Source organism: Micromonospora sp. LOL_023 (genome assembly GCF_048060115.1).
Classification (GTDB): domain Bacteria; phylum Actinomycetota; class Actinomycetes; order Mycobacteriales; family Micromonosporaceae; genus Micromonospora_E.
Genome location: NZ_JBHMIM010000026.1, coordinates 1 through 89959, shown reverse-complemented (window position 1 = coordinate 89959; position 89959 = coordinate 1). Strand labels below are relative to the sequence as shown.

General features: G+C 70.0%; 73 protein-coding genes, 1 tRNA gene and 3 pseudogenes. 40 read left to right on the top strand and 37 right to left on the bottom strand.

Translation table 11 applies throughout. The features are described 5' to 3' along the window. From ACFHVL_RS16120 to ACFHVL_RS16110, 3 genes are all read right to left on the bottom strand, one after another. The coding region (locus ACFHVL_RS16120) for a helix-turn-helix domain-containing protein (protein ID WP_416628716.1) at window positions 1-1755 on the bottom strand (1755 nt) is incomplete at its 3' end. A gap of 48 nt (window positions 1756-1803) precedes the next feature. Further along, a complete protein-coding gene (locus ACFHVL_RS16115; RefSeq protein WP_416628715.1) occupies window positions 1804-3315 on the bottom strand; it encodes a carbamoyltransferase C-terminal domain-containing protein in 1512 nt (503 codons plus the stop codon). Between the two features lie 210 nt (window positions 3316-3525). After that, window positions 3526-5496, bottom strand: a complete 1971-nt coding sequence (locus ACFHVL_RS16110) for a penicillin-binding transpeptidase domain-containing protein (RefSeq protein WP_416628713.1) — start codon at window positions 5494-5496, stop codon at window positions 3526-3528. A gap of 309 nt (window positions 5497-5805) precedes the next feature. Here ACFHVL_RS16110 and ACFHVL_RS16105 point away from each other — a divergent pair, with 309 nt between their 5' ends. From ACFHVL_RS16105 to ACFHVL_RS16085, 5 genes are all read left to right on the top strand, one after another. Beyond that, complete coding sequence (locus ACFHVL_RS16105; protein ID WP_416628711.1) at window positions 5806-10887, top strand: NAD-glutamate dehydrogenase; 5082 nt, start codon at window positions 5806-5808, stop codon at window positions 10885-10887. Between the two features lie 124 nt (window positions 10888-11011). Continuing rightward, window positions 11012-11674, top strand: coding sequence for a GNAT family N-acetyltransferase (locus ACFHVL_RS16100; protein WP_416628709.1), 663 nt, complete (start codon window positions 11012-11014; stop codon window positions 11672-11674). 101 nt (window positions 11675-11775) lie between these two features. Beyond that, window positions 11776-12207: an SCP2 sterol-binding domain-containing protein gene (locus ACFHVL_RS16095; RefSeq protein ID WP_416628708.1), complete on the top strand. Its 432-nt coding sequence runs from the start codon at window positions 11776-11778 to the stop codon at window positions 12205-12207. Continuing rightward, complete coding sequence (locus tag ACFHVL_RS16090; protein ID WP_416628706.1) at window positions 12204-14273, top strand: glycogen debranching N-terminal domain-containing protein; 2070 nt, start codon at window positions 12204-12206, stop codon at window positions 14271-14273. Before ACFHVL_RS16095 ends, ACFHVL_RS16090 begins: the two co-directional genes overlap by 4 nt. Before the next feature lie 39 nt (window positions 14274-14312). Then, window positions 14313-15194 carry an LLM class flavin-dependent oxidoreductase gene (locus ACFHVL_RS16085; RefSeq protein WP_416628705.1) on the top strand — a complete coding sequence of 294 codons (882 nt, stop codon included), beginning with the start codon at window positions 14313-14315 and terminating at the stop codon, window positions 15192-15194. Between the two features lie 77 nt (window positions 15195-15271). On the opposite strand, the gene ACFHVL_RS16080 is transcribed toward ACFHVL_RS16085, so the two are convergent. Further along, window positions 15272-16120 (bottom strand): potassium channel family protein, encoded by an 849-nt coding sequence (locus ACFHVL_RS16080; protein ID WP_416628704.1) that lies wholly within the window; start codon window positions 16118-16120, stop codon window positions 15272-15274. Window positions 16121-16190: 70 nt separating this feature from the next. Here ACFHVL_RS16080 and ACFHVL_RS16075 point away from each other — a divergent pair, with 70 nt between their 5' ends. Both ACFHVL_RS16075 and ACFHVL_RS16070 read left to right on the top strand, forming a co-directional pair. Further along, entirely contained in the window at window positions 16191-17534 is a 1344-nt protein-coding gene (locus ACFHVL_RS16075) for a TrkH family potassium uptake protein (RefSeq protein WP_416628702.1), read from the top strand. After that, on the top strand, window positions 17527-18201 hold the full coding sequence (locus tag ACFHVL_RS16070) for a potassium channel family protein (RefSeq protein ID WP_416628700.1): 675 nt from the start codon (window positions 17527-17529) through the stop codon (window positions 18199-18201). The genes ACFHVL_RS16075 and ACFHVL_RS16070 overlap by 8 nt, the downstream gene beginning before the upstream one ends. 70 nt (window positions 18202-18271) lie before the next feature. Here ACFHVL_RS16070 and ACFHVL_RS16065 read toward each other — a convergent pair whose 3' ends face one another. The 3 genes from ACFHVL_RS16065 to ACFHVL_RS16055 all read right to left on the bottom strand — a co-directional run bounded on the left by ACFHVL_RS16065 (window position 18272) and on the right by ACFHVL_RS16055 (window position 20477). Next, on the bottom strand, window positions 18272-18925 hold the full coding sequence (locus ACFHVL_RS16065; protein ID WP_416628699.1) for a class I SAM-dependent methyltransferase: 654 nt from the start codon (window positions 18923-18925) through the stop codon (window positions 18272-18274). Between the two features lie 146 nt (window positions 18926-19071). After that, on the bottom strand, window positions 19072-19584 hold the full coding sequence (locus ACFHVL_RS16060) for a mycothiol transferase (protein WP_416628698.1): 513 nt from the start codon (window positions 19582-19584) through the stop codon (window positions 19072-19074). Window positions 19585-19922: 338 nt separating this feature from the next. Next, a complete protein-coding gene (locus ACFHVL_RS16055) occupies window positions 19923-20477 on the bottom strand; it encodes a GNAT family N-acetyltransferase (RefSeq protein WP_416628697.1) in 555 nt (184 codons plus the stop codon). Window positions 20478-20546: 69 nt separating this feature from the next. Between ACFHVL_RS16055 and bluB the strand changes: the two genes are divergently transcribed. Together bluB and ACFHVL_RS16045 are read left to right on the top strand one after the other, a co-directional pair. Continuing rightward, entirely contained in the window at window positions 20547-21161 is a 615-nt protein-coding gene (gene bluB / locus ACFHVL_RS16050; RefSeq protein ID WP_416628724.1) for a 5,6-dimethylbenzimidazole synthase, read from the top strand. A gap of 107 nt (window positions 21162-21268) precedes the next feature. Then, window positions 21269-22939: an FAD-dependent oxidoreductase gene (locus ACFHVL_RS16045; RefSeq protein WP_416628696.1), complete on the top strand. Its 1671-nt coding sequence runs from the start codon at window positions 21269-21271 to the stop codon at window positions 22937-22939. 62 nt (window positions 22940-23001) lie between these two features. Here ACFHVL_RS16045 and ACFHVL_RS16040 read toward each other — a convergent pair whose 3' ends face one another. Continuing rightward, window positions 23002-26442 carry a M12 family metallo-peptidase gene (locus ACFHVL_RS16040; protein ID WP_416628695.1) on the bottom strand — a complete coding sequence of 1147 codons (3441 nt, stop codon included), beginning with the start codon at window positions 26440-26442 and terminating at the stop codon, window positions 23002-23004. A 268-nt stretch (window positions 26443-26710) separates the two neighbouring features. Beyond that, window positions 26711-28558: a sulfatase-like hydrolase/transferase gene (locus ACFHVL_RS16035; protein ID WP_416628693.1), complete on the bottom strand. Its 1848-nt coding sequence runs from the start codon at window positions 28556-28558 to the stop codon at window positions 26711-26713. A gap of 192 nt (window positions 28559-28750) precedes the next feature. Between ACFHVL_RS16035 and ACFHVL_RS16030 the strand changes: the two genes are divergently transcribed. Together ACFHVL_RS16030 and ACFHVL_RS16025 are read left to right on the top strand one after the other, a co-directional pair. Further along, a complete protein-coding gene (locus tag ACFHVL_RS16030) occupies window positions 28751-29389 on the top strand; it encodes a permease-like cell division protein FtsX (RefSeq protein WP_416628691.1) in 639 nt (212 codons plus the stop codon). Next, window positions 29386-30000 carry a SigE family RNA polymerase sigma factor gene (locus tag ACFHVL_RS16025; RefSeq protein WP_416628690.1) on the top strand — a complete coding sequence of 205 codons (615 nt, stop codon included), beginning with the start codon at window positions 29386-29388 and terminating at the stop codon, window positions 29998-30000. The genes ACFHVL_RS16030 and ACFHVL_RS16025 overlap by 4 nt, the downstream gene beginning before the upstream one ends. A 474-nt stretch (window positions 30001-30474) precedes the next feature. Here the strand turns inward: ACFHVL_RS16025 and ACFHVL_RS16020 are convergent. Further along, a tRNA-Arg gene (locus ACFHVL_RS16020) sits at window positions 30475-30550 on the bottom strand. 104 nt (window positions 30551-30654) lie between these two features. Beyond that, entirely contained in the window at window positions 30655-31680 is a 1026-nt protein-coding gene (locus tag ACFHVL_RS16015) for an alpha/beta hydrolase (protein WP_416628689.1), read from the bottom strand. Window positions 31681-31792: 112 nt separating this feature from the next. Between ACFHVL_RS16015 and ACFHVL_RS16010 the strand changes: the two genes are divergently transcribed. From ACFHVL_RS16010 to ACFHVL_RS15975, 8 genes and pseudogenes are all read left to right on the top strand, one after another. Continuing rightward, window positions 31793-32203 carry a PPOX class F420-dependent oxidoreductase gene (locus tag ACFHVL_RS16010; RefSeq protein ID WP_416628688.1) on the top strand — a complete coding sequence of 137 codons (411 nt, stop codon included), beginning with the start codon at window positions 31793-31795 and terminating at the stop codon, window positions 32201-32203. 185 nt (window positions 32204-32388) lie between these two features. Then, entirely contained in the window at window positions 32389-33303 is a 915-nt protein-coding gene (locus ACFHVL_RS16005) for a single-stranded DNA-binding protein (protein WP_416628687.1), read from the top strand. A gap of 155 nt (window positions 33304-33458) precedes the next feature. Next, window positions 33459-34424: a cobalamin biosynthesis protein gene (locus ACFHVL_RS16000; protein ID WP_416628722.1), complete on the top strand. Its 966-nt coding sequence runs from the start codon at window positions 33459-33461 to the stop codon at window positions 34422-34424. Window positions 34425-34445: 21 nt separating this feature from the next. Next, complete coding sequence (locus ACFHVL_RS15995) at window positions 34446-36014, top strand: cobyric acid synthase (protein ID WP_416628686.1); 1569 nt, start codon at window positions 34446-34448, stop codon at window positions 36012-36014. Window positions 36015-36160: 146 nt separating this feature from the next. Next, window positions 36161-36406 (top strand): annotated as a pseudogene (locus tag ACFHVL_RS15990) (Scr1 family TA system antitoxin-like transcriptional regulator); the annotation flags it as partial. Beyond that, window positions 36403-36612, top strand: coding sequence for a DUF397 domain-containing protein (locus ACFHVL_RS15985; protein ID WP_416628685.1), 210 nt, complete (start codon window positions 36403-36405; stop codon window positions 36610-36612). The pseudogene ACFHVL_RS15990 and the gene ACFHVL_RS15985, both read left to right, overlap by 4 nt. Window positions 36613-36655: 43 nt before the next feature. After that, on the top strand, window positions 36656-37357 hold the full coding sequence (locus ACFHVL_RS15980) for a uridine kinase family protein (RefSeq protein ID WP_416628683.1): 702 nt from the start codon (window positions 36656-36658) through the stop codon (window positions 37355-37357). Between the two features lie 67 nt (window positions 37358-37424). Then, on the top strand, window positions 37425-38567 hold the full coding sequence (locus ACFHVL_RS15975; protein ID WP_416628682.1) for a M48 family metallopeptidase: 1143 nt from the start codon (window positions 37425-37427) through the stop codon (window positions 38565-38567). An 86-nt stretch (window positions 38568-38653) separates the two neighbouring features. Here ACFHVL_RS15975 and ACFHVL_RS15970 read toward each other — a convergent pair whose 3' ends face one another. Continuing rightward, a complete protein-coding gene (locus ACFHVL_RS15970; protein WP_416628681.1) occupies window positions 38654-40204 on the bottom strand; it encodes a plasmid pRiA4b ORF-3 family protein in 1551 nt (516 codons plus the stop codon). A 65-nt stretch (window positions 40205-40269) separates the two neighbouring features. Here ACFHVL_RS15970 and ACFHVL_RS15965 point away from each other — a divergent pair, with 65 nt between their 5' ends. Together ACFHVL_RS15965 and ACFHVL_RS15960 are read left to right on the top strand one after the other, a co-directional pair. Next, window positions 40270-41655, top strand: a complete 1386-nt coding sequence (locus ACFHVL_RS15965) for a dipeptidase (protein WP_416628680.1) — start codon at window positions 40270-40272, stop codon at window positions 41653-41655. Between the two features lie 10 nt (window positions 41656-41665). Continuing rightward, a pseudogene (locus tag ACFHVL_RS15960) lies at window positions 41666-41860 on the top strand (hypothetical protein); the annotation flags it as partial. Between the two features lie 205 nt (window positions 41861-42065). Here ACFHVL_RS15960 and ACFHVL_RS15955 read toward each other — a convergent pair. After that, complete coding sequence (locus tag ACFHVL_RS15955; protein ID WP_416628679.1) at window positions 42066-42368, bottom strand: putative quinol monooxygenase; 303 nt, start codon at window positions 42366-42368, stop codon at window positions 42066-42068. Window positions 42369-42383: 15 nt separating this feature from the next. Next, entirely contained in the window at window positions 42384-43421 is a 1038-nt protein-coding gene (locus ACFHVL_RS15950) for a glutathione S-transferase family protein (protein ID WP_416628678.1), read from the bottom strand. A gap of 250 nt (window positions 43422-43671) precedes the next feature. Between ACFHVL_RS15950 and ACFHVL_RS15945 the strand changes: the two genes are divergently transcribed. After that, the gene (locus ACFHVL_RS15945) at window positions 43672-44421 is read left to right on the top strand and encodes a Clp protease N-terminal domain-containing protein (protein WP_416628677.1); all 750 of its coding nucleotides are present in this window, start codon (window positions 43672-43674) and stop codon (window positions 44419-44421) included. A 68-nt stretch (window positions 44422-44489) separates the two neighbouring features. Here the strand turns inward: ACFHVL_RS15945 and ACFHVL_RS15940 are convergent, their stop codons facing one another. Both ACFHVL_RS15940 and ACFHVL_RS15935 read right to left on the bottom strand, forming a co-directional pair. After that, the gene (locus tag ACFHVL_RS15940) at window positions 44490-45374 is read right to left on the bottom strand and encodes a YihY/virulence factor BrkB family protein (RefSeq protein WP_416628676.1); all 885 of its coding nucleotides are present in this window, start codon (window positions 45372-45374) and stop codon (window positions 44490-44492) included. Between the two features lie 229 nt (window positions 45375-45603). Next, a pseudogene (locus ACFHVL_RS15935) lies at window positions 45604-46125 on the bottom strand (TerC family protein); the annotation flags it as partial. 242 nt (window positions 46126-46367) lie between these two features. Here ACFHVL_RS15935 and ACFHVL_RS15930 point away from each other — a divergent pair. Then, window positions 46368-46703, top strand: a complete 336-nt coding sequence (locus tag ACFHVL_RS15930) for a helix-turn-helix transcriptional regulator (RefSeq protein ID WP_416628674.1) — start codon at window positions 46368-46370, stop codon at window positions 46701-46703. A gap of 65 nt (window positions 46704-46768) precedes the next feature. Here the strand turns inward: ACFHVL_RS15930 and metK are convergent, their stop codons facing one another. From metK to ACFHVL_RS15910, 4 genes are all read right to left on the bottom strand, one after another. Beyond that, the gene (metK, locus tag ACFHVL_RS15925) at window positions 46769-47968 is read right to left on the bottom strand and encodes a methionine adenosyltransferase (protein WP_416628673.1); all 1200 of its coding nucleotides are present in this window, start codon (window positions 47966-47968) and stop codon (window positions 46769-46771) included. A gap of 81 nt (window positions 47969-48049) precedes the next feature. Continuing rightward, window positions 48050-49150, bottom strand: coding sequence for a methyltransferase (locus tag ACFHVL_RS15920; protein WP_416628671.1), 1101 nt, complete (start codon window positions 49148-49150; stop codon window positions 48050-48052). Between the two features lie 72 nt (window positions 49151-49222). Next, complete coding sequence (locus ACFHVL_RS15915; RefSeq protein WP_416628670.1) at window positions 49223-50917, bottom strand: class I adenylate-forming enzyme family protein; 1695 nt, start codon at window positions 50915-50917, stop codon at window positions 49223-49225. Window positions 50918-50947: 30 nt separating this feature from the next. Beyond that, complete coding sequence (locus ACFHVL_RS15910; RefSeq protein ID WP_416628669.1) at window positions 50948-51310, bottom strand: VOC family protein; 363 nt, start codon at window positions 51308-51310, stop codon at window positions 50948-50950. A gap of 131 nt (window positions 51311-51441) precedes the next feature. Here ACFHVL_RS15910 and ACFHVL_RS15905 point away from each other — a divergent pair, with 131 nt between their 5' ends. The 6 genes from ACFHVL_RS15905 to ACFHVL_RS15880 all read left to right on the top strand — a co-directional run bounded on the left by ACFHVL_RS15905 (window position 51442) and on the right by ACFHVL_RS15880 (window position 57794). Beyond that, window positions 51442-52791 (top strand): aspartate kinase, encoded by a 1350-nt coding sequence (locus ACFHVL_RS15905; RefSeq protein WP_416628668.1) that lies wholly within the window; start codon window positions 51442-51444, stop codon window positions 52789-52791. A 40-nt stretch (window positions 52792-52831) separates the two neighbouring features. After that, complete coding sequence (locus ACFHVL_RS15900) at window positions 52832-53641, top strand: 2-amino-3,7-dideoxy-D-threo-hept-6-ulosonate synthase (RefSeq protein ID WP_416628667.1); 810 nt, start codon at window positions 52832-52834, stop codon at window positions 53639-53641. Window positions 53642-53778: 137 nt separating this feature from the next. Continuing rightward, window positions 53779-54882 (top strand): 3-dehydroquinate synthase II family protein, encoded by a 1104-nt coding sequence (locus tag ACFHVL_RS15895; protein ID WP_416628666.1) that lies wholly within the window; start codon window positions 53779-53781, stop codon window positions 54880-54882. Between the two features lie 31 nt (window positions 54883-54913). Continuing rightward, complete coding sequence (locus ACFHVL_RS15890; RefSeq protein WP_416628665.1) at window positions 54914-56044, top strand: NAD(P)/FAD-dependent oxidoreductase; 1131 nt, start codon at window positions 54914-54916, stop codon at window positions 56042-56044. Further along, window positions 56044-56925, top strand: a complete 882-nt coding sequence (locus ACFHVL_RS15885; protein ID WP_416628664.1) for an NAD(P)H-binding protein — start codon at window positions 56044-56046, stop codon at window positions 56923-56925. The genes ACFHVL_RS15890 and ACFHVL_RS15885 overlap by 1 nt, the downstream gene beginning before the upstream one ends. Next, a complete protein-coding gene (locus tag ACFHVL_RS15880) occupies window positions 56922-57794 on the top strand; it encodes an NAD-dependent epimerase/dehydratase family protein (protein WP_416628663.1) in 873 nt (290 codons plus the stop codon). Before ACFHVL_RS15885 ends, ACFHVL_RS15880 begins: the two co-directional genes overlap by 4 nt. Before the next feature lie 17 nt (window positions 57795-57811). Here ACFHVL_RS15880 and ACFHVL_RS15875 read toward each other — a convergent pair whose 3' ends face one another. Continuing rightward, a complete protein-coding gene (locus tag ACFHVL_RS15875) occupies window positions 57812-60724 on the bottom strand; it encodes a helix-turn-helix transcriptional regulator (RefSeq protein WP_416628661.1) in 2913 nt (970 codons plus the stop codon). Between the two features lie 365 nt (window positions 60725-61089). On the opposite strand from ACFHVL_RS15875, the gene ACFHVL_RS15870 reads away from it, so the two are divergent. Beyond that, a complete protein-coding gene (locus ACFHVL_RS15870) occupies window positions 61090-63144 on the top strand; it encodes an FAD/NAD(P)-binding protein (RefSeq protein ID WP_416628660.1) in 2055 nt (684 codons plus the stop codon). After that, window positions 63141-64640: a class-II fumarase/aspartase family protein gene (locus ACFHVL_RS15865; RefSeq protein WP_416628659.1), complete on the top strand. Its 1500-nt coding sequence runs from the start codon at window positions 63141-63143 to the stop codon at window positions 64638-64640. Before ACFHVL_RS15870 ends, ACFHVL_RS15865 begins: the two co-directional genes overlap by 4 nt. Here ACFHVL_RS15865 and ACFHVL_RS15860 read toward each other — a convergent pair. Next, window positions 64621-66243 carry an FAD-binding oxidoreductase gene (locus ACFHVL_RS15860; RefSeq protein ID WP_416628657.1) on the bottom strand — a complete coding sequence of 541 codons (1623 nt, stop codon included), beginning with the start codon at window positions 66241-66243 and terminating at the stop codon, window positions 64621-64623. The two genes, ACFHVL_RS15865 and ACFHVL_RS15860, sit on opposite strands and share 20 nt — an antisense overlap. A 288-nt stretch (window positions 66244-66531) precedes the next feature. On the opposite strand from ACFHVL_RS15860, the gene ACFHVL_RS15855 reads away from it, so the two are divergent. From ACFHVL_RS15855 to sugE, 3 genes are all read left to right on the top strand, one after another. Continuing rightward, window positions 66532-67026 carry a cupin domain-containing protein gene (locus ACFHVL_RS15855; RefSeq protein ID WP_416628720.1) on the top strand — a complete coding sequence of 165 codons (495 nt, stop codon included), beginning with the start codon at window positions 66532-66534 and terminating at the stop codon, window positions 67024-67026. Window positions 67027-67096: 70 nt separating this feature from the next. After that, a complete protein-coding gene (locus ACFHVL_RS15850) occupies window positions 67097-67837 on the top strand; it encodes an SDR family NAD(P)-dependent oxidoreductase (RefSeq protein WP_416628656.1) in 741 nt (246 codons plus the stop codon). 108 nt (window positions 67838-67945) lie between these two features. After that, the gene (gene sugE / locus ACFHVL_RS15845; protein WP_416628655.1) at window positions 67946-68263 is read left to right on the top strand and encodes a quaternary ammonium compound efflux SMR transporter SugE; all 318 of its coding nucleotides are present in this window, start codon (window positions 67946-67948) and stop codon (window positions 68261-68263) included. A gap of 147 nt (window positions 68264-68410) precedes the next feature. On the opposite strand, the gene ACFHVL_RS15840 is transcribed toward sugE, so the two are convergent. Then, the gene (locus ACFHVL_RS15840; protein ID WP_416628654.1) at window positions 68411-69469 is read right to left on the bottom strand and encodes an NAD(P)H-dependent flavin oxidoreductase; all 1059 of its coding nucleotides are present in this window, start codon (window positions 69467-69469) and stop codon (window positions 68411-68413) included. 120 nt (window positions 69470-69589) lie between these two features. On the opposite strand from ACFHVL_RS15840, the gene ACFHVL_RS15835 reads away from it, so the two are divergent. After that, window positions 69590-70213 (top strand): TetR/AcrR family transcriptional regulator, encoded by a 624-nt coding sequence (locus ACFHVL_RS15835; RefSeq protein ID WP_416628652.1) that lies wholly within the window; start codon window positions 69590-69592, stop codon window positions 70211-70213. A 54-nt stretch (window positions 70214-70267) separates the two neighbouring features. Beyond that, a complete protein-coding gene (locus ACFHVL_RS15830) occupies window positions 70268-70990 on the top strand; it encodes a hypothetical protein (protein WP_416628650.1) in 723 nt (240 codons plus the stop codon). A gap of 15 nt (window positions 70991-71005) precedes the next feature. Here ACFHVL_RS15830 and ACFHVL_RS15825 read toward each other — a convergent pair whose 3' ends face one another. The 14 genes from ACFHVL_RS15825 to ACFHVL_RS15760 form a co-directional block, all read right to left on the bottom strand. Beyond that, window positions 71006-71479, bottom strand: coding sequence for a YybH family protein (locus ACFHVL_RS15825; RefSeq protein WP_416628649.1), 474 nt, complete (start codon window positions 71477-71479; stop codon window positions 71006-71008). Between the two features lie 11 nt (window positions 71480-71490). Then, window positions 71491-71943 carry a hypothetical protein gene (locus tag ACFHVL_RS15820; RefSeq protein ID WP_416628647.1) on the bottom strand — a complete coding sequence of 151 codons (453 nt, stop codon included), beginning with the start codon at window positions 71941-71943 and terminating at the stop codon, window positions 71491-71493. Continuing rightward, window positions 71940-72971, bottom strand: coding sequence for an oligopeptide/dipeptide ABC transporter ATP-binding protein (locus ACFHVL_RS15815; protein ID WP_416628645.1), 1032 nt, complete (start codon window positions 72969-72971; stop codon window positions 71940-71942). The genes ACFHVL_RS15820 and ACFHVL_RS15815 overlap by 4 nt, the downstream gene beginning before the upstream one ends. Then, on the bottom strand, window positions 72968-73783 hold the full coding sequence (locus ACFHVL_RS15810) for an ABC transporter ATP-binding protein (protein ID WP_416628644.1): 816 nt from the start codon (window positions 73781-73783) through the stop codon (window positions 72968-72970). Before ACFHVL_RS15810 ends, ACFHVL_RS15815 begins: the two co-directional genes overlap by 4 nt. After that, window positions 73761-75287 carry an MFS transporter gene (locus tag ACFHVL_RS15805; protein WP_416628643.1) on the bottom strand — a complete coding sequence of 509 codons (1527 nt, stop codon included), beginning with the start codon at window positions 75285-75287 and terminating at the stop codon, window positions 73761-73763. Before ACFHVL_RS15805 ends, ACFHVL_RS15810 begins: the two co-directional genes overlap by 23 nt. A 3-nt stretch (window positions 75288-75290) precedes the next feature. Then, window positions 75291-76226: a VOC family protein gene (locus tag ACFHVL_RS15800; RefSeq protein ID WP_416628718.1), complete on the bottom strand. Its 936-nt coding sequence runs from the start codon at window positions 76224-76226 to the stop codon at window positions 75291-75293. 11 nt (window positions 76227-76237) lie between these two features. Then, window positions 76238-77299, bottom strand: coding sequence for a quinone oxidoreductase family protein (locus ACFHVL_RS15795; protein ID WP_416628642.1), 1062 nt, complete (start codon window positions 77297-77299; stop codon window positions 76238-76240). Window positions 77300-77321: 22 nt separating this feature from the next. After that, entirely contained in the window at window positions 77322-78284 is a 963-nt protein-coding gene (locus ACFHVL_RS15790) for an ABC transporter permease (protein WP_416628641.1), read from the bottom strand. After that, the gene (locus ACFHVL_RS15785) at window positions 78281-79246 is read right to left on the bottom strand and encodes an ABC transporter permease (RefSeq protein ID WP_416628640.1); all 966 of its coding nucleotides are present in this window, start codon (window positions 79244-79246) and stop codon (window positions 78281-78283) included. Before ACFHVL_RS15785 ends, ACFHVL_RS15790 begins: the two co-directional genes overlap by 4 nt. Before the next feature lie 30 nt (window positions 79247-79276). Then, window positions 79277-80245, bottom strand: a complete 969-nt coding sequence (locus ACFHVL_RS15780) for an LLM class flavin-dependent oxidoreductase (RefSeq protein ID WP_416628639.1) — start codon at window positions 80243-80245, stop codon at window positions 79277-79279. A gap of 124 nt (window positions 80246-80369) precedes the next feature. After that, a complete protein-coding gene (locus ACFHVL_RS15775; protein WP_416628638.1) occupies window positions 80370-81968 on the bottom strand; it encodes an ABC transporter substrate-binding protein in 1599 nt (532 codons plus the stop codon). A 60-nt stretch (window positions 81969-82028) separates the two neighbouring features. Continuing rightward, window positions 82029-82355 carry a hypothetical protein gene (locus ACFHVL_RS15770; RefSeq protein WP_416628637.1) on the bottom strand — a complete coding sequence of 109 codons (327 nt, stop codon included), beginning with the start codon at window positions 82353-82355 and terminating at the stop codon, window positions 82029-82031. A gap of 25 nt (window positions 82356-82380) precedes the next feature. Further along, on the bottom strand, window positions 82381-83646 hold the full coding sequence (locus ACFHVL_RS15765) for a DUF4437 domain-containing protein (protein ID WP_416628636.1): 1266 nt from the start codon (window positions 83644-83646) through the stop codon (window positions 82381-82383). Window positions 83647-83705: 59 nt separating this feature from the next. Continuing rightward, window positions 83706-84566, bottom strand: coding sequence for an HpcH/HpaI aldolase/citrate lyase family protein (locus ACFHVL_RS15760; RefSeq protein WP_416628634.1), 861 nt, complete (start codon window positions 84564-84566; stop codon window positions 83706-83708). A gap of 158 nt (window positions 84567-84724) precedes the next feature. On the opposite strand from ACFHVL_RS15760, the gene ACFHVL_RS15755 reads away from it, so the two are divergent. From ACFHVL_RS15755 to ACFHVL_RS15740, 4 genes are read left to right on the top strand one after another with little or no spacing between them, the layout of a single operon-like run. Beyond that, entirely contained in the window at window positions 84725-85924 is a 1200-nt protein-coding gene (locus ACFHVL_RS15755; protein ID WP_416628632.1) for a CaiB/BaiF CoA transferase family protein, read from the top strand. 53 nt (window positions 85925-85977) lie between these two features. Beyond that, the gene (locus ACFHVL_RS15750) at window positions 85978-86862 is read left to right on the top strand and encodes a cyclase family protein (protein WP_416628630.1); all 885 of its coding nucleotides are present in this window, start codon (window positions 85978-85980) and stop codon (window positions 86860-86862) included. Next, window positions 86855-88342: an MmgE/PrpD family protein gene (locus tag ACFHVL_RS15745; RefSeq protein WP_416628628.1), complete on the top strand. Its 1488-nt coding sequence runs from the start codon at window positions 86855-86857 to the stop codon at window positions 88340-88342. Before ACFHVL_RS15750 ends, ACFHVL_RS15745 begins: the two co-directional genes overlap by 8 nt. A 10-nt stretch (window positions 88343-88352) precedes the next feature. Further along, window positions 88353-89834 carry a dihydroorotase gene (locus tag ACFHVL_RS15740; protein WP_416628627.1) on the top strand — a complete coding sequence of 494 codons (1482 nt, stop codon included), beginning with the start codon at window positions 88353-88355 and terminating at the stop codon, window positions 89832-89834. Window positions 89835-89959: the final 125 nt, after the last annotated feature.

Below are 89959 nucleotides of genomic sequence, written 5' to 3'. Positions count from 1 at the left end.
ATGATGAACATCCTCCCGAGGAGCACACAGCCCCTCTGAGCTGGGATGTCCGTCAAACCGGGTCAGGCCCACCTCAGCGAATGTCTCGGCTACCTCGGGTACCTCGCGCGCCACCACGTTGAGGAGCTGCTCGATGCGGTTGAGGGCTTGGCGGCGGGTCTCGTCCTCGTGCTCGCGGATGCTCGCCTCGACGTAGTCGAGCAGGTCTGCCGCGACAGCATCGCGTCCTTTGACCGCCAACCAGCGTTGCGCCTCGTCCAGGAGGCTGCCGCGTAGCAGGGCATCCTGGTGTCCTGCGGCATGTCGCCATTCGGCAAGCCATTGACGTGCCCGCTGCTGCCACAGCAGGAACTGCCGGTCCTCCACCAGCCACACCCGAAGTCGCTCCCAGGATCGGATGATCGCCTCGTGGGACAGCTCGACGGTAGGGCCGAGGGTGTGGTCGGCATCGGTGACGACCAGGCGGGCGTTGGCCAAGGCCCCGATCACCACGTCCACGCGCGGCAGCGCGACCAACTCTACGCTTGGCGTGCGGCGGCGGGCGTCGTTGCCGTCCTCCTCCGGACGCGCGACCAGGACCAGCCGTACCAGCAACTGCCGCGCGGCGTACTGCTGCTCGGGCGACAGACCGACGTAGACCTCCTCGGCGCGGGCGGTGATCGCACCGGCAAGGTGTCCGATCTGCCGATATGCCTTGTGCGTCAACGACGTGCCTCGCCGCATGTCCCACAGCCGGGTCAGCGCGAACTCCAGCAGCGGCAGGTTGCCCGGCTCGGTACCCGCGTCATCGAGGATCCGATCGGCCAAGCCGCTATCCAACGCCAGACCCGCAAGGCGAGCCGGCTCGACGATCGCCTGACGGAGCTCAGCACGGCTCATCGGCGGCAGGTGAACCACGTTGTCCTGCAACAGGTCCGAGAAGTCGCGGCGGGCGATCACCTGGCCGTAGAAGTCACCCCGGAAAGTCAGCACCACCTTCACCGGCACCCGACGACGTGTCGCGGCCATTCGCACCAGCATGGCAAAGAAGCCGTCAACCACGCCCGGCGCGGCACCGTGGGTGAACAGCTCCTCAAATTGGTCGATTACCACAAGCACTGCCGCGCCCGACACACGCGTACGAGCATCCAGGGCCGCCGTGATCGACGCATCGGTCGTTGCCGGCAGCTCGGCCGACGCGCCGTGGGCGAGCTGACCCGTAGCCCGCAGTTCCAGTGCGTTGGCGAACGCGGCGAACGGGTCCGGGCCGGGCCGCAAGGACACCACGTCCCACTCCGCTGACCGGCGCAGCCGAGGAACGACCCCAGCGAACACCACCGAAGACTTGCCGCTACCGGACGCGCCCACGACCGCGATCAGCGGGCTGCCGTCGAGCTTTCCGATGATCTGCGTGATGGCGGCGTCACGTCCGTGAAAGAACCGGGCGTCGGCCTGCCGAAACGCGGACAAACCACGGTAAGGGCAGAGTGGCTCCTCACCCCCGTCGAGAGGAGAGTGCACCCCTGTTGTCGGTGGTTCCCGGCGATACAGCCGCCAAATTTCGTCGGCGGCGGCCTCCGACAGGCGCAGCACGTGGATGAACCCGGTCAGGTACTGGGCGCTGGGCGCGCGATCCCCACGCTCGAAACTGGACACCGCGTTCTCATGGAATCCCACACGCAGCGCGAGGTCCCGCTGCGACATGCGGATCTCCAGGCGCAACAGCCGCAGCACCTCACCCAACTGCCGTTCGGGCTGGTCGACCTGGTCGGCCACTGCGTCTGCCTCCAATGTCGCGACGACCCATCCCACCGATCAGCTCCATCACGTCGGTCCCGAGCCGGGGCGTACGTACAGGTGGTCGCCGATCACAAACCCGTCGATGCCGCGCTCACTCACGTACTCGACCACGTCGCTCGTGCGGTTGATTGAGCCGCGACCTGGGAAGTTGAGCGAGGTGTTGCACAGCACTCCCACGCCTGTCCGCGAGGCGAACGCGCCGAGCAGATCATGCAGAACTGGGTTCTCGTACGCCGCCACCGTCTGTACCCGAGCCGTACCGTCGACATGGGTGACCGCGCCCAGCCGGCCATCACGCACCCGCTGAAAGAACAACATGTGCGGGCTCGGCCCGGTCCACTCGAAGTACGTAGCTACCTCCTCTTCCCGGCATACCGGCGCGATCGGACGGTACGGCTCGCGCCGTTTGATCACGTTGAGCCGATCCCGGGCGCTGGGGTCGAACGGCGCCGCCAACAGGGATCGATTGCCCAACGCCCGGGGGCCGATCTCCGCTCGCCCCCGAGCCCACGCGATCACCATCCGCTGGGCCAGCAACTCGGCCACCAGCGTCAGGTCCAACGGATGTCGAGTGAACACATCCGGCACGGGCACGTCCTCGACGAAGTCCGCCCCGCTGTAGACGCTCCAGGACACCTTCGCGTTGCCCTCGAAGTACCACTGGGCGTCGATGGCGGTACCGATTGCTGATCCAGTGTCGTTGGGGCACGGCGGCACGAACACGTCGGCAAACAGTCCACAGTCGCGCCAGCGGCTGTTCCAGCCGCAGTTCAGCCCGCAGCCACCGGCGATCAGCAGCGGATAGCCCTTGGTCAACCTCGCGTGGGCCACTTTGTAGAAGAAGTCGAAGATCCTCGCGGAGTGGTGCGCGGCCAGGTTGGCGAACGCCTGCGACGTGACGCCCGCGTTGTGGAATGGGGATGCGGCCAGCTCGCTTTTCGGACTGGTCAGCAGGATCGAGCGACGAGACAGCACCCAGTCGATGACGTTTCGTCCGGCCGTGGTCACCGGCGAGCCGTCCGCGTATCCCGCCAATGCCATCAGCTTGCCGGCGTTGGAGAACCGGAACCCACCATGCGCCGCCTCGGCCGTGGGATCGGCCAGCGCGAAGATGTACTGGTACTTGTTGCCTGGGTCCTCCATCACCTCTGCTACCCGTATCACCGTGACGTCCGGCGTGATCTCGTAGAACGAGCCGATGTTGCCCTCCCACACCAGCGCGTAGCACGGCTCACCCTGCGGAAACGGCGACATCCCGTACGCGGACATCAAGTGCGAGCGCTCATGCGTCGATGAGAACGTCCGCACCTGTCTGCCGAACACCCGGCGCTCACCCACCTGCGTGCGTTGACCGTCCCAACCGAAGTAGCCAGCACCGAGCGGCCTCTCCATCGAATGGAACCCCTTGACCCACCCACTCAGGCAGACCACGTCCGGCACGTCGTCGACCAGGTCCAGCGCGTCCAACACCGTGCTGGGTGTCAGCTCCGCGTACCGGGGGAACGAGTCCTTCTCCGCCTCGATCGAGAGCTCCAACGCACCGTCCCGGACAAGGGCGACGGTACCGTCATGACCTGGTTTCAAGGACAAGATCCGCAACGCCTGCCCCCAGACCCAGGCTGCCACCGTATATATCGACCAAGCTACTCATCGATATCGAGTTGGGCAAAGAGATTCACGAGAGCAGCGATGAGCGGCAGCCCGGCCGCCGCCTGACCGCCCTTCCGTAGCAGCGACAGTTGGCGGTCAGTTGGTGGCGAGGGCGCGGAGGAAGGTCTCCGCGATCGGCACTGCGTCGCTGGATCCGGAGCCGCCCTGTTCGACGAAGACCGCGAACGCGACGTCGCCCTGCCAGCCGACGAACCAGGCGTGCGTGTTGGCCGGGTCGTTGTCGTACTCGGCGGTGCCGGTCTTGCCGTACACCGGCTCACCCGGCACGTCCCGCAGCGCCTCGGCGGTGCCGTCGGTTACCACCGCCCGCATCATCGCGCGTAGCGCGTCGACGGCGGCGGCGTCCAGCTGCGGACCGTCCGGTACGGGGGACTGCGGTGCCGGCTCCGAGATCAGCGTCGGCTGCCGCCACTGGCCGCGGGCGACCGCTGCCGTCGCCCCGGCCATCGCCAGCGGGCTGACCAACGTGGTGCCCTGGCCGAACGCGGCAGCGGCCCGCTCGGCCGGCGGACCACCGGTGGAGACCTTGCCGGTGAACGCGGAAACTCCCAGCCGCCACTCGCCCTCCAGCCCGAGCAGCCGGCCCGCCTCGGCCAGCCCGTCGGCGCCCAGCTCGGGCGCGAGGTTGGCGAACGTGGTGTTGCAGGATTTCGCGAAGACGCTCCGGAACGGCACCCGGCCCAGATCGAAGCCGTTGGCGTTGGTGAAGGTCCGGCCGTCGACGGTGGCGGTCTTCGGGCAGTCGACGGCGACGTCCGGGCCGACCGCGCCGGATTCGAGCAACCCGAGCGTGCTGACCATCTTGAAGGTGGATCCGGGCGGGACCTGCGCGGTGAACGCGAGGTTCTCCGTACCGCCGTCGGGGCCGTTCGCGACGGCGACCAGCGCGCCGTCGCTGATCCGCACCGCGACCAGCGCGCTGCGGCGCGGCTGCCCGGCGAGGGCCGCGTCGGCGGCGGTCTGCGTCGCGACGTCCAGCGTGGTCCGCAGCGGATCACCGGGTCGGGCGTCGGAGCTGAACAGCACCTCGTCGGCGGAGACCGTGCCGTCCGGGGCGGTCCCGGCGATCTGCACCGAATACCCCGGTACGCCGCGTAGCCGCTCCTCGTAGCCGCCCTGCAGTCCGCCGTGGCCGACCATGTCGCCGATCTCGTACCGGCCGGGGTGGGTCTCCATGTCCTGGCGCTGCACCGGGTCGACGGTGCCAAGCAGCGCGCGGGCGAACTCGCGGGTGGGGGCCAGGTCGCGCTGCTCGCTGCGGAACCGGGTGCCCGGCAGGTCGAAGATCCGGTCGGCGATCTGGTCGTACGCCTCCTTGCGCAGGGTGACCACGTCGACGAAGGCGTCCGGCTTGGCGGCGTCGAGCCGGTCCGGCAGGTCGGTCAGGTCGATCGGCGGGCTGATCGTCGGGCGGATCGCCCGGAACGCGGCGTCGAGGTCGTCGACCAGGGCATCCGGCGAAACGACCTCGCTGGGCTGTACGCCGATCACGACGACGTCGCGTGGCGCGACGACCGGCTCCCCGGCGCCGTCGAGGACCGGCCCGCGTCGCGGAGCGAGGCGGTTGAGCTGGAACCGGTCGCCGGTGGCGAGCTGTTCGTGGACGATGGCCGGATCCCAGATGATCTGCCAGCCGTCGTCGGCGGCCTGCCGCAGCCGGATCGAGGTGGTGTAGCTCCAGCGTACGTCGCCGGGCAGCGTCCATTCGACGGCGAGGGAGCTGGTCGCGATGTCCGCGGTGACGTCGGCTTCGCCGTCGCGGCGCAGCTGCGGCGGCGTGTCCGACAGGTCCCCGACCAGCGCGGCCAGCTCTTCGCCCACGTCGGTGGCGGGCAGTCGCTGCCCGGCCGGGGTGATGAAGCCGATCGTGGACACGTCGCCGGCCAGCCAGCCGTCGACGAAGGCGTCGACGGTGCGTTCCGGCCCGTCGTCGGACGAACAGCCGGTCAGGGCGGTGCCGGTGAGTACCAGGGCCGCGGTGAGCGCGGCTGACCAGCGGAGCCGACGGATCGGCTGGCGGTGCGGGCGCGCTGCCTCGATACGCATGCGGGCGGTCCCCTTCCGGACGCATGGCGGACAGCCGAACGGTAGTACGTCGGCGCACCGGCTGCTGCCCCTCGGCACCGGCCAGGACAGGCCCGGCACCGGCCGAGACAGGTGATGAATCGAGGGTCCCGGGGTAACCAGGAGACGCAGGTCCGCGGTCCGGCCCTGGCCTTATCACGTGTGGTGGCCACTTGGTGTCACCAAGCCGACTGCCAAGGGCCGGAGCGCCGTCAGATCGATGATCGAGAAGGCTTAGGCTTGGCCGTAGTTGACCCCACAGAGTCGTGGGGCCGAGGGGAGTCCGCACCAATGAACCGGCGTCCGGGGACGAAGTCGAAACGCAAAACTTCGGGCGGTGACGAGCGACGCCGCCCCACCACCGGGCCGCAACCGCAGGCCGATCCGGGCCTCGGCGAGCCATTCGCCGTACGGGTGCTCCCGCCACCGGAGACGACCCTCGCCGCGGTCGTCGACGACGGCGACGACACCGGGCTCGACGAGCCGATGCCCAGCGCGGAGCGGCTGATCGCGCAGGCCGTGTCGCTCGCCGACACCGATCACGACACCGCCTCCCTGGTGGACCGATTTTGGCGGTTCGCGGCCGACGAGGAACTGGTCGGCCGCACCCCGCAGGAGATGCTCGCCGCCGCCCGGGCACACCGGGAGCTGGCTGGGCACCGGCTGCCCGGCGAGCTGAAGCTGCGGTTGAACGCCCCCGCCGCGCGCCAGCCGTGCACCGTCATCGAGATCGTCGCCGACGACATGCCGTTCCTGGTGGACTCGGTGACCGCGCTGCTCAACGAGCGGCACTTCGACGTCCAGCTGCTGGTCCACCCCCTGGTCGTGGTTCGGCGTGAGCCGCTCGGCCAGTTGACCGAGGTGGCCGCCGACGTCGAGCCGGACGACGCCATCGACGGCGACCTGGTGGAAAGCTGGATCCGGATCGAGATCGATCCGGTCCGGGACGCCGGCGACCGGGACCGGCTGGTCCGGGATCTGCAGCGGGTGCTCACCGACGTCCGTGAGGCGGTCGAGGACTGGCCGAAGATGCGCCGTCGGGCACTGACCCTCGCCGACGAGCTGGGCAAGGCCGACGACCGGCCGGCCGACGAACTGGGCAGTGCCGGTGTGCTGCCGGTGCCGGAGAAGGACGTCAACGACTCGGTCGAGCTGCTGCGGTGGCTGGCCGACGACCATTTCACCTTCCTCGGCTACCGCGAGTACCGGCTGGTCGACAGCGGCGACGGGGACAAGGCGCTGGTCGCGGTGTTCGGCACCGGGCTCGGCATCCTGCGCCAGGACCAGACCCGGCCCCGCCCGCTCACCTCGATGACCCCGCAGGCGGCGGAGAAGGCGCTGGAGAAGCGGCTGCTGATCATCACCAAGGCCAACTCGCGGGCCACGGTGCACCGGGCCGCCTACCTCGACTACATCGGTTTCAAGATCTTCGACGAGGCCGGGGAGGTGGTCGGCGAGCGGCGTTTCCTCGGCCTGTTCTCCACCGCCGCGTACCGCACCAGCGTCCAGGAGCTGCCGGTGGTCCGGCGCAAGGTCGCCGAGGTGCTGGAACGCTCCGGTCTCAGCCCGCGCAGCCACTCCGGCAAGGACATGCTCCAGATCCTGGAGACCTACCCCCGCGACGAGCTGTTCCAGATCCGTACCGACGATCTCTATCAGGCTGTGCTCGGCGTGCTGCGGATGGCCGGGCGCCGCCAGTTGCGGCTGTTCCTGCGCTCCGACGGGTACGGGCGGTTCCTGTCCTGCCTGATCTACCTGCCCCGGGACCGGTTCACCACCCACAACCGGCTCCGCATGCAGCAGATCCTGCTGCGCGAACTCAACGGCGTCGGCGTGGACTACACCACCCGGGTCACCGAGTCGATGCTCGCCCGGGTGCACTTCATCGTGCGTACCGACCCGGCTGCCCCGCCGGTCGAGCTCGACCCGGACCGGCTCGCCGAACTGCTCGCCGACGCCACCCGGCTGTGGGAGGACGACTTCCGGCTGGTGCTGGAGCGCAAACTCGGCGACGAGTCGGCCAAGTCGCTGCACCGGCGGTACGCCAGCGCCTACCCGGAGGGCTACAAGGAGGAACACACCGCGTACGAGGCGGTGCAGGACCTGGCCAAGCTGGAGCTGCTGGAGGAGCCCGGCCAGCTGGAGATGCACCTGTTCCGGCCCGCCAGCGGCACCGGGTCCGACGAGCGCGACGTCCGGTTCAAGGTCTACCGGTACGGCGAACCGATGGTGCTCTCCGACGTGCTGCCGGTGCTGCACTCCCTCGGCGTCAAGGTGGTCGACGAGCGGCCCTACGAGATAGCCCGCATCGACCAGCTGATCTACCTGTACGACTTCGGGCTGCGGCTGCCGGTCGGCGCACGGGCGATGAGCGAGGTCCGCCCGCACGTGGAGAACGCGTTCTCGGCGGCCTGGCGCGGCGAGGCCGAGATCGACGGCCTCAACGAACTGGTGCTGCGTGCCGGGCTCACTTGGCGGCAGGTGGTGGTGCTGCGCACGTACGCGAAGTACCTGCGCCAGGCCGGCACCGTGTTCTCCCAGGAGTACATGGAGTCGACCTTCATCGCGTACCCGGCGATCGCGGCGGCGCTGGTGCGGCTGTTCGAGACCCGCTTCTCGCCGGCGCTCGACCTCGACGACGACCGTCGCCGGGCGCTCGGACAGGAGCAGGTCGCCGCGATCGGCCGGCAGTTCGACGAGGTGGACAGCCTCGACCAGGACCGGATCCTGCGCAGCTATCTGACGTTGATCCTGGCCACCCTGCGGACCAACTTCTACCAGCGTGGCGTCGAGGGCCGACCGACGCCGTACGTGGCGGTGAAGCTCGATCCGCAGACGATCCCGGAGCTGCCGGCACCCCGCCCGGCGTACGAGATCTTCGTCTACTCGCCCCGCTTCGAGGGCGTGCACCTGCGCTTCGGCGAGGTGGCCCGGGGCGGGCTGCGCTGGTCTGACCGGCGGGAGGACTTCCGTACCGAGGTGCTCGGCCTGGTCAAGGCACAGATGGTGAAGAACGCGGTGATCGTGCCGGTGGGTGCCAAAGGCGGCTTCGTGGTGAAGCAGTCGGGCGGTCCGGCCCGGGGGCGCGGCGCGGCGGGGCCACCGGACCGGGAAGCGGCGCAGGCCGAAGGGGTGGCCTGCTATCAGCAGTTCATCTCCGGCCTGCTGGACGTCACCGACAACATCGTCGGCGGGCAGATCGTGCCGCCGCCCGGGGTGGTCCGCCACGACGGCGACGACCCGTACCTGGTGGTCGCCGCGGACAAGGGCACCGCGACCTTCTCCGACGTGGCCAACGCGATCTCGCTGGCCCGGGGTTTCTGGATGGGTGACGCGTTCGCCTCCGGCGGGTCCGCCGGCTACGACCACAAGAAGATGGGCATCACCGCCCGGGGCGCCTGGGAGTCGGTCAAGCGGCATTTCCGGGAACTCGGCGTGGACATCCAGCGGCAGGACTTCACCGTCGTCGGCGTCGGCGACATGTCCGGCGACGTGTTCGGCAACGGGATGCTGCTGTCCGAACACACCCGGCTGGTCGCCGCCTTCGACCATCGGCACGTCTTTCTCGACCCGGACCCGGACGCCGCCACCTCGTACGCCGAGCGTCGCCGGCTGTTCGACCTGCCGCGCTCGTCCTGGGCCGACTACGACCCGCAGCTGATCTCGGCCGGCGGCGGGGTGTACCCGCGTACCGCCAAATCGGTGCCGGTCAGCCGGCAGGTCCGGGCGGTGCTCGGCCTCGACGCCGCCGCCGAGGTTCTCTCCCCGCCGGAGCTGATCCGGGCGATCCTGCGCGCCCCGGTCGATCTGCTGTTCAACGGCGGCATCGGCACCTACGTGAAGGCGTCGACCGAGTCGCACACCGACGCCGGTGACAAGGCCAACGACGCGATCCGGGTCGACGGCCGGTCGGTGCGGGCCAAGGTGGTTGGGGAGGGTGGCAACCTCGGGCTCACCCAGCGGGGCCGCATCGAGTACGCCAACTTGGGTGGTCGGATCTACACCGACTTCATCGACAACTCGGCCGGGGTCGACTGCTCCGACCACGAGGTCAACATCAAGATCCTGCTCGGTGGCGCGGTCGCCGACGGCGAGTTGACCGTGCCACGGCGCGACGCCCTGCTTGCCGAGATGACCGACGAGGTCGCCGCCCTGGTGCTGCGGGACAACTACGACCAGGCCCGGGCGCTGGCCAACGCCTGCGCCCAGGCTCGGCCGCTGCTGCCGGTGCACCGGCGGATGATCAGCGACCTGGAGCAGGCCGGCCGTCTCGACCGTGAGTTGGAGGCGTTGCCGACCGACGAGGACCTGGCCGAGCGGATGCGGGCCGGGGCGCAGGGACTGACCCTGCCCGAGTTCGCGGTGCTCCTCGCGCACACCAAGATCTCGATCGAGAGTCAGGTGCTCGCCGACGGGCTGCCGGACGAGCCGTGGACCGATCAGGTCCTGGTCGACTACTTCCCGACCCCGCTGCACCAGCGCTACGCCGACCGGATGGCCGACCACCGGCTGCGCCGGGAGATCGTCGTCACCAGCCTGGTCAACGAGGCCGTCAACCGGGGCGGCATGTCGTTCGTCTACCGGACGATGGAGGAGACCGGGGCGTCGGCGGCCGACGTGCTCCGGGCCTACGTGGTGATCCGTGACGTGTTCGCCCTCGATGAACTCTGGGCTGGCATCGACGGGCTGGACAACGTGGTCACCACCGACGCCCAGGTGGCGGTTTACCTGGAGAGTCGCCGGCTGTTGGACCGGGCGGTCCGTTGGCTGGTCACCAACCGCCGGTCCCCGCTGGACGTGCCGGAGGAGACCGCTCGGCTGCGCGACGGGGTGTCCCGCCTCCTGCCTGACCTGGGGGAATTCTTCCGTGGCGATGAGCGGGAGTCGCTGCGGGCGCACGTCGACACGATGATCGGGCGCGGTCTGCCGCCGGACCTGGCGGACCGGGCCACCCGGATCATGTACAGCTTCGGGCTGCTCGACGTGGTGGAGACCAGCGCCGACACCGGTCGCGATGTCACCGAGGTCGCCACGGTGTACTACCTGCTGTCCGAGCGGTTCCGGGTGGACTGGCTGCTGAGCAAGATATCGTTGCTGCCCCGGGAGGACCGCTGGCAGACGCTGGCCCGCACCGCGCTGCGGTACGACCTGTACGCGGCGTTGGCCGCGCTCACCGTCGAAGTGCTCACCTGCACCCCGGCTGACCTGCCGGTGGCTGAGCGCGCCGAACAGTGGGAACAGGACAACGCCAGCGCCGTCGCGCGGGTGCGTCGGGCGATGGAGGACTTCGCACACTCCCCGGCGGACCTGGCGGCCTTGTCGGTTCTGCTGCGCCAGATCCGTACCTTGGTCAGGACATCTTCGGCGAGCTGACCGTACTGTCGTAAAGGTTGCATACTCTCGGCAGGGCAAGGAGAAGCCTTCTTGGCGGGCCGGGTTTCTCCGTACGACGGGACGGCCGGCGGTGCGCGGGCCGGCGGCGTGGTCAGGAGGCACGATGCTGGACAAACGCCTCTATCACCACCTGGTCAGCTGGCTGGGGCAGTGGCCGGCGGGGCGGGCGTTGCAGGTGGTCGGCTCGGAGCGGCGGGTACGCCCCGGCTGGGACGGTCGGCCGTGTCCGGTGGTCGGCGTCGGCGCGCCGGGTGGCGCGGTGCTGTCCGTACCGCCGGACAAGGTCGGGGCGGTCCGGTCGTTGACCGACCTGCCGGTCAACGACCTGCTGGCCAAACTGCCCGCGGCGGTCGGCCACGCCGGCTGGCGGGCGCACCGGGCGGTGTTCCGCTACTGCCTGGCGCCGACTCCGTTGCCGGACGTCGGTGACTGGATCGACCCCACCGACGACGTGGTGCCGCCGTGGCTGCAGCGGTTCACCAGCCCGGTGCTGGTCGCCCGGGACACCGACGGGGCGTTCCTGGCCGGTGTCGGGCTCAAACGCCACGACGCCCACGGCCAGGAGATCTCGGTCGGCACCGTTCCCGCGGCCCGTGGCCGTGGCCTGGCCAGCCGGCTGGTGGCCCAGGCCGCGCGGCAGGTGCTGGACGCCGGGGCCGTCCCCACCTATCTGCACGAGCCGACCAACACCGCGTCGGCGAAGGTGGCCGCTGCGGCCGGCTTCCGCGACCGTGGTTGGACCGCGTACGGCATCTTCGACGCCTGAGGCCCGAGACGGTGGGCGGCCGGTTCATCCGGTACGGGCGATGCCCGACCACCCGATCGACCGCGACTCTGCCGGTGGGTGATGGGTGGAGGGAGCGGAGCATGCCGCAGACGACGCGGACAGCCGAGGCCAGACGTACAGCGCAGGCGGGCGAGCCGATGCCGGCGACCCGGGAGTTCTTCGACCGGTTCGGCCATCGGGAGACCGCGCCGTTGCTGCGCCAGATCTCCGGCACGGTGCGGTTCGACCTGGCCGACGACGAGCGGGTGGACTACTGGTTCGTGACCTTGGACAACGGAAAGGCGGAGCTGACCCGGGAGAACCGCGAGGCCGACTGTGTGCTGCGTACCGATGGGGTGATCTTCGAGGCGATGGCCCGGGGCGAGGTCAACCCGATGGCGGCGATGCTGCGGTCCCAGATCATGGTCCTCGGCGACCTGCGGCTGTTGATCCTGATCGAACGGATGATGCCCGGCCCGCCCGGTTCCCACGATCCGCGCGTGTTCGCCAAACGGGAGAGGACGGAGAAATGACCGAGGGAATGGTCAGCATCCTGGACGGCAACACCTTCGTGGTCAGCGACAGCCAGGGCGACATCGACGCCTCGCCGGCCGCGCCGACCGGGCTGTTCTCCTTCGACACCCGGTTCCTGTCGAAGTGGCAGCTGACCATCAACGGGGAACGGCTGAGCTCGTTGTCGGTCGACGACCTGCAGTACTTCGAGGCGCGGTTCTTCCTGGTGCCCGGCGAGCCGACACACTACGTCGACGCCGAGATGTCGGTGATCCGCCAGCGTTGGGTGGGCGGCAGTTTCGACGAGGAACTCACCATCCTCAACCACGCCCAGGAGCCGATGGAGCTCACCGTACGGCTGGAGGCGGGCAGCGACTTCGCCGACCTGTTCGAGATCAAGGACGTCCGCAACAAGGTCGGTAAGCACTACGCCCACGTCGACCAGGACTGCCTGCGGCTGGGCTACCAGCGGGAGACCTTCCACCGGGAGACGATCATCTCCAGCAGCGAGTCGGCGATCTTCGACGAGCACGGGTTGAGCTTCCAGATCACCATCGAACCGCACGGCCAGTGGGTCACCCACCTCAAGGTGAAGACCACCGCGATCGGTCCCGACGGCCGCGACGTGCGGGAGAGCCTGCTCGGCCAGCACTTCGACCGGCCGAAGCCGGAGATGCGCCGGGACCTGGAGGAGTGGGTCGCCCGGGCGCCCCGGCTGGCCTGCGACTGCGAGCCGCTGGCGTCGACGTACAAGCGGAGCCTGGTCGACCTGGCCGCGCTGCGCTACACGCCGTTGTCGTTGGGCGGCCAGTCGGTGCCGGCGGCCGGTGTGCCGTGGTTCGCCACCATGTTCGGCCGGGACAGCATCTTCACCAGCCTGCAGGCGTTGCCGTTCGCCCCCGAGCTGGCCTCGGCGACGCTGCAGCTGCTCGGTGGGCTGCAGGGCAGCAAACTCGACGACTTCCGGGACGAGGAGCCGGGCAAGATCCTGCACGAGATCCGGTACGGCGAGTCGTCGGCGTTCGAGGAACAGCCGCACACCCCGTACTTCGGTGCCGCCGACTCGACGCCGTTGTTCGTGGTCCTGCTCGACGAGTACGAGCGGTGGACCGGGGACGCGAAGCTGGTCCGGGGGCTGGAGCAGGAGGCCCGGCGGGCGTTGGACTGGATCGACACCTACGCGGACCTGCTCGGCAACGGCTACGTCTGGTATGAGCGGCGCAACAAGGATACCGGTCTGGAGAACCAGTGCTGGAAGGACTCCTGGGACTCGATCTGCTATCGCGACGGCCGGCTGCCCGGCTTCCCCCGGGCCACCTGTGAGCTGCAGGGGTACGCCTACGACGCGAAGATGCGCGGTGCCCGGCTCGCCCGCGAGATCTGGAAGGACCCGGAGTTCGCCGACCAACTGGAACGTCAGGCGGCCGACCTGAAGCACCGGTTCAACCGGGATTTCTGGGTCGCCGACGGCGAGTACTACGCGATCGCCCTCGACCCGGAGGGCGGCCAGGTCGACGCGTTGTCGTCCAACATCGGCCATCTGCTGTGGAGCGGCATCGTCGACGCCAGCAAGGCGAAGAAGGTGGCCAAGCACCTGCTCAGCCCACGGATGTTCTCCGGCTGGGGGGTCCGGACCCTGGCGGAGGGGGAGGGGCGGTTCAACCCGATCGGCTACCACGTCGGCACGGTCTGGCCGTTCGACAACTCGTTCATCGCCTGGGGTCTGCGCCGGTACGGGTTCGTCGAGGAGGCGTCGCGGATCGCCGATGGGATCATCAACGCCGCGCAGTACTTCAACGGCCGGCTACCGGAGGCGTTCGGCGGCTACGACCGCGCGTTGACCAAGTATCCGGTGGAGTATCCGACCTCCTGTAGCCCGCAGGCCTGGTCGACCGGGGCGACGCTGCTGTTGCTGCGGACCCTGCTCGGGATGGAACCGCAGGGCGAGCATCTGGTGGTCGACCCGGCGCTGCCGATCAGCATGGGTCGGATCGAGTTGCTGGACATTCCGGGACGCTGGGGGCACATCGACGCCTTCGGCCGGGGCCGGATGGACATCCACCGCAAGCAACGCCAACCCGCCTGATCCGTTCGCTCCCGGACGCAGGCGAGTAGGGTGGGTGGCGTGCGGGTCGGGATAGTGGTGCTGCCGGACGAGTCCTGGTCGGTGCTGTCGGACCGGTGGCGTCAGGTCGAGGAATGGGGTTTCGACCACGCCTGGACGTACGACCATCTCGGCTGGCGCGACCTGGTCGACGGACCGTGGTTCGATGCGGTGCCGACGCTGACCGCCGCCGCCACCGTCACCTCGCGGATCCCGCTGGGCACGCTGGTCGCCTCGCCGAACTTCCGGCACCCGGTGCACTTCGCCCGGGAGATCACCGCGCTGGACGACATCTCCGCCGGCCGGGTCCTGCTCGGCGTCGGTGCCGGCGGGCTCGGTTTCGACGCCACGGTCCTCGGTGCCGACCCGCTGCCACCACGGGCGCGCGCCGACCGTTACGCGGAGTTCGTCGAGCTGCTCGACCTGTTGCTGCGTCAGGATCAGGTCACCTGGCAGGGCCGCTACTACCAGGCGGTCGACGCCCGGAGCACCCCCGGCTGTCGGCAGCAGCCACGCGTGCCGTTCGTGCTGGCGGCCAACGGGCCGCGCTCGCTGGCGCTGGTCGCCCGCTTCGGTGCCGGCTGGGTCACCACCGGCACCGCCTTCGACGACCTGGAGTCCTGGTGGGCGTCGGTGGCCGGGCTGGCCGAGGGGTGCACGGCGGCGATGGAGAAGGCCGGCCGGGATCCGGCCAGCCTACGCCGGTACCTGTCGTTGGACTCCGCGCCGGTCTTCTCGCTGTCCAGCGCCAGCTTCTTCGTCGACGCGGTCGAGCGGGCCGCTGGCCTCGGCTTCACCGACGTGATCACCCACTGGCCGCGCCGGAGCAGTTGGTACGCCGGTGACGAGCGGGTGCTGGTCGAGGTCGCCACCGAGGTCCTGCCGACCCTGCGGGGGTCGTGACCAGAGTGGAGTCTCTCGTGCGCTCGGATGTTCACTGCGGTTGTCTGGTCGGGCGAGTTCGGTAGACATCGCGGCACTCAATCGCCAGCGGTTCGTGGCACAGGGGTGGGCGGGCCTGCGGTGTGGTCGGCGTCGTCAGCTGGCTGTACGGCGGCATCGAGATTGCCGCGCAGCGCGGTGACCTCGGCCCGCAGCGCGGCCAGTTCGGCGGTGAGAGCGGCGACATCGCGCCGGGTGGCGGGCGCCGCGTCGGTGTCCGACTTCCCCGCCGTGTTGGAGATCCGTTCCACGATCCAGCTCGCCAGCGAGCCGGTGACGAAACCGATCAGGCCGATCCCGCCGATCATGAGCGCGAGGGCGACGAACCGGCCGGTCGTCGTGACCGGGTAGTAGTCACCGTAGCCGACGGTGGTGATGGTGACCACTGACCACCACAGTGCGTCCGGGTAGGTGTTGATCGCCCCGTCCGGATGACGCCGTTCAGCGTCCAGCACCGCCAGCGCCGAGACGATCACCAGCAGCAATGTGGTGGATCCGACGTACAGCGCGAGCCGGCCGCGGGCCCAGACCTCGGTCCGCCGGGTCAACGTGAGCACCGCGGTGACCAGCCGCAGCATCTGCAACGGCCGCAGCACCGGCAACAGCAGCACCACCAGGTCGAACAGGTGACCGCGGACGAAGCCGCGCCGGTCGGCCGCCAGCCACAGTCGTACGGCGTAGTCGACCCAGAAGATCAGCCAGATCGCGATGTTGGCAGCGACACACACAGCGCGCCATCGTGGCGGCAGCTGCGGGTACAGAATGGGCGCGGCGTAGACGACGAGGAACGCCACCGCGAGTACGGTCAGCCCGGCAGCCGTCCGGCGCTCCCACCGGCGGAGCTGTTCCTCGTTGCGAAGGGCTGGACCCGGATCCTGGAGAGACATGCCAGACAGGTTGCCTGATGCCCGCAACAGGCCGGCAACGGGCCAGCGGCGGCACCGGTGGCGGCGGCCGATGTGGCGCCGTGGCGCCGACCGGTTCCAACACCCGGCGCAGGTCATCGCCGGTGGGTTCGCCGCCACCGTACTGATCGGGACGGCCCTGCTGATGCTGCCGGTGGCGACCCGGGCCGGGGACCCGCCGCCGTTGATCGACGCCCTGTTCACCGCGACCTCGGCGGTCTGCGTGACCGGACTGGTGGTGGTCGACACCGCCGGCTACTGGTCGCCGTTCGGCCAGCTGGTGATCCTGACCCTGATCCAGATCGGTGGTCTGGGGATCATGACGCTGGCCACCCTGCTGACCGTGCTGTTGTCCCGCCGGCTCGGCCTGCGGGCCCGGTTCCTCGCTCAGGCGGAGACGAAGACGCTCAGCCTGCGCGACGTCCGCCGGGTGGTGCGCAACATCGTGCTGTTCAGCCTGGCGGTCGAATCGGTGGTGGCGGTGGTGCTGACGGTCCGGTTCGCGCTCGGCTACGACTATCCGTGGGGCCGGGCCGCCTACCACGGGGTGTTCCACGCGGTGTCGGCGTTCAACAACGCCGGCTTCGCCCTGTACGCGGACAGTCTGATGGGGTTCGTTGCCGATCCGTGGGTCATGGTCACCATCGCGGTCGCGGTGATCGTCGGTGGGCTCGGATTCCCGGTGGTGTTCGAGTTGCTGCGCTCCTGGCGTCGGCCCCGGTCCTGGTCGGTGCTGACCCGGATCACCATGGTGTTGACGGTGAGCCTGCTGGTGCTCGGCACGATCGTGTTCACCCTGGTGGAGCTCCGTAATCCGGCGACCCTCGGGCCGCTCGACGCCCCGCAGAAGCTGCTCGCCGGCTTCTTCGCCTCGGTGATGACCCGCACCGCCGGCTTCAACAGCATCGACATCGCCGGGTTGCGGCCGGAGAGCCTGCTGCTCAGCGACGTCCTGATGTTCATCGGCGGTGGCAGCGCGGGCACCGCCGGCGGGGTGAAGGTGACCACGGTCGGTCTGCTGGCGTTCGTGCTGTGGGCCGAGATGCGCGGCGAAACCAAGGTCAACGTAGGGTCGCGGCGGGTGCCGGAAACCAACCAGCGACAGGCGCTCGCGTTGCTGCTGTTGGCGTTGGGCGCGGTGGCGGTGGCGACGTTCGCCCTGCTGGCGATGACCCGCTACACCCTCGACCAGGTGCTGTTCGAGGTGATTTCCGCGTTCGCCACGGTGGGTCTGTCGACTGGCATCACCGCCGGGCTGCCGCCTGCGGCGGACGTACTGCTGATCGTGTTGATGTTCATGGGGCGGATCGGGCCGTTGACGGTCGCGTCGGCGCTGGCGTTGCGCGAGCGGAGCCGGCGCTACGAGCTCCCGGAGGAAAGGATCATCGTTGGCTGAGTCACGCAACGAGCCGGTCGTGGTGATCGGGCTGGGTAGGTTCGGCGGGGCGCTGGCCGTCGAGCTGGCCAGCCGGGGCACCGAGGTGCTCGGCATCGACGGCGACGCCCGGACCACGCAGAGCCTCAGCGGCCAACTGCCGCACCTGGCCACCGCCGACGCCACCGACCTGGAGGCGCTGCGCCAGCTCGGAGTGGGCGACTTCCACCGAGCGGTGGTCGGCATCGGCACCGACATCCAGGCGAGCATCCTGGCCACGTCGCTGCTGTCCGAGCTGGGGGTGGCCGACATCTGGGCCAAGGCGATCAGCCGCCAGCATGGCCGGATCCTGGAACGGATCGGTGCCCACCACGTGATCCTGCCCGAGCACGACATGGGGGAGCGGGTCGCCCATCTGCTCAGCGGGCGGCTGCTCGACTACGTCGAGGTGGACCGGGACTTCGCGATGGTCAAGACGACCCCGCCGCAGGACGCGGTGAGCGTGCCGTTGCGCGAGTCGCGGGTGCGGTCCCGGTACGGGGTGACCGTGGTGGCGGTGAAGAGCGAGGCGCACGGAGCGAAGGCCCGGTTCACCTACGCGACACCGGACACGGTGCTGATGTACGGCGACCTCGTTCTGGTGATCGGCCGGATCAACGACGTGGAGCGGTTCGCCGAGGCCGGCTGATCCCGCCAGCGGCCACCGGGCCGGGCACGGCGGGGTCAGGCGCACAGCGGGGTCAGGGGTGCGTTGGGGGTCAGGTGCGCGGCCGGCGGGCGTAGTAGACGAACGCGGGTGGCAGGTTGGCCAGCACCGTACGCCCCATCACCACCTCTTCGAACCGTTCCCGCAGCAACTGCCGGAACCGGCGGGCCGGCGGGGTCTGCGCGGCGAACACGTACGCGAACGTGGTGAACGCGCCGCCCGGTGCCAGCACCTCGCAGACCGCGTCGAGCGCGGACAGCTGCAGGTCGCGGGGGAACGACGCCCAGGGCAGGCCACTGACCACGACGTCCGCGGCGGTCACTCCGCGCTCTGCGATCAACGACTGGCACTCGGTGGCGTTGCCGGTGATCACCTCGACCTTCGGGTGCCGAGCGGTGAGCAGGTCGGCGAGGGTCGGGCTCAGCTCGACCGCCAGGTGCCGGCCCCGACCGGCGAGCCGGTTCTGGATCATTCCGGTGCAGGACCCGGTGCCCGGTCCGAGCTCGACGACCACCGGCTCACCGCGCTCCGGTAGCGGTGCGGTGAGCGCCTCGGCGAGCCGCCGGGAACTCGGGGCGACCGCCCCGATGCGGGCGGGCGAGCGGAGGAACTCGCGGGCGAAGGTGCCGAGGTCGCCGCGTAGCCGGCCCGCATCCACCGGACCGGGCTGCGGCGTGGTGGCGGTCTCGGACGCGGGTACGGACATGAGGGGGGCTCCTCTGCGCGGGGGGTGGCCGGACAGGCCGGCTGGCACAGAATGCCGGGATTGGCACATCGTGTCAACGGCGCCAGCGGCGGCCGTCGCACAGCCCAGCCGGCGGCCAGTAGCGGCCCAGCCGGGACCAGTAGCGGTCAGCCCTGGGCGGTGAGCAGCCCGCGCAGGTAGGCAGCCTGGCCGACGTGTTGCAGGTCGTCGTTGGCCACGCTGACCAACCGTACGCCGAGAGTCACCGGCGGATCCCACCGCTCGTCGACGATCCGGTCCAGGTCCGCGTCGGTCAGCCTGCTGAGGAATCCACGGGTACGCTCGGCGACCGCGACGTGGTAGTCGACCAGCACCGCCGCGTCCTGCGGCGCGACCGCCGCCACCTGCTCGGCGGTGTGCCCGTAGCCGGTGTCGGCCGGGTCCGCCGCCAGGCCGAACCGCTGCGCCCAGTCGCCACCGGCCCAGATCTGCGGCTCGCCGAGCACCTCAGCCAGGTGATCGTCCTGTACCCGGGTGAGATGCCAGACCAACCAGGCGATCGGGTTCGTGCCGGGCGCCGGTGACCAGCACAGCTGCTGCGGGCTCAGCCCGTCCACCGCCTCGCGTACCAGGTCCGGTAGTCGGTCGAAGGTCTCCACCAGCAGTGCGCTCGCATCCACCGTTCGTCCCCTCCTGCGTCCGGGTCGGCTGCGCGACCCTCCTGCTGGGCCGGCCGCGGCGGCCGTGGGCTGTCAACCTCACCTGGCCCGCCATCTGTTCTTCCCCGGTCGCCGCCACCATTCTTACCCGGTTTCAGGGCGAGTATCTGAGCCGGCTGGCCGCAGCCGAGGGCGACGCGGACGGACCCCGCGACAGCGGTGCGAGCGGTCACCTCGGCCAACCACGGCCACACCGGCGCAATCCGATGCCGTACCACTGGTGGCTGGCGGCGATCGAGCGGTTCGGCGTGCTGACCGGGTTGGCCCGCGCCGGGTACCGCAGCCGGCCGGGCGGGGGGTCAGAGCCGGTCGAACGGCTCGGCGTAGCGGAACCTGCCGGGTACCGGCGGCAGCGGATTCAGGGCCCGGGCCTGGAAATACTCTCCCCACCGCGGATCGGGTGCGGCGATGCCGAGTGCGGCGGCCGGTCGCAGCCCGAACCGGCGGTAGTACGCCGGGTCGCCGAGCAGCGCGACGAGCGGCTCGTCCAGGGCTTCGGCGGCGGCGAGAACGGCGTGCGTGAGCGCCGTACCGACGCCGGCGCGTTGCCGGTCCGGGCGGACCGCCAGCGGACCGAGGCCCAGCACCGGCCGGTCGTCGAGGTACGCCCGGGTGCAGACCACGTGTCCGACGATGTCGCCGCCGGTCGCCGGGTCGCCGGCCTGATCATGGGTATCCATCGCGACCAGCGACAGGGCAGGGATCCATCCGGCGTCGGCGCGCAACTCGTCCAGCAGGCCGACCTCGATCGGTGGCTGCCCCGGCGCGTCCGCCGGGCTGAACGCCGCTGCCACGACCGCCCGGACCGCCGCGACGTCATCGGCGCGTTCCCGTCTCACCAGCATGCCCGTCATCGGACCACCACCGGTCTGGCCCCGGCAACCGATATCGCGCCCCGGCGGGGGACAATCGACGCGATGCCCATCGATCTGTACGACGTCATCCACCGCCGCCGCGACGTCCGGGCCGAGTTCACCGGGGCGCCGCTGCCGGACGAGGTGCTGCACCGGGTTCTCGCGGCCGCGCACGCCGCGCCGAGCGTCGGGCTGACCCAGCCGTGGGACTTCGTGCTGGTGCGCGATCGGGCCCGCCGGGACGCGTTCCACGCGCACGTGCGGCAGGAACGGGAGACGTTCGCGGCGACTCTCGATCCGTCGGCGGCGGCCCGGTTCGCCCACATCAAGATCGACGGGGTACGGGAGGCCACGCTGTCGATCGTGGTGACCTACGACCCGCAACGGGGCAGCCCGGCGGTGCTCGGCCGGCACGCCATCGCCGACGCTGGCCTCTACTCGGTCTGCCTGGCCATCCAGAACCTCTGGCTGGCGGCAACCGCCGAAGGTCTCGGAGTCGGCTGGGTCTCCTTCTACCGGGAGCCGTTCGTGCGGGACCTGCTCGGTATCCCGGTCGGCATCCGGCCAGTGGCCTGGCTCTGCGTCGGTCCGGTCAGCGGGCTGGCGGCGGAGCCGGATCTGGAGCGGCATGGCTGGCGGCGGCGCCGGCCGTTGACCGACGCCGTGCATCACGACCACTGGTGACTTTCGCGCCGGCCTCAGCCCGCCCGCCCTGCCCCGTTTGCCGGAACGGCAAGGAAGTTTGCCGGTACGCTGGCGGCGGCGGATCGTAGGTGCCGGAGGTGGTCAGGATGACTGACAACAAGACGGGGCAACCCGCGTACCGCACCGCCGTCGCGGTGATCGGCGGCGGCGCCGCCGGACTGAGCGCGGGGCTGACCCTGGCCCGTGCCCGGCGGGGCGTGATCGTGATCGACGCGGGCGAGCCGCGCAACGCGCCCTCGGCCGGCGTGCACGGGTTCCTCACCCGCGACGGAATGAGCCCGGCCGACCTGGTCGTCGCCGGCCGGCGTGAAGTCGAACGGTACGGCGGCATCGTGCTGCCCGGCCGGGCGGAGGCGGTCGAGCGCACCGGCGACGGCTTCGAGGTCCGGCTGGCCGACGGCCGGGCGGTGGCCGCCCGGCGGCTGCTGTTCGCCACCGGCGTGGTCGACGAACTGCCGGACATCCCGGGACTGCGCGAACGCTGGGGCCACGACGTGCTGCACTGCCCGTACTGCCACGGGTGGGAGGTCCGCGACCAGCCGATCGGGGTGATCGCCACCAGCGAGATGGCGATGCACCAGGTGCAGCTGTTCCGGCAGTGGAGCTCCGATCTGGTGCTGTTCACCCACACCGGGGTCGAGCTCACCGCCGAACAGGCCGAGCAGTTGGCGGCGCGTGGCGTCCGGGTGGTTTCCGGCGAAGTCGCCGGGCTGGAGGTCACCGACGACCGGCTCACCGGGGTGCGGCTCGCCGATGGCACCGTGGTGGCGCGTACGGCGTTGGTCGTCGCGTCCCGGCCCCTGATCGCCGCCGGGCAGGGCGGCGCCGCCGGGCTGCTGGCGCAGCTCGGGGTGCCGGTGACCGCACATCCGACCGGGATGGGCGAGCAGATCGAGGCGGATCCGACCGGGCGTACCCCGGTGCCGGGGGTCTGGGCGGCCGGCAACCTGACCAACCCGTTCGCCCAGGTGATGGCGTCGGCGGCGGCCGGCTCGATGGCGGCGGCGGCGCTCAACGCCGACCTGGCCGTGGCGGACACCGAAGCGGCGGTACGCCGGCACCGGGCCGAGCTCGCCGGAGTGGACGCGCCGGACGAGCCGGTGCACCACGGCCCAGCGGACGTCGCCGCCATGATCAGCCCACAGTTCTGGGACGAGCGGTACAGCTCCGTGGAGCGGGTGTGGAGCGGCAACCCGAATCCGCGACTGGTCGCCGTCGTCGACGGGCTGCCGGCCGGCACCGCCTGCGACGTCGGTGCCGGTGAGGGCGCCGACGCGATCTGGCTGGCCGACCGGGGCTGGGAGGTGACCGCGGTCGACGTCTCCGCGGTGGCGTTGCGCCGGGGCGCCGACCAGGCCACGGCGGCCGGTGACGACGTGGCGAAGCGGCTCACCTGGCAGCAAACCGACCTGCGGACCTGGGAGCCGGGGCTGGCACGGTTCGACCTGGTCACCGCCCAGTTCATGCACCTGCCGGACCCGGACCGGGCGATGCTGCACCGCCGGCTGGCGGCGGCGGTCCGCCCCGGCGGCACCCTGCTGATCGTCGGCCACGACCCGTCCGACCTGGACGTTCCCGGGGTACGCCGGCCCAGGATGCCGGACCTGATGTTCACCGCCGAGCAGATCGCGGCGGTACTGGACCCGCAGGAGTGGGTCAGCGTCCGGGCCGAGACGGTGCCCCGGTCGGCGACCGACCCGGACGGCAACCCGATCACGATCCACGACGCGGTGCTGCACGCCGTCCGCCGACGCTGAACAGACGCCCACCCGGCCCGCCGGGTGGGCGTCTGTCAGCAACGATCGGCAGTTCGTAGCCCCTAGTACAGGACGAGGTCACCACCGGACGCGGTCAGGTTGATCTCCTCGGTGGTGGTGCCGGTCCAGCTCGACGAGAAGATCAGCGTGTCACCGTCCCAGACGGTGATCCCGATCTTGTCCAGCTGGCCCGGCCCGCTCACCAGGGTCGCGCTCACCCGCATGGTCAGTCCGGTCGCCACCGGCACCGGCTGCTGCGGGGTGGAAAGGTCGAACAGCGTCACCTGGTAGCGCAGCTGCGCCGTGTCGGGGCCGCCGCCGAGAGCGTTCGAGCCGTACGACTCCAGGACGTTGCCCTGGAACTTGTACCGCTGGTCGCCGGAGCGGTAGCCGACCAGCACCTTGCCGACCAGCGCGTTGCCGTAGGTGATCCGGCCATCGAGGTCGAACTCGATCCGGTGATCCGGGTCCAGCGGGTAGGCGCCAGCGGTCGACTCGCTGCGCAGATAGCCGTCGCCGAGGAACCGCAGCCTGGTTGGCGGGGCGACGGTCACCGTCGTCGCGGTGGCGGACCCGGTGTAGCGGCCGGTCGCAGTGGCCGTCACCGGGTGGTTGCCGACCGGCAGGGTCGCCGTGCAGCTGGCCATGCCGCCAGTGAGGTCGGCGCCCCAGAGCTTCACCTCAGTGGCGCACAGCGTGGTGTCACCGCTGGTGAAGGCGAGCTGGGCGCCGCGGACGTCGCCGGCTTCGGCGCTCACCGCCGCCCGCAGCAGCACCTGTGCCTGGTCGGCGCCGGCCACCGGGTGCACCAGCGTGTCCCCGGTGTAGGCCAGCTCGGCCGGGCGGACCTGGTCGATGCGGATGTCGGCGTCGTTGAGGTCGAAGAAGACGTTGCCGACCGCTTCGATTCTGATCCGACCGGTGGTGGTGTCGATGTTCGGCAGGGTCACCGTGGCGCTGCCGTTGTTCGGCACCGTCTCGGCCAGCACGTACGGGAACGTCTTCGCCCCGTCGGTCGACAGCGAGATCCGCACCTGCGCCGCGTCGACCGGTGCCGCGTCGGTGCCGGCCACGTCCCAGGTGATCTCCTGTGTGGATCCGCCCAGGTAGAACGAGGGCACCTGCTGCGAGGTGACCAGGAACGGGCCCGCCTGCGGGGCCAGCACGACCTCGGTCTCGGCGTTGCCGACCCCACCGCCGCCGACCCGCCCGTCGCGGGCGGTCAGCTTGAAGTGCATGGTGCGGTCGTTGTCGTAGCCCACCCAGTCGGCGGTCGGCAGGAACTCCGAGTAGCAGTCCACCAGGGCCTGGGTCAGGTTGGAGGCACTGCCGCTGGCCGGTGGTTCCGGGGCGGCCGGGCAGGCACCGGTCCTGGCGTTGGTGTTGCCCGCCAGGATCTGCGCCATGTCCGGGAAGACCCGGGTCGGGTCGTCGTCGACCGCGTTCAGCCCGGGGGAGTAGTACTGCTGGGTGTCCTGCGGGCTGACCAGCGCCGACGTGCCGAAGACCCGGAACAGCGGGCCGTTGGTCTTGACGTTGCTGGTCAGTGCGGTGCCGGCGGTGCTGCCGCCGAGGATGCCGCCGCGGTCGTTCTGCTCCCACATGTACGTCAGCGGGTCGCCGTCGGCGTCGCTGGCGGTGCCGGTCAGCGCGAACGGGGTCCGTACCGGGATGGTCAACTGGTCCGGCACGGTGACCACCGGGGCATGGTTGGTGGTCGGGGTGACCTGCCAGCCGCCGTTGTCGACCGGGCCGCCCTTGGCGGTCTCACCGACGAAGCCGTCCGCGCCGTCAAAGGAGGTCAACCCCAGCGGCGACACGTTGGTCCGCGCCACGGCTCCGCCGTTGAACGTCACCTGGAAACCAGTGTTGTCGAGCGGGCCGACACCGCCGAACGCCGCGACGGTCACCGTCGCACCGGCCGGCCAGCCGGTGATCGACTCGATCGTCTCCTTGATGTAGGCGGCGGTGAAGCCCGGGCCGAATCCGATCTGCCGGGAGTTCCGGCCGTTGAAGGTGAACTGGAACGAGTCGCCGACGGTGTCGAAGTCGCGCAGCGACACCGTCTGCACCTCGTTGATTGCCGGCCGGGCCGAGTTCACGAACGTGGTGATCTCGTGGTAGCTGCGCTGCGACCAGTACGGGTCGGAATGCGGCTGCAGGTTGTCCTGCTGGCAGATGCCCGCGTACGCCATGATCGACGATCCGCTGCCCGGCTCGTACGAGTTGGCGGCGCTGCGGTTGCCGCCGGAGCAGTTCCACTGGGTGCCGTTGAAGGTGTGGTTGCCGGCGAACTGATGGCCGATCTCGTGCGCCACGTAGTCGACGGCGTAGAAGTCACCGATCGGGTTCGGCAGCCCGGTGCAGCCCCGGGCCTTGCCGTCGCCGCCGACCACGCCGAGTCCGGCGACGCCGCCGCCGGGCAGGCCGAAGCCGATGTGCCCGACGTCGAAGTTGCTGGCCCCGACGAGCTGGCCGAGGACGATCCGGTTGCGGTTCAGCGTCGCGCCGGAACAGCCGGTCAGGTTGGCCTCGGTGAAGCACGGCGCGGCACCGCACGGCCCGTTCGGGCCGGTGGCCAGCTCGGCGGTGTTCAGGTTGGTCTTGTCGGTGTCGTTGACCAGCACGAGCCGGATCGCGGTCTCGTCCTCGTAGATCTGGGTCACCCGGTTGATCAGCGTCACCTTGGCGGCGGTGACGTTCTGCGCGCCGAAGTAGTTGGCGTACGACGGATCGGTCAGGAACGCCAGCCGGTAGGTGCGCAGCTGGACCAGTGGCCCGGCAGGCTCATCGGCCTGGGCCTGGTCGATCTCCGCGCCGATCTCCTCGGCGGCGCCGCCGACGTCCGCGCGCTCGATCAGGTCACCGTGCCGGTTGACCAGGTCGTGGGCGTAGTAGCTGGCGTAGACGCTCTGGTCCCGGTGGTAGGGGTCGACGTACCAGGAGCCGCTCGACGAGCGAACCGAGGCGTGGAAGCCGAGCGGGGTCAGGTCGGCCCGGATCGTCGCGTTCGGGTCGTCGACGCCGGTACCGGCGTACGTCTGGATCTCCGGGTGGGCGGCGGCGAGACCGTCCTCCATCACCGGCGAGTTGGCGACCTTGAATCGGGCCAGCGTGCCGTCGGGGGTGGGCACGGTCAGCACCAGCGGCGCGGCCTGCGCGGCGCGGGCCGACTCGGCCGGCGCCCGGTCCAGCTGGGCCGCGATCGCGTCACGGTCCAACGTGTACGCGGCGAGCCGGTGCGCCTCGATGTCGGGGGTACGCCCGGAGCGGCTCGCCGCCGGCGCACCGTCGAGCGTGGCCCACGGGGTGCCGGCGATCGGTGTGCCGCCGTCCGGGGCGGCGCTGGCGGCGCCGGTCGGGCCGATCGCGGGCAGCAGCGCCGCCGCCATCACGGCGACGAGCAGGGCGATCAGCCGTCGGTTGCGGGACCGGCCGGTCCCGGACGGGGGTGGTGACTGGCCGCTCGGTGTCGAGGGGATCCTCAGCGAGGGGGTCCTCAAGATGTCTCCTTGGGAGTCCGTCACGAACCACGACCAGGCAGGCCAGGGGTGCCCGCGGCCGACGAGCCGTGGATCTTGGGGGGTTCGAGAACCGACGCTAGGCCCGCTGCGCGCCCGGGGACATCGTCCGTAGGGATGAGACAGTGTCGTTCACCGATTGATGTGGCCGTTGGCCGGCAATTTTGCCGGGCCGCTGTGTCGGAAATCGCCGGGTAACAATGGACAGCTAATGGCCCGGTCGCGACACGGTCGGCCTACTCGAAGCGGCCTACTCGAAAGCGGCCAGGAACCGGTCCCGGAACGAATCCATCGGCCACACCGGCGCCTGCGCGTCCGGCCGCAGCCCCTCCTGCCAGTCCCACCCGGCGATCCGGTCCAGCACTGCCTGGTCGCGGGTCACCACGGTGATCGGGACATCCCGGCTGGCACCCGGGCCGGTCACCACCGGCGCCGGCTGGTGGTCGCCGAGGAAGACCACCACCAGGTCGTCGTCCCCTTCGGACTCTATGTAGGAGATGATCGAGCTCAGCGAGTACGCGATCGCCTTCGGGTAGTCGTCGCGTAGTCCGTCGGCGGCCGAGCGGGTGGGCTGGCCACTGGCCATCGCCTCCCGGTCGAAGACCGAACCGTCGCGCACGGTGTTCCAGTTGACCAGCTGCGGCACCGGCGTCCACGGCGCGTGGCCGGACAGCAACGCCACCTCCGCCATCACCGGCTGGTCGTTGGCATTGCGCTCGAAGCGGTCGAACACCGACAGGACGTACTGGTCCGGGATCGACGCGAAGTTGAACTTGTCGCCGACGTACCCCATGTTGCGCGAGTCGTAGACCTGGTCGTAGCCGAAGAACGCCCCCTCCGGCCAGGCCCGGCTGTTACCGGGAAAGAACCCGGAGACCCGCCACCCGGCGTCGCCGAACGCCCGGGTCAGCGTCAACCGGTCGCTGGTGGTCAGACTGCGGTAGCGCTGATCGTTGTCCACCCACAGCCCGGACAGGGTGGTCGCGTGCGCCAACCAACTACTGCCGCCGACCGTCGACGAGGTGAGGAAGGCGCTGCGCGAGCCGTACCCCTGCGCGGCCAGCCGCTGCGTGCCGTCGTCGAGTAGATCGCCGATCAGCGGCTCGAACTCCGGCGCGGTCACCGCATCGCGTCCGTAGCTCTCCACGAACGCCAACAGCACGTCCTTGCCGCGCAGCGCGGTCAGCAACTCGTCGCCGGGCACGTCGCGGAACGCGTCCACCGCCGCCAACTCGGTGAACTCCTGCCGGTCCCGCAGACTCGCGTTGACCTGCATCGTATGGTCGTACGCCAGCCGGGCGGTGGCCCGGTCCGCCACCGGCAACCCGAACGAGACGGTCCCGTTGTCGTAGACCGTCACCGTCGTGCCGAGCAGGGCGAACACCAGCCAGCCGGCGGTCAGCGCGCCGACCGCCCCGCCGCCGATCCGCCGGTGCCCGGCCAGCAGCCGGCCGACCCGCAGCATCGCCAGCACCGCGAACGCCAGCACCGCGACGGTGAGCAATACGGCACCGACAGCGACGGCGACGGCTGCTATCCGGCCATACGAGGCGTCAAGGAACCGGTACCCGTCGGCGAGCAGCCCCCAGTCCATCACCGGGTCGAACGGGCGGTCCAGCACCGAGAAGAAGCCCATGTCGGCGACCTTGAACACGACCAGGACCCCGAGTACGGCGCCGAGGGCGACCGCCACCGGAGTGCGGACCCGGCCGGGCAGCACCAACAGCAGCGCCGCGGCCAGGATCGCCTCCACCGGGATCCGGACGAACGCGGCCGGGACTACAAGATCCAACTGGTACGGCAGCGTCATCGCGGCCAGCACCCCGGCCACGGCCAGCCCGTTGGCCGACCGGCCGGCGGTACGCCGTATCCGCTGACGCCAGCCGGCCGGCGGCGGCTCCGCCGGCGGTGCCGACTCGCCCGCCCCGTTCGCCGGCTCCGCTGCCTTCTCGTCCGTCACCTCGACCTCGGTCGCCGGCTCCTCGGTTGCCGGCTCCGTCGTTCCCGCTTCCGGCGCTGCCTGCGTCGGCTCGGCCACGGGCGGGGCGGCTTCCGTCGGCTCGGCCTTGGACGGGGCGGGCTGCGTGGCGGAGGACAAGATCGGAGCCTTCCTGATCGTCGAGCAGACGGTACGCCCTGCCGGAGGGGACTCAGCACGATATCCACACCGCCGGACACCTAACAACACGTTCGGATCGCCGGGTCAGATCGATCCGCCAGGTCGGTGACCGCGACGTCGGCCCGACCAGTCCTCCCTACGACGAGACAGCACGGACCTGAAGGAGCGGAAATGGACGATCTGCATACGCACTTCGCACGGGCCCTGGACGGCGAACCGCCACCGGCGGCACCCGACGAGCTGGCCCGCGCCGCGATGACCGGCGGCACCCGGCTGCGCCGCCGCCGACACCTGGGCTACGCCGGCACAGCGGTGGCCGTCGTCGCCGTGGCGCTCGTCGCGGTGGGTCTGGTAGCCCCGGTCCGCGACGCGCCGACCCGGGTGCCGGCGCAGCTGGCGATCCCGTCGTCGACCCCGGTGCTGTGCGAGGGCGTGCCCCCCGACGACGTGGCCACCGAGGTAGCCGTCTTTCTGAGCCAGCAGGTCACCGACGCGCAGCGGGACGACCTCGACGCGGCGATGCGCGCGGACCCGCAGGTGCGAACCGTCGAGTACGTCAGCCGCTATACGGCCTACCACCGGTTTCTGGACTACTACCGCGTTGCGCCGGCCGAGGTGTTCTCGCTATATACCGCTGACGAGATCGAACAGGTCACCGCCGACCAGTTCCCCGAGTCGTTCCGGCTGACCTTGGCGGACCCGGCGACGTACCCGCAGGTGGGCGCGACCCTGCGGGCACTGCCCGGCGTCGAGGAAGTCATCGGCCGGTTCTGTCCGCACCGCACGTCGGCACAGCGGGAGGGCGAGTGACCGGCGTACGGACCGCGACGCCGGCCACCGCAGCTGCGGCGGCGGAGCCATCGAGGCAGGCTGAGTCGGCCGGTGGTCCGCTGGCCCGTTGGACGGCGGCCCGCAGGGGTCAGCGAGCAGCCCGCGACGAGGCGTTCACCGCGTTCGTCGTCGATGCGGCACCCCGGCTGCGCCGCACCGCGTACCTGATGTGCCGGGACTGGCATCTGGCGCAGGACCTGACCCAGATCACCTTCACCCGGATGTACGCCGCCTGGGCGCGCATCTGGCCGGCGGCGAACCTCGACGCCTACAGCCGCCGGGTGCTGATCAACGCGGTCGCCGACACGATGAAGCGGCGCAGCCGCACCGAGCTGGTGCTCGCCGAACCACCGGAGCCGGCAGCGGCCGCCCCGAGCGCAACGACCGAGCTGCAGGTCACGTTGGTTCGGGCGCTGGCCGAACTGTCGGTGCGGGACCGGGCGGTCCTGGTGCTGCGGCACTGGGAGGACCAGAGCGTGGACGCTGTCGCCGAGATCCTCGGAATGACCCCGTCGGCGGTGAAGATGTCCAGCATGCGAGGGCTGCAACGGTTGCGGGCGGCGCTCGGCGAGGACTTCACGGCCAGCTGATCCGACCCGACGCGGTTTCGCGATGGCGGCGATGCTGGTGTTGCGGCGTCGCCGCCCGCTGACCGTCATTCTGGCCGTCGCCGCCGAGCGCGGCATCACCGCAGGACCTACTCGTCGGGCTGCTGTTCGTCACCGCCTCCGCCGGCGCCGTAGCCCTGATGCTCGCCGACCTGCGGCAGTCGCCCGAGAACGGCTCCGGCGGCGCGTTGCTCCGCATCGTCGCTGTCGGCACGTTCGCGTTCGGCGCGCTCATTGCCCTTGGACCGGTACTGATCCGTCCGGTACTGGCAGTCACCGACCGGCCGCTGCGCCGCCTCGGTCCGACCGGAACCCGCGCCGTCAGCGTCGTCGGTGGTGCGCCCCGCCGAGCGGCACCCGTCGCTGTGGTAGTCGCCGTCGGGGCACCTCGATGTGGCCGAGCCAGAACGTGGGAACTCCGCAACCCTAGGTCATATCGATTGGCTCGGGTGACGGTGGTGCGCCCGGTAGGGTTCGAACCTACGACCTTGGGATTAGAAGTCCCCTGCTCTATCCGCTGAGCTACGGGCGCGTGCCGATCTTCGGTCCGGCGTGCACATAGTAGTAGCCGCCGGTGTCCGTGACGAGCGGCTATGGGGCTGGCGTCGCGAGGTGATCGAGGCAGATCGCTCCAGATCAGTCGGTTTCCGGCAGCCCGCGGTCGACCGGTCGCTGCGCCGTGGCCGGTTGACCGGGGTCCGGGCCGCTCGGTTCGCTGGTGAAGTACGCACGCAGCCACCGGTCCAGTTCGCTGAACACCTCGTCCCTGGCCGGTTGGCGCGACAGTGTCAGGTCGTGCATGCCGCCGTCGATGCGTACGACGGTGACGTGCCGGCCGAGCCGGGGTGCCCAGCGGGCCATGTGTTCGACGTCGAGCACCGCGTCGGCGAGCGTCGCCGAGTCGTGCCAGCGCTGGCTGCGGTACGACCGGGTCGAGCAGGCCAGCAGGACCGGCGCGGTGATGTGCAGCCCGCCGCGCAGCTGCCGCTGGGCGTGCCGGATCGCGGTCAGCCAGCCGGCCCGTACCGGGAAACCGGCCAGCGGCTTCCAGGCCAGGTCGTAGTCCCATTCACCGCGTTGGGAGGCGTGCACGCTCTGCCCGTACACCCCGGAAACGCCGACCGGGACGACCCGGTAGGGCGAGCGGCCGGTGAGGCGGCTGATGGCCGCCGCCACCGGCCGGCGGAGCAGCCACGGCGCGTTGAGGTCGAAGAACGGGCTATTGAGAAACAGCCCGTCCGGGGCGACGGCGTGGCCGGCTCGCGCGTGCGCCCAGATCGAGGCGATCAGGCCGCCGGTCGAGTGGCCGTTGACCAGCAGCGTCTCGTTGCTGTCCTGCTCGCGGATGATCCGGGCGGCGGCGTCGAGCTCCGGGAAGTAGTCGCTGAGGTCCCGGCAGAAGTTCGGCGTCTGGTGCGGCAGCAGGCTGCGGCCGTACTTACGCAGGTCGAGGGCGTAGAAGTCCCAGCCGCCGCGGACGAAGTGATCGGCCAGGTGGGTCTGGAAGAAGTAGTCGATGTATCCGTGCAGGTAGAGCACCGCGCGCCCGGTGGGGCGGTCGGCGCGGCGGCGGACCAGGGTCGCGACGACCGGACCTTCGTCGTCCGGGTCGAGCTCGATGACCTGCTGCTCGTACGGGGCTCCGAGGATGTCAGGCTGCACGACTCCGACCGTACCGTTATTGGTTACCTGCGGGTAGGACCGCGTCCCGCGTCGCACAATCGAATCTGACACCGCCCTTGGCCGAGTGGCGGTGTGTGGTGAGGAGGCGGGCATGGAGTTCGAACGGGCGACGACGTTCATGCGGGCGAACCACCGGGCGGTGATGGTCACCCATCATGCGGACGGTCGCCCGCAGACCAGCCCGGTGCTGGTCGCCGTCGACGACGTGGGCCGGGTGCTGGTGAGCACCCGCGAGGGCGCGGTCAAGGTCCGCAATCTGCTCCGCGACCCCCGGGTGACGTTCTGCGTGACCACCGACCGGTTCTTCGGCGACTGGGTGCAGATAGACGGAAAGGCAGAGGTGGTACGGCTACCCGAAGCGCTAGACGTGCTGGTCGACTACTACCGGCGGATCTCCGGGGAACACTCCGACTGGGACGACTACCGGGCCGCGATGCAGCGCGACAGGCGGGTGGCGATCCGGGTGACCATCACCAACGCCGGCCCGGACCTGCACGGCTGAGCCCACCGATCGGGCCTTGTCGCGCATAGCAGATCGACAGCGACTGCTCTTGTCTGTCCACAGCCAACGGCGTTGTCCACAGGGGTCGCGGCTGGTGCTGGTGGGGTCGGTTCGTGGGGGCGAGGCTGGACGCCGAGTCGACTCGGAAGTCCAGCCCAGTCCCACGAGCCCTTTGCGGAGATGCAATGTTTGATACCTACGTTACGATTGTTGGCAATGTACTGACTGCGCCGGATTGGCGGCGGACCACCCAGACCAACACCCTGGTCGCCAACTTCAAGGTGGCCTCGACCTCCCGGCGCCTCGACCGGGAGAACAACCGGTGGGTCGACGGCAACAGCCTGCGGGTGCGGGTGAACTGCTGGCGCAGGCTCGCCGAGGGCGTCGCCTCCTCGATCATGCTCGGCGACCCGGTCGTGGTCGTCGGCCGGCTCTACACCCGTGACTGGGTGGACAGCGACGGCAACAACCGCGTGCAGTACGAGATGGAGGCGGTCGCGGTCGGGCACGACCTGGCCCGGGGTCGGAGCGAGGGTCGGTTCATGCGCAACCGGCCGACGTTGGCGACCAGTGAGGTCGTCGGCGAGGACCCGGAGCGGCGGGTGCAGGGTGAGACCACCGCCGAGGTTCCGGCCAACGAGGTGCCGGTGACCCGTAACGAGCTGTTCGACGGCGACGATGACCCGATGTTCCTGGAGCCGTCGGTGCCGTCGCCGGTCGAGGGGGAGCCGAACCGTCCGGGTGGTCGGCCGATCACCCTGGCCGTGGACATCCTGGCCGCCCAGGCGACCGCCGCTGCGACCGCGGCTGCGGCGGCCAACCCCAGGGACACCGGTGACACCAGGGACGACGCCAGCTACCGCGACGAGTCCCCCGACACTCTGGGTGACGCGTGGTCGCCGGCGCCGTCCGACGACGAAGCCGGAATGTACGTGGCGAGCGGACAGGCGAGCGTCGGGCAGGAGACTGCCAAGCGCGAGACTGCCGGGGACCAGGCCGCTGCCGACGATCCGGCGGCCGATCCGCCGCCGGTCGAGGAGCAGCCAGCCTCGCCGAGCCGGGCCCGTCGGTCGCGGAGCCGGACCGCCGTGCCGGTCTGATCCTGCACCGGTGTGCATCAGCGGGTGCGGTGGCACGGGTGCAAGCGGGCCGTGCCACCGCGCCGGAGGCCGACCGGCGTCCCACGTAAGCTGCCGAGGTGGCTACCAGCGCTGGCAGGATCAGGTTGTCGGCCGTCGCCGCCACGGCCGGCGGGATGGCCGCCGGCTATGCCCTCGACACGCTGCTCGGTGACCCACGCCGCTGGCATCCGGTGGCCGGCTACGGCCGGTTCGCGGCTGCCGTCGAGCGTCGGATGTACCGACCAACCCGTCGGGCAGGTGCCGCCTACACGGCGGTCGCGGTCGGTGCGCCGCTGCTCGCGGCAGCGGCCACTTCGCTGTTGACCCGCCAGCACCCGGCCGCCCGCGTGGCCCTCGTCGCCGGTGCGACCTGGGCAGTGCTCGGCGGTCGCACCCTGCGGACCGAGTCGAAGGTGATGGCGCGGGCGCTGCGCCACGGCGACGTGCCGGCTGCCCGTCGCCGCCTCAATCACCTGTGTGGCCGGGACCCGGCAGCCCTCGATGCGCCGGAGTTGGCCCGCGCGACGGTCGAGTCGGTCGCCGAGAACACCTCGGACGCCGTGGTCGCCCCGCTGTTCTGGGGAGCCGTTGCCGGGCTGCCCGGCCTGGTCGGGTACCGCGCGACGAACACCCTGGACGCGATGGTCGGACACCGGTCGCCGCGCTACGAGCGTTTCGGCACCGCCTCGGCGCGACTCGACGACGTACTGAACTTCGTGCCGTCGCGGCTGACCGGCCTGGCCGCCGTGGCGTGGGCGCCGGCGGTCAAGGGTGACCGGGCGCGGGCCTGGCGGGTGTGGCGCCGGGACCGCGCCGACCATCCGAGCCCGAACGCCGGTCAGTGTGAGGCGGCGTTCGCCGGGGCGTTGGGGGTGCGGCTCGGTGGCCGCAACGTCTACTTCGGCCGCTCCGAGGTGCGTCCGTACCTCGGTGACGGACCCCACCCGTCGCCCCGGCAGATCAAGCGTGCTGCCACCCTGTCCCGCCTCGTCGGCCACACCGCCGTCGTCGTCCTACCGGCCCTGCCCGTCCTCGCCGCCTCCACTCTCCACACGATCTTGCAGTTATCGAGAGCTTTCGTCCGGAATGTCCGTCGATAAGTGCAAGATCGTCGAGAGAGAGTGGGCGGCGGTGGGCTGCTCGTCGCCGGGACCACCTCCGACGCCGGCAAGAGCGTCCTCACCGCCGGCATCTGCCGCTGGCTGCACCGCCGAGGGGTACGGGTCGCCCCGTTCAAGGCGCAGAACATGTCCAACAACTCCGCCGTCGTGATCGGCGCGGACGGCCGAGGTGGCGAGATCGGCCGGGCCCAGGCGATGCAGGCCGCCGCCTGCGGGCTGGAGCCGCAGGTGCGGTTCAACCCCGTACTGCTCAAGCCGGGCAGTGACCGGTCCAGTCAGGTCGTCCTGCTCGGCGAAGCCGTCGACACCGTCACCGCGACCAACTACCGCACAATGCGGTCCCGCCTCGCCGGCACCGTGCACGCCACTCTCGCCGAGCTGCGCGCCGAATACGACGTGGTGATCTGCGAAGGCGCCGGCAGCCCCACCGAAATCAATTTGCGGGCCGGTGACTTCGTCAATCTCGGGTTGGCCCGGCACGCCAACTTGCCGGCGATCGTCGTCGGCGATATCGACCGGGGCGGGGTGTTCGCCGCGATGTTCGGCACCGTAGCCCTGCTCAGTGCCGAAGACCAGGCACACCTCGGCGGATTTGTGATCAACAAGTTCCGAGGCGACCTGGGGCTGCTGCGCCCCGGCCTGGACCTGCTGCAACAGGTCACCGGCCGGCCCACCCTCGGGGTGCTGCCCTGGCGGCCGGACATCTGGCTGGACGGCGAGGACTCGCTGGCGTACGGCCGGACTCTCGGCCGGCCCACGACACCCCACGGTCGCGACACGCTGCGGGTCGCGGCGATCCGGCTGCCGCGGATCTCCAACGCCACCGATCTGGAGGCACTCGCCGCCGAGCCCGGCGTGCGGGTCCAGCTGACCGTCGACCCGGCCGACGTCGTCGCCGCCGACCTGGTGATCGTCCCGGGCACAAAGTCTACCGTGGACGATCTGGCCTGGCTGCGCGGCACCGGCCTGGCCGACGCGGTCACCGCGCACGCCGCCGCCGGGCGTCCACTGCTCGGCATCTGTGGCGGCTTCCAGATGCTCGGCCGGGCCATCCACGACGAGGTGGAGAGCCGGCGCGGCAGTGCGCCGGGGCTCGGCCTGCTGCCCATCGAGGTCACCTTCGCCGCCCGCAAGACCGTCACCCGCAGTGCCGGCCGCGCGTACGGCGCCGTCCCGGTGCGCGGCTACGAGATCCACCACGGGTACGTCTCACACGCCGACCCGTCGACCCCGCCACTGATCACCGACACCGGCAACAGCACTTCAGGCGGTACGGAGGGGGTGCGGGTCGGGTCGATCTGCGGCACCCACTGGCACGGCGCGTTCGAGTCCGACGAGTTCCGGCGCCGCTACCTCGACGAGGTGGCCCGCCAGGCCGGCCGGCCCGGCTTCACGGTCGCGCCGGACACCAGTTTCGCCGGGCTGCGTGAGCAAGGGCTCGACCTGCTCGCCGACCTGGTCGAGGAGAACCTGGACACCGACGCGCTGTGGCGGCTGATCGAGAGCGGCCCGCCGGCTGGGCTGCCGTTCATCCCGCCGGGCGCGCCGGGAGCTCCGGACACACCTTGAGTGTGCTCTCAGCGCATTGGCTGGAGTCGCTTGATCATGGTCCCATGTGGTAGACAACTGCTGAATTGGTAAGGCGGATCCGGTCGGAAGTGCCGAGGTCGTGCGGGGCCGAACTCGATCGCCTTCGGTAGCTCTCCAGCCAGCGGCACATCTCGATCCGGGCGCTGCCGACCGCAGTCGGCGGACACATCAGCGCGCAGAGCGGCTTCACGCTCTTTGGAATGCCGCACCCGTATCCGGAGGTGGCCTACGTCGAAGGGCTGGTCGGCCGACTGTTCCTCGAATGGCCCAAGTCCACCCGGTTCGTGCAGGCGTACGATCGTCTGCGCCAGGTCGCGCTCCCGGAGGCCGATTCAGATCGGCTGATCTCAACGATCTTGGAGGAATTGTGATTGACGAGCTCAGCGACGTCAGATGGCGGATCAGCGCCCGAGGCGCGAGCGGTGGCGGCAACTGTGTGGAGGCGGGGGCGCTGGCGGATGGGCGGATCGCGGTGCGGCACAGCGAGGCGCCTGGCGCGGCCATCATCATCTATACCCGCGCCGAGTGGGACGCCTTCCTCGCCGGGGCCAGGAACGGGGAGTTCGATTTCGGCTGACCGACCGGGCACGGTCGAGAGTTTCGAAGGGCTGGCCCGGCGGGTGTACGCGGGGCCGGCCCGCCTCGGCCGGGTCCGGCTCGTCGTGGTCGACGGCCCGAGCGGGGCCGGCAAGTCGACCTTCGCCGACCGGCTGGCCGTCGCCTGCGCGGCACTCGAGCCGACCGAGCCGGCATGGTCGACTGAGTCAGCCTGGTCGACTGAGCCGGCGTGGTCGACTGAGCCGGCGTGGTCGACTAAATCAGCGTGGCCGCCCGGTTCAGCCCGCCCGGCAGTCGCCTGCGGAGTGGCGGTCGTGCGGACCGACGATCTGCTCGATGGTTGGCTCGACCAGTTCACTTTCTGGCCCCGGCTGCGTGACTGGGTGCTCAGTCCGCTGCGCGTCGGCCGGCCGGCCCGCTACCGCCGCTACGACTGGGCGACCGAGCGGTTCGGCGACCAGTGGATCACCGTCGCGCCGCCGGGCGTACTCGTGCTCGAAGGGGTGAGCGCGGCGCGGGCGGCGATCCGGCCGACCGCGACGCTGTCGGTCTTCGTCACCGCGCCGCCGTCGGTGTGCCTGGCCCGGTCGCTGGTCCGTGACGGTGCGGCGATGCAGCCGGTGCTGGACCGCTGGCGCAAGGCCGAGGAGCGGTTCTTCGCCGCCGACGGCACACCTGACGCGGTCGATCTGCTGGTGGCCGGAGCAGCGCCACTGCCTGCGGAGTCGGGCTCGTACCGGCGGATCGGCGGCCGGTCGACGTAGACGCCGGTGGCGCCGGTGGGGCACCATCGGCTAGGTAGGCCACTCAGCCGACCCGGGAGCGCCCGAGATGACCGCAGACGACGACAGCGCCACGACGCCTGCCGATCGGGACATTCCAGCAAGCAACCCGGCGCAGCCGGACGGCCAGGAGGCGAGCCCGCCGGCCCGACGGCGGATCGCGTTGACCGGGATCAGCTCCCGGGCCTGGGAACACCCGGCCGACCGGGGCGCGCTGACCGCCCTGCGCGAGCTGCGCGGCTTCGACGACGTGGTCAAAACGTTCTTCGGGATGTGGAACGAGCGTGCGTTCCGGCTCTCCTACCTGGCCTCGTCGGTCCGGGTGGACCATCGGCAGTATCCGCGGGTGCACCGGCTGTTCGCCGAGGCTGCGGCCACCCTCGACGTGCCGGAGCTGCCGGAGCTGTTCGTCACCCAGTCTCCGGTGCTGGGCGCCCAGGCGATCGGCCTGGACAAGCCGTTCATCGTGATCAACACCGCCTGCGTGCAGCAGTTCGACGACGAGGAACTGCGTACGCTGCTCGGCCACGAACTCGGTCACGTGCGCAGCGGGCACGCCGTCTACCAGACGATTCTCGCCATCCTGACCCGCTGGGCGGCGAACCTGAGCTGGCTGCCGGTCGGGGCCATCGCGCTGCGGGCGATCATCGCCGCGATGCTGGAATGGTGGCGTAAGGCGGAGCTATCCGGGGACCGGGCCGGCCTGCTCGCCGGGCAGGACCCGGCGGCGTCGCTGCGACTGCTGATGAAGCTGGCCGGTGGCGGCGACCTCAGCCAGATCGACACGGCCGCCTTCCTGGAGCAGGCCGCCGAGTACGAGGGCGGCGGTGACCTGCGCGACAGTATGCACAAGCTGCGGATGACGGCGTGGAGCACCCATCCGGTGCCGGTGGCGCGGGCGGCGGCGCTGCGCCAGTGGATCGACTCCGGTGGCTACGGGCAGGTCCTGGCCGGGGAGTATCCGCGTCGCGACGACGATTCGACCGCCTCGGTGACCGAAGAGATCAAGGCCGCCGCCCAGGCGTACCGGGAGGAGTTCGGCCGCAGTCAGGATCCGCTGGTCGGGCTGCTGCGCCGGCTCGGCACCGGCGCCGCGGACATGGGGGAGTGGGCCAGCGGCGCGGCCGGGCGGGCACGCTCCTGGGCGAGTGCGGCCAGCAGCACCGGCCGGCCCGGCAGCCGGCCCCAATAGGTGACCGGGCCGCCGGCCTGTCGACCTGGCCTGCGGCCGCCAGCGTGCCGGCCGCCAGCGGGGCGACCGGCAGGGCCGGCTGCGGGTCAGCGCAGGGTAGCCAGGCGTTGGTCGACCCGGTCGGCGTCGAAGCGCTCGGGGTCGAACGCGGTCTGCCGCTCGTCGAGACCGAGCCATTCCCGCCGGTCGGCATGCTCCGGATGCGTCGGGTCGGCCACCGCGTCGAGCAGGTTCGCGTAGCCCAGGACCCCACCGCAGTCCTCCGGCGGCGCGGCCCGCTCGCCACCCGTACACCGGGGGTAGCTGGCCGCCGGGTCGCGGTCGGTGACCGCCACGACGGTGATCTCGTGCTCCCAGTCGTCGCCGAAGTCGTACCGGTAGGTGAACGTTTCGCCTTCGGCGGCGGCGACCTGTTCCAAGGTGACCTTTCGCTCCGAGGGATGCCTGGTCTGGTTTCCCGGTGGCGCGAACTCGCCGTACGAGGTCTCGAACAGGTGCAGGTGGCTGTCGTCCCAGTCGAACACCGACTGGATCACGTAGTGCAGGGTCTCCAGCGGGGTGTCACCCACCACCTCCACCTGTCGCCGGATCGGCGGCTCGCTGCCGGCCAGTTCCACGCCGAGTCGGTAGACCGGTGCCGGCCCCTGGGACTTCTTCCGTTTCGGCGGCAGCTTGCGGGCCGGGGCCGACCGGGGGCGACCTCGGCCTATCGCGGCGGGCGTCCTGCCGAGCAGGCCGGGGAACAGGGCCGCCGGGTCGATCACCTCGTCGTCATCGTCGTGATGCGGGGCGGCCGGGCGGTCCGATGCCGGGATCGTCGCGAGCCGGGCCCGCAGCAGGGTCGCGAGCACCGGGTAGTCCGGTCCGTCGTCCTCGTCCAGGTCGTCGTCCGTGCCGTCGTCGATCAGGAAGTCGTCACCGGTCGACAGGCCGCCGTCGAGCTCGTCGTCGTCGAATTCCTCGTCGTCGAGATCCGCGTCGTCTTCGTCGTGCACCTGCCGGGCGTCGAGCGCCTGCTCGAGATGCCAGCGTAGGTCGGCCGGATCGAGCCGAATCTGGGTGGTGCCGACAGTCTCGATCAGCTTGTCCAGTGCGTCGGGCAGTTTGTCGCCGTCGAGCAGGGCGATGTCCTGGGCGGCTCCGCAGTCGGTGTGGTCGACGAAGATCATCATCGCGTGCGTCCGGCCGGCCCGCTGGAAGCCGACGGCGAACACGGTCATGATCCCGCCGGTGTCGTCGAGTCGCCAACAGTCTCCGACGGTCACCTCGTCGGTGATCTCGTCGGCCCACTTGGGTCGTGGTGTGCCGGACTCGGCGAGCGCGTTCATCGCGGTGGTGGCGACGTCGGCGGTCGGCTGCGGGGCCACCGCGGCGATCGCGGCCAACAGTGCCAGCGCCTCGGTGCCGCCCTGGGCGGCCAGCTGCGGGATCAGGCCGTGGCTCATCGGGCTGATGCCGTCCGGGTCCGGGGCGTCGTCGATCATCGCGACGAACATCGCACCGGTCATCTCGGCGGTGAGCGGATCCTCGTCGCCGATCAGGTCAGCGGCGCTGGTCAGCATCGTGGCGATGATGCCGTCGGCGTCTCCGCTGCAGCCGGGGCAGTTGCATGCTTCGGGGGTCGTCGTGCCGTCCATCGGGCCAGTGTGCCGCCTCAGCCGGGCGGGCGCGACTCGACATGCCCGGAGCCTACGATCGTCGGATGACTGCTGCCAACCCCACCATCGCAGACCTGCGGGCTGCCGTCGCCAGGGAACTGCCGGGTGTCCGCGCCGACCTGGAACGGTTGATCCGGATCCCCGGCATCGCCTTCGACGGCTTCGATCACAGCCACGTGGAACGTTCCGCGCAGGCGGTGGCCGAGCTAACCCGAGGCTGCGGGCTGGACGTGCAGGTGGTGCGGGCCGGCGGGCAGCCGGCGGTGATCGGCCGGCGGCCGGCACCGCCGGGTGCCCCGACGGTGCTGCTGTACGCCCACCACGACGTGCAGCCGGTCGGTGACCTGGCACTGTGGACCAGTGACCCGTTCGAGCCGGTCGAGCGGGACGGCCGGCTGTACGGGCGTGGTGCCGCCGACGACAAGGCCGGCGTGATGGCGCACATCGCCGCGCTGCGGGCGTACGGCGACGACTTGCCGGTCGGCGTGGTGCTCTTCGTCGAAGGCGAGGAGGAGTACGGCAGCGAGTCGCTGTCGCACCTGCTCGACGAGCACCGCGACGCCCTGGCCGCCGACGTGATCGTGATCGCAGACTCGGCCAACTGGGAGATCGGCGTACCGGCGTTGACGACGTCGCTGCGCGGCCTGGTCAGCTGTTTCGTCGAGGTCCGCACGCTGCGCCAGGCGGTGCACAGTGGCATGTTCGGCGGCCCGGTGCCGGACGCGTTGACCGCGCTCTGCCGGCTGCTGGCCACCCTGCACGACGACGCCGGTGACGTGGCCGTGCCGGGCCTCCTCGGGCGGACCGGCGCTGCGGTGGACCTGCCGGAGCAGCGGCTGCGCGACGAGGCCGGCATGGTCGACGGGGTGCGGTTCACCGGCACCGGGGCGTTGACCGACCGGCTCTGGACCAAGCCGGCCTTGGCGGTGTTGGGCATCGACGCTCCGGCCACCGATGGTGCGCCGAACGCGTTGGTGCCGGCAGCCCGCGCCAAGCTGAGCCTGCGGCTGGCACCCGGCGACGACCCGGCGAAGGCGTACGCGGCGTTGACCGCGCACCTGCAGGCGCGCGCGCCGTGGGGGGCGCAGGTGGCGGTGAGCCTGGAAAGCGACGGTGACGCCTGCGTTATCGACGCGACCGGCCCGTACTTCGACGCGGCCCGGGCGGCGTTCGCGGCTGCCTGGGACGGCACCGTGCCGGTGGAGATCGGGGTCGGCGGGTCGATTCCGTTCATCGCCACCATCCAGGAGATGTTTCCGGCGGCGGCGATCCTGGTGACCGGGGTGGAGGATCCGTACTCCGGAGCGCACGGGCCGAATGAGAGCCTGCACCTGGGTGAGTTCGAGCGGGTCTGCCTGGCGGAGACGTTCCTGCTGACGGCGGTGGCGAATCCGGCGATTCTGCTGCGCGAGGCGGGAACCGTCCGCTAGGGTTTCGAACATGCGTACGAACGAGGTGATCGCGCGGCTCGACGCCGCCGTCAGTGCTCTGCGGGACGTCGACGTCTCCGCGTGGCCGGAGGAGTCGCTGCGCGCCCAGCTCAGCGAGCTCTCGGTCGCTCTCTGCGCCGTTGATTCGGCATTGGCCCGGGTGGCAGACCAGGTGCGCGCCCGGGGTCTGCGGGTCGAGGAGCCGGCCGGGGCCACCGCGCCGGCCCGCCGCCGCGAGGACAACGATCCCGGGCTGCTGGTCGTCGCGTAACCGACGACAGACGGTCACCGCATAGCTGGCAAGCGCAATTGTGTCGCTGGTGGCTGCCAGGATGGGTCGGTGCGGTTCATCGAGCTGGCGGCCACCTCGACCGCGGTGACCACCACGCCCGGCCGGCGGCACCGGGCGGTCACGGTGGGCCGACGGACGACACCTCGAAGCGCCAGACCTGCGCGTCACGGATCTGGGCAAGTTGTTCGTCCGACGGGCCGGATCCGTCTGCCGGACCCTGGTCGCGGAACGTCAACAGCTCGGCTTCGGACTCCCACCGTTCGTACACGTTGATCCGGTCGGATTCGACCAGGTCGGCACTGAGGCTGAAGTCGAGGCAGCCCGGCGCGGACCGGGCGGCCGTGACCACGGGTTGGCAGGCGGCGAGGTATGAATCGCGGTCGGCGGGCTCGGTTCGCAGCGTTCCAGCGATGATGATCATGCTGCTCCTGGTCGGTCAGATCAGCGGGTTGTGACCGGCGGGCACGATTTCGCCGGACGGCGGTGGCGGCGGCGGGGTGCCATCACCGAACGGGCGACCGCCGAGCTGCTCCCGCCCGTGTGGCGTCAGCCAGTTGGCCAGCTCCGGGCCGAGCGGCACCACCCCGGTCGGGTTGATGTCGCGATGGACCTCGTAGTAGTGCCGCTTGATGTGATCGAAGTCGATGGTGTCGCCGAAGCCGGGGGTCTGGAACAGATCCCGGGCGTACGCCCACAGTACCGGCATCTCGGTCAGCTTCTGCCGGTTGCACTTGAAGTGCCCATGGTAGACCGGATCGAAGCGGACCAGCGTGGTGAACAGCCGTACGTCGGCTTCGGTGATGGTGTCCCCGACCAGGTAGCGCTGGCTCGCCAGCCGGCTGCTGAGCCAGTCGAGCCGGTCGAACAGCCGATGGTACGACTTTTCGTAGGCTTCCTGGCTGCCGGCGAAACCGCACCGGTAGACCCCGTTGTTCACGTCGGCGAAGACGGCACCGTTGACCTCGTCGATCTCGGCCCGCAGCGCCTCGGGGTAGAGCTCGGGTGCGCCCGGCCGGTGGTACGCGGTCCATTCGGTCGACAGGTCCAGGGTGAGCTGTGCGTAGTCGTTGGTCACCACCTGGCCGGTCGGCACGTCGACGATGGCCGGCACGGTGATTCCACGCTCGTAGCCGGGCATTCGGGCGAAGAAGGCTTCCTGCAGCCGCTCGATGCCGAGCACCGGGTCCCGGTCGTCGGGGTCCAGGTCGAAGGTCCAGCTGCGCTTGTCGTGGGTCGGCCCGGCGATGCCCATCGACAGCGCCTTCTCCAGGCCGAGCAGCCGCCGGACGATGATGGCCCGGTTCGCCCACGGGCAGGCCCGACTGACCACCAGACGGTAGCGTTCCGGCTCCACCGGGTATCCGTCACGGCCGTCGGCGGTGATTCGCGTCGCGATGTAGCGCTGGTCGCGGGTGAACTCGCCGCCTGGGTTGACGTAGCTACCGTCGGTGCTGCCATCCGCTGTCTTCGCCATGTCTGTACGGTACCTATTCGACTCCGCCAGCATCCCGCCTCTGCGGCGATAGCTTCGACCCTGGTCCACGAGTGAGCGTTCGATGCGGCTGGTACAGCTACTTCTCGGTGTACGCCATCAACGACCGGGCCCTGCTGGCGGTGCTCGGCTCGGCTCGATGTTGGACGAGCACGTGGCCAACCAGATCCGACTCTGATCCGATCGTCAACTTCAGGTTGACGTTTTGCCTGCGTCAACCTATGGTTGACGCATGAGTGATTCTGTCCAGTTCGCCAGCCCCGTCCGGCTCGACGACCTGATCGCCGGCATCAAGAAGGCCAACAGCGACCGCCTCGCCCAACTCAGCAACGCCGTCGTCATCGGCGATCACCTCGGCGAGCTCGCCGACCACCTGATCGGCCACTTCGTGGATCAGGCCCGCCGATCCGGTGCCTCGTGGACGGAGATCGGCCGCAGCATCGGCGTCAGCAAGCAGGCCGCCCAGAAGCGGTTCGTGCCGAAGGCGCCCGGCGAGCCCAACGACCTCGACCCGCAGCAGGGCTTCAACCGGTTCACCCCGGAGGCCCGCAACGTCGTCGTCGCCGCCCAAAACGAGGCCCGGTCGGCCGGAAACGACGAGATCTGTACCCCCCATCTGGTGCTCGCTCTGCTCGCCCAGCCGCAGACCCCCGCCGCCCAGGCCCTCGCCGCCCAGGTGCCCGACCTCGACCGGGTACGCCGACAGGCGGAGACGGCACTGCCGCCGGCCGTCGAGCACGTTCCGGAGCTGATTCCGTTCGACGCACACGTCCGCAAGGTGCTGGAGCTGACCTTCCGCGAGGCGCTGCGGCTCGACGACCGGGTCGTCGGGACCGCCCACATCCTGCTGGCCTTGCTGGAGTTCGCCGCGGACGCCGGCCCGCTGGCCGACCTCGGCGTGACCAAGGCCAGCGTCGAGGAGTACGTGCGATCGACGCCCCGCGACGACGCGCCGGCAGCCGACGACCAGTCAGCCGGCTGACGCCGAACCAGGCCCGCCCGGCCGCCTGGCATAGGCCCCGGGCGGCCCGGTGGGCGCCGGGCGAACTGTCAGGCTTCCGCCGGCCGCCGGTGCTCCGGCACCTTGCTGGAGTCCCGCAACTCCAGGTATGGCTCCCCATCGGCGGGGTGGCCGGCGGCGATGGCCCGGCCGCGCTCCAACTCGGCGTCCAACTCCCCGCCGAGCAGAATCGCGATGTTGGTCAGCCACAGCCAGACCAGGAAGACGATGACTCCGGCGATGGCGCCGTAGGTCTCGTTGTAGGAGGCGAAGTTGGCGACGTAGAAGGCGAACGCGGCGGAGACCGCCAACCAGAGCAGCACCGCCAGCACGCTGCCCGGGCTCACCCAGCGGAAGCCGCCGTGTCTGGCGTTCGGCGTGGCCCAGTAGAGGATCGAGAACATCAAGCTGACCAGGACGACCAGCACCGGCCACTTGGCGACGTCCCAGGTGGCGACCGCAGCGGGTCCGGCACCGATCAGCTCGCCGGCCTGTTCGGCGAGTTCGCCGGTGAACACGACGATGAGGGCGCTGGCGATCAGCATCAGCCCGATCACCGCGGTGACACCCAGCCGGATCGGCAGCGTCTTCCAGATCGGCCGGCCCTCCGGCACGTCGTAGATCGCGTTGGCGGCCCGCATGAACGCCCCGATGTAGCTCGACGCCGACCAGAACGCGGCGAGCAGACCGAGGATGGCGACCAGTCCGGCCGTACCGCCGCTGTCGCGGACCTGATCGATCGCCTGGTCGAGGAATCCGCCGATCTCACCGGGGGCGATGTCCCCGATCACGGCTTGGACGTCGTCGGTGGCGCCGTCGCCGAGCAGACCGACGACCGACACCAAGACCAGCAGGCCCGGGAAGATCGACAGCACCCCGTAGTACGTCAGCCCGGCGGCCAGGTCGGGGATCGCGTCGGCGGTGAACTCACCCACGGTCCGACGGACGGCCGCCCACCAGGAGGAACCGGCGAGATCGGTGGGGCTATCCGGCCCCTCGTCCGGCCCGACTGGCGGGCGGTTCGGCTGGGTCGCGGTCGTGGCCGGGCCGTCGTGGCTCGGCGGTGATCCCGCCGTATGTGCTGCTGGCATCGCGGTGACCTCCGGTTTCGTCCTGCTGGGGGTCTTGCCCAGCTGCGTCCGTGGCCAACCGTGCCGAGGTGCGGGTGGCGACCCGACGGCCGCCGATCCGGGTGAAGAACCGGGCACCGTGGTACGCCGGGTCGGTCGGGACCACCCGCCGGACGATCCGTACGACGACGTTGCGCTCCGGCGCCACCTCTGCGCCGTGCTGGAACGCCATCTTGTACGCGGTGTAGACGAGGAACGCACCGAAGACGTACGCGGTCCAGAAGAAGGTCTCCAGCAGTTGGGCACCGGCGAAGATGAAGACGAGCCGGAACACCAGCGCCCCGACGACGCCCCAGAACAGCACCTTGTGCTGGTAGGCGGCGGGCACCGCGAAGTAGCTGAAGACCATGGCGAACACGAAGACGTTGTCGACCGACAACGCCTTCTCGATCAGGTAGCCGGCGTAGTAGGCCCCGGCCACCTGATCGCCCTGCCAGAGCCAGAGCAACCCGCCGAAGGCCAGCCCGGCGGCGATCCAGACGCCGGACCAGACGGCTGCCTCGCGGAAGCCGACCACATGGTTGTCGCGGTGCAGGAACAGATCCACCGCGAGCATCGCGGCGAGCACCAGACTCAGCGCGAGCCAGACCCAGAGGGGAACGTGAAACGACAGATCGTCCACCGTGGCCACTATTCCTGGAACGGACTGGCGGCGTGCGGGGTTGCCGCCGCGGTCCTCTCCACGGTTGCACGAAGAACAAAACGCGTCAACAGACACGCGATTCAGTTTTCGTGTTTCTTGCTACTTGTGTGCGGTACAGTGCCGATCGGGACGACGGTCGAGGAGGGCGGGTGGGGATGTCAGAGCCAGGAGCGGCGGCCGGAGCTGCCCGGAGCTGGACCTTCCTGACCAACCACGCGCACGTGCTGCTCGCCATCGCCCGCGACCCGACGATGCGGTTGCGCGATGTCGCCGACAGCGTCGGGGTCACCGAGCGGGCCGCTCAATCGATCGTCGCTGACCTCGAGGCCGGCGGATACCTGCAGCGGGCCCGGGTCGGTCGCCGCAACCACTACACGGTCAACCCGGCCGGCCGGTTCCGGCATCCGGCGGAGGCGGACCAGCGCGTCGGTGCGCTGCTGGCACTGTTCACCGGCGACGAGCCGGCGAGCCCGGCGGCCCAACCGGACTAGCCGCCCGAGGTCGGACAGGTCCGATCGTCAGCCGGCCCGCAGCCAGAGATTCGGATGCCGCCCGGTCAGGCGCCGGCGGCGGACTTCAGGTCAGCCGCCCGCTCGGTGCTCTCCCACCTGAACTCCGGCAACTCCCGACCGAAGTGACCATACGCCGCAGTCGGCCGGTAGATCGGCCGCAACAGATCCAGATCCCGAATGATCGCCGCCGGCCGCAGATCGAACACCTCACCGATCGCCCGCTCGATCCGCTCCACCGGCACGTTCTCCGTACCGAACGTCTCCACGAACAAACTCACCGGATGCGCCTTACCGATCGCATACGCCACCTGCGTCTCACACCGCTCCGCCAACCCGGCGGCCACCACGTTCTTCGCCACCCACCGCATCGCGTACGCCGCCGACCGATCCACCTTCGACGGATCCTTACCCGAGAACGCGCCACCACCATGCCGCGCATACCCACCATACGTATCCACGATGATCTTCCGACCCGTCAGACCCGCATCCCCCATCGGCCCACCGATCTCGAACCGACCCGTCGGATTCACCAACAACCGGTAACCCGCCGTCTCCAGACCAAGACCCTCCAACTCCGGACCGATCACATGCTCCCGCACATCCGGCGTCAACAACGACTCCAACGAGATGTCCGCCGCATGCTGACTCGACACCACCACCGTGTCCAACCGCACCGGCCGCAACCCGTCATACTCGATCGTCACCTGCGTCTTACCATCCGGACGCAGATACGGGATCGTCCCGTCCTTGCGCGACGCCGACAACCGCCGGGCCAGCCGATGCGCCAACGCGATCGGCAACGGCATCAACTCCGGCGTCTCCGAACAGGCGAACCCGAACATCATGCCCTGGTCACCAGCACCCTGCGCGTCCAGCGCGTCATCAGCCGACTCACCGACCCGCAACTCGATCGCCGTATCGACCCCCTGCGCGATGTCCGGCGACTGGGCACCGATCGACACACTCACACCACACGACGCCCCGTCGAACCCCTTCTTCGACGAGTCGTACCCGATCCCCAGGATCGTCTCCCGCACGATCGCCGGGATGTCGGCGTACGCCTGAGTGGTGACCTCACCCGCCACATGAACCTGGCCGGTGGTGATCAGCGTCTCGACCGCGACCCGCGACCGCGGGTCCTGCGCCAGCAACGCATCGAGGATCCCGTCACTGATCTGGTCAGCGATCTTGTCCGGGTGGCCCTCCGTGACAGACTCGGAGGTGAAAAGACTGACCTGGGGCATGCGGAGCTCCCGTCTCCTGTCGTTGTCAATCGGCCGCTGCCCGGCGTACCGCGGTAGGAGGCACGCCGGGCAGCTGAGGAGTCATGCCGGTACGGCGACGATGACGCTGGTAGGTGCCGGCGTACCGCGGGTCTCCTTGTGGCGCAGACCTGCGGCCTCGAACAGGCGCACGAACTCTGGTTCGGTGCGGACGTGTCCGTTCAGCAGCGAGAGCATCACGATGTCCTCGAACTTGCCGAAGTGCGGGGCGTCGCCTTCGGGAAGCACCTCGTCGATGATGATGAGCTGCCCGTCGTCCCGCATCGCCGCGCGGATGTTGCGCAGGATGGCGATGGCATCCTTGTCGTCCCAGTCGTGAATCGTCCAGGACAGGACGTAGACGTCGCCGCCGGCCGGCACCGAGACGAAGAAATCGCCGCCGATGCACTCAGCACGGTCCTGCAGGCCCTCGGCGGCGATCACCTCCGCCGCCTCGGTCACTACCGCCGGCAGGTCGAAAACGACCGCGGTCAGCTCGGGATACTGGCGCAGCAGCGTCGAGACGAGGAGTCCTTTACCTCCGCCTACGTCGACCAGCCTGCGCGCGTCGGAAAGATCATGTGATTCCAGGGTGGCCGAGTTGACCATCCGGGCCATCGTGCCCATTGCCCGGTTGAACAACGCAGACAACTCCGGCCGAGCACCAAAGTACGTCCACCAGTTCGTTCCGTGGACCTGGTCGAACGACGGCTGCCCGGTGCGGATGCTGTGCGCCAACGCGCCGAAGGCTCGCTGCCGCTCCGGCAGACCGACGTAGCGGGCGAGATCCCGCATCGATCCGTGCTCGTCGCTCCGTAGCGTCGCAGCCAGCGGGGTGAGCCGGAACGTACGTGGCGCGACCTCGGTGAAGACGCCGACGCTCGCCAGCGCCCGCAGCGCGCGGTAGAGGGCAGCCGCGTCGCTCCCGGTCCGGCGCGCCAACTCGTCGACATGGCAGATCTCCTCGTGGCTGCCGAAAGCATCGGCGACCCCGATGTCGGCGACCGCGACGAGCAGTTGGCTGACCAGCGAGCTGTAGAGCATCTCGTACATGCGAACCGGCGCGGGAGCGTTCGTGCCGTGGTGCAACGTGATGGCGTCACTACCCGGCATGTCGTCATGGCCGTACATCGGCCAGGTGACGGCGTCAGCTTGCGATGTCATCGGAACCTTCCTCGCTGAATCGGGGGTGTGCGGCTCGGTCGGAACGTGGAGCCCATTTCTCAGCCGACACCGTCATGGGACGGGTTGCCGCAGTACGTCGTGGAGTCGTTGGCGTAGTTGGCGCTTGAGGACCTTGCCGGTGGGACCGGTAGGGAAGTCCGCGGCATCGTGGGCTACCGCCGCCGCCCGCAGGGCCGGAAGGTCCCGGGCTGCCAGTGCCGCGTTCAGGGTGCTCAGGAGGTCGTCTGGCTCAGCCGCGCCGGGCATCAGCTTGATCGCGGCGAATGGCACGTCCCCGGCCTTCGGGGTGGGCGCCGCGACCGCGACCACCGCGCAGTCGGCCACCTGTGGGCAGCCGACCAGGATGGCTTCCTCCATGGGCAGGCTGTAGATCGGTCCGCCACTGCTGTGAATGACGTCGGGAACCCGGTCAACGTGATAGAACCGACCGCGCTCGTCCTGGTAGACGATGTCGCCGGTCAACCAGTAGCCGGAGATCGACGACCTGTTGGTGGTGCCTGAGTCGTTCCAGTAGCCGGCCGTCCGGGTCGGCGTACGCACGCCGAGCCGTCCGGGCTGGTGCGGTCCGAGCCGCCGGCCCGCGTCGTCCAGCACGGCAGCCTCGCGCACCACGCTGATCGGCGTGCCGACGCATCGGCTGTAGTCGGAACTTTCCGGTTCGCTGACCTTGCGGAACAGCGCCATACCCATCTCCGACGAGCCGAGGCCGTCGATGAAGCGGGAGCCAGGGCGGCCACCCCGCCGACCGGGCCGGTGGCCGTGCCGGATCAACGCCCGGATGTGTGCCTCGTGTGCCGAGTCGCCGGTGTTGATCCAGGTATGGATGCTCGCCGCCGCCGACTGATCGACAGACATCTCGGCAAGCTCGGCATACGTCTCGGGGAAGGCGACCACCATCGTTGGTTGGAACGCGGCCATCGCCTGATGCACGGCGGGTCCGCTGGAGTCCGCCATCACCAGTGTCGGCAGCCCGAGCAGGGTCGCGGTCATCAGATAGCTGATTCCGGCCGAGTGTGACTGAGGCAGGGCCGAGAGTAGCCGATTGCGGCTGGCCGGCGGGAAGTTCCACAACCGTTGGCGCTTGCCGAGGAAAAACTGCCGGTGCCCGAAGGTGGCTGCCTTCGGCGGCCCGGTCGTCCCGGAGGTGTGGCACAGCATGACCGGGTCATCGTCGGCGTGCGGGTACGGGTAGACCGGCGGCAGACCGCCCGATCCCCGTACGGTGGGTAGTTCGGTGTGCTCGGCGGTCCAGGCCGGTGGCGGGCCGTGGTGGCGCAGGGCCGCCAGCCGTTCGGCGGTGGCCACCACCCCGACTACTCCGATTCGGGCGGTGTACTCGGCGGCGACCGCCGTCGGCATGCGTCCGTTGACCAGGGCCGCCACGGCGCCGAGCGAGCTCAACGCCAGGAAGTGCAGGAAGGGATCTATGCCGTTGTCCAGGTACACGGCGACTGGGTCGCCCTTGCGCACCCCGGCGGAGTGGTACCACGACGCGTAGGCATCACGTGTCTGCGCCAACCCGTCCAGGCTGAACGATTCGATCGGCCCACCCCCTGCCGCTCGCCCTGCGTCCGGGCGTTGGGCGTAGAGGAAAGGACGGTCGGTGTGGCGGGTGTACCTGCGCACCAGTTCGAGGAAGTTGCCCACCCCGAGATCCCGGTCAAGGGCGAGCCGGATCCGTGCCGGGATCGGCACCCGGGCGGATGGACTGGCCACGATCCGAGGTAGTAAATCGTTGGATTTCATCGCCCACCTCCGAGTCGATGTTGTCGGTGTTCACCCCTCGTAGACCGTCAGTTCGTAGCCGTCCGGATCCTTGAACTGGAACTCCCGTCCGCAGAATCCGTCGCATGGCGGCTTGGTCAGCGTCACGTCATGCTTCTGCAGTTGCTCGGCCAGGCCATCCGGGTCCTTGGCCTTGATCCAGATGACCACACCCCAGCCGAGTTCGGCGACGGAGTCCAGGTCGATCGAGGTCTGCCGTAGCGCGAGATTGATCGGCTCGGCCGCGAAGACGGCGGCGTTCGGTGCCTTGGAGTCGGCGGGTACGAACCCGACGACGTCGCGGTAGAAGGCGCGGGATCGCTCAAGGTCGCGCACCTGTAGTGTCAAGAAGTTGGGTCCTACCACGTTGCTCATGCTCGGTCCCTCCGGTTGGCATACCTGCTTCTGTCGGTGAATCGATATGGCGATTCTGTCGTCCGGTGTTCCGTGGTGTCCATCGCGTATACGCGGGATCCGCGAATGCGGGTGGTGCGGTAATTCTGCCGATGGCGTTTCTGGGAATCAGGTGTTCGCGTGATGTGTCACCTCGGTGGTCGGTTGACCATTGGTTGCAGTCAACGGCGCCGGTGATTGGCGATGTCATGAAAATTGCAGTGCAAAAGTACGGTGGAACATCTTTGGCCAGCAGCGCGCAGATGAGAGCGGTCGCTGGCCGCGTCGCCGAGCGTCGCCGCAGCGGTTTCGCCACCGTGGTCGTGGTGTCCGCCAGAGGCGCGGCGACGGACCAGTTGATCGCTGACGCGGCCGATGTGGCCTTGTTCCGGTCGGGCCGGGAACTGGATCAGTTGCTGGTCACCGGGGAGAACGCCGCAGCTGCTCTGCTCGCCCTCGCGTTGCAGGACCGAGGGATGCCCGCGGTCTCACTCACCGCCGCGCAGGGTGGAATCTCGGCGGTGGGCCGGCATGGCGCGGCGATGATCGCGGCTGTCGACGACCGGCGAATTCGGCGCCACCTCATCGCCGGTGAGGTGGTCGTGGTCGCCGGTTTCCAGGGTATGGCCGACAACGGCGATGTGGTCACCCTCGGCCGCGGCGGCTCGGACACCACCGCCGTCGCCCTGGCCGCCATGCTCGGGGCAGCCGACTGCGAGATGTACACCGACGTCGAGGGCGTCTTCACCGCTGACCCGCGGGTCGTCCCGCAGGCGCGGGTGCTGAGCACGGTCGGCGTGGGAGTGATGGCGGAGATGGCCTTCGCGGGTGCCCGCGTACTGCACTGCCGGGCCGTGGAGTTGGCTGCGGCCCACGGCATGGACCTGGTGGTGCGCAGTTCGATGGTCCGGCAACCAGGCACCACGATTCTTGGACGGAGCGATCCTGAAATGGTAGAAAATGACGGATTCGTAACGGCAGTGACCCACGACTCCGATGCCGCACTCGTGCGAATCGAACCGGGCCGGACTGGCTCCGACCTCGCTCGAAGTGTGCTGGGGACGCTCGCCTCGGCCGCAGTACCGGTGGACATGGTCACCCTGCCGGAATCGGCCGCCCCTGGACTGCCGATGCGCTTCACCATCCGGCGGTCCGACATACCGTTCGCGACCGATGCGCTCGGTAGTTCGGCGCTCGGATCCGGCCCCCGATTCACGTTCGACCCCTCCGTCGGCAAGGTATCGCTGGTCGGCGCCGGAATGCTCAGCCGCCCGGAGAACGTCGCCGCGATGCTGGATGTGCTCGCGGAGCAGGACGTACCGGTCAGCCTGATCGCCACCACCCAGTTGCGGATCACCGCCGTCGTACCGGCGGATCGTCTCGTCGACGCCGCCGCGGCACTACACCGGCGATTCAACCTGGACCGTCCAGAGGTCCCGGCCGCGTCACTGACCTCCGCGTGACGCAACGTCGCGTCCGCGCCCTGCGGAAAGGTTATGGATCATGACTGTCGTTCGATCATTCGGCACCGAACTGCGCCTTCGACGGCTCGCCCGACACGGAGACAGCCGGCTGCTCGTGGTCCCGCTGGACCATTCGGTCAGTGACGGTCCGCTGATGCCGGCAAACCTGCTCGGCCCGCTCATCGCCGAGTTGGCCGGGAGCGGGGTGGACGCGGTGGTCCTGCATCAGGGCAGCGTACGTGCGGTGGACCCGGCGGCGTTCGGCACGATGGCGTTGATCGTCCACTTGAGCGCCAGCACCCGCCACGCGGCCGACCCGGACGCCAAGTATCTGGTCGCCACCGTATCGGCTGCTGTCCGTCGGGGAGCAGACGCCGTGAGTGTCCACGTCAACCTCGGGTCGCGCGAGGAGGCCCGGCAGCTAGCCGATCTGGCGGCCGTCGCGGAGGAAGCCGATCGATGGGGTATCCCGGTGCTCGCGATGATGTATCCGCGTGGGCCGCGGATCGAGAACCCCAACGCGCCGGAGCTGGTAGCCCACGCAGCCACTCTCGCAGCCGATCTCGGTGCCGATCTGGTGAAGGTCCCGTTCGCCGGTGGCACGCAGGCGATGGCCGATGTGGTGGTTGGCTGTCCCATCCCGGTGTTGGTCGCCGGAGGGCCCGCCCGGGACGGTTGGCCGGCGCTGGCCGACTACGTCGAGTCGATCATGCTTTCCGGGGTGGCCGGACTCGCCATGGGCCGCAACATCTTCCAGGCCCCCGACCCGGCCGGCCGGGCCGGCCGGGTCGCCGCGCTGGTGCACCCGGGTCGGGTGGCGGTGCCAGCCGCGGCTCTGGAGCCGGTCTAGGCCCCCGCCCCGCCTTCGGCGCATCACGTATCCACACCACCATCTCAAGCCATCTTGGCGCGGCGAACTGGTCCGACCGCGTCAGAAGCCCGTGTCTGGTCGCCGGTGTCCGACGCCGGCACCTGAAGGAGGAAATCGTGAGCAAGCTCTGCTGGATCGATGTACGCGGCCTGTCGGGCATCCGAGCTGCTGTGCTGGAGGAAGCCATCCACCAGCGGGTCGACGCGGTGTTGGCGGACGACATCGCCGCCCTGATCGACCTGCCGCCGACGATTCGCAAGGTGCTCTACCCCGCCGGTGACCTACCTGCCGACCTGACCGGAGTGGACGTGGTGATCGTCGACCCGGACACTCACGGCCACCCCGCCGAACTCGCCGGCCGCCACCCCGACACCGAGTTCGGTCGGTACGTCGAGATCGTCGACGCCGCGACACTCGACCTCGCCTGCGTGGCCGCCCGATCCGACCGGTGGTGTCTGCTGCACTTCAAAGACCCGACGAAGATCCCGCTGGAGATCGTGATCGCGGCGAGTGCGGGCGCCAGCGGCAGCATGATCACCACTGTTGCCGATGTCGAGGAGGCAGAGATCGTCTTCGGCGTGCTGGAGCACGGCTCCGACGGCGTGATGCTGGCACCCGCGGAGGTCGGCCAGACCACGGCGCTGGTCCGTGCGGCCACCGACCAGCTTGCGCACCTGGACCTGGTCGAGCTCGAGGTGGTGCGAACCGCGCACGTCGGCATGGGCGAGCGGGCCTGCGTGGACACCTGCACGTACTTCGGCAAGGACGAGGGGATCCTGGTCGGCTCCCACTCCAAGGGCATGGTGCTCTGCGTCAGCGAGACCCACCCGTTGCCATATATGCCGACGCGTCCGTTCCGGGTCAACGCGGGAGCGATCCACTCCTACACGCTTTCGGTGGGCGGGCGAACCAACTACCTGAGCGAACTGATGGCCGGAAGCAAGGTGTTGGCGGTCGATGTCAAGGGTCGGGCGCGTGCGGTGACTGTCGGCCGGGTCAAGATCGAGAGCCGCCCGCTGATCTCGATCGACGCGGTGGCCGCCGACGGCACCGAGGTGAATCTGATCCTGCAGGACGACTGGCACGTTCGGGTGCTCGGACCGGGTGGCGCGGTGCTCAACAGCACCGAGCTGCGCCCCGGCGATCGGCTGCTCGGCTACCTCCCGGTCGCCGACCGCCATGTTGGCCATCCCATCTCCGAGTTCTGCCTGGAGAAGTGACCAACGGGGCCGAGGAGGGAGGGACCTACCGATGATGAATCTTGGACGTCCGATCGATGTGGCCGTGATCGGCGCCGGAGTGCTTGGCCTGGCGACCACCGACGCGCTGGCCCGCCGGGGTGCCGATGTGGTCTGTTTCGATGGCAGACCGCCCGGCCAGGGGCAGTCCGGCGGACTGACTCGAACGTTTCGTCACCGGCATGACAACGAACGTGTCGTGCGCCTCGCTGTCGAGGCCCGCGATGGGTTCCGGCGGTGGGAACGACGCTCCGGCCGGCGGATGATCGGCCCGGAGGGCGCGGTGTACGCCGGAATGGCCGACAGTGACGTGGTCGGGTTGGTCACCAACGGAGTGCCGCACTCCTTCGTCCCGGCGGACCGGCACCGGGAGTACTTCGGTCCGTTGGCCGAGGTCGACGGACCGTTGTTGGTGGACCCCGGTGCCGGCGCGATCCGGGCACGTCGGGTCATCGACAGTCTGACCGACTGGGTGAAGGACCGGATCGTGCAGGCCGACGTGCACGCGGTGACCGTCCCCGCCGGCGGTCGCGCCGTCGAGTTCCACACCGCCGATGCCATCCACCAGGCCCGCCACGTGATCATCGTGGCAGGAACCGCCACTCCGCGGCTCGCCGCGGGCGTCGGGCTCGACGTGCCGTTGAGCAGCGCGTTGCATGCCCGCCCGCACTACCGGGTGCGTGACGCCTTTGCCGGCTCGCCGTTGCCCTGCTGGGTGGACCGGTCCGGGCAGTTCGGCGAGACTGTGTACGGGTCACCCATCGGCAGCACCGGTCGATACGTCCTCGGGCTCATCGGCGACGCGGTGGACGTGCCGTTGACCCCGGCTGGTGCTCTTCCACCCGGCGCAAGCATGGCCGAGCACGTACAGCGGGTCTCTGCCTACGTGGCCCAGGCGTTGCCGGGGCTCGACCCGGACCCGGTCGGAGTACGGGTTTGCGTGATGACCAAGCTGCCGGCCGGCAGTGATGCCTTCGGTGCCTGGCATACGCCTGGTGTCACCGCCCTGACCGGGCACAATCTGTTCAAACTCGCTCCAGTGCTGGGTGAACTGCTCGCCGACACCGCCGTCGCCGACCGCCTGCCGGAACAACTGGCCCAGGCCGCGTCGAAGTCGCTCAGCGCGGCAGCCGGAGTGCGCTGATGATCGTCATCAGCGGAAGCACCGGCACCGTCGGTCGGGCGCTGGTCGCCGAGTTGTCCGCCCGAGGCGTAGCCCTCCGGCTGCTGGTCCGTCCCGGTGCCCGCAGCGCTGCACAGGTCGACCGACACGGCGAGGTCGTCGAGGTCGACATCACCGAGTCCGGGCAGGTGCGGCGGGCTCTCACCGGTGCCCGGCGGCTGTTCCTGCTCACCCCATTCGGACCGCGACAGGATGTCGTACAGGTCGCGATGATCGCCGAGGCCGTCCGGGCGGGGGTGGAGGCGGTGGTCAAGCTCTCCGCGCTCGGTGCCGCACCGGACGCGGCGGCGTCGGTGCATCGCCAGCACGGTAACTCCGACGAGTGTCTACGCCGCAGTGGACTCAGGTACGCGGTGCTGCGTCCGAACGCTTTCATGCAAAACGCCAGTCAGTGGCTGCCCACCATCGACGGTCTGGACGCCGTTGCGCTTCCGACCGGGCGGGCTCGGGTCAGCATGATCGACGTACGGGACATCGCCGAGGTCGCCGCCGTCCTGTTGACCGCCGAGGATCTCACCGACGGCAGTCACGACCTGACCGGGCCGCAGGCGTTGAGCTACGCCGACGTGGCGCGGACGTTGTCCACGGCTGCCGGTCGCACCATCCGGCACTGGGATCTCAGCCCGGCTGAGGCCGCCGGGTTGATGCGGCGGGCGGGCATCGCGGACTGGGCGATCTCGGCGCGGCTGGAGCTCTATGAGAGTTATCGGCGAGGTGAGGCGGATCTGGTGACCGACACGGTCCACAGCTGGACCGGCCGACCCGCGCGCAGCTTCGCCGCGTACGCGACCGAAGTGGCGGACCGGCTGCGTCGGCCCGTTGCGCTCAGGGCGGTGCCGTGAACGTCTTCGTGGTCGGTGGATCAGGCGTTCTCGGGCAGCAGCTGGTCCCGATGCTGCTCGAGAACGCCTGCCGGGTCACCGTGATGGCGCCGGGTGCTCGACTCCGCCACTTGCCGACCGGGGTCGAGACGGTGCCGGCCAGCCTGGTCGGCCCGGAGACCGCAGAGCTGCTCCGTGGTCGGCTCGCGGGGGAGCACGTGGTGGTGAATCTGGCATCGGCGATCCCTGCGGATCCGAGGGCGCCGGGTGGGTGGGAGCTCAACTCGCGGCTACGGCGGTACGGGACGAGAGTCCTGGTGGAGGCGGTACGCGCCGCCGGGGTACCACAACTGGTGCAGATGAGCATCACCATGGCGTACGCCGACGGTGGCGACCGTTGGCTGGACGAGTCGGCGCCGTTCGACTCCGATCCCGCTCGGGTGGGGCTGGTGCAGCCGGTGACCGAGATGGAGTCGATCGTGACTCGGCTCGACCCGAGCGAGGTGAGGTGGACCGTGCTGCGTGGCGGGCGGTTCGTCGGACCGGGCACCGGGCAGGACGCCCAGCAGACGGCTCTGCGTGCCGGAAGGTTGTCGGTGGCGGGCAGCGGGCAGTCGTTCATGTCGATGGTGCACGTACGCGACTACGCGGCGGCAGTCGTGGCCGCGGTGCGGGTCGGTCCAGCGGGTCTTGTCTGCAACGTGACCGCGGAACCGGTGCGGCAGGCAGAATACCTGGACGTGTTGGCCCACCTGGTGGGGGCGGCTCGGCCCGCCAGCGACCCGATCGCTGCTCCCGATCTGCCGTCGCAGCGGGTGAGTAGCGACCGGGCCCGGCGCGAGCTGGGCTGGCAGGCGCGGCACGGTGTCTGGCCCGACGGCGGCTGGTGACCACTTCGTTGACCCGGTCAGGCCGGGCCAGGGCTGCCCAGCCCGCCCTGGTCGTGCAGCAGAACCTGCCGGGTCAGCTCGACCCGGCTCGTCACGCCCAACTTGCTAAAGCTGTGCCGCAGATGGCTGTCGACGGTATGTGGGGACACGAACAGTTGAGCGGCCACTTGACGGTTGGTGAGTCCTTCGGCGACCAGCCTGACGACGCGCAGTTCCGACGTCGTCAGGCTGTCCCAGCCCTGACTGCCCACCGTGGCCTGCTGCCGTTGCCGGCGCCGTACCCCCAGCTCCCGAAGCGCCTGCTGGGCCCGGGCCGCGTCCCTGGCGGCGTTGCACGACAGATACGTGGACAATGCCTGCTCGACGAGCCTGACCGCCTCATCGCGGCGGACGTTGACGTCCTCACGTGCGGCCAGATCCTCCATGGCGGCAGCCCTGATCATGACTCTCGGGCTCTGTGCCAGCGTGTGCACCGCCCGGCGGAGCGCCCCGAGATCGTCATGGGCGACGCCGCTGGCGTGATCGGCGATCCCGACCAGCGACGGGATGTCTGGATTGCGTTCGGCCAGCCGGCGAGCCATCTCCACGGTGCGGGAGGCGAGGTCGCTGGCACCGGCGGCCAGCGCCAGGCGGCTCAACTGGGGCGCGGCTTCCGGCCTGCGGGCCAGCATCCGCAGCAGCGACTGGCTGTCGACGCCTGTCTCGATGACTGTCCGTAGCGCCGAGGCTGGTTGCTCACCGCAGGCGAGCCGGAACTGGGTGACTATCCATGCCAGGTCGACCGGCACCGGCACGTCGCCAACTGTCGAGATCTCATGCGCCCGGTCCAGATGGGCGCGGGCGGCCGCCAGATCGTCCCGATGCATCGCCAAGCTCGCCAGCAGGGTCAGCAAAGGCAGACTCAGCGCCGGAGCGGCGAGTTGCTCGGCGACCCGGGCGCCCGCCTCGGCCTCGGCGACCGCGTCGTCCAGCCGACCGCTGACGGTGAGCATCATGGCCCGGTGGTAGTACCAACGGGGCTGCGTCCATGCGGTGCCGAGACTGTCCGACTCGCGTTGGTCGTGCGCGAAGAGCGACTCGGCCTCGGCAAGTTCGTCCACCGCTGTCAGCGCTGCGGCCAGCCACAGCCGTGGGTGACGCCGTCGCGCCTCCCCGCCGACCTGCTCGGCTATGCGTACGGCGTCTCGGGCGTACTCGACCGCCGACTTCAGGTTGCCCACCATCCGGGCCGCGATCGAGCGGGCGCTGGTACCACAGACCAGGGCACCGTAGGTCCCCGTCGCCGCGCCGAGCGCAGCGGCTTCGGTGCCGGCGTTGTCGCCTCCGGCTATGTCGCCGGTGTCCAGCAGCGCGTATGCCTGTACGGAGAGAAGCTCGGCGCGGATCGGGTCGCCGGGTCGGGCCCGGCTGATGCCCCGCGACGCATAGCTGACGACATCGCCGCTGTGCCCGGTGACGTGCAGCGCCTCGGCGAGGCCGAGTAGCAGTGCCGCCTCCTGCGCCGAATCGAGTCCGGCGTGCAACGCGGCCTCGCCGAGCTCGATGGCTTCGGCGATCCGGTCACCGAGAGCGAGGAGCCGAACCGCTTCCGCGACCAGTGGGGGACGGGACAGGTCGTGGGGAGTGATCAGCTCGAGCATCCGCAGGATCAGGTCCGCGGCGGTGTTGGGCGCGGTAGGCGCGATCTGCGCGACCGCTTGCCGTAGCACCGCGACCGCCTGTCCGTCGCCGGCATGCCCACCTCGTACCAGATGCTCGGCGACTTCCACCGCCGAGCGCCCTTCGCGTTGGATGACCGTGGCCGCCTCGCGGTGCAGCGCCCGACGGACAGGTTCGGACAGTTGGCCGTACAGCGCCTCGCGAATCAGGTCGTGGCGGAAGCGCAGCTCGTTGCCGTCGGCTTCGAGGATGACGGCGGAGACCGCCTCGTCGACCGCCGGCAGCAGGTCGATCGCCGACCGGCCGACCAGGCCGGCTACCTCGTGCACGGTGAACGGCCGTCCCAGCACCGACGAGGCGTCGAGCAGCCGGCGGGTCAGCTCGGACAGGTCGCGCAGCCGCAGGTCGACCGCGCTGAGGAAATCGGCGGTCAGCTCGCTGCCGACCAGGGTCGCGACCCCACCGGAGATGGTGAGCTGGCCAGTCTCCCGAAGCGTCGAGACGAGCTGTTCGAGCAGGAACGGATTCCCGGCGCCGCGTTCGGCCATCTCGACCACCGAATCGTCCGGGATGGCACCGAGCATGCTGGCGCAGAAGTCGGTGACCGCCTCCTTCGCCAGCGGCTCCAGGTCGTGGGTGCGGGCACCCTCGGCGACCAGCCAGTCAATGGCGTCCTGACCGAAGGTGCGGACTGCCGCAGGTCGTCGCGACAGCAGCCAGGTCAACGGTGACGACGCCAGCTCCGGCACCAGGATCCGCAGCGCCAGGGAGGTGAGTTCGTCAGACAGGTGGGCATCGTCAAGGCAGATCAGCATTGGTTGTTTCCGGACGTACTGCTCGACTTGTTCACCAATTTGATCAACGAGGTGTAGCGGATTCTTGCCGCTGTCGCTCGCGGTAGCCAGGTCGAGTCCCGGTGGGTGGGCGTTCTGCAGCAGCGTCCGCATGGTGGTCAGCGGAGCGGCGCGGTCCAGCGCGGTGGCCCGGCTGCTGGAGACGGCCATCCCGAATGCCCGCGCCTCCGTGACTGCGGTTTCCAGCAGTCGACTCTTTCCCATCCCCGCAGTGCCCTGCACGACGATGCACCCGCCGGCACCGGAGGCTGTCTCGATCAGCGCGCGGTGCAGGTCGAGCAGCACGTCGGCGCGTCCCACCAGCGGTGGGGCAAGTATCCGAGACTCGGTGGCGAGTGCGCCATGCCGCTGGACGGAGCCTACGCGCAGCATCGGATAGTTCTCGGTCTGCGGGCCGATCGGTTTGTTGTCGATCATTCCCGGCGCATGTCTCACCCCGGTCCAGGATGGCAGCGCGGTGACCGTATGTGGGTAGTGCTTTGGGCCATTTTCCACGGACACGTACGAACCCTCCCGGTGCGCGGGGTGGAGGCGTCGGGTGTGGTGCAACACGAACCAGAGCATGCCTGCTGCGGGGTCACCAAGTAGGACGGCACCCAGCCGGGTGGTGATGGACGGCTGTGGATCAATTCTATACCCAGAGAGATCAATCCGCTACTTTGGAGGATCCTGGACCTTGGCGTGCCGGTACGCGCGTGATGTCCCATCACTGTCGGTCGATATCCCGTGTTGACGTGATGCTCAATTTTCCCCCGTCGATGTCCACTTGGGTGTCGACGCCAATGATCTGGCGAGTCAGTGAGGACCTCATGGCGGGATACGATTGCGACCTTCGAATCTGCTTGATCGGTGCCGGGCCGCGAAATCTGTCTACCTTAGAGCGCATCGTCGCCAACTTATCAGACTGGCCGCGGGCCAGAGCGGAGATTCACGTCGTAGATCCATTCGTCCTCGAGGGTAGTCAGGTCTGGCGTACCGGACAGGCGCCAGCCCTGCTGATGAACACGATCGCCTGCCAGGTCAGCCTGTTTACCGATGACAGCGTCACCTGTGTGGGTCCGGTGCGACCCGGGCCGCGGCTCGACGAGTGGGCGCGGACTCTGGCCATCATGGATCCGGTTGACGAGTACCCGGCAGAGATCCTCGAGGAGGCGAGATCACTCGGGCCCAACGACTACCCATCCCGAGCCCTCTTCGGCTATTACCTACGCTGGGTCCTGGCCCGGATCCGGGCTACCGCAGGCCCTCAGGTGGCCATTCGACTGCACGCCGACCGGGTCGTGCGCCTGCGCAACGCCCCTGATGGCAGACAGGTCGCCCTGCTCGCCGCCGGTGCCCGGTTGGATCAGCTGGATGCCGTGGTCCTCGCTCAAGGACACATCTCCATGCCACTTGGTGGCGAGGAACGCCGGTTCGCTGCACACGCGGCCCGACACGCTGTTGTCTACCAACCGCCGAGCAGCCCTGCGGACGTGCGCCTCGACGACATCCGACCCGGTCAGCGGATCGCGCTGCGGGGGATGGGCCTCAACTTCTTCGACTACCTGACGCTGCTCTGCCAGGGCCGAGGCGGCCGATTCATCGGGCCGGCGGATCGGCTCCGCTACCTGCCCTCCGGCGACGAGCCGCTGCTGTACGCCGGATCCCGACGAGGTGTCCCGTACAACGCACGCGGGGAGAACCAGAAAGGCGTGGCCGAGCGGCACCAACCCTTGTTCCTCACCGAGGACGTGATCCGACGGTGGCGATGGCGGGCCCGGGCCGGTGACCCGCCCCGGTTCGGTGCCGAGGTCTGGCCCTTGATCTCCCGCGAGGTCTGCGCGGTGTACTACCACGCGTTGATCAAGGAGAGCCGGGGCGTCTCGGCGGCGATGGAGTTCCAGTCCGAGTACGTCAGGTGGGCCTACGACAGCGAGGCCGTACGTCGGCTGTTGGGGCGGTTCGGTGTCGCCCGGTCACAGTGGTGGGACTGGCGGCGGATCGCCGCCCCGTACGGCGACCGGCGCTTCGCCAGCACGGACCAGTATCAGCGCTGGCTCCTGGACTATCTGCAGGCCGATCTCCGGGCGGCATTGCTGGGCAACGTGACAAGCCCGGTCAAGGCGGCCCTCGACGCGATGCGTGACCTGCGAAACGAGGTGCGCATGGTGGTGGACCACGGTGGGCTGGCGGGCAGTTCGTACCGGGACGAGCTCGTCGGCTGGTACACCCCGCTCAACGCCTTCGTGTCGATCGGCCCGCCAGCGCGTCGCATCGCCGAGATGATCGCCCTGATCGAGGCCGGTGTGCTCCGGGTTCTCGGACCTGGCCTGAGCGTCGTCAGCCATGAGGACCCGCCGGGCTTCCGGATCTGGTCGGCGAACGTGCCGGAGCCGCCGACACTGGTGGAGGGCCTGATCGAGGCCCGGTTGCCCGAATTCGACCTACGTCGCACCGACGACGAGCTGACCGTGGACCTGCGACAGCGTGGTGACTGTCGGCCGTACCGGATCCCCGATCCGGCAGGTGACGACTACGAGACCGGCGGACTGTGGGTGAGTGAACGCCCGTACCGCCTGGTCGACAGCGCCGGAAGGGAACATCCGCGCCGGTTCGCGTTCGGCATCCCGACCGAGAACGTGCACTGGGTGACGGCGGCCGGCATCCGCCCCGGGGTCAACTCGGTGACGCTGGCCGACGCAGACGCGATCGCGCGGGCCTGCCTGTCGTTCGCCGGGCCACCGCGGCAGGCACCGCCGGGCGGCCCGTTCTATCTGCACCAGCACATCCCGCTAGCCTGGCTGCCGACCACGGCGGCCAGCCAACTGCTCGCTGCTCCCGCGGGAGGTGCGCGGTGACCGCGACACCGACGGCCGAGGCCGTTGGCCTCGACGCCGGACTGCTGGCACCGGTGTGGGCCGGGCTGCCGTCCGCCAGTTGGCTCACTGACGAGGCGTACCTGCGGGCGATGGTCCGGGTCGAGGTGGCGCTGCTGCGCGTTCAGTGCCGGCTGGGCATCGTCCCAGAGAGGGTTCTCCCGGTGGTCGTGGCAGTCGCGAGCAGCGCCACGCTGGACGTCGCGGCGCTGGCGGTCGCCGCCCGCGGAGCGGCGAACCCGGTGGTGCCACTGGTCGAGGCACTCGTGCAGGCGGTGCGCGAGGTGGATCCGGCAGCTGCGGAATTCGTGCATCGAGGGGGTACCAGCCAGGACATCCTCGACACCGCGACGATGCTGATCGCCGACCGGGTGCTGCGGGCGGTCCGAGACGACCTCGACGCCATCGTGGCGGTGCTGGCCGAACTCGCCGCCGAACATCGACTCACCCCGATGGCGGGGCGTACGCTCACCCAGCACGCGGTGCCGATCACGTTCGGTGCCAAGGTCGCCGGCTGGTGCAACTCGGTACTCGACGCCCGCAACCGCCTGGCCGCGCTGCTTGACGCAGGTCTACCGGTGCAGCTCGGTGGTGCGGCCGGCACTCTCGCGGGGTACGCCGAGTACGCGGCCCTACAACAGGGCCAGTTCCGCGGTTCACCGTTGGACCTGGTTGAGCCGTTCGCGCGGGAGCTCGGTCTGGCCGCCCCGGTCGTGCCGTGGCATGCGCTGCGCGCCCCGGTGGCCGAGATCGGCGGGGTGGCCAGCCTGATCACCGGCACGCTCGGCAAGGTCGCGATCGACGTCCAAGGCCTGGCCCGTACTGAGGTCTCGGAGGTGGCCGAGCCGGCCGGGGCGGGCCGGGGTGTGTCGTCGGCGATGCCGCAGAAACGCAATCCGGTGCTGGCCACCTTGATCGTGGCCGCGGCCCGTCAGGTGCCGAGCCACGCGCTGGTGCTCGGGCAGTGCCTGCTTGCCGAGGACGAGCGTTCCGCAGGAGGTTGGCACGCCGAGTGGCACCCGTTGCGGGAGTGCCTACGCCTGGTCGCCGGTGCCAGCGCCACCGCCCGGGAACTGCTGACCGGGCTGGAAGTCTTTCCCGACCGGATGCGACACAATCTCGCGATGACCGGCGGCGCGTTGGTCACCGAGCGGATCAACGCGGTGCTGTCGCCGGTGCTCGATCGCGCGGCGGTCAAGCGACTGCTGGGCCGGATCGCCCGGATGGCTGCTGAGCAGGGGCGGGACTTCGCCGAGCTGCTGGTCGGTGACCCGGAACTGCGGTCGACGCCGGTGCGGGCGGTGGTAGCCCGCGCTGGCGGGTGGGACCAACTGCTCGATCCCACCCGCTATCTCGGTGCCAGCGCCGAGATCGTCGATGTCGTGCTGGCGCGGTGCCGTGTCCCGGCCGACGTCGACGGCGTTGCTACGGCCGGTGCCGGCCGGGACACGGGACCACTCAGGAGCCGGCGGGTCTGATGGACTGGGCGTGCCGGAAGATGTTGCCCGGGTCGTACCTGGACTTGATCTGTTGCAGCCGTGGATAGTTCTGCTTCCAGTACAGGTCGTGCCAGGCGGTGCCCGAGGTGTTCTGCGCCGGGTCGCTGATGTCGACGTCCGCGTAGTTGATGAAGCAGCCGTCGGTCACCTCATCCGGCACCGGCACCCCGCCGGTCTGCGCGTGCACCGTCCGGTAGAACTCGCTGAGGAAGCTGAGATGCCGCTGATCGTCGGCCGCATCCACCCAGGCTGTTCCCCAGAGCAGTTTGAGCACGGAATCCCGGTGTGGCGTGGCGGTGGCGGTCGGCGAGACCGAGTTGATCCGACCACCGTACGAGGCGATCGAGACCACCCATCCGGGCTGGTCGTAGCTGGTCTCTGAGAGGACCCGCCAGAACCCGTCCACCTGGGCGGCGGAGAACGACCGCCGTTGGTAGCTGGACTTGTACTTGTACCGGTCGGTCGGATTGCTCATCCACAGCCCGGGCCAACCCGTGGCGTGTAGCCACGGCAGCCTGCGGAGTTGGCCGACGACACCGGCGGGGCGGAGCCCGTCGTTGACTGCCGCGATGAACCGGTCGAGCAGAATCCGGGAGTCGGCCCTGGTGGCATCCATCTGGACGATCATGCTGAAGGTACCGTTCGGCCGGGTGGTCAGCTCCAGTCGAGCGAACAGGCCGGCGTAGGGCGAGCTGGCACCGCTGTTCAACTCGTGCCAGCGACCATAGTTGTCCAGCAGCCGACCGTACGACTCCCGATCGAAGTCGTCCCAGTTCCAGGTGACGGTGCAGATCCACACATCGGACGGTGGGGCTGGGAGGAACTGGGACGGATCAGCGCCGGTGGCACCCGGCGATCGGAACCAGTAGCGGGTGCTGACACCGAAGCTGCCGCCACCTCCGCCGGTGTGCGCCCACCAGAGGTCGTGGTGCGGATCGGCGGGGTCGCGGGTGGCCACCACCGGGCGGGCCCGCCCGGTGTGGTCCACCACCACCACCTCGATCGCGTGCAGATGGTCGACGATGAGGCCCTGTAGTCGACCCATTTGTCCGTACCCGGCGCCGCTGACATGCCCGCCGATTCCGACGGTGTAGCAGGAGCCGCCGGGTAGGGTGACCCCCCACCGGCGGAACAGGGCGTAGTAGACCTCGCCAAGGGTGGCGCCAGCTTGAACCATGACCGCGCGCCGGTCCGGGTCGTGACTGATCAGCCGCATCTCGGTCATGTCGATGATCGTCTTGACGTCGGGATTGTCGACGAAATTTTCGTAGCAGTGGCCGCCGCTGCGGACGGTCAGCCGACGGCGCTCCGCGACAGCTCGGCTGACCGAGCTGACGACCTCTGATGTGGAACGGGGCAGGCGGATGTAGTCAGGGTCGCTGGTGAACCGCTGGTTCTGGCCGCGGGAAAGACCAGAATGCCGCAAATCTCCGCGAGGGACGAGATGGGCGTCCTGACGCGGTCCTGGACGCCGGTCCGTCGGTGCGGCGAGAGCGGGATCCATGCCCAACTGAGTGGCGGCGAGGGTGCCACCGACCGCGACCGATCCGGTGAGGACCGACCGGCGCGAGAGTGCACTCACTGAGGTGTACCTCCGGGTTGGCTGAGCGTGATCGCCACCCGTGCGGGTGGCCGTCGGCAAGACTCCACCGCGTCACGCGGTCTGACATCACGTCTTTACGTGATGTCTTCTCACGTCTTTGCGGGACGCGTGATTCGTCCGCTCAGGAGCGGCCCCGTTCGCTTTGGTCTGTGCCGGGCGCGTCGGGGCACCAGCCGGCGGACAGATCGCCGAAAGACGCGATATGCCCGACCGTCGGCGCGGAAGACCCTTGATAGGCCAGGAGTCGTTCGGAGGGTGGGTGTGACCATGAGCTTCATCGAGCAGGGGTTTCCGCGGGCCCGGTACGTCGCGGCGGGCGAGGGTCCGAGCGTGTGGGCGTTCAGCGGCGACAGGTACACGATCAAGGCGGCGGCCGGGGACACCGGTGGTTCGTTCGGCCTGATGGAGGCGATCGTGCCGCCGCAGAGCGGACCGCCGATGCACATCCATCACAAAGAGGACGAAGCCTTCTACATCGTGGATGGGCGGTTCGAGATCGCGGACCACGACCGCGAACTCGTCGCCACGGCGGGTTCGTTCATCTGGCTGCCCCGGGGCGGTCCACACCGCTTCCGCAATATCTCGGACAAACACGCCAAGATGCTGCTCTTCTTCCTGCCTGGCGGGTTCGAGCAGTTCTTCGTGGACTGCGGCCAGCCGGCGGTCGATGGCTCATCGCCGCCGTCGGCGGATCAGTTCGCCGTCGATGTGGAGCGTTCGATGCGGTTGGCCACTGATCGATACGGGATCGAGTCGGTCTAGTACCCGAGGTGTCGGTGCGTCCGCTAGGCTGGTGAATATTGTGTCGACCGATACAGAAATGAGGACGGACATGACAGGACTGGCAGGAAAGGTCGCGCTCGTCACCGGGGGCAGCCGGGGGATCGGAGCCGCGATCGCCACCCGGCTGGCGCAGGACGGCGCCGATGTCGCCCTGACCTACCTCAGCGCCGGGGACCGGGCCAAGTCCGTGGTCGCCGACGTGGAAGCGGCCGGCCGGCGTGGATTGGCGATCGCCGCGGACAGTGGCGACGCGGCGGCGGTGATCGGTGCCGTCGATCGGACGGTCGAGGAGTTCGGCCGGCTGGACATCCTGGTGAACAACGCCGGGGTCTTTCCGTACGGATCGGTGGACGAGGTCAGCCTCGAGGAGCTCGACCGCACCCTGGCCGTGCACGTGCGAGGGGTCTTCCTGGCCAGCCAGGCAGCCGTTCGGCACATGGGACCGGGTGGACGGATCATCAGCATCGGCAGTTGCTTCGCCGAGCGGGTCCCCTATGCCGGTGTCAGCCTCTACGCGATGACGAAGAGCGCACTGATCGGCATGACCCGCGGACTGGCTCGGGATCTGGGTCCACGTGGGATCACGGCGACTGTCGTGCACCCTGGCTCCACCGACACCGACATGAACCCCGCCGACGGTGAGGGTGCCGACCACGAGCGCGGCTTCATCGCTGTCGGTCAGTACGCCTCGCCGTCGGACATCGCCGCGACAGTCAGCCACCTGGCTGGTGAGGGCGGACGGTACATCACCGGAACCGCGATCGCGGTCGACGGCGGGTTCGCGGCCTGACGGACCGCGTCGGCCCCGGCCGGGGTGCCCGTCAATCCGACGAGGGCTTGGCTGACCGTCCGGACTTGTGCTCGTACGGGCGAAGTTGATCCTGAGGAGAGAGTACGTATGGCATGGGTCGTCCTGGTCTTGGCCGGGCTACTGGAAGTCGTATGGGCGAGCGCGCTCAAACACACCGCCGGATTCACCCGGCTGTGGCCCTCGGTGCTGGCGATCGTCACCGCAGGGCTCAGCTTCTTCATGCTCGCTTGGGCGATGAAGAGCCTGCCCGTTGGGACGGCCTACGCGGTGTGGGTGGGGATCGGCGCGGTCGGTGTGGTCATCGCCGGGGCGGTCGCCCTGCAGGAGAGTCTCAGCCCGGTGCGGCTGCTCTTCCTCGGGCTGATCGTGGTGGGAATCATCGGGCTGCGCCTTGTGGAGGAGTGAAGCCCGACCGGTTCCCAAGTCGGCGGTGATCAGCGGTAGCCAGGTGGACGACGTACCGGCGATGTCTGTCCCGCGCTGACCATCTGGTGATGAGCACCGGTGATCGGTGGACGCCTAGGCCACCGATCACCGGACCACCCGCAGTAGTCATCCTTCGAACAGCCGACTCCTCGCCTCGGCCAGCGCCGAGCGGATCTCGGCAGCGATCCGGCGCACCAGGTCCGCTGCCGGAAGCTCACGGACCAGCGAGTGTGCCTGACCGGCCCAGAGGTGGACACTGTCCGTATCACCGGCGATCAACGCCGCACGTCGCAACGGTGCGGTCAGATGGTGTACGTGTGGATAGGCGGCCGGAGGCGGTGTGGCGGTGTGGCGTCGGACGAATCCGTTGACGATGGCTCGGGCCCGGCGACCGGTGAAGGCGCGGGTCAGGGTGGTCTCCTGGGAGCCGCCGATCTCGGCACGGTGGATGGGGTTCGTGCCCGCCTCGGGGCAGCGCAGGAACGCCGTCCCCAACTGGGCGGCGATCGCACCGGCGGTCAGCGCGGCGGCGACCGATGCGCCGTCCGTCAGGCCCCCGGCGGCGATGACGGGCAGCCTGCTGGCCTGCCTGACCAGTCGGAGCAGCACAAGTAGCCCGTATTCGCCGATGCCGTCGTGGTCGGTGAAACCACCACGGTGTCCGCCGGCCTCGATGCCCTGCGCGACAAGTGCGTCGGCGCCGATCGCCTCGGCGGCCACTGCCTCTCCCGGCGTGGTGACGGTGACCAGAACACTGACCCCGGCATGATGCAGTCGGTCGATGGTCGCGCCGGTAGGTAGGCCGAACACGAACGAGACCACCGGCACGCGCTCGGCGCACAGGAGCTCGATCTTTTCGTTGAAGTGGTCGTCGTCGGCCTCGGGCTGACCGAGCGCAACATTTAGCCGCGTCGCATCGGATTGCAACGCTGCCGCATAGGAGGCGAGGGCGCCCTGGTCGATCCGGGTCTCACCGGATGTGAAGACGTTGACGCCGAACGGCGCGTCGGTCAGCTGACGCACCTGCCGGATCTCCTCGTGTACCTGGTCGAGTCGCTTGTAGCCGGCAGCGAGGAAGCCCATGGCGCCAGCTCGGGCAACCGCTGCGACTAATCGGGGGGTGGACGGTCCGCCGGCCATCGGGGCAGCGATGACGGGGACACGGAGTGAGGGAAAAATAGTCATTTGGTGCTCCAAACTACTCTTTGAGATTTTTATACCATTCAACCGCCGGGAACGCGATACGCTGTTCGTCGCGAATAGCGGTCGGCGCGAACACCTATCCTCGAAAAAGGTGAGATGGGGATGCAGATGGCGAAGCGGGGTCGACCACGTACCTTCGATCGTGCGGTGGCGCTACGGCGCGCGATGGAGGTCTTCTGGCGGCGCGGCTACCAGGGCGCGTCGATGGCCGAGCTGACGGCCGCCATGGGCATCGCCTCACCTAGCCTGTACGCGGCCTTCGCCAGCAAGGAAGCCTTGTTCCGGGAGGCGGTGGATCTCTACAACGCCACCGAGGGGTTGGCCCCGCAGCGGGCGCTGAACGGTCCCGGCGGTGCGCGACAGGCGATCGAGGCGATGCTGCGGCACAACGCGCGGGCCTACACCGATCCGGCGAATCCCACCGGCTGTCTGGTGGTCCTGGCCGCGATCGGCGGCCTGCCGGACTCCGACGAGGTCAGTCGATTTCTCGCCCAGTGCCGGCAACGTGACGTCGATGAGATCTGCCGGCGCATCAGGCGCGGGATCGACGAGGGCGACCTGCCTGGCTCGGTCGACCCGGAGCCGCTCGCGCGGTTCGTCGGTGCCGTCGTTCAGGGCATGTCGGTGCAGGCGCGCGACGGTGCCAGTGTCGCCGACCTAAACGGGATCATCGACTGGGCGATGTCGGCCTGGGACGTTCTGGTGCCGGAGCGGACCCTCCCATAGGATCGGAACGGCGTTCCAATCCGGGGCGTGGAGTGCGGCGGCAGGGGCATCGACATGAGCATCAGCCAGGCCATCGAGCCGGTGGCCGGATTCGACCTGCACAGCTTCGCGATCCTGCTGCACCTGCTGCTGTTGACCTTCTGGCTCGGCACTGACCTCGGCGTCTTCTACGCCAGCCGGTTCATCGTCGATCCGACCGGGTCGCCCGCTGGGCGGGCCGTCGCCGCGAAGATCATGCACGTCATCGACCTGTCGCCGCGGATCTGCCTGGTGCTGATGCTGCCCAGCGGGGTGACCCTGATGGCCGCCAGCGACCTCGGACGGGAGATCTTCGCCGGTTGGCCGCTGGCGCTGGCCTGGCTGATCGGGCTCGGCTGGCTGGCGGTGATGCTCACCGCCTTCCGGGGACCCTCCGGCGGGCTCGCCCAGCGGGCCGACATCACCATCCGGATCGCCGTGGCCGCCGGACTGCTCGCCGCCGCCGGCTATGCCCTGGTCGCCACCGCGCCGTTCGGGGTGGACAGCAACCCGCGCTGGCTGGCCGGCAAGGTCGCCGCGTACGCGCTGTGCATAGTCGGCGGTCTGCTGATCCGAGTCACTCTGCGACCGTTCGGGCCGGCGTTCGCACGGCTGATGGCCGACGGTTCGACCCCGTCGACCGAGGCGGCGATCAGTGGATCGATCGCCCGAGCGGTGCCGTGGGTCTTCTTCGTCTGGGCGATGGTGCTGGTCGCCACCGTCCTCGGCGTGGTCAAGCCGGGCATGCTGCCCGGCTGACCAGCCGCACGATCGTCAGGTCGCTGCCGGGGTGACCAGCCAGTCGCCGACCCCGTACGGGTCGGCCAGCGGCTGCGACGCGTGCTCGTGCACGATCCGCCACCGGTCGGTGTCGCGACGCAGCACCCAGGTCAGCCGCATCGGCACGGCCCGCTCACCGGCCACCGTCCGGACCGACATCCGTACGGTGGCGCTCAGGCTGGACAGCGCCCCCGCTTCGCCGGCGGCGTCACCGTCGGTGCCGTGCACCCACGGACCGTCGGTGATGTCGACGGCGGTCACCGACATCGCGGCCGCGCAGAAGTCGCGCCAGCCCTTGGCGACCGCGGTGTGCCCGACGGTCTGCCAGCGTGGCCCCTCGACGAACACGTGCAGGTCCTCGACACCGGCGTAGCAGTCGACGATCGCGTCGGCGTCACCGGCGACGATCGCCGTCAGCAGCGTGTCGAGCGCCCCGCGTGGGGTCGCCGGATCCGTGGCGTTTCCCATCGGTTGCCTCCTCAACGCCAGTCCGCAGGCACGCCGTCGGCCCGTCGGGTCTCCCGGATCACCGAGATGCCGATCAAGGTGTCGCCCTCGAACCGCTGCCACAGTCGCAGTTTCTCGTCCGAGGTGACCATGGTGACCAACTCGTCGACCCGTACCCCGGTCTCCTGCCAGTGGCCAGTGAAGAACAGCGCCCGGTCGTCGAGCACGGTCGCGGTGCCGGTGAAGCCCGCCATGCCCAGGTCGAGGGTGCCGTCGTCGGCGAGTCGGCCCCGGAAGTCCGAGATGCGTTCCTGCGCCGTCCCCGGCCGGTGGACCAGCCGTTCGTACCAGAGCGGCCCGTCCAGGCGCAGCTCCTGCCGGCTGTCGAAGGTCTCGATCACCTCACCGGTAGGGGACAGGTGGGTGTACGTCCCGTCCCACACCCCCAGGGACCGTTCCAGATACTCCCGCATTGACACCGTCACGGCTGCTCCTTCTCTTGTCGTCGAACATCGGGGTCGGTGGCCGGGACCCGGTGGCAGGCGACCGACCGGCCGGCCGCCATCGGCAGCAGTGGTGGCGTCACGTCATGACAGACCGGCAAGGTGACCGGGCAGCGGGTGGCGAACCGGCAGCCGGCACCGGTCAGTTCGGCGTCCGGTTCACCCGCCGGACGGGAGCGCACCGCCGGCCGGGTCCGAGGGTCCGGGTTGGGAATCGCCTCGCGCAGGGCCCGGGTGTACGGGTGGGCCGGTTCGGCGAGGATCTGCTCCGTCGGACCGATCTCCACCAGCGTGCCCTGATACAGCACCGCGATCCGGTCGGCGACCCGGGACACCACCGACAGGTCGTGGCTGATGAACAGCAGGGACAATCCGAACTCGGTCCGGGCGCGGGCCAGCAGGTCCACCACCTGGGTCGCCGAGCTGGAGTCCAGGCTGGCGGTGGGTTCGTCGGCGACCAGGAACGACGGCGACAGGATCAACGCTCGGGCCACGCAGACCCGCTGCAGTTGCCCGCCGCTGAGTTCGTGTGGATAGCGGTCCAGCATCATCTCGGGCAACCCGACCAGGCCGAGCAGTTCCCGGGCCCGGTCGATCCGCGAGGACTCGTCGCCGATGCCGTTGACCCGCAGCGGGTCGGTCAGCGCGGCGGAGATGGTGAAGCGCCGGTTGACCGAGGCGTACGGGTTCTGGAACACCAACTGCATCCGGCGCCGCAGCACCCGAAGCTGCGCCTCGGTCAACGCGGCGGTGTCCTGCCCGTCGAAGACGACCTGCCCGGCGGACTGCCGGTTGAGCTGTAGCAGGATTCGGCCGAGGGTGCTCTTGCCGGAACCCGACTCACCGATCAGCCCGACACTCTCGCCGGTGGCGATGTCCAGATCGACGTCCCGCAGCACCAGCGGCAACGCCGCCGCCGACCACCAGCGGCCGTCCCCGCCGTACCGGTGGTTGATGCCCCTGGCGGTGACCAGCGGCGCCCCCGGAGCCGTGGTCTGCTGCCCGGTCATGACGCCGCCCCGCTCGCGATCCGGGGCAGCGACGCCATCGACGCCAGCAGGTGCCGGGTGTAGTCATGGGTCGGCTGTTCGAACAGCGAGATCACGTCGGTGTCCTCCACCACCTCGCCCCGGCACATCACCAGCGCCCGGTCGCACAGTTCGGCGACCACCGGCAGGTTGTGCGTGACGATGATCAGTGAGAAACCCAGCTCGGCCTGGAGCGCGTGCAGCAGATCCAGCACCTGGGCCTGGGTGGTGACGTCCAGGCTGGACGTCGGTTCGTCGGCGAGCAGCACCTTCAGCCGTGGGCTGGAGCAGGCCAGCGCGATCATGATCCGCTGTAGCTGGCCCTGGCTGAACTCGAACGGGTAGCGGCCCAGCTTGTCCCGGGCGTCGATGCTGACGCTGGCCAGCGCCCGCAGCATCGTCTCGGTGTACCGCGACCGGGGCAGATCCGGCTGGTGCAGCCGAAACGAGCGGCGGAACTGGTCGCGGATGGAGAACGCCGGATTCAACGCGTTCACCGGGTCCTGGAAGATCATCGCGATCTCTGAGCCACAGCGGGCCCGGAACTCGCGCCGACTCAGCGACCGCAGGTCCGTGCCGTCCAACCAGATCCCGTCGGCCCGCACCACTCCCGGCGGGCGGATCAGCCCCAGCACCGCCTTGAGCAGGGTGCTCTTGCCCGATCCGGACTCGCCGACGATGCCCAGCTTCTGCCCGGCCGGCACGGCGAGCGACATCGGCGCGACCGCCTCGACGCGCTGCGCGCCGCTGCCGTAGCTGACCTGCAGATTCTCAATCACAAGTCTGTCGCTCATACTCACCTTCCTGCTTGTCGACGGCGCGGGCGGCATCGTCGGCCGCACGCTGGACGACGTCGTCGGCGGCTACCGGACCCTGGACGACCACGACCACGACCACGTCCACCGGGCGCTGGCCGGTCAGCGCGGCCGCCACCCGACGGCGGATCAGCCACGCGGCCGGTAGCAGCGCGACCCCGGCGAACAACAACGTCACCTGCAACGGCGACAGTGCCCCCACCCCGCCGGCCACCCCCACCTGCTGGTAGACGCTGCCCAGCACGGTGACCCCGACCACCGACCCGACCTGGCGGGCCAGGCTCAGGTTGGTCAGCGCCGAGGGCAGTGCGGCGGGCCGCACCAGGCTCATCGCCGCCGCGGTGTCCCCGGCGAACAGCACCCCGACGGCGAGACCGATCGGCGGCAACGACAGCGCGAGCACCACGAGTGGTGCCGCCCCGGCGGCCCCGACGACCAGGTAGGCGCCCGCCAGCCACAGCGCCGCCAGCGACATCAGGGCGCCCAGCCCGAAACGTTGGGTGAGCCGGCCGGCCAGCTGACTGCCCACGGGGATCAGCGCCATCGTGGCGAACACCGCCCAGCCGGCGACCGACGCCGACATCTCCCGCTCCACCTGCAATGACAGGCTGAGCACGTACCCGCCGCCGGCGACCACCGCGTTGTACGCCACCCCCGCGACGATCAGCGCACCGAACCCGGCGTGGCTGAAGACCCGCAGGTCGAACGCCGGGAACCGGGTCCGCCGTTCGACGACCAGGAACGCGGCGGCCACCGGCACGGCCAGCCCGACGCTGGTGGTGACCAGCACCCAGTCCGGGTCGGGCCGGCCCGCCTCCAGAATGCCGGCGCAGGCCAGGCAGACCGCGGCGCCACCGGTGAGCATGCCGACCAGGTCGAGGCGACGGCGGTCGACGACCACGTCGGCCAGCCGACTGGCGAGCAGTAGACCGGCTGCCGCGGCGACCAGCTCCACCAGGAAGATCAGCCGCCAGCTGACCGTTGCGGTCAACAGTCCGCCGATCACCGGGCCGACGAAGATCCCCGCCGAACTGATCGTCACCCAGGCGGCGACCGCGCGTACCCGCTGGTCGCCAGCGACGTTCGCGTCGAGTAGCGCCGCCGAGTTGGGAATCATCATCGCGCCGCCGGCACCCTGCAGCACCCGTGCCACGACGAGCAGCCAGAACGACCCGGCGACCAGCGCCAGCAGGCTGCCGGCCCCGAACAGCACCAACCCGATCTGGTAGCCCCGGCGCCGGCCGACCCGGGCTGCCAACGCACCGGCGCTGGGCAGCACCGCCAGGTTCGCCAGCATGAACGTGACGAACAGCCAGCGGGCGGCGGTCTCGCTGATGCCTACCTCGCGGGCCACCGTCGGCAGGCTCACCGTCAACGCGGTGTTGTCCAGCATCACCAGGCCCAGCCCGATCGCGCAGGTCAGCGCCGGGAGCGGGACACCACCTGCGGGCTGTGCCGGGATTCGACCGGCGGTACGGGTCACCGGTCAGCCACCTGTCCGGACGAACAGTTCGATCGCCTCGCCACCGGTGCCCAGCAACAGCCGGCTGCGGGCCGGACCGTGCACCGGCAGCTCGACCGGCGTCTCGTCGGCCACCGGGCGGCCACCGGCCCGGCACAGCGCCGCAGTGGCGGCGTCGAGGTCGTCGACCTCGAAGGTGATCGAGTTGATGCCGGTACGCGGCGGGGCGGCATCGGTGAACGCGCCGGTCAGGCCGATGTACTGCACGATCTCCACCCGGCCGCCGTCGCCGTGTCCCGGCGCGTACAGGTTGACGTCGCGCAGCCGTACACCGCCCGGCACGTGGAAGAACTCGGCCATGCCGGCGATCGTCCTGTCGAACCAGACCCGCAGCCCGAGGGCGGTGTAGCAGTCCGAGGCGGCCTGCGCGTCCGGTACGTGCACGGCGACCGTCTGCACCCGGTGCGGGCCGCCACCGGGGCCGGAGAACCCGGTGGCGTCCTCGACGATCTCGAACACGTCCAGCACCGTGCCGTCCGGGTCGTGCGACAACGAGTCCCAGACGGTGATCTCCGGGGTGATGCTCCAGCGGCGGGGCTCGGACAGCACCAGAGCGGCGTCGTCCTGGATCCGGTGGCGTACCTCGTCGATTCGGTCGACCCGCAGGTTCAACGCATAGTGGCCGTGGTCGCGCCGGTTGTCGCCGGTGCGGGCCGGGCCGGCAGGCGCGGCCCAGCCGGACAGCCGCAGCAGTCCCGAGGTGGCCCCGGACGGGCCGAGCACGGCAACCGACGCCGGGCACGCCTCGGCCGACCCCCACAGCCGGGCGGTGCCGGTGCCGTCGTCGTCGGCGGTGTGCAGCACCTGGTAACCGAAGGCGCGGGTGTAGAACGCGATCGAGGCGGCCAGGTCCCGGACACCCAGGTTGACGTACCTGACCTCGCTGACCGCAGCCGCCATCGGCACCACGCTCACCTGACCTGGACGACGAGGTTGCCGTACGCGGTGCGATCGCGCAGCATCCGCAGCCCGTCGGGCAGTTCGCGCAACGGGAGGGTGGCGCCGACGACCGGCCGCAGGTCGCCGTGGGCGGCCAGCCCGAGCACGTCGCGCACCGACCTGCGGGTCCAGCTGGACGCCCCGGCGATGGCGATCTCCCGGATCGTCGACTCCTTGAGGTCGAAGTCGCCCCGGTCACCGGACATGTAGCCGCCGACGATGATCCGCCCGTGGTGGCGCATCGATCCCATGAACCGTGGCCAGGTCCCTGCCCCGGAGATGTCCAGCACGCAGTCGATGCCGGCGCCGTCGGACAGCTGCGCGAAGCTGGCCGACCAGTCGTCGTCGGCGCGGTGGTCCAGCACCAGCTCGACGCCGAGCTCACGTAGTCTGCGGGCCTTGTCCGGCCCGCCGGCGGTGGCCGCGACCCGGGTGCCGGCCAGTTTGGCGATCTGTACGAGCATCGAGCCGACCCCGCTGGACCCGCCGGTGACCAGCACCGTCTCGTTCGGCCGTAGCTGACCCCGGACGACCGCCATGTGCCAGGCGGTGCCGCCGGAGACGGTCATCGCGGCCGCGTCGGCGTACGACACCTGGTCCGGGATGCGCACCGCGAAGCCGGCCGGCACCCGGGCGTACTCGGCGTAGGCGCCGTCGATGGTCCGGCCGAACTTCGGCGCGTCCGGTGCGGCGGCGACCTGGCAGGTGTTCTCGTTGCCGCCGACACACTCGTCGCAGTCGCCGCACGCCCAGCGGTAGTGCACGGTGACCCGTTCGCCGACGCGGTGCGTGGGGGCACCGGGGCCGGCGGCCACGATGACTCCGGCCGCTTCGATCCCGGGAATCATCGGGTACGGCCGTTTCAGGTCGGGGCCTTCCCAGTCGCCCCGAACGAGCTGCATCTCGGAACTGTTCAGCCCGATCGCGTGGATCTCCACCAGCACCTCGCCGGCGGCCGGCTCGGGCACCGGCACGTCATCGAACTCCAGTCGGTCGGCCCTGCTCCGGTGCAACCGCCACGCCTTCATCGCCATCTGCCCCTGATCGTCGGTTCGGTCACTTGGCTGCCCGCCGGCTGCGCGGGTCGAGTTCGTCCCTGGCGACGTCCGCCAGCACATTGAAGGAGAGCGCGGTGACCGCGATGCCCAGGCACGGGAACGCCGCCAGCCACCAGGCGCCGAGGGTGATGAAGCGGCGTGCGTCGTGCAGGATGGTGCCCCAGCTGGCGTCCGGCGGCTGCACGCCGAGGCCGAGGAAGGAGATCGCCGCTTCGATCTCCACGGCGATCGCCACCGCGAAGGCAGCCTGCACGATCAGCGGTGCGCTGATGTTCGGCACCACGTGGCGCAGCAGGATGGTCCAGCGTGGGGTGCCGTAGGCCCGGGCGGCCTCGATGTAGCTCTCCCGCAGTTCGGCGAGCACGCTGGCCCGAGCCACCCGGGCGAACAGCGGGATGAAGACCAACCCGATCATGCTGGAGATCAGCAGTGTCTTGTTGGTGCTGGCCAGCCGGGCACCGACGATCGTGGTGACCACCGGCACCAGGACCAGCAGCGGGAAGGCGAGGATCACGTCCATCGCCCGCATGATCAGGCCGCCGCCGATGTTGCCGGCCCATAGCGCGGCGAGCAACCCGAGGGCGGCTCCGGCGAGCGCGGCGATGGTCACCGAGACGATCGCGATCACCAGGGAGACGCGGGCGCCGGCCAGGAACCGGCTGAACACGTCCCGACCGAACTGGTCGGTGCCCATCCAGTACTCGCCGGACGGCGGCTGCAGCGCACCTCCGGGCATCGAGTCGGCCGGATGTGGTGCCAGGTACCCGCCGACTGCCGCGACCAGCAGCAGCAACGCCACCACGGCCAGGGAGAAGACGCCGAGCGGGCGCCGGCCGATCGCGGCCAGCAGCCGGAAGCCGGCCCGGGACCGGACTGCCCCGGACAGCGTACGGCGGGTCGTCCGCCGCGTGGGCGGTGGCGGTGGCGGTGCCGGGGTTGCCTGGATCGGTGTGCTGGTCACTGGCCACCGCCTTCGTAGCCGGCCCGGATACGTGGGTTGAGCACTCCGTACAGCAGGTCGATCGCCAGGTTGATCAGCACGAACACGGTCGCGACGAAGAGCAGCACGCCGATCACGATCGGGTAGTCGCGGCTGTCGAACGAGTCGATCAGCAGGCTGCCGAGGCCGGGGATGCCGAAGACGGTCTCCACCACGACCGAACCACCGAGCAGTGAACCGGCGATCACCCCGAGGACGGTGACGACCGGCAGCAGCGCGTTGCGTAGCGCGTCGAACCAGGTGACCACCAGGCCGCTGACCCCGTAGGCGCGGGCCGCGGCGATGTAGTCCTGGCTGAGCACCTCGATCAGGCTGGCCCGCGACATCCGGGCGACCAGGGCGATCGGCGGGGCGGCCAGCGCGAACGCGGGCAGCAGACTGTGCCGCAGGCTCGCCACCGGGTCGTCGGTGAAGCGGACGAATCCGCTGTACGGCATGGCGTTGGTCAGGTACCAGCCGAACAGCAGCACGAAGCCGATGCCGATCACGAAGCCCGGTACCGACATGCCGATCAGCGAGATGGCCCGTACGGCGTGGTCGACGATGCTGTTGCGCCAGACGGCGGCGGCGACGCCGAGCGGGATGCCGATCGCGATGGTCAGTGCCAGCGCGACCAGGGCTATCTGCGCGGTGACCGGCAGCCGGTTGGCGATCAGTTCGGTGACCGGGGCCCCGGAGGCGTAGCTGGTGCCGAGGTCGCCGCGGAGCAGGTCACCGAGCCAGGAGAGGTACTGCACGACGACGTTGCGGTCGAGTCCGAGTGTCTGACGCATCGCCTCGACGGCTTCCGGGGTGGCTTCCAGTCCGACCCGCAGCCGGGCCGGGTCGCCGGGTGCCAGCCGCAGCAGCCCGAAGGAGAGCATGCTCACCATCAGCAGCACCGGTACCGACACGGCCAGTCGTGCGCCGATCAGTCTGAGCATCTGGTCACCACCTTCCTGTCGGCTGCCGGGTCAGCCGGTGACGTCGGCCGCGAACTCGGCGTAGACCCGGGCCGGTTCGGCGTCACCCTGCGGGTCGAGCACCGCGGCGGGGGAGAGGATCGGTACGTCGACGCCGGCTTCGCGCAGGGCGGCGACCCGTTCCCGTACGTAGGACCGGGGGCCGGCGATGGCGACCTGGTCGACACCGGCGTCGCTGATGCTGCCGTCGGGCAGGATCTCCACCCCGCTGGCCTGGTAGAGCGCCCGGTAGAAGGGGAAGCGGGTGTAGCGCGACACGAACGGCCGGATGATCTCGCGGGCCCGGTCCCGGGACTCGTCGACGATCACGTTGACGATGGCGTAGACGGTGGCCTTGTCGGCTCCCGGCGGCCGCTGCGCGGCGAGCGTCGCGGCGACGGCGGTGGCCCGGGAGGCCGACGCGTGGCTGAGTACCACGCCGTCGGTGGCCGCGCCGGCCAGCTTGCACATCGGGTCGCCGAGCGCGCCGAGGATGATCGGCACCCGGGCTGCTTCCCGGTGCCCCCAGGGCAGCGGTAGCCCGGTCACCTGGAAGCTGGGGTTGCGGACCTGGATCGGTGCTCCGCCGGAGGTCAGGCAGGCGCGCAGTGCCTCGACGTAGTGCCGCATGTAGGTCAACGGCCGGTCCATGTCCATTCCCAGGCCGGTGACGTTGACCTCCTGGTGGCCGGTGCCGAGACCGAGCACGAACCGTCCGTCGGTCAGGTCGGCGAGGTTGGCCACCGCCATCGCCATCTCGTACGGGTGGTGGAAGTAGATGTTGGACACCGCCGTACCGAGGGTGATGTCCGGGCCGAGGACACTGGTCAACGCGGCGGCGGTGGAGAAGATCTCGCTGTAGGTCTCGGTGAGGAAGATGTGGTCGAACGGCCCGCCGGCGAGCTCGCCGCTGATCCGCACCAGGTCCCGGGGGCCCCGGTGCCGGGGGTAGTAGAAGATCGTCCCGAGTTCTGCTGGCATCGGATTCCCTCTCGTCGCTGCTGGTGCCGATCGCCCGGTCCGGGTCGAGGTGCCGGTGGCGCCGTCGATGTGGGTGGGTCCGCCGTCGGCGGGCGGTGGACCCACCACACGTCCGGGCGGTCGGTCAGTCGGTGCCGATGGTCGGTACGTTGTGCAGCCAGGCCAGGTTTGACGGGGTGTAGCCGGTCAGGTCCTTGCTGAAGCCTTCGGTGTACTGGGCGCTGACCAGCTGGATCTGTCCCAGGGTGACCAGGTCGTACTCCTGCACGGCACGCCACGCTGCGGCGGATTCGTCGCCGGCCGGTGCCCGCTGGGCGGCGGTGAGCAGTTCGTCCATCTGCGGGTCGGTGAACCGGTTCCAGTTCGGTACGGACTCCGAGTGCAGGCCGATCGCCGGGTAGTCGGGAGCGAAACCGGCGGTGACACTGACCGGGGCCGTGGTGAGCAGCAGGTCGTACTCCTGGTCGAGTAGCCGGGGCACCATGGCACCGAAGTCCATCGGCTCGATCTCCACCTGGATGCCGGCCGCCGCCAGGCTCTGCTGGATGATCGCCGCCGCGTCGACCAGCGCCGGCAGGTTGTTGACCACGAAGTTGAGCGGCTCGGCCGGGGCGGTGGTGGCCTCGTCGAGGTGGCTCTGTGCCTGCGTGGTGTCGCCGCCGTCACCGTAGAAGTCGCCGAGTTCCTCGACGTGGTAGCGCGATCCGTAGGACAGGTAGGTGGAGGCCGACCGGGCGGCGCCGTCGTAGACGGTGTCGATGATCGCCTTGCGGTCGACGGCCCAGGCGATGGCCTGACGCACTTCGGCGTCGGCGGTCGGCCGGCCGTCCTGCATGTTCGGGTAGAGGTAGACCCGAGTGACGTTGCCGGCGGCGACCTCGGCCTGCTGGCCGGAATCGCGGACCAGGTCGAGCAGTGCGGGGGCCAACTCCGGCGCGATGTGACTGGTGCCGTTGCGCAGGTTCGCCACCCGGGTGGTGTCCTCCGGCACGACGTGGAACTCGATCGCCTCCAGCGCCGGTGCGCCGCCGTAGTAGGTCTCGTTGCGAACCAGCCGAATCTGCTCGCCGGCCTGCCAGTTCTCGAACGAGAACGGCCCGGTGCCGACCATGTCACGCGACAGGTTGTCGTTGGGCTGGTAACCGGCGGCGGCCGAGACGATCGGGACCATCGCGAGCTTCTCGGGGAAGTAGGTGTACGGGTTGTTCAGGGTGAACGTGACCGTCTGGTCGTCTGTCTTGGCGACGTCGGCTACGGCGCTGACGGCGGAGGCCCAGACCGAGGAGTTGTCGGTGTCGCGGACCTGCTCGAAGGTGAACAGCACGTCATCGGCGGTGAACGTCTCACCGCTGTGCCAGGTGACGTCGTCGCGTAGCGGCACCGTGTAGGTCAGGCCGTCGGCGCTGACCTCGGGCAGCGCGTCGGCGAGCTGCGGCTCGACCTCGGTGGTCTGTTCGTTCCAGTCGAAGAGGCTGTCGTAGACCATGCGGTAGACGCGCTGCGCGGGGGTGTCGTTGAGCGAGAGCGGGTCCAGGGTGCTCGGCTCGGAGAGCACGTCGATGCGCAACGTGGTGATCTCTTCGGCGGCTTCGGTCGTTTCACCGCCGGAGCCGCAGGCGGCGAGGGCGATGCTGCCAGCGGTCAGCGCGGCCAGTATGGCGGCGTCACGACCTGAGCGCCTCCGGGGGCGTCGCCGACTCGCGGCGAGTCGAACCTGAATCATCGCAGAACTCCTGTCGATTATTTTCACCAGCGGAAGGGTGAGGAATTTGATCGAGCTGATTCAGTGTCGACGGCTGAAACCGACGTCGACTGGCGGGTCGGTGACGATGCGGGTGTCCAGGAATTCCCACCACTCGTCCTGGCTGACCCGTTCCGTCTCCCATGTCTTGTCGCTCTTCAAGGTGGCCAGCGCTGCCCGGTATTCTCCCCAGGCGGCCTCGTCGCGGAATGCGGCCCAGTTCTCAATCACGTATACGTCGCCAATGACGCTGTAATACCAGTTGACCGATTCCACCATGGGCAGGTCGTCGTAGAAGAACCGCTCCCGTTGCTCCAACCAGGACCAGAATCCGGGCATGTTCTGCCGGGCCCGGGCGGAGAGCTTCATGCGGTAGACGAGGTGTATCACCAGATCACATCCCGTCGCCGTCCCAGCGGCCGCGGGAGCGGCTGCGGACCGGCAGGCTGGACAGGATCGGTCCGGGGACCGGGTCGCCGGCCGACCAGGTACGTCCAGCGCCCCAGTTGTGCGCGTGCGCCCAGGTGCGCTCGTCGGCGTGCGCCAGGCTGCCCGGCTGAGCCCCCCAGTCCATCGCCGGCGGCACCGGATGGTGGTCGTGGCCGCTGTCGTGTCCATGACCACCGTCGTGGCTGTGGCTGTGGCTGTGGTCCGGCCCGTGGCCGCCTTGCAGGTTGGCCGCGTCGATGGCCTTGGCGATGGCCATCAGCGACGGGTCGATGCCCAGGCCGTGCGGCACGAAGTGATCGTCCGGCGCGCCCTGCTCGTGCTGGAACTTCCAGGCCTGCTGGAGCCGATCCAGGTCCGGGCCGGTACGCCAGGGCTGGGCGAGGTCGTGGCTGGACTGCGACCAGCGCAGCGGCTGGCCCTCGGGGCCGGGCCCGTAGTTGAGGGCCTCGCCGCCCCACCGGACCCACTCGTTCTGGGTGTACCAGTTGAACAGTTCCCCGTCGGAGCGCAGCAGCCAGGTCGCGCCGCCCTCCATCGAGGTGAAGTGGCCGTGCTTGACCCGCGCCGGGCGGAAGAAGTACGTGCCCAGGTCGAGGGTGCCGAAGTTGTACTCCATGTGCCCCTGGGTGGTGTATGCCTCCTCATAGCAGGGGTGGTGGGCGAGCCGGTGGTCGGACCAGCCCTCCTCGGCGTAGACCAGCCGGGTGTAGAAACCGGTGATCGGGTCGACGTGCAGGTACTTGATGAACAGCCCGGGCATCGGCCCCGGGTTGGGCACCGCGTCGAAGTTCATCGCCGCCGAGTCGATGACGATCACGTCCTCGCGGGCGTCGGTCCAGCGGGGCGCGGCCGGCGAGTCGACCGGGTCGAAGCCGGCGTCGCCGTACTCCCGGTAGTGCAGCACCCGGCTGCCCTCGGTGAACCGCACCGACTCGGTCGGCACGCCTCGGGGCAGGTAGAGGTAGCCGCCTTGGCCGATGGTGCGTCCGCCGTAGGTCAACGCGCCGTCGAGCACGTAGAACTCGGTGTTGGCGTGATGGATGCCGGGTCCGCGACCCCAGTCGGTGTGGAAGTCGAGCCGTAGTGAGGACGAGCCGTCCTCCTCGTCGACGGAGAGCCGGCGTTCGCTGGCCCGCCCTTCGCCGCCCGGCAGCTCGGCGGCGTGCCAGACGTAGTCGTCCTCTTGGATCAGCTCGACGTGTGGTCGCACAATCTGCCTCCTTCAGCCGGTGGCCCGGTCGACGTACTGCTGCTGTGGCGGTGCTGTGGTCAGCGCCGCCGGGCGAGTTCGAGGGTTCGTTCGGCCTGCCGTACCACGGCGAGGTCGACCATCCGGCCGTCGGCGCCGACGAAGACGCCGGCACCGGCGGCGAGCGATTCGCGGTACGCGTCGACCAGCTCGCGGGCCCGGCGCACCGCCAGCGGGTCAGGGTCGAAGGCCGCGTTGACCACCGGCACCTGGGCCGGGTGGATGCAGGCTCGGCCGACGAAGCCGAGCCGGGCCAGTTCCCTGGTGGAGGCGGCCAGTGCGGCCAGGTCGCGGTAGTCGGTGTCGACCGGGGCGACCGGTGGGGCTATCCCGGCGGCGGCGCTGACCAGCACGATCTGGGTGCGGATCGGAGCCCACTGCCGGCCGTCGGCGTCCGGGTCCAATCCGATCCCGGCGGCCAGGTCGGCCTCGCCGACCTGGAGTCGGGCCACCCGGGGGGCGCGGGCGATGTCGCGGGCGTCGAGGATTGCGACGGCGCTCTCCAGCAGCGGTACGACGGCGAGCGCGCCGAGGGCCAGGCCCTGGTCACGTTCCCGTCGGGCGAGCAGTTCGTCGATGGCGATCAGTTCGTCGCGTGTCTCGGTCTTGGCGACCATCACCCCGGCGAGGCCGCGGTAGGGCAGCGCGGTGAGGTCCTGATGTCCGGCGGCACCCGGGTTGATCCGTACCCAGATCTCTGGTTGCGCGGTGAGCTCCCGGTCGGTGAGCCAGTCGGCGACGATTCTGCGGGCCTGCTGCTTCCCGCTTGGTGGAACAGCGTCTTCCAAATCGATGATCAACGCGTCCGCGCCGCGTCCGGTGGCCTTGCGGAGCTTGTCTGGATCGTCGCCCGGTACGTAGAGGTACGACCGTGAAACCACGCTGACCTCCTGATTCCGCTTCCTGGAACGCTGTTCCGCTGAGACTAGGTACGCGGCATCCTGTCGTCAAGACTGGTCTTTGACGGCGGCATCGGCCAACATCTAGGGTCAGATCGGAAAGCCGTTTCGTAGAACGGAACAAGTGAGGGGTGGTGTTCGTGCCAGCAGGACCACTCGCCGGCATCCGGGTGCTCGACGCCTCGACGATCCTCGCCGGACCGCTGGCCTGCCAGATCCTCGGCGACTTCGGTGCCGACGTCATCAAGATCGAGCACCCGACGGCCGGGGACGGCATGCGTGGCCACGGCCCGGCCAAGGCCGGCGCCCCGATCTGGTGGAAGGAGATCTCCCGCAACAAGCGCACGATCGGGCTCAGCCTGTCCGCACCCGAGGGCGCCGAACTGTTCCGCCGGCTCGCCGCCACCGCCGACGTGGTCGTGGAGAACTTCCGCCCCGGCACCCTGGAACGCTGGGGCCTCGGCCCCGATCAGCTCACCGCGGCCAACCCCGGCCTGATCCTGCTGCGGATCACCGGCTTCGGCCAGACCGGCCCGTACGCGGCCCGCGCAGGCTTCGGCACCCTGGCCGAGGCGATGAGCGGCTTCGCCCACCTCACCGGGCAACCCGACGGACCACCCACCCTGCCGGCGTTCGGCCTGGCCGACTCGATCTGCGGCATCGCCGCCTCGTCGGCGGTGTCGATGGCTCTGCTCGCCAGGGAACGCCACGGCGGTCAGGGCCAGGTCATCGACCTGAACCTGCTCGAACCGATCATGACGGCCGTCGGCCCCGGACCCAGCGTCTACCAGCAACTCGGCACGGTCGGTGCCCGACATGGCAACCGGTCGGTCAACAACGCCCCCCGAAACACCTACCGCACCCGTGACCAGCACTGGGTGGCCGTCTCGACCAGCGCCCAGGCCATCGCCGAACGGGTGATGCGCCTCGTCGGCCACCCCGAGGTGATCGACGAGCCGTGGTTCGCTGCCGGTCACACCCGTGCCCGGCACGCCGACCTGCTCGATGGCTACGTCGGCGGGTGGATCGCCGCACGAACCCGCGACGAGGTCGTCGCCGCGTTCACCGAGGCGGGTGCCGCCATCGCCCCGATCTACACCGCCCGCGACATCGTCGAGGACCCGCACGTACGGGCCACCGAGATGCTGGTGACCGTCCCCGACGACGACCTCGGACCGCTACTGCAGCACAACGTGCTGTGGCGCATGTCGAAGACCCCCGGCCGGGTCCGGTTCACCGGACGCGAGATCGGCGCCGACACCGACAGCGTGATCGGCGACGAACTGGCGGTGCCCCCCGAGGAACTCGCCGATCTGCGAGCCCGCCATGTCGTGCGCTGATCCGACCCGCCTGGACCGGATCAGCGTCCACCCCACGAACCCGACGAGGAGACATGACCACCGACATCAGTCCAGCGGCCATGCCCCTGACCAGCCCGGCGACGCTACCCGGCACCCCGGCCACCCCACTGCTGGACGCGGTCCGCGCCGGCCTGCGGGTGATCGACCTCGGCCGCCGCCTCACCGTCGGGATGCCGCAGTCGCCCAACCACCCCGCCTATTGGCATTCGCTGCCCCGCCGGCACGGCGACGTCGTGCGCGCCGACGGCGGATCGGCCGCCAACGACATGATCACGATGGGTACCCACGTCGGCACCCACATCGACGCGCTCGCCCACGTGTCACACGACGGGCGGCTGTACGGCGGCGTCCCGGTCGAGGCGGCGTTGACCGGCGGCCGCTACGCCGACCTCGGCGTACACACCATCGCGCCGATGGTCCGCCGTGGTGTGCTGCTCGACGTACCGGCCACGCTCGGCGTCGACCGGCTCGACGCCGGCTACGAGATCACCGTCGCCGACCTGACCGCAACCGTCGAGGGCCAGGGCGTCGACGTCGGTCCCGAGGACGTCGTGCTGCTGCGCAGCGGCTGGGGGCAGCACTTCGACAGCGGCGACCGGCAGGCATTCATGGGGCAGGAACACGGGGTCCCCGGTGTCGGTGAGGCGGGCGCCTACTGGCTCGCCGACCGTCGGGTGCACGCCGCCGGCGCGGACACGATCGCCTTCGAACGCCTCGCCCCCGGTGCCGGCCATGCGTTGCTGCCGGCCCACCGGGTGCTGCTGGTCGAGCGGGGGATCTACCTCATCGAGACGATGGACCTGGAACAGCTCGCCCGCGAGTCGGTGCACGAGTTCCTGTTCGTCTGCGCGCCACTGGCCTTGTTCGGTGCCACCGGCTCCCCGGTGCGTCCGCTGGCGGTGGTCACCGGTGGCTGAGTCGCCGCTGGCCCAGCGGACACCGGCGGTCGAGTCGCCGCTGGCCCAGCGGACACCGGCGGTCGAGCCGACGCTGGCCCAGCGGATAGCCGACTTCGCGGTCACCGCCGCCACCGACGGCGTGCCGGGCGAGGTGGCCGTCAGCGTCGGACAGCGGGTGCTGGACATCCTCGGCCTCTGCGTCGCGGCACACCGGCTGCCGACCAGCGCGGCAATCATCGACCACGTACGCGACCAGGGCGGCCGTCCGCAGGCCACCGTGATCGGCGCCGGCGGGCAGGCCAGCGCCGCACACGCCGCGCTGGCCAACGGCGTACTGGCGCACTCCCTCGACTACGACGACACCCACCTGCCGTCGGTACTGCACCCCAGCGCCGCCGTCGTGCCGGCGGCGCTGGCCGCCGCCGAACACTCCGGGGCCAGCGGCCCGTGCACGGCGCGGGCGATCGCCGCCGGCCTGGAGGTCGCCGTCCGGCTCGGCATGGCCGGCTACGACCGGGAACTCGGCAACTCGGTGTACTTCGAGCACGGCCAGCACGCCACCTCGATCACCGGGGCGATGGGCGGCGCGGTCGCCGCCGCGCTGATCTACGGCGCCGACGCCGACGGGGTCCGGCACACCCTCGGGCTGACCGCGTCGATGGCTGCCGGGATCATCGAGGCCAACCGCACCGGCGGCACCGTCAAACGGCTGCACTGTGGGCTGGCAGCGCAGGCGGCGGTGACCGCCGCGCAGTTGGCCGCCCGTGGCTTCACCGGCCCGCCGACCGTGCTGGAAGGCCGGTTCGGCTTCTTCCAGGCCTGGCTGCACGGCCGGTTCTTCCCCGAGGAGGTGACCGGCGGGCTGGGTGAGCGATGGTCGGTGCCGGACATCTTCTTCAAGCCGTACCCGGCGAACCACTTCACCCACGCCGCGATCGACGCCGGTCTTGCGCTGCGTGCCCGTGGCGTGCGCCCCGACGACGTCGAAGCGATCACGCTGGCCGTTCCAGCCGCCGTGATCCGCACCATCGGCGAACCGATCGAGGTCAAACGCAACCCGGACACCGGCTATCAGGCCCAGTTCAGCGGCCCGTACGCGGTGGTCGCCGGCCTGCTCGGCGGCGGGGGCCTCGGAGTCGGCCTGGACGACTTCACCGACGAACTCGCCCGGGACCCGGCCCGCCGGGCGTTGACCGCCAAGGTGGTCCTGGTGCCCGACGCCCGCTGCGACGCGATCTACCCGCAACAGTTTCCGGCGATCGTCACCCTGCGCACCAGCGACGGCGCGACCCTCGTCGAGGAGGTGCTGGCCAACCGGGGCGGGCCGTGCCGGCCGCTGAGCGACGACGAACTGGCCCGCAAGTTCGGCGACAACGTGGCCGGTCGGCTCACCCCGCAGGCCGCCGACGCGGTCCGCCGTGCGGCGGCGGCGTTGGACACCGCCGACGACGTCACGGCGCTGCTGGCGCCGTTGTCGACCTTCACCACCGGCAGCTAGGAGAGGCGCGATGAGCCAGCTGGACCTGATCATCACCAACGTCGGGGTGGTCCTCGACGACCAGCCGCGACCGCAGGACCTGGACATCGGCATCGCCGGCGGCCGGATCGCCGCCCTGGCACCCGAGCTGGCGGCCACGGTCGACGGGACCGCCGCCGGCACCCGCGTCGTCGACGGGCGGGGCCGGCTGGCGTTCCCGGGTGTCGTCGACGCCCATCAGCACTGGGGCATCTACCGGCCGCTCGGCGAGGACGCGTACAGCGAGAGTCGGGCCTGTGCCCAGGGCGGGGTAACCACCGCGCTGACCTACATGCGGACCGGGCAGTACTACCTGAACAAGGGCGGACCGTACGCCGACTTCTTCCCCGAGGTGCTGGCAGCCACCGACGGCCGGGCGGTGGTCGACTACGCGTACCACCTGGCGCCGATGAGCCGGGAACACATCGACGAGATCCCGATGCTGGTCGGCGAACACGGCGTCACCTCGTTCAAGGTGTTCATGTTCTACGGCAGCCACGGGCTGCACGGGCGCAGCCAGGACCAGAGCGCGTTCCTGATGACCCCGCCGGGGGAGCGGTACGACTACGCCCACTTCGAGTTCGTGATGCGCGGTATCGAGGCTGCCCGGCAGCGGTACCCGGAGCGGGCCGAGGCCATCTCGCTGTCGTTGCACTGCGAGACCGCGGAGATCATGAGCGCGTACACCCGGATGGTGGAGGGCGACGGAAGTCTGCGCGGTCTGGAGGCGTACCACCGGTCCCGCCCGCCGCACTCGGAGGGCCTGGCGGTGACCATCGCCGCGTACCTGGCGCACGAGACTGGTCTACCTACGATCAACCTGCTGCATCTGAGCTCGCGCAAGGCGGTCGAGGCGGCGCTGCTGATGGCGGGGACCTTTCCACACATCGACTTCCGGCGGGAGGTGACCATCGGGCACCTGCTGGCGGACTGTCACAGCGCGCACGGCCTCGGTGGCAAGGTCAACCCGCCGCTGCGTCCGCGCGACGACGTCGAGGCGCTCTGGTCGTACCTGCTCGACGGGAAGATCGACTGGGTGGTCAGCGACCATGCCTGCTGCCGTGACGAGCTGAAGTTCGGTGCCGACCGCGACGACGTGTTCCTGGCCAAGTCGGGGTTCGGCGGTGCCGAGTACCTGCTGGCAGGGATGGTCAGCGAGGGCGGCCGGCGCGGCCTGCCGGTGAACCGGATCGCCCGGCTGACCGCCGGCAACCCGGCCCAGCGGTACGGGCTGGGTGCCACCAAGGGCTCCATCCGGCTCGGCCTGGACGCCGACATCGCGCTGGTCGACCCCGGCCACACCTGGACGGTACGGGCCGCAGACTCCGAGTCGGTCCAGGAGTACACCCCGTTCGAGGGCTTCGAGCTGACCGCGAAGGTCACCGACACGTTCCTGCGCGGCCGGCAGATCATGACCGACGGGGTGGTGACCACCGAACCAGCCGGCCGGTATCTGGCCCGCCCGACGACCTGAGCCGGCGGCCTCGCGCTGGCCTCGCGCTGGCTTCGCGCTGGCTTCGCGCTGGCCTCGCGCTGGCCTCGCGCTGGCCTCGCGCTGGCCTCGCGCTGGCCTCGCGCTGGCCTCGCGCTGGCCTCGCG

What these genes read in the sequence shown, in the direction of transcription:
- ACFHVL_RS16110 (WP_416628713.1), bottom strand. Translation starts at nt 5,496, where the DNA reads ATGCGTATCGAGGCAGCGCGCCCGCACCGCCAGCCGATCCGTCGGCTC.
- ACFHVL_RS16105 (WP_416628711.1), top strand. Translation starts at nt 5,806, where the DNA reads ATGAACCGGCGTCCGGGGACGAAGTCGAAACGCAAAACTTCGGGCGGT.
- ACFHVL_RS16100 (WP_416628709.1), top strand. Translation starts at nt 11,012, where the DNA reads ATGCTGGACAAACGCCTCTATCACCACCTGGTCAGCTGGCTGGGGCAG.
- ACFHVL_RS16095 (WP_416628708.1), top strand. Translation starts at nt 11,776, where the DNA reads ATGCCGCAGACGACGCGGACAGCCGAGGCCAGACGTACAGCGCAGGCG.
- ACFHVL_RS16090 (WP_416628706.1), top strand. Translation starts at nt 12,204, where the DNA reads ATGACCGAGGGAATGGTCAGCATCCTGGACGGCAACACCTTCGTGGTC.
- ACFHVL_RS16080 (WP_416628704.1), bottom strand. Translation starts at nt 16,120, where the DNA reads ATGTCTCTCCAGGATCCGGGTCCAGCCCTTCGCAACGAGGAACAGCTC.
- ACFHVL_RS16075 (WP_416628702.1), top strand. Translation starts at nt 16,191, where the DNA reads ATGTGGCGCCGTGGCGCCGACCGGTTCCAACACCCGGCGCAGGTCATC.
- ACFHVL_RS16065 (WP_416628699.1), bottom strand. Translation starts at nt 18,925, where the DNA reads ATGTCCGTACCCGCGTCCGAGACCGCCACCACGCCGCAGCCCGGTCCG.
- ACFHVL_RS16055 (WP_416628697.1), bottom strand. Translation starts at nt 20,477, where the DNA reads ATGACGGGCATGCTGGTGAGACGGGAACGCGCCGATGACGTCGCGGCG.
- ACFHVL_RS16045 (WP_416628696.1), top strand. Translation starts at nt 21,269, where the DNA reads ATGACTGACAACAAGACGGGGCAACCCGCGTACCGCACCGCCGTCGCG.
- ACFHVL_RS16030 (WP_416628691.1), top strand. Translation starts at nt 28,751, where the DNA reads ATGGACGATCTGCATACGCACTTCGCACGGGCCCTGGACGGCGAACCG.
- ACFHVL_RS16010 (WP_416628688.1), top strand. Translation starts at nt 31,793, where the DNA reads ATGGAGTTCGAACGGGCGACGACGTTCATGCGGGCGAACCACCGGGCG.
- ACFHVL_RS16005 (WP_416628687.1), top strand. Translation starts at nt 32,389, where the DNA reads ATGTTTGATACCTACGTTACGATTGTTGGCAATGTACTGACTGCGCCG.
- ACFHVL_RS16000 (WP_416628722.1), top strand. Translation starts at nt 33,459, where the DNA reads ATGGCCGCCGGCTATGCCCTCGACACGCTGCTCGGTGACCCACGCCGC.
- ACFHVL_RS15975 (WP_416628682.1), top strand. Translation starts at nt 37,425, where the DNA reads ATGACCGCAGACGACGACAGCGCCACGACGCCTGCCGATCGGGACATT.
- ACFHVL_RS15970 (WP_416628681.1), bottom strand. Translation starts at nt 40,204, where the DNA reads ATGGACGGCACGACGACCCCCGAAGCATGCAACTGCCCCGGCTGCAGC.
- ACFHVL_RS15965 (WP_416628680.1), top strand. Translation starts at nt 40,270, where the DNA reads ATGACTGCTGCCAACCCCACCATCGCAGACCTGCGGGCTGCCGTCGCC.
- ACFHVL_RS15955 (WP_416628679.1), bottom strand. Translation starts at nt 42,368, where the DNA reads ATGATCATCATCGCTGGAACGCTGCGAACCGAGCCCGCCGACCGCGAT.
- ACFHVL_RS15950 (WP_416628678.1), bottom strand. Translation starts at nt 43,421, where the DNA reads ATGGCGAAGACAGCGGATGGCAGCACCGACGGTAGCTACGTCAACCCA.
- ACFHVL_RS15945 (WP_416628677.1), top strand. Translation starts at nt 43,672, where the DNA reads ATGAGTGATTCTGTCCAGTTCGCCAGCCCCGTCCGGCTCGACGACCTG.
- ACFHVL_RS15930 (WP_416628674.1), top strand. Translation starts at nt 46,368, where the DNA reads ATGTCAGAGCCAGGAGCGGCGGCCGGAGCTGCCCGGAGCTGGACCTTC.
- metK (WP_416628673.1), bottom strand. Translation starts at nt 47,968, where the DNA reads ATGCCCCAGGTCAGTCTTTTCACCTCCGAGTCTGTCACGGAGGGCCAC.
- ACFHVL_RS15920 (WP_416628671.1), bottom strand. Translation starts at nt 49,150, where the DNA reads ATGACATCGCAAGCTGACGCCGTCACCTGGCCGATGTACGGCCATGAC.
- ACFHVL_RS15915 (WP_416628670.1), bottom strand. Translation starts at nt 50,917, where the DNA reads ATGAAATCCAACGATTTACTACCTCGGATCGTGGCCAGTCCATCCGCC.
- ACFHVL_RS15910 (WP_416628669.1), bottom strand. Translation starts at nt 51,310, where the DNA reads ATGAGCAACGTGGTAGGACCCAACTTCTTGACACTACAGGTGCGCGAC.
- ACFHVL_RS15905 (WP_416628668.1), top strand. Translation starts at nt 51,442, where the DNA reads ATGGCGTTTCTGGGAATCAGGTGTTCGCGTGATGTGTCACCTCGGTGG.
- ACFHVL_RS15900 (WP_416628667.1), top strand. Translation starts at nt 52,832, where the DNA reads ATGACTGTCGTTCGATCATTCGGCACCGAACTGCGCCTTCGACGGCTC.
- ACFHVL_RS15890 (WP_416628665.1), top strand. Translation starts at nt 54,914, where the DNA reads ATGATGAATCTTGGACGTCCGATCGATGTGGCCGTGATCGGCGCCGGA.
- ACFHVL_RS15885 (WP_416628664.1), top strand. Translation starts at nt 56,044, where the DNA reads ATGATCGTCATCAGCGGAAGCACCGGCACCGTCGGTCGGGCGCTGGTC.
- ACFHVL_RS15875 (WP_416628661.1), bottom strand. Translation starts at nt 60,724, where the DNA reads ATGATCGACAACAAACCGATCGGCCCGCAGACCGAGAACTATCCGATG.
- ACFHVL_RS15870 (WP_416628660.1), top strand. Translation starts at nt 61,090, where the DNA reads ATGATCTGGCGAGTCAGTGAGGACCTCATGGCGGGATACGATTGCGAC.
- ACFHVL_RS15855 (WP_416628720.1), top strand. Translation starts at nt 66,532, where the DNA reads ATGAGCTTCATCGAGCAGGGGTTTCCGCGGGCCCGGTACGTCGCGGCG.
- ACFHVL_RS15850 (WP_416628656.1), top strand. Translation starts at nt 67,097, where the DNA reads ATGACAGGACTGGCAGGAAAGGTCGCGCTCGTCACCGGGGGCAGCCGG.
- sugE (WP_416628655.1), top strand. Translation starts at nt 67,946, where the DNA reads ATGGCATGGGTCGTCCTGGTCTTGGCCGGGCTACTGGAAGTCGTATGG.
- ACFHVL_RS15840 (WP_416628654.1), bottom strand. Translation starts at nt 69,469, where the DNA reads ATGACTATTTTTCCCTCACTCCGTGTCCCCGTCATCGCTGCCCCGATG.
- ACFHVL_RS15835 (WP_416628652.1), top strand. Translation starts at nt 69,590, where the DNA reads ATGCAGATGGCGAAGCGGGGTCGACCACGTACCTTCGATCGTGCGGTG.
- ACFHVL_RS15830 (WP_416628650.1), top strand. Translation starts at nt 70,268, where the DNA reads ATGAGCATCAGCCAGGCCATCGAGCCGGTGGCCGGATTCGACCTGCAC.
- ACFHVL_RS15825 (WP_416628649.1), bottom strand. Translation starts at nt 71,479, where the DNA reads ATGGGAAACGCCACGGATCCGGCGACCCCACGCGGGGCGCTCGACACG.
- ACFHVL_RS15815 (WP_416628645.1), bottom strand. Translation starts at nt 72,971, where the DNA reads ATGACCGGGCAGCAGACCACGGCTCCGGGGGCGCCGCTGGTCACCGCC.
- ACFHVL_RS15810 (WP_416628644.1), bottom strand. Translation starts at nt 73,783, where the DNA reads ATGAGCGACAGACTTGTGATTGAGAATCTGCAGGTCAGCTACGGCAGC.
- ACFHVL_RS15800 (WP_416628718.1), bottom strand. Translation starts at nt 76,226, where the DNA reads ATGGCGGCTGCGGTCAGCGAGGTCAGGTACGTCAACCTGGGTGTCCGG.
- ACFHVL_RS15795 (WP_416628642.1), bottom strand. Translation starts at nt 77,299, where the DNA reads ATGGCGATGAAGGCGTGGCGGTTGCACCGGAGCAGGGCCGACCGACTG.
- ACFHVL_RS15785 (WP_416628640.1), bottom strand. Translation starts at nt 79,246, where the DNA reads ATGCTCAGACTGATCGGCGCACGACTGGCCGTGTCGGTACCGGTGCTG.
- ACFHVL_RS15780 (WP_416628639.1), bottom strand. Translation starts at nt 80,245, where the DNA reads ATGCCAGCAGAACTCGGGACGATCTTCTACTACCCCCGGCACCGGGGC.
- ACFHVL_RS15775 (WP_416628638.1), bottom strand. Translation starts at nt 81,968, where the DNA reads ATGATTCAGGTTCGACTCGCCGCGAGTCGGCGACGCCCCCGGAGGCGC.
- ACFHVL_RS15770 (WP_416628637.1), bottom strand. Translation starts at nt 82,355, where the DNA reads ATGAAGCTCTCCGCCCGGGCCCGGCAGAACATGCCCGGATTCTGGTCC.
- ACFHVL_RS15750 (WP_416628630.1), top strand. Translation starts at nt 85,978, where the DNA reads ATGACCACCGACATCAGTCCAGCGGCCATGCCCCTGACCAGCCCGGCG.
- ACFHVL_RS15740 (WP_416628627.1), top strand. Translation starts at nt 88,353, where the DNA reads ATGAGCCAGCTGGACCTGATCATCACCAACGTCGGGGTGGTCCTCGAC.